The sequence below is a fragment of the Ruegeria sp. AB5 genome (genome assembly GCF_056542645.1).
The window spans coordinates 1-112892 of sequence record NZ_JBQGAE010000007.1; the positions used below are offsets into that span (position 1 = coordinate 1).

At 56.1% G+C, this 112892-nt stretch carries 112 protein-coding genes and 4 pseudogenes (1 of these 116 running past the window's edge); 65 read left to right on the plus strand and 51 right to left on the minus strand.

The window, feature by feature from the left end:
* From ACR0L4_RS13380 to ACR0L4_RS13450, 15 genes and pseudogenes are all read left to right on the plus strand, one after another.
* Nucleotides 1-398, plus strand: a 398-nt coding sequence (locus ACR0L4_RS13380) for a class II aldolase/adducin family protein (protein WP_480513599.1), incomplete at its 5' end; no start/stop codon positions are given.
* A gap of 9 nt (nucleotides 399-407) precedes the next feature.
* Entirely contained in the window at nucleotides 408-1436 is a 1029-nt protein-coding gene (locus ACR0L4_RS13385) for a fatty acid desaturase (protein WP_170686446.1), read from the plus strand.
* 3 nt (nucleotides 1437-1439) lie between these two features.
* Nucleotides 1440-2288 (plus strand): 3-methyl-2-oxobutanoate hydroxymethyltransferase, encoded by an 849-nt coding sequence (locus tag ACR0L4_RS13390; protein WP_170686445.1) that lies wholly within the window; start codon nucleotides 1440-1442, stop codon nucleotides 2286-2288.
* Nucleotides 2285-2596: a non-heme iron oxygenase ferredoxin subunit gene (locus ACR0L4_RS13395; protein WP_170431489.1), complete on the plus strand. Its 312-nt coding sequence runs from the start codon at nucleotides 2285-2287 to the stop codon at nucleotides 2594-2596. Before ACR0L4_RS13390 ends, ACR0L4_RS13395 begins: the two co-directional genes overlap by 4 nt.
* Nucleotides 2597-2655: 59 nt before the next feature.
* Nucleotides 2656-3849 (plus strand): aminomethyl transferase family protein, encoded by a 1194-nt coding sequence (locus ACR0L4_RS13400; protein WP_170686444.1) that lies wholly within the window; start codon nucleotides 2656-2658, stop codon nucleotides 3847-3849.
* The gene (locus tag ACR0L4_RS13405) at nucleotides 3846-4703 is read left to right on the plus strand and encodes an HpcH/HpaI aldolase/citrate lyase family protein (protein ID WP_170431493.1); all 858 of its coding nucleotides are present in this window, start codon (nucleotides 3846-3848) and stop codon (nucleotides 4701-4703) included. The genes ACR0L4_RS13400 and ACR0L4_RS13405 overlap by 4 nt, the downstream gene beginning before the upstream one ends.
* Before the next feature lies 1 nt (nucleotide 4704).
* The gene (locus ACR0L4_RS13410) at nucleotides 4705-6057 is read left to right on the plus strand and encodes a selenium-binding family protein (RefSeq protein WP_170686443.1); all 1353 of its coding nucleotides are present in this window, start codon (nucleotides 4705-4707) and stop codon (nucleotides 6055-6057) included.
* Nucleotides 6054-6419 (plus strand): 2Fe-2S iron-sulfur cluster-binding protein, encoded by a 366-nt coding sequence (locus tag ACR0L4_RS13415; protein WP_170431497.1) that lies wholly within the window; start codon nucleotides 6054-6056, stop codon nucleotides 6417-6419. The genes ACR0L4_RS13410 and ACR0L4_RS13415 overlap by 4 nt, the downstream gene beginning before the upstream one ends.
* Nucleotides 6420-6884 carry a CoA-binding protein gene (locus ACR0L4_RS13420; protein WP_170431499.1) on the plus strand — a complete coding sequence of 155 codons (465 nt, stop codon included), beginning with the start codon at nucleotides 6420-6422 and terminating at the stop codon, nucleotides 6882-6884. It begins immediately after the preceding gene.
* Entirely contained in the window at nucleotides 6881-7390 is a 510-nt protein-coding gene (locus tag ACR0L4_RS13425; protein ID WP_437436593.1) for a rhodanese-like domain-containing protein, read from the plus strand. The genes ACR0L4_RS13420 and ACR0L4_RS13425 overlap by 4 nt, the downstream gene beginning before the upstream one ends.
* A 24-nt stretch (nucleotides 7391-7414) precedes the next feature.
* Nucleotides 7415-8299, plus strand: coding sequence for an MBL fold metallo-hydrolase (locus ACR0L4_RS13430; protein WP_170431501.1), 885 nt, complete (start codon nucleotides 7415-7417; stop codon nucleotides 8297-8299).
* Between the two features lie 3 nt (nucleotides 8300-8302).
* Nucleotides 8303-9688, plus strand: coding sequence for an FAD-binding oxidoreductase (locus tag ACR0L4_RS13435; protein WP_367647820.1), 1386 nt, complete (start codon nucleotides 8303-8305; stop codon nucleotides 9686-9688).
* Between the two features lie 255 nt (nucleotides 9689-9943).
* Nucleotides 9944-10384, plus strand: a complete 441-nt coding sequence (locus tag ACR0L4_RS13440) for an NAD(P)/FAD-dependent oxidoreductase (RefSeq protein WP_170431503.1) — start codon at nucleotides 9944-9946, stop codon at nucleotides 10382-10384.
* Nucleotides 10363-10845, plus strand: a pseudogene (locus ACR0L4_RS13445) (NAD(P)/FAD-dependent oxidoreductase). The gene ACR0L4_RS13440 and the pseudogene ACR0L4_RS13445 overlap by 22 nt, the downstream one beginning before the upstream one ends.
* 152 nt (nucleotides 10846-10997) lie before the next feature.
* A pseudogene (locus tag ACR0L4_RS13450) lies at nucleotides 10998-11241 on the plus strand (transposase); the annotation flags it as partial.
* A 110-nt stretch (nucleotides 11242-11351) separates the two neighbouring features.
* Here ACR0L4_RS13450 and ACR0L4_RS13455 read toward each other — a convergent pair.
* The gene (locus tag ACR0L4_RS13455) at nucleotides 11352-13769 is read right to left on the minus strand and encodes a GcvT family protein (protein WP_170431509.1); all 2418 of its coding nucleotides are present in this window, start codon (nucleotides 13767-13769) and stop codon (nucleotides 11352-11354) included.
* A gap of 9 nt (nucleotides 13770-13778) precedes the next feature.
* Nucleotides 13779-16190, minus strand: a complete 2412-nt coding sequence (locus tag ACR0L4_RS13460) for an FAD-dependent oxidoreductase (protein ID WP_170431511.1) — start codon at nucleotides 16188-16190, stop codon at nucleotides 13779-13781.
* A 77-nt stretch (nucleotides 16191-16267) separates the two neighbouring features.
* Here ACR0L4_RS13460 and ACR0L4_RS13465 point away from each other — a divergent pair, with 77 nt between their 5' ends.
* The gene (locus ACR0L4_RS13465) at nucleotides 16268-17158 is read left to right on the plus strand and encodes a LysR family transcriptional regulator (protein ID WP_170686441.1); all 891 of its coding nucleotides are present in this window, start codon (nucleotides 16268-16270) and stop codon (nucleotides 17156-17158) included.
* 185 nt (nucleotides 17159-17343) lie between these two features.
* Nucleotides 17344-17550, plus strand: coding sequence for a hypothetical protein (locus ACR0L4_RS13470; RefSeq protein ID WP_170686440.1), 207 nt, complete (start codon nucleotides 17344-17346; stop codon nucleotides 17548-17550).
* A 136-nt stretch (nucleotides 17551-17686) separates the two neighbouring features.
* Here the strand turns inward: ACR0L4_RS13470 and ACR0L4_RS13475 are convergent.
* Nucleotides 17687-17866 (minus strand): annotated as a pseudogene (locus ACR0L4_RS13475) (DDE-type integrase/transposase/recombinase); the annotation flags it as partial.
* Nucleotides 17867-18216: 350 nt separating this feature from the next.
* Here ACR0L4_RS13475 and ACR0L4_RS13480 point away from each other — a divergent pair.
* Nucleotides 18217-19272: a tyrosine-type recombinase/integrase gene (locus ACR0L4_RS13480; protein ID WP_170417862.1), complete on the plus strand. Its 1056-nt coding sequence runs from the start codon at nucleotides 18217-18219 to the stop codon at nucleotides 19270-19272.
* 54 nt (nucleotides 19273-19326) lie between these two features.
* Here the strand turns inward: ACR0L4_RS13480 and ACR0L4_RS13485 are convergent, their stop codons facing one another.
* Complete coding sequence (locus ACR0L4_RS13485; RefSeq protein WP_170417859.1) at nucleotides 19327-19671, minus strand: type II toxin-antitoxin system RelE/ParE family toxin; 345 nt, start codon at nucleotides 19669-19671, stop codon at nucleotides 19327-19329.
* Nucleotides 19668-19925: a type II toxin-antitoxin system ParD family antitoxin gene (locus tag ACR0L4_RS13490; protein WP_170417856.1), complete on the minus strand. Its 258-nt coding sequence runs from the start codon at nucleotides 19923-19925 to the stop codon at nucleotides 19668-19670. Before ACR0L4_RS13490 ends, ACR0L4_RS13485 begins: the two co-directional genes overlap by 4 nt.
* A gap of 836 nt (nucleotides 19926-20761) precedes the next feature.
* Between ACR0L4_RS13490 and repA the strand changes: the two genes are divergently transcribed.
* From repA to ACR0L4_RS13515, 5 genes are all read left to right on the plus strand, one after another.
* Entirely contained in the window at nucleotides 20762-21946 is a 1185-nt protein-coding gene (gene repA, locus ACR0L4_RS13495; protein ID WP_170417853.1) for a plasmid partitioning protein RepA, read from the plus strand.
* Complete coding sequence (gene repB / locus ACR0L4_RS13500; RefSeq protein WP_170417850.1) at nucleotides 21946-22914, plus strand: plasmid partitioning protein RepB; 969 nt, start codon at nucleotides 21946-21948, stop codon at nucleotides 22912-22914. The genes repA and repB overlap by 1 nt, the downstream gene beginning before the upstream one ends.
* A 177-nt stretch (nucleotides 22915-23091) precedes the next feature.
* On the plus strand, nucleotides 23092-24147 hold the full coding sequence (locus tag ACR0L4_RS13505; protein ID WP_170417847.1) for a helix-turn-helix domain-containing protein: 1056 nt from the start codon (nucleotides 23092-23094) through the stop codon (nucleotides 24145-24147).
* A gap of 154 nt (nucleotides 24148-24301) precedes the next feature.
* A complete protein-coding gene (locus ACR0L4_RS13510; protein WP_170417844.1) occupies nucleotides 24302-25411 on the plus strand; it encodes a Fic family protein in 1110 nt (369 codons plus the stop codon).
* A gap of 329 nt (nucleotides 25412-25740) precedes the next feature.
* On the plus strand, nucleotides 25741-27402 hold the full coding sequence (locus ACR0L4_RS13515; RefSeq protein ID WP_170417841.1) for a caspase family protein: 1662 nt from the start codon (nucleotides 25741-25743) through the stop codon (nucleotides 27400-27402).
* A 122-nt stretch (nucleotides 27403-27524) separates the two neighbouring features.
* Here ACR0L4_RS13515 and ACR0L4_RS13520 read toward each other — a convergent pair whose 3' ends face one another.
* Complete coding sequence (locus ACR0L4_RS13520; RefSeq protein WP_093037018.1) at nucleotides 27525-28157, minus strand: tyrosine-type recombinase/integrase; 633 nt, start codon at nucleotides 28155-28157, stop codon at nucleotides 27525-27527.
* A gap of 520 nt (nucleotides 28158-28677) precedes the next feature.
* On the opposite strand from ACR0L4_RS13520, the gene ACR0L4_RS13525 reads away from it, so the two are divergent.
* From ACR0L4_RS13525 to ACR0L4_RS13540, 4 genes are read left to right on the plus strand one after another with little or no spacing between them, the layout of a single operon-like run.
* Nucleotides 28678-29736 carry an ABC transporter substrate-binding protein gene (locus tag ACR0L4_RS13525; RefSeq protein WP_170417838.1) on the plus strand — a complete coding sequence of 353 codons (1059 nt, stop codon included), beginning with the start codon at nucleotides 28678-28680 and terminating at the stop codon, nucleotides 29734-29736.
* Between the two features lie 60 nt (nucleotides 29737-29796).
* Nucleotides 29797-30885 (plus strand): ABC transporter ATP-binding protein, encoded by a 1089-nt coding sequence (locus ACR0L4_RS13530; protein ID WP_170417835.1) that lies wholly within the window; start codon nucleotides 29797-29799, stop codon nucleotides 30883-30885.
* A complete protein-coding gene (locus ACR0L4_RS13535; protein ID WP_170417832.1) occupies nucleotides 30882-31784 on the plus strand; it encodes an ABC transporter permease in 903 nt (300 codons plus the stop codon). The genes ACR0L4_RS13530 and ACR0L4_RS13535 overlap by 4 nt, the downstream gene beginning before the upstream one ends.
* 10 nt (nucleotides 31785-31794) lie before the next feature.
* Nucleotides 31795-32598: an ABC transporter permease gene (locus ACR0L4_RS13540; RefSeq protein WP_170417829.1), complete on the plus strand. Its 804-nt coding sequence runs from the start codon at nucleotides 31795-31797 to the stop codon at nucleotides 32596-32598.
* Nucleotides 32599-32606: 8 nt separating this feature from the next.
* On the opposite strand, the gene ACR0L4_RS13545 is transcribed toward ACR0L4_RS13540, so the two are convergent.
* On the minus strand, nucleotides 32607-33314 hold the full coding sequence (locus ACR0L4_RS13545) for an IclR family transcriptional regulator (protein ID WP_170417827.1): 708 nt from the start codon (nucleotides 33312-33314) through the stop codon (nucleotides 32607-32609).
* A 178-nt stretch (nucleotides 33315-33492) separates the two neighbouring features.
* Here ACR0L4_RS13545 and ACR0L4_RS13550 point away from each other — a divergent pair, with 178 nt between their 5' ends.
* From ACR0L4_RS13550 to ACR0L4_RS13585, 8 genes are read left to right on the plus strand one after another with little or no spacing between them, the layout of a single operon-like run.
* Nucleotides 33493-34170, plus strand: a complete 678-nt coding sequence (locus tag ACR0L4_RS13550; RefSeq protein WP_170474326.1) for an arginase family protein — start codon at nucleotides 33493-33495, stop codon at nucleotides 34168-34170.
* Nucleotides 34163-34837, plus strand: coding sequence for a hypothetical protein (locus ACR0L4_RS13555; protein ID WP_170417821.1), 675 nt, complete (start codon nucleotides 34163-34165; stop codon nucleotides 34835-34837). The genes ACR0L4_RS13550 and ACR0L4_RS13555 overlap by 8 nt, the downstream gene beginning before the upstream one ends.
* Nucleotides 34837-35712 carry an arginase family protein gene (locus ACR0L4_RS13560; RefSeq protein ID WP_170417818.1) on the plus strand — a complete coding sequence of 292 codons (876 nt, stop codon included), beginning with the start codon at nucleotides 34837-34839 and terminating at the stop codon, nucleotides 35710-35712. The genes ACR0L4_RS13555 and ACR0L4_RS13560 overlap by 1 nt, the downstream gene beginning before the upstream one ends.
* Complete coding sequence (locus ACR0L4_RS13565; RefSeq protein WP_170417815.1) at nucleotides 35709-36719, plus strand: agmatinase family protein; 1011 nt, start codon at nucleotides 35709-35711, stop codon at nucleotides 36717-36719. Before ACR0L4_RS13560 ends, ACR0L4_RS13565 begins: the two co-directional genes overlap by 4 nt.
* On the plus strand, nucleotides 36716-37411 hold the full coding sequence (locus ACR0L4_RS13570; protein WP_170417812.1) for a hypothetical protein: 696 nt from the start codon (nucleotides 36716-36718) through the stop codon (nucleotides 37409-37411). The genes ACR0L4_RS13565 and ACR0L4_RS13570 overlap by 4 nt, the downstream gene beginning before the upstream one ends.
* On the plus strand, nucleotides 37408-38853 hold the full coding sequence (locus ACR0L4_RS13575) for an aldehyde dehydrogenase family protein (RefSeq protein WP_170417809.1): 1446 nt from the start codon (nucleotides 37408-37410) through the stop codon (nucleotides 38851-38853). Before ACR0L4_RS13570 ends, ACR0L4_RS13575 begins: the two co-directional genes overlap by 4 nt.
* Complete coding sequence (locus tag ACR0L4_RS13580) at nucleotides 38853-40049, plus strand: CaiB/BaiF CoA transferase family protein (protein ID WP_170417806.1); 1197 nt, start codon at nucleotides 38853-38855, stop codon at nucleotides 40047-40049. Before ACR0L4_RS13575 ends, ACR0L4_RS13580 begins: the two co-directional genes overlap by 1 nt.
* The gene (locus tag ACR0L4_RS13585; protein ID WP_170417803.1) at nucleotides 40046-40873 is read left to right on the plus strand and encodes a citryl-CoA lyase; all 828 of its coding nucleotides are present in this window, start codon (nucleotides 40046-40048) and stop codon (nucleotides 40871-40873) included. The genes ACR0L4_RS13580 and ACR0L4_RS13585 overlap by 4 nt, the downstream gene beginning before the upstream one ends.
* Nucleotides 40874-41337: 464 nt before the next feature.
* Here the strand turns inward: ACR0L4_RS13585 and ACR0L4_RS13590 are convergent, their stop codons facing one another.
* Nucleotides 41338-42249, minus strand: a complete 912-nt coding sequence (locus ACR0L4_RS13590; RefSeq protein WP_170417800.1) for a homocysteine S-methyltransferase family protein — start codon at nucleotides 42247-42249, stop codon at nucleotides 41338-41340.
* A gap of 84 nt (nucleotides 42250-42333) precedes the next feature.
* Here ACR0L4_RS13590 and ACR0L4_RS13595 point away from each other — a divergent pair, with 84 nt between their 5' ends.
* The gene (locus ACR0L4_RS13595; RefSeq protein ID WP_170417797.1) at nucleotides 42334-42633 is read left to right on the plus strand and encodes an MBL fold metallo-hydrolase; all 300 of its coding nucleotides are present in this window, start codon (nucleotides 42334-42336) and stop codon (nucleotides 42631-42633) included.
* Nucleotides 42634-43115: 482 nt separating this feature from the next.
* Here ACR0L4_RS13595 and ACR0L4_RS13600 read toward each other — a convergent pair whose 3' ends face one another.
* The 4 genes and pseudogenes from ACR0L4_RS13600 to ACR0L4_RS13615 form a co-directional block, all read right to left on the minus strand.
* The gene (locus tag ACR0L4_RS13600) at nucleotides 43116-44522 is read right to left on the minus strand and encodes a DUF7986 domain-containing protein (protein ID WP_174819503.1); all 1407 of its coding nucleotides are present in this window, start codon (nucleotides 44520-44522) and stop codon (nucleotides 43116-43118) included.
* A gap of 115 nt (nucleotides 44523-44637) precedes the next feature.
* Nucleotides 44638-44778, minus strand: a pseudogene (locus ACR0L4_RS13605) (DUF6429 family protein); the annotation flags it as partial.
* Between the two features lie 155 nt (nucleotides 44779-44933).
* Nucleotides 44934-45185 (minus strand): SH3 domain-containing protein, encoded by a 252-nt coding sequence (locus ACR0L4_RS13610; RefSeq protein WP_408015525.1) that lies wholly within the window; start codon nucleotides 45183-45185, stop codon nucleotides 44934-44936.
* A 153-nt stretch (nucleotides 45186-45338) separates the two neighbouring features.
* The gene (locus tag ACR0L4_RS13615) at nucleotides 45339-45731 is read right to left on the minus strand and encodes a GFA family protein (protein WP_152460663.1); all 393 of its coding nucleotides are present in this window, start codon (nucleotides 45729-45731) and stop codon (nucleotides 45339-45341) included.
* A 233-nt stretch (nucleotides 45732-45964) separates the two neighbouring features.
* Here ACR0L4_RS13615 and ACR0L4_RS13620 point away from each other — a divergent pair, with 233 nt between their 5' ends.
* The 10 genes from ACR0L4_RS13620 (at nucleotide 45965) to ACR0L4_RS13665 (ending at nucleotide 55253) form a co-directional block, all read left to right on the plus strand.
* Complete coding sequence (locus tag ACR0L4_RS13620) at nucleotides 45965-46234, plus strand: WGR domain-containing protein (protein WP_245220702.1); 270 nt, start codon at nucleotides 45965-45967, stop codon at nucleotides 46232-46234.
* A gap of 527 nt (nucleotides 46235-46761) precedes the next feature.
* Entirely contained in the window at nucleotides 46762-47166 is a 405-nt protein-coding gene (locus ACR0L4_RS13625) for a DUF3768 domain-containing protein (RefSeq protein WP_152460664.1), read from the plus strand.
* Between the two features lie 218 nt (nucleotides 47167-47384).
* Nucleotides 47385-49250 carry a ParB/RepB/Spo0J family partition protein gene (locus tag ACR0L4_RS13630; RefSeq protein WP_170417794.1) on the plus strand — a complete coding sequence of 622 codons (1866 nt, stop codon included), beginning with the start codon at nucleotides 47385-47387 and terminating at the stop codon, nucleotides 49248-49250.
* Between the two features lie 115 nt (nucleotides 49251-49365).
* Entirely contained in the window at nucleotides 49366-49659 is a 294-nt protein-coding gene (locus tag ACR0L4_RS13635) for a type II toxin-antitoxin system RelE/ParE family toxin (protein ID WP_170417791.1), read from the plus strand.
* A 5-nt stretch (nucleotides 49660-49664) separates the two neighbouring features.
* Entirely contained in the window at nucleotides 49665-49955 is a 291-nt protein-coding gene (locus ACR0L4_RS13640) for an addiction module antidote protein (protein ID WP_152460667.1), read from the plus strand.
* Nucleotides 49956-49977: 22 nt separating this feature from the next.
* Nucleotides 49978-50520: a hypothetical protein gene (locus ACR0L4_RS13645; RefSeq protein ID WP_170417788.1), complete on the plus strand. Its 543-nt coding sequence runs from the start codon at nucleotides 49978-49980 to the stop codon at nucleotides 50518-50520.
* Nucleotides 50521-51203: 683 nt separating this feature from the next.
* Complete coding sequence (locus tag ACR0L4_RS13650) at nucleotides 51204-51404, plus strand: hypothetical protein (RefSeq protein ID WP_170417785.1); 201 nt, start codon at nucleotides 51204-51206, stop codon at nucleotides 51402-51404.
* A 472-nt stretch (nucleotides 51405-51876) separates the two neighbouring features.
* Entirely contained in the window at nucleotides 51877-52296 is a 420-nt protein-coding gene (locus ACR0L4_RS13655; RefSeq protein WP_170417782.1) for a hypothetical protein, read from the plus strand.
* Nucleotides 52293-54128, plus strand: a complete 1836-nt coding sequence (locus ACR0L4_RS13660) for a relaxase/mobilization nuclease domain-containing protein (RefSeq protein WP_170417779.1) — start codon at nucleotides 52293-52295, stop codon at nucleotides 54126-54128. The genes ACR0L4_RS13655 and ACR0L4_RS13660 overlap by 4 nt, the downstream gene beginning before the upstream one ends.
* Before the next feature lie 87 nt (nucleotides 54129-54215).
* Entirely contained in the window at nucleotides 54216-55253 is a 1038-nt protein-coding gene (locus ACR0L4_RS13665; protein WP_170417776.1) for a hypothetical protein, read from the plus strand.
* Between the two features lie 209 nt (nucleotides 55254-55462).
* Here ACR0L4_RS13665 and ACR0L4_RS13670 read toward each other — a convergent pair whose 3' ends face one another.
* Entirely contained in the window at nucleotides 55463-55879 is a 417-nt protein-coding gene (locus ACR0L4_RS13670; protein WP_170417773.1) for a MerR family transcriptional regulator, read from the minus strand.
* A 74-nt stretch (nucleotides 55880-55953) separates the two neighbouring features.
* Between ACR0L4_RS13670 and ACR0L4_RS13675 the strand changes: the two genes are divergently transcribed.
* The 3 genes from ACR0L4_RS13675 (at nucleotide 55954) to ACR0L4_RS13685 (ending at nucleotide 57709) form a co-directional block, all read left to right on the plus strand.
* Nucleotides 55954-56583 (plus strand): cation efflux transmembrane domain-containing protein, encoded by a 630-nt coding sequence (locus tag ACR0L4_RS13675; RefSeq protein WP_170417770.1) that lies wholly within the window; start codon nucleotides 55954-55956, stop codon nucleotides 56581-56583.
* Nucleotides 56584-56657: 74 nt separating this feature from the next.
* On the plus strand, nucleotides 56658-57125 hold the full coding sequence (locus tag ACR0L4_RS13680; protein WP_170417767.1) for a DUF411 domain-containing protein: 468 nt from the start codon (nucleotides 56658-56660) through the stop codon (nucleotides 57123-57125).
* Nucleotides 57126-57286: 161 nt separating this feature from the next.
* Entirely contained in the window at nucleotides 57287-57709 is a 423-nt protein-coding gene (locus ACR0L4_RS13685) for a c-type cytochrome (RefSeq protein WP_170474328.1), read from the plus strand.
* Between the two features lie 214 nt (nucleotides 57710-57923).
* On the opposite strand, the gene ACR0L4_RS13690 is transcribed toward ACR0L4_RS13685, so the two are convergent.
* The 19 genes from ACR0L4_RS13690 to ACR0L4_RS13780 form a co-directional block, all read right to left on the minus strand.
* Entirely contained in the window at nucleotides 57924-59816 is a 1893-nt protein-coding gene (locus ACR0L4_RS13690) for a type IV secretory system conjugative DNA transfer family protein (RefSeq protein WP_152460673.1), read from the minus strand.
* Nucleotides 59809-59967, minus strand: a complete 159-nt coding sequence (locus tag ACR0L4_RS13695) for a DUF4177 domain-containing protein (RefSeq protein WP_152460674.1) — start codon at nucleotides 59965-59967, stop codon at nucleotides 59809-59811. The genes ACR0L4_RS13690 and ACR0L4_RS13695 overlap by 8 nt, the downstream gene beginning before the upstream one ends.
* Nucleotides 59968-59979: 12 nt before the next feature.
* The gene (locus ACR0L4_RS13700) at nucleotides 59980-60993 is read right to left on the minus strand and encodes an ATPase, T2SS/T4P/T4SS family (protein ID WP_152460675.1); all 1014 of its coding nucleotides are present in this window, start codon (nucleotides 60991-60993) and stop codon (nucleotides 59980-59982) included.
* 205 nt (nucleotides 60994-61198) lie between these two features.
* Nucleotides 61199-62032 (minus strand): TraB/TrbI/VirB10 family type IV secretion system protein, encoded by an 834-nt coding sequence (locus ACR0L4_RS13705; RefSeq protein ID WP_480513619.1) that lies wholly within the window; start codon nucleotides 62030-62032, stop codon nucleotides 61199-61201.
* Between the two features lie 11 nt (nucleotides 62033-62043).
* Nucleotides 62044-62610 carry a hypothetical protein gene (locus ACR0L4_RS13710; RefSeq protein WP_216599851.1) on the minus strand — a complete coding sequence of 189 codons (567 nt, stop codon included), beginning with the start codon at nucleotides 62608-62610 and terminating at the stop codon, nucleotides 62044-62046.
* A gap of 116 nt (nucleotides 62611-62726) precedes the next feature.
* Nucleotides 62727-63542 (minus strand): TrbG/VirB9 family P-type conjugative transfer protein, encoded by an 816-nt coding sequence (locus ACR0L4_RS13715; protein ID WP_170666357.1) that lies wholly within the window; start codon nucleotides 63540-63542, stop codon nucleotides 62727-62729.
* The gene (locus tag ACR0L4_RS13720) at nucleotides 63542-64177 is read right to left on the minus strand and encodes a VirB8 family type IV secretion system protein (protein WP_170667822.1); all 636 of its coding nucleotides are present in this window, start codon (nucleotides 64175-64177) and stop codon (nucleotides 63542-63544) included. The genes ACR0L4_RS13715 and ACR0L4_RS13720 overlap by 1 nt, the downstream gene beginning before the upstream one ends.
* Before the next feature lie 26 nt (nucleotides 64178-64203).
* Nucleotides 64204-65259, minus strand: coding sequence for a TrbL/VirB6 family protein (locus tag ACR0L4_RS13725; protein ID WP_170666362.1), 1056 nt, complete (start codon nucleotides 65257-65259; stop codon nucleotides 64204-64206).
* Nucleotides 65256-65756, minus strand: a complete 501-nt coding sequence (locus tag ACR0L4_RS13730) for a hypothetical protein (protein WP_170666366.1) — start codon at nucleotides 65754-65756, stop codon at nucleotides 65256-65258. Before ACR0L4_RS13730 ends, ACR0L4_RS13725 begins: the two co-directional genes overlap by 4 nt.
* Nucleotides 65753-66499, minus strand: a complete 747-nt coding sequence (locus ACR0L4_RS13735; RefSeq protein WP_170666370.1) for a type IV secretion system protein — start codon at nucleotides 66497-66499, stop codon at nucleotides 65753-65755. Before ACR0L4_RS13735 ends, ACR0L4_RS13730 begins: the two co-directional genes overlap by 4 nt.
* Nucleotides 66499-66633 (minus strand): hypothetical protein, encoded by a 135-nt coding sequence (locus ACR0L4_RS13740; RefSeq protein WP_256368715.1) that lies wholly within the window; start codon nucleotides 66631-66633, stop codon nucleotides 66499-66501. The genes ACR0L4_RS13735 and ACR0L4_RS13740 overlap by 1 nt, the downstream gene beginning before the upstream one ends.
* On the minus strand, nucleotides 66630-68996 hold the full coding sequence (locus ACR0L4_RS13745) for a VirB4 family type IV secretion/conjugal transfer ATPase (RefSeq protein ID WP_170666374.1): 2367 nt from the start codon (nucleotides 68994-68996) through the stop codon (nucleotides 66630-66632). The genes ACR0L4_RS13740 and ACR0L4_RS13745 overlap by 4 nt, the downstream gene beginning before the upstream one ends.
* Nucleotides 68989-69267 (minus strand): VirB3 family type IV secretion system protein, encoded by a 279-nt coding sequence (locus ACR0L4_RS13750; RefSeq protein WP_152460684.1) that lies wholly within the window; start codon nucleotides 69265-69267, stop codon nucleotides 68989-68991. The genes ACR0L4_RS13745 and ACR0L4_RS13750 overlap by 8 nt, the downstream gene beginning before the upstream one ends.
* A gap of 3 nt (nucleotides 69268-69270) precedes the next feature.
* Complete coding sequence (locus ACR0L4_RS13755; RefSeq protein WP_152460685.1) at nucleotides 69271-69552, minus strand: HAD family hydrolase; 282 nt, start codon at nucleotides 69550-69552, stop codon at nucleotides 69271-69273.
* A complete protein-coding gene (locus ACR0L4_RS13760; protein WP_152460686.1) occupies nucleotides 69549-70193 on the minus strand; it encodes a lytic transglycosylase domain-containing protein in 645 nt (214 codons plus the stop codon). Before ACR0L4_RS13760 ends, ACR0L4_RS13755 begins: the two co-directional genes overlap by 4 nt.
* On the minus strand, nucleotides 70190-70615 hold the full coding sequence (locus ACR0L4_RS13765) for a TSCPD domain-containing protein (RefSeq protein WP_152460687.1): 426 nt from the start codon (nucleotides 70613-70615) through the stop codon (nucleotides 70190-70192). The genes ACR0L4_RS13760 and ACR0L4_RS13765 overlap by 4 nt, the downstream gene beginning before the upstream one ends.
* Nucleotides 70612-71235: a hypothetical protein gene (locus ACR0L4_RS13770; protein ID WP_152460688.1), complete on the minus strand. Its 624-nt coding sequence runs from the start codon at nucleotides 71233-71235 to the stop codon at nucleotides 70612-70614. The genes ACR0L4_RS13765 and ACR0L4_RS13770 overlap by 4 nt, the downstream gene beginning before the upstream one ends.
* A 474-nt stretch (nucleotides 71236-71709) precedes the next feature.
* Nucleotides 71710-72123, minus strand: coding sequence for a thermonuclease family protein (locus ACR0L4_RS13775; RefSeq protein ID WP_170686496.1), 414 nt, complete (start codon nucleotides 72121-72123; stop codon nucleotides 71710-71712).
* Between the two features lie 51 nt (nucleotides 72124-72174).
* Complete coding sequence (locus ACR0L4_RS13780; RefSeq protein WP_170686495.1) at nucleotides 72175-72531, minus strand: hypothetical protein; 357 nt, start codon at nucleotides 72529-72531, stop codon at nucleotides 72175-72177.
* Between the two features lie 155 nt (nucleotides 72532-72686).
* Between ACR0L4_RS13780 and ACR0L4_RS13785 the strand changes: the two genes are divergently transcribed.
* The 5 genes from ACR0L4_RS13785 to ACR0L4_RS13805 all read left to right on the plus strand — a co-directional run bounded on the left by ACR0L4_RS13785 (nucleotide 72687) and on the right by ACR0L4_RS13805 (nucleotide 77406).
* Complete coding sequence (locus tag ACR0L4_RS13785) at nucleotides 72687-73409, plus strand: hypothetical protein (protein ID WP_170686494.1); 723 nt, start codon at nucleotides 72687-72689, stop codon at nucleotides 73407-73409.
* 366 nt (nucleotides 73410-73775) lie between these two features.
* Complete coding sequence (locus tag ACR0L4_RS13790) at nucleotides 73776-75041, plus strand: helix-turn-helix domain-containing protein (protein ID WP_170686493.1); 1266 nt, start codon at nucleotides 73776-73778, stop codon at nucleotides 75039-75041.
* A 187-nt stretch (nucleotides 75042-75228) separates the two neighbouring features.
* The gene (locus ACR0L4_RS13795; RefSeq protein ID WP_170649820.1) at nucleotides 75229-76182 is read left to right on the plus strand and encodes an autoinducer binding domain-containing protein; all 954 of its coding nucleotides are present in this window, start codon (nucleotides 75229-75231) and stop codon (nucleotides 76180-76182) included.
* A 632-nt stretch (nucleotides 76183-76814) separates the two neighbouring features.
* Complete coding sequence (locus ACR0L4_RS13800; RefSeq protein WP_170418358.1) at nucleotides 76815-77072, plus strand: ribbon-helix-helix domain-containing protein; 258 nt, start codon at nucleotides 76815-76817, stop codon at nucleotides 77070-77072.
* Nucleotides 77062-77406 (plus strand): type II toxin-antitoxin system RelE/ParE family toxin, encoded by a 345-nt coding sequence (locus ACR0L4_RS13805; RefSeq protein WP_170418355.1) that lies wholly within the window; start codon nucleotides 77062-77064, stop codon nucleotides 77404-77406. Before ACR0L4_RS13800 ends, ACR0L4_RS13805 begins: the two co-directional genes overlap by 11 nt.
* Nucleotides 77407-77937: 531 nt before the next feature.
* Here ACR0L4_RS13805 and ACR0L4_RS13810 read toward each other — a convergent pair.
* From ACR0L4_RS13810 to ACR0L4_RS13825, 4 genes are all read right to left on the minus strand, one after another.
* Entirely contained in the window at nucleotides 77938-79041 is a 1104-nt protein-coding gene (locus ACR0L4_RS13810) for a glycine cleavage T C-terminal barrel domain-containing protein (RefSeq protein ID WP_170418349.1), read from the minus strand.
* 103 nt (nucleotides 79042-79144) lie between these two features.
* The gene (locus tag ACR0L4_RS13815; protein ID WP_170570580.1) at nucleotides 79145-80722 is read right to left on the minus strand and encodes an ABC transporter substrate-binding protein; all 1578 of its coding nucleotides are present in this window, start codon (nucleotides 80720-80722) and stop codon (nucleotides 79145-79147) included.
* A 120-nt stretch (nucleotides 80723-80842) separates the two neighbouring features.
* Nucleotides 80843-82027, minus strand: a complete 1185-nt coding sequence (locus ACR0L4_RS13820; RefSeq protein WP_170686492.1) for an acetyl-CoA C-acyltransferase — start codon at nucleotides 82025-82027, stop codon at nucleotides 80843-80845.
* A 16-nt stretch (nucleotides 82028-82043) separates the two neighbouring features.
* On the minus strand, nucleotides 82044-83642 hold the full coding sequence (locus ACR0L4_RS13825; RefSeq protein ID WP_245223335.1) for a fatty acid--CoA ligase: 1599 nt from the start codon (nucleotides 83640-83642) through the stop codon (nucleotides 82044-82046).
* Nucleotides 83643-83710: 68 nt separating this feature from the next.
* Between ACR0L4_RS13825 and ACR0L4_RS13830 the strand changes: the two genes are divergently transcribed.
* The 3 genes from ACR0L4_RS13830 to ACR0L4_RS13840 are packed head-to-tail and all read left to right on the plus strand — an operon-like array spanning nucleotide 83711 to nucleotide 87440.
* The gene (locus tag ACR0L4_RS13830) at nucleotides 83711-84784 is read left to right on the plus strand and encodes an ABC transporter permease (protein ID WP_480513629.1); all 1074 of its coding nucleotides are present in this window, start codon (nucleotides 83711-83713) and stop codon (nucleotides 84782-84784) included.
* Nucleotides 84781-85656, plus strand: a complete 876-nt coding sequence (locus tag ACR0L4_RS13835; RefSeq protein WP_142638852.1) for an ABC transporter permease — start codon at nucleotides 84781-84783, stop codon at nucleotides 85654-85656. Before ACR0L4_RS13830 ends, ACR0L4_RS13835 begins: the two co-directional genes overlap by 4 nt.
* The gene (locus ACR0L4_RS13840) at nucleotides 85653-87440 is read left to right on the plus strand and encodes an ABC transporter ATP-binding protein (protein ID WP_170686491.1); all 1788 of its coding nucleotides are present in this window, start codon (nucleotides 85653-85655) and stop codon (nucleotides 87438-87440) included. Before ACR0L4_RS13835 ends, ACR0L4_RS13840 begins: the two co-directional genes overlap by 4 nt.
* A gap of 7 nt (nucleotides 87441-87447) precedes the next feature.
* Here ACR0L4_RS13840 and ACR0L4_RS13845 read toward each other — a convergent pair whose 3' ends face one another.
* On the minus strand, nucleotides 87448-88647 hold the full coding sequence (locus tag ACR0L4_RS13845) for a serine hydrolase domain-containing protein (protein ID WP_245223334.1): 1200 nt from the start codon (nucleotides 88645-88647) through the stop codon (nucleotides 87448-87450).
* Between the two features lie 108 nt (nucleotides 88648-88755).
* Here ACR0L4_RS13845 and gcvA point away from each other — a divergent pair, with 108 nt between their 5' ends.
* Nucleotides 88756-89685, plus strand: a complete 930-nt coding sequence (gene gcvA, locus ACR0L4_RS13850; RefSeq protein ID WP_170667827.1) for a transcriptional regulator GcvA — start codon at nucleotides 88756-88758, stop codon at nucleotides 89683-89685.
* Here the strand turns inward: gcvA and ACR0L4_RS13855 are convergent.
* The 9 genes from ACR0L4_RS13855 to ACR0L4_RS13895 form a co-directional block, all read right to left on the minus strand.
* Nucleotides 89673-90437 (minus strand): SDR family NAD(P)-dependent oxidoreductase, encoded by a 765-nt coding sequence (locus tag ACR0L4_RS13855; protein WP_170667828.1) that lies wholly within the window; start codon nucleotides 90435-90437, stop codon nucleotides 89673-89675. The genes gcvA and ACR0L4_RS13855 overlap by 13 nt on opposite strands.
* A 407-nt stretch (nucleotides 90438-90844) precedes the next feature.
* Entirely contained in the window at nucleotides 90845-91987 is a 1143-nt protein-coding gene (locus ACR0L4_RS13860) for a serine hydrolase domain-containing protein (protein ID WP_170667829.1), read from the minus strand.
* On the minus strand, nucleotides 91984-94074 hold the full coding sequence (locus ACR0L4_RS13865; protein WP_170686490.1) for an acetate--CoA ligase family protein: 2091 nt from the start codon (nucleotides 94072-94074) through the stop codon (nucleotides 91984-91986). Before ACR0L4_RS13865 ends, ACR0L4_RS13860 begins: the two co-directional genes overlap by 4 nt.
* A complete protein-coding gene (locus ACR0L4_RS13870) occupies nucleotides 94071-95231 on the minus strand; it encodes an acyl-CoA dehydrogenase family protein (RefSeq protein ID WP_170667831.1) in 1161 nt (386 codons plus the stop codon). The genes ACR0L4_RS13865 and ACR0L4_RS13870 overlap by 4 nt, the downstream gene beginning before the upstream one ends.
* Nucleotides 95232-95242: 11 nt before the next feature.
* Nucleotides 95243-96040, minus strand: coding sequence for an ABC transporter permease (locus tag ACR0L4_RS13875; RefSeq protein ID WP_170568163.1), 798 nt, complete (start codon nucleotides 96038-96040; stop codon nucleotides 95243-95245).
* The gene (locus ACR0L4_RS13880; RefSeq protein ID WP_170667832.1) at nucleotides 96037-96885 is read right to left on the minus strand and encodes an ABC transporter permease; all 849 of its coding nucleotides are present in this window, start codon (nucleotides 96883-96885) and stop codon (nucleotides 96037-96039) included. The genes ACR0L4_RS13875 and ACR0L4_RS13880 overlap by 4 nt, the downstream gene beginning before the upstream one ends.
* A 65-nt stretch (nucleotides 96886-96950) precedes the next feature.
* Nucleotides 96951-98057: an extracellular solute-binding protein gene (locus ACR0L4_RS13885; RefSeq protein ID WP_170667833.1), complete on the minus strand. Its 1107-nt coding sequence runs from the start codon at nucleotides 98055-98057 to the stop codon at nucleotides 96951-96953.
* Between the two features lie 76 nt (nucleotides 98058-98133).
* A complete protein-coding gene (locus tag ACR0L4_RS13890) occupies nucleotides 98134-99135 on the minus strand; it encodes an ABC transporter ATP-binding protein (RefSeq protein ID WP_170667834.1) in 1002 nt (333 codons plus the stop codon).
* Nucleotides 99128-100018 carry a beta-keto acid cleavage family enzyme gene (locus ACR0L4_RS13895; RefSeq protein ID WP_170667835.1) on the minus strand — a complete coding sequence of 297 codons (891 nt, stop codon included), beginning with the start codon at nucleotides 100016-100018 and terminating at the stop codon, nucleotides 99128-99130. The genes ACR0L4_RS13890 and ACR0L4_RS13895 overlap by 8 nt, the downstream gene beginning before the upstream one ends.
* Nucleotides 100019-100138: 120 nt before the next feature.
* On the opposite strand from ACR0L4_RS13895, the gene ACR0L4_RS13900 reads away from it, so the two are divergent.
* Nucleotides 100139-101209 carry a GlxA family transcriptional regulator gene (locus ACR0L4_RS13900; RefSeq protein WP_170686489.1) on the plus strand — a complete coding sequence of 357 codons (1071 nt, stop codon included), beginning with the start codon at nucleotides 100139-100141 and terminating at the stop codon, nucleotides 101207-101209.
* On the opposite strand, the gene ACR0L4_RS13905 is transcribed toward ACR0L4_RS13900, so the two are convergent.
* The 4 genes from ACR0L4_RS13905 to ACR0L4_RS13920 are packed head-to-tail and all read right to left on the minus strand — an operon-like array spanning nucleotide 101191 to nucleotide 105479.
* Entirely contained in the window at nucleotides 101191-102138 is a 948-nt protein-coding gene (locus ACR0L4_RS13905) for a 3-hydroxyacyl-CoA dehydrogenase NAD-binding domain-containing protein (protein WP_170686488.1), read from the minus strand. The genes ACR0L4_RS13900 and ACR0L4_RS13905 overlap by 19 nt on opposite strands.
* Nucleotides 102138-102941, minus strand: a complete 804-nt coding sequence (locus ACR0L4_RS13910) for a carnitinyl-CoA dehydratase (RefSeq protein ID WP_170686487.1) — start codon at nucleotides 102939-102941, stop codon at nucleotides 102138-102140. The genes ACR0L4_RS13905 and ACR0L4_RS13910 overlap by 1 nt, the downstream gene beginning before the upstream one ends.
* 4 nt (nucleotides 102942-102945) lie before the next feature.
* Nucleotides 102946-103986 carry an LLM class flavin-dependent oxidoreductase gene (locus ACR0L4_RS13915; protein ID WP_170686486.1) on the minus strand — a complete coding sequence of 347 codons (1041 nt, stop codon included), beginning with the start codon at nucleotides 103984-103986 and terminating at the stop codon, nucleotides 102946-102948.
* A gap of 11 nt (nucleotides 103987-103997) precedes the next feature.
* A complete protein-coding gene (locus ACR0L4_RS13920; protein ID WP_170568169.1) occupies nucleotides 103998-105479 on the minus strand; it encodes an aldehyde dehydrogenase in 1482 nt (493 codons plus the stop codon).
* Between the two features lie 143 nt (nucleotides 105480-105622).
* Between ACR0L4_RS13920 and ACR0L4_RS13925 the strand changes: the two genes are divergently transcribed.
* From ACR0L4_RS13925 to ACR0L4_RS13940, 4 genes are read left to right on the plus strand one after another with little or no spacing between them, the layout of a single operon-like run.
* Entirely contained in the window at nucleotides 105623-106024 is a 402-nt protein-coding gene (locus ACR0L4_RS13925; protein ID WP_170418304.1) for a RidA family protein, read from the plus strand.
* Between the two features lie 32 nt (nucleotides 106025-106056).
* On the plus strand, nucleotides 106057-106824 hold the full coding sequence (locus ACR0L4_RS13930) for an alpha/beta fold hydrolase (RefSeq protein WP_480513637.1): 768 nt from the start codon (nucleotides 106057-106059) through the stop codon (nucleotides 106822-106824).
* On the plus strand, nucleotides 106821-108929 hold the full coding sequence (locus ACR0L4_RS13935; protein WP_170686484.1) for a CoA transferase: 2109 nt from the start codon (nucleotides 106821-106823) through the stop codon (nucleotides 108927-108929). Before ACR0L4_RS13930 ends, ACR0L4_RS13935 begins: the two co-directional genes overlap by 4 nt.
* Nucleotides 108930-108942: 13 nt before the next feature.
* Nucleotides 108943-109545, plus strand: coding sequence for an amino acid synthesis family protein (locus ACR0L4_RS13940; RefSeq protein WP_010443804.1), 603 nt, complete (start codon nucleotides 108943-108945; stop codon nucleotides 109543-109545).
* 672 nt (nucleotides 109546-110217) lie between these two features.
* Here ACR0L4_RS13940 and ACR0L4_RS13945 read toward each other — a convergent pair.
* Nucleotides 110218-111090, minus strand: a complete 873-nt coding sequence (locus tag ACR0L4_RS13945) for a bile acid:sodium symporter family protein (protein ID WP_170686483.1) — start codon at nucleotides 111088-111090, stop codon at nucleotides 110218-110220.
* A gap of 227 nt (nucleotides 111091-111317) precedes the next feature.
* Between ACR0L4_RS13945 and ACR0L4_RS13950 the strand changes: the two genes are divergently transcribed.
* Both ACR0L4_RS13950 and ACR0L4_RS13955 read left to right on the plus strand, forming a co-directional pair.
* Entirely contained in the window at nucleotides 111318-112295 is a 978-nt protein-coding gene (locus ACR0L4_RS13950; RefSeq protein ID WP_425085863.1) for an AraC family transcriptional regulator, read from the plus strand.
* 161 nt (nucleotides 112296-112456) lie between these two features.
* On the plus strand, nucleotides 112457-112892 hold the 5' portion of the coding sequence (locus ACR0L4_RS13955; protein ID WP_170686481.1) for a cysteine hydrolase family protein. 431 nt of this gene lie beyond the right edge of the window; 436 of the gene's 867 nt are visible here — the first part of the coding sequence; its start codon is at nucleotides 112457-112459; its stop codon lies beyond the right edge, outside the window.

Genomic DNA, 112892 nt, shown 5'->3' on the forward strand with positions numbered 1-112892 from the left:
AGGACAGCAGCCTGCCGCCATTGGATCAGAACGCTGCCATGTTCTTCAACCGAGTGGTCGTTGATGAACACTATGGCGGTCTTGCCTTTGATGACGAGGCGGAACGCTGCGCTGCGGCGCTAGGTGATCCGACCAAGAAAGTCATGATCATGGGCAATCACGGGGTGATGGTGATGGGCGATACCGTCGCTGAAACCTTCAACCGTCTTTACTACTTTGAACGGGCGGCAGAGACGTACATCCAGGCACTTCAAACTGGTCGTCCCCTACGGATTCTGTCCGATGCCGTTGCCGAAAAAGTGGCGTATGAGAATGACAACTACCACGGCTTTGCCGAGCGACACCTGGAGAACCTGATGACCATTCTTGACAAGGAAGGCGCGGACTACGCGAGCTGAGGTGAAACTATGCCTGATTATATCCCTACCAATGCCGCGTCGTCGGGCGTGAAGCTGGACAAGAAAACACTCAAATCCATCGCCGCGCGGTCTGACCGGCCCGGGCTGATCTATCTTGCTCTCTGGCTGGGCTCGCTTTGCATGACAGGGGCGTTGGTCTATCTGACCCTTGGTACATTCTGGATGTGGCCCGCCATGTTTGTGCATGGCATTTTTCTGTGCGTTCCGACCTATTCCATGAGCCATGAAACCGCCCATGGCACCGCCTTTCGCACGAGGTGGCTGAACGAAGCCGTGCTTTGGGTCTCGTCCCTGATCTACATGGAAGAGCCGCTGCATCGCCGCTATACGCATACCTCGCACCATACGTTTACATGGTGGGCCGAGAAAGATGCCCAGTTCCCTTTTGATACGCCCATGGGGCTGAAAGGTTGGATCACCGAGATCACCGGGTTCGGGCTGCTTCGATTCCATGTCCATGTATTCTGGCTGCTGGCGACTAAGCAATACACCGATATGATGCGCAGCTGCACACCTGAGCCCGAGTTTCCCAGGATGACGCGCAACGCGCGGATCATGCTGGCCATCTATGCTGCCATCGCGGCAGCGCCGTTCTTCGGCATCTGGTGGCCCCTTTGGCTGATCGTCGTGCCTCGCATTCTGGGGGCGCCAGTCATGCTGTTGTTCACATTGATCCAGCATGTGGAGTTGCAGGAAAATTCCCCCTCCATCCTGGAAAGCACACGGTCGTTTCGCACCAACTGGCTGGCAAAGTTTCTCTACATGAACATGAACAACCATGTGGAGCATCACCTCTATCCCAATGTACCGTTTCATGCGCTTCCCGATCTGGCCGAAGCGGTCAAGGATCAGGTGCCAGAACCCGACCCCGGTTTCTTTCGCAGCAATTGGGAGGTTCTGTTGGTGACAGCCCGCCGTTCGCTTGGCCTTTCGACCAAAGCCCCGTCGATCCGCCAGGCACCGCATATGATTACTGAGGGCGGTCCAATTCAGAAGTTCACCGAGAGAACCATGTGATCCATGAAACGCATTTATGACTTTTCCCGCAAACCCGCAGCGCGCAACTATACCATCTCGGACCTGCAGGCCCTGAAAGGGACTGACCGCAAGCTGTCCATGGTCAATCCAGCAAACGATGACGAGGTGTGTGCCTGTGTCGAAGCGGGTATCGACCTCTTTGTCGCTGGCATGGACCAAATTGAGGGTATTCGTGCCATCGCGCCGACCCATTTCACTGGGCTTGGATCAACTTGGGCCCAGTTCGGATCGAACGAGGAAATCCTTGCTGATGCTTTCGAAGCTATGCGCCGGGGCGGCGACATGTACTACACGCTGCGGTCATTCGATGCGATGGAGATGATGTCGCTTGAGGGTATCCCGGTGCAGAGCCATATCGGGCTGATCCCGACTTTCAGCCACTATTGTGGGGGCCTGCGTGGTTGGGGCCGCAAAGCCGGGGAGGCGATGAAGATTTATGAAACGCTGAAGCGGATGGAAGACGTAGGTGTTATTGCGGTTGAGGCCGAGTGCATTGCTGAAGAAGTGCTGGAAGCCGTTAACACCAAGACATCGATCGTAACCTTCTCGTTGGGGTCGGGCATGGCTGGCGATGTAATCATGTCCTTTGTGGCTGATATCTGCGGCGAAGCCAGTGAAGAGGACAAGCCCCCCAAACACGCCCATGCGTTTGGCAATGTCGGGCGTCTGCATAAACAAATACATGATGAGCGTGTCGCTGCCCTTGGCGCGTTCCACAGCGAAGTGACTGCCGGCAATTTCCCGTATCCACAAACCAACATTTCAATGCACGAGGGTGAGAAGGATAAGTTCCTTGAAGCCTTGGATAAATGGAGCCCGACACACCAATGAGCCAATGGATTGACGCCTGCGCGACCTCGGATATCGACGACGAAGACCTGATCGCGTGGGAACATGACGGTCACAGGATCGCGATCTACAACACCGAAAAGGGCTTCTTCGCAACGGACCTGATGTGCACCCATGAAGAGGAGTCTATGGAGGAAGGACTTGTCATTGACTGTGTGATCGAATGCCCTCTGCACGGCGGTCGCTTTGACATCTGCACGGGCAAAGCTTTGTCCGCACCGGTATATGAGGACCTGAAAACCTATCCTGTGAAAGTCGAAAACAACCGGGTTTTCGTTCAGGTGTCATAACCGGCGCAGGTGTATCTGAGACACTCCGCTACCCGGATCTTCCTAAGAAGGATTAAGACATGGGGAATTTTCAAGAAGCATCGGATTTGGAGAGCAATGTCTCCATCAGCGCGCGTCGTTTCGAAGAGTCGCCGTTTATTGAACGCACTGATTGCCCTGGGATGGTCCGTGGCGTCTATGCAGGGCGGTATTTCCCGATTTCTTTGGGTGAGGATCACATCGAAAAATACTGGCGCCTGCGGCAGAAGGCCCTGGTCTTTGACACGCCCGAGAAGCCGATTGAAATCTCAGGCCCGGACGCGGTGCCGTTTCTTGACCATGTGCTGGCGCGTCGTGTCGCCTCTATGACGGAAGGCCGCGGCTACTACGCCATCGCCTGTACTCCGCAGGGCGGTGTGTTCATGGATGGCGTGATATTCCGTTTGGAAGAAAACCGGTTTTGGTATGTGCAGGCTGATGGCCCCTTTGAAACCTGGTTGATGGCGCATTCTGGCGACTATGATGTGACGATTTCCGACCCGAACAGCCGGGTGCTGCAGATCCAGGGGCCGACATCCCTGGAGATCATGAAAGCGGCCTCTGACGGGGCGGTGAATGAGACACTGAAGTATTTCCGCTCGGGCTACTTCGACATAGGCGGACAGCAGTTTTACGTCTCCCGCACTGGCTTTACGAATGAGTTGGGATACGAGATTTACTGTAATGGAGCTAAGACTGATCATTTGGCGCTATGGGATCACCTCATGACCTGTGGGGCACCGCATGGGCTGGAGTTTTCATCCTGCCGGGCCATGACCCTGCGGCGGATCGAAGGCGGGATACTGGGTAATCTGACAGATATGACACCCGACATGACGCCCTTTGAGGCAGGCCTCGCCCCTTTCATTGACATGGACAAGGGTGATTTTATCGGACGTGACGCGCTGGTGGGTAAAGACACCCGTTCATGTCTTTTCGGCATAACCTGCGAGACTGAGACCCCTGCATCGAGTGCCATCGTTCTGGATGGTGATATTGCTGTAGGTTGTGTTACGGCTGGAATTCCTTCGCCGACGCTTGGGCTTGGTGTCGGATACGTGCGTTTTGATGCACCCGGCGAGTGGGTCGGCCGGAGCCTGAAAATGCGCTTGCCGGATGGCAGCACACACAACACCCAGATCGTAGATGTGCCTTTCTTCGACCGTGAAAAGGCAATCGTTAGAGGTGTGGATCGTTCCATTCCTGAGCGGCCAGCAATCGGGACACAGGCATGACCAATCGAACACCGCGCCCTCGCCGCAGTTTCATTTTCACGCCGGGATTGCGGCCCGAGATGTTTCCCAAGGCGCTTGCCAGTGGCGCGGATATTGTTTGCGTCGAGCTGGAAGACGGCATCGCGCCCAAGGACAAAGCCGAAGCACGGCAGAAAGCTCTGGCTCTGTTCGAACAGCCACAGGCCGATGACGGGGTAGAGCGGATCGTGCGGATCAATTCGATGCGGGAACGGTCTGGGATCGAGGATGTGAATGCGGTGCTGGCCAGCACAACGCCGCCCCCGGCACTGATGATGCCCAAGGTGCGCACACCCGATGAGGTGGTGATGCTGGATCAGCTTCTGACCGAGGCGGGCCATGCGACCCGCCTGCATGTCATCATCGAGACGAATGAGGGGCTGGAGGCGGCGTTCGAAATCGCGAGATGCTCACCTCGGATTGATGCGATGTTCTTTGGCGGCGTGGATATGGCCGCCGAGCTGCGGTGCCAGAATACGTTCGAGTCGATGATCTATGCGCGGTCCCGCGTGGTTCATGCGTCGGCGGCAGCGGGTTTGGACGTGATTGACGTACCGTTCCTCGATCTCGACGATCCGGAGGGGATGCGGATCGAGGCCGAGAAAGTGCGCGACCTGGGATTTGCCGGCAAGGGCTCGGTCCATCCAAAACAGATCGCCACGCTCAACGAAGTGTTCACGCCGTCTGCGGACAAGATCGCCCGAGCGCGCCGGATCATCGCTGAATTCGAGGCGGCGGATACGGGGCTGGTCGTTATCGATGGCAAACTCATTGAAAAACCGGTCCTGCGCGACATGTATCGCATCGTTGCCATTGCAGATCGGATGGGAGGATAAAATGTCAGACTGTTGTGGGCCGGGATACGCATCACCCCAGGCCGCGATCGAGGCGCCGCGAGAGAAGCTGCTTTACACAATCGCGATCTACACAGGTACGGGCATTCAGAAGCCCGACTACCTGGCGACCGTGGATGTTGATCCTGACAGCCCGACTTACAGCCAGGTCATTCACCGACTCGAAATGCCTGGGATCGGGGATGAGCTGCATCATATGGGCTGGAATGCATGTTCGTCGTGTTTTGACGATGGCAGCATGTCCCGCAAATACCTGATCCTGCCGGGGGTGCGCTCGAACAACCTGCATATCGTCGACACCGCCACCGCCCCGCGCGCGCCGCGGCTGCACAAGGTGATCGACGGCGCCGAGATCAAGGCCAAGGCCAATCTCAGCGGTCCGCACACGGTGCATTGCCTGGGCAGTGAAATCATCATCTCGTTTCTGGGCGACGCCAAGGGAGAGGCCCCGGGCGGCTACCTGCATCTGAACAAGGATTTCGAGATTGTTGGCCGTTGGGAAAACTCAATGGGCGACATCAAGTTCGGCTATGACTTCTGGTACCAGCCGCGCCACAACGTGATGGTCAGTTCCGAATGGGCCGCCCCCAACACCTTCATGCCGGGCTTTGATCTCGAAGAGGTCGGGCATCTGAAATACGGGCGCGAACTGCATTTCTGGGATTTCGAGAAACGCGAACCGGTGCAAAGCTTCTATCTGGGCGAGGACGGGCTGTTGCCGCTGGAGGTCAAATTCCATCACAACCCCGACAGCACCCACGGGTTCTGCGGCGCGGCCCTTTCCACAAATGTCATTCACTGGTGGAAGGACGATGCCGGCAAATGGCAGTGGGAAAAGATCATCGACGTCGAGAACGAGATGCACCCCGAATGGCCGATCCCGCTGCCCGGTGTGATGTCGGCGCTGCTGGTCTCGATGGATGACCGGTACCTCTACGTGAACAACTGGCTGCACGGCGACATGCGCCAGTACGACATCACCGACCCGCATAACCCGGTGCTGACGGGGCAGGTCTTCATGGGCGGGCTTCTGGGCAAGGCGCCGGTGGTGAACGGGATCGAGATGGCCGGCGGGCCGCAGATGTTCCAACTGAGCCTTGACGGGCGCAGGCTCTATGTGACGACCTCGCTCTTCTCCACCTGGGACAACCAGTTCTATCCGGAGATCCGCGAGAAAGGCGGGGTGCTGGTGATGATTGATTGCGACCCGGAAAACGGCGGGATGAAGATCAACGAGGATTTTATCGTCAATTTCGGCCAGGAACCGGGCGGCCCTGCGCGGTGTCACGAAATGCGCTATCCGGGCGGTGATTGCACAAGCGATATCTGGCTATGACCACCCATACGGTCACAATCGCTAACCGCGGTGGCGCAACCTACGAGGTTGATCCGCGCCGCCCGCTGCTGGATGCCCTGCGCGACCAGGGGGTCGATTTGCCTTATGGCTGCAAATACGGCGGCTGCATCACCTGCGCGGCCAAACTGACCGAAGGCACAGTGGACCAACGCCGCCAGGTCGCGCTCAATAACCGGCAAATCGCGAACGGGTATGTGATCCTCTGCGTAGCCCGCGCGACGTCCGATATCACGCTTGAAATCGGGGTCGAGAGCCACGGGCAACTTTATCGCAACCCGTTCCTCGACCCGCTCGAACCCCATGAACTCAAGGCGGATATCGCCACGCCGAAGGAGACGTAAATGCCCGAAGCCGATATTGACCGCATCTACGACTACGACCCGAAATACCTGGCTGATATCCTGAAATCGGTCAAAACCATCGCCATGGTGGGCGCCAGCGCCGACAAGACGAAGTTCAGCTATGGCGTACTGCGACAGCTTAGCGAAATCGGCTATGACATCCTGCCTGTCAATCCCAACCCGGCTGTCACCGAAATCCGGGGTCTGAAAGTGTATCACTCGCTGGAAGAGATCGACAAACCGGTCGACATGGTCGATGTTTTCCGCCCCAAGGAAGAGTTCTATGGGTTGGCCGAGAAGGCCATCGCCATCGGGGCCAAGGTCCTCTGGGGTCAGATCGGCGTCTATGATGACAAAGCGGCTAAACTTGCCGAAGAGGCCGGGCTCAAGGTCGTGATGAACCGCTGCCCAAAGATCGAGCTCTTCCGCCCCTTCTGGAAGCCCCGGCTTGATCTGAAGATATGACCGAACGCCCGCTGCACGGCTGCTGTTGTGCCGGGGCAATGGCGATCGACTGGCCACTGGAGATGTTATTCGGAACGGTGCGCCGGTTACTGAAACGAGAGGATGAGACAATGGGGCAAACCATTAAAACAAGCGCAAAAGACATCGTTAAGGCTGCAATGGCTGCCGTTCCTGCGATCAGCGTCGAAGAGGCGCTGCCACTGGTGACCAGCGGGATCCATGTCTTCGTCGACCTGCGCGACGGAACCGAACAGGCGACGACGGGTGTGATCCCCGGCGCCGTCGCTTCGTCCCGCGGCATGATGGAATTCCACATCGACCCGGAAAGCCCCGCCCACAAGCCGGAATTCAACCAGGACAAGACCTATGTCTTCTACTGCGCTTCTGGCGGCCGCTCGGCGATGGCGGCACAGGTCGCGATGGATATGGGGCTCTCTCCGGTCGTCAACCTCACCGGTGGCATCGGCGCCTGGACAAAGGCCGGCGGTCCGCTGGACCAGGGCTGAGCACGCAGGGCAAGGAGAGATCAGATGGCCGAATACCCTGTCGACATGACAGTCACCCCCGAGGTCGAAGGCTTCTTCGACGAGGCCAGCAACACGATCTCTTATATTGTGAAGGACCCGGGGTCAGACGCCTGCGCGATCATCGACAGCGTGTTGGACATCGACTATGCCGCCGGGCGCATCTCTTATGACAGCGCAGACCGGCTGATCGACGCCATAACCAAGCGCGGCTTGCGCGTCGAGTGTATCATCGAAACCCATGTGCATGCCGATCACCTGTCTGCCGCACCCTATCTCCAGGAAAAGCTGGGTGGAAAGATCGGCGTGGGTACCCGGATCATGGAAGTGCAGGAGGTCTTCGGCAAAGTGTTCAACGAGGGCACGGAATTCCAGCGCGATGGCTCGCAATTCGATGCTCTGTTCGAGGACGGTCAGACCTACCAGATCGGCACGATGCAGGCCTTCGCCCTGGCTACGCCGGGGCATACGCCCGCCTGCATGGTACATGTAGTCGGCGATGCGGCTTTTGCGGGCGATACGCTCTTCATGCCCGATGGCGGCTCGGCCCGAGCCGATTTTCCGGGCGGTGATGCGGGCGAATTGTATGACAGCATCCAAAAAGTGTTGTCACTTCCGGACGAGATGCGGCTCTTTATCTGTCACGATTACGGCCCCGGTGGCCGTGCCATCGCCTGGGAAACGACAATTGGTGAGCAACGGCAAAACAACATCCATGTGGGCGACGGCAAAACCCGCGAAGACTTCATCAGGTTCCGCACCGAACGCGATGCTGAACTCGCCATGCCAAAGCTCATCATTCCGTCTTTGCAGGTGAATATGCGCGCCGGCGAAATTCCGCGGGACGAGGACGGCAATCCGATGCTCAAAGTGCCGCTGAGCGGATTGTAACGCATGACTATGACAAATACGAAGAATGCTTCGGCAATAGAAGCTCTGCGCAACCTGCTTGGTAATCGCCTGTCGACCGGGAGTTCGGTACTTGAACTTCACAGCCGCGATGAGGCCTACACTCCTCCAGCATATCCAGAAGCGGTTGCTTTTCCTGAAACCACTGAACAAGTTTCTCAAATCCTTAGAATTTGTTCCGAACATGCATGCCCGGTAGTACCCTTTGGAGTTGGCACTTCACTCGAAGGCCATGTGATACCCATTCAAGGTGGCATCAGCGTTGATGTCAGCAGAATGAACCGTATCCTAGAAGTTCGGGAGAAAGATCTGCTTGCTGTCGTCCAGCCGGGTGTTACGCGGACGCAACTAAATGAAGAGTTGCGGGCAACTGGCCTTATGTTCACCGTTGATCCTGGTGCTGACGCAACAATTGGCGGCATGGCGGCCACCCGTGCATCTGGTACCAATTCCGTTCGATATGGCACAATGCGAGAAAACGTGATGGCGCTCGAAGTGGTTTTGCCGAACGGGAACATCATCAAGACAGGAAGCCGTGCCCGAAAATCTGCGAGTGGTTATGATCTGACCCATCTCTTTGTCGGTTCGGAAGGCACGCTTGGCATCATTACAAATCTCACTGTCCGATTATTTGGGCAACCAGAAACCATATTATCTGCTGCCTGCGCGTTTGAAACGCTTGAGGGAGCGGTCGATGCTGTCATTCTGGCTATTCAATCGGGTATTCCATTCGCTCGGGTAGAATTGCTCGATGAGATGCAAATCAAGGGCATGAACATTCTTGATTCGGAAATTGGATTGCCCGAGAAACCGCATCTCTTTCTCGAATTCCATGGATCACAGGTTTCCACCGCAGAGCAAGTTGAAACATTCCAAGGTATCGTCGGCGATTTCGGGGGGAAGGAATTCAAATGGGCAAGCAAGACCGAAGACCGCAAAAAGCTTTGGAAAGCCCGGCACCAGGCACTGTATGCTGCCAAAGCTCTGAGGCCTGGTTGCGTTGGAATGGTTACGGATTGTTGTATACCGATATCCAGCATGGCGGAGTGCATTTCCCGCACCAAAATTGAGATTGTCCGATCGGGACTCATCGCACCAATTGTTGGTCACGTCGGTGACGGGAACTTTCACCTAGTGATCCTTTGCGACCCAGAAAGTGAGCGAGAACTAGAGCAGGCATATGGGCTGGCCGAAACCGTCAGTCATTTGGCATTGGAAATGGGCGGGACCGTTAGCGGCGAACATGGTATCGGCATCGGAAAGAAGAAATACATGATCAAGGAACATGGTGCGGCATTTGAACTGATGAAAGCTCTCAAACACATGGTCGATCCGTATGACATTATGAATCCCGGTAAGTTGATCAGTTGATTCACATTCTCTGCTATTGATGTCGAAGCACTGTGTGCGTGAGGGTTAAGTCTCATACCCAAAACATGACGACTGCAACGAAGCGCAATTCGTGTTCAAAACCTCCAAGCGCACGGCACGCATCACGCTTAAGCAACTCACCACGGCAGGTTTCCTCGTTTCGGCTTCGCCCAAGAGGCCCGTTCGCCTTGCCTTCCCGCTGGACTACCGGTAGCACCTGTTCCCCAATCTCGTTGCGAATGCAGAGCCGCCGGGGTGAACCGGATCGCCCGTGAATTGTTCACGCTGACCAGCAGCGCCGCGGATGAGCACCGGATACTCGCTCGGGGAACGGGTGCCGATGGGTATGTACGCGCGAGCGACTATTACTATGTCTATCGCTCCAGAGCGGATTTCGAGAAAGAAGCCTTCGCCTGGGACATCCGGCGGAAGAACGGCATCGTCTTCGATGAAGTCGGCGAGCCTGAATTGCGCAGGCTGGAACCGGACCTTTCGAGTGCATTCTGCTTCGCTATCCGGTTGCCCGATCACGGATTCTCGATCGACCCTGGCCAGCTGGTAAAGGGACTGACAGCGCGTTTCCGGAAAAATGGCGGGCGGTTCCTCAGGGCGAAGGTCCGGTCGATCGAGACCCTTGGCAATGTCGCCGCGGCCTTGATCACCGCTCCGGGCGCGTGGCGTATGACAGGGCGGTAATCGCGGCGGGGGCTTGGTCGCTAGACCTGCTCGCGCCGCTCGGCGTGCAGATCCCGCTGATCGGCGAACGCGGGTATCATATTGAGTTCCGCGACACCGGCATTCGCCACAATTTCCCGATGATGGTCACGTCGGGAAAATATGTCGCGACGCCGATGCGGGGCCGCCTGCGTCTCGCCGGGATAGTCGAGTTTCGGGCAATGTCGGATGCTCCGAACCCGAAGCTGTGAAAACGATTGAGGCGGCATGCGGGAATCCTGTTTCCCGCAGCCGATCTCGCCAAGATGGAAACCTAGATGGGGCACCGACCGTCTTTGCCGGACAGCCTGCCAGTGATCGGTGCGGTGCCGGGCTTTCCAAACGTCATTCTCGCCTTCGGTCGTCAGCATATCGGTCTGACCACAGGCCCCAAGACCGGCCGGCTGGTCGCGCAGCTTGCCGGCGGCGTCCCGGATATCTGAATCGATTGACCGAGTTGCACGAATAGCGGTTAGGCCGCAACTGCCCCTTTCTCCGGTCGATATGCGACAGTTTAATGGTCGCACACCCGAGATAGTTCGTGCGGTTGAGAGCGTTGAACACGATCTTGGTTTCGGCTATCTGGATCTCCAATTCGCGGCTACATAGCACAAACCCGATTGAGCGCCTCTACAACGAAGTGAAACGCCGGGCCGATGTTGCGGATATCTTCCCAAACGAGGCCTCAATCATCCGCATCATCGGCGCGGTGCTCTTCGAGCAGATCGACGAATGGCAGACCATCAGCAGATACATGCAAGTTAAGGCCTTCAAACAGATCGATCAGGAGGAGGCAGACCCCCATTCTCAGCATCTCAACTCAAGCCGCCCGACCATGACACCAGGCCATCCAATTTACACCATATTGGAGGACGTGGTCGTTCAGGCCGGGCATATCTCGAACCCATTTTGGTAATTTCGAATGGGCTAATGGCCAAGAAGTTGCATTTTAGGCCAACATTTTCTGCCGTGTCGAATCATAAGGCACTTGAGCGAGCGGTGTGGCTTTGTATTTTTGGTTCGCGACCTCGATCTCAAAACTGCGTACCCGTGTTTCAGCATGCGTTTCTCCGGGTGCGATCGATACATTGGCAAAGCATAGACTTTTCCCCGTGCGCGGCCCTCTTGCGCCAGAACTTGTCAGGCCTGCGTAAGTGCCGTTTTCCCAAACCGGTTCATCATGCAACAGCAGCGCGTCGCCTTCGACCTCAAGCAAGATCTGACGACGGGTTAAGCCAGCCTCTTTCTGGGCAATAAGCGCATCGCGCCCCAGGAAATCGCCTTTTTTCCAGTTCACAGCAAAACCGATTCCGGCCTCTAGGGGCGAAATGTCGGGGCCGAGGTCGTGGCCCCAATGCTTGAACCCTTTCTCGATCCGGCAACCGTCAAGGGCATAGATGCCCAAAAGATGCTGGGTGTGGGCACGTAGCGCGTCAAAAAGCGGGATGGCATCTGCCGTAGGCACCGCAATTTCCCAGCCAAGTTCGCCGACGAAGCTTAGGCGCGTAGCGGTGGCAGGCAGCCCGGCAACCGTCACGTTTTGGGCGGTGGAAAAGGCGAACGCGTCCCAATCATCCTCGGACAGCGCCTGCAGGATCTCGCGTGCCCGTGGCCCCATCACACCGATCACCGCCTCGTCTTCGGTCACGTCTTTCAATTGTACGTCATACCCTTGTGCACGGGCCTGTTTTTTTAGCCAGTAGATGTCCTTACGCCGCGTGGCCGCGCCCGAGGTCACCCGAAAGGCCTGCTCCTCCACTCGTGTCACGGTTAAATCCGCCTCGATCCCACCCCGTTTGTTCAACCAGGTTGTATAAACCGCGCGACCCGGTGCTACATCCAGATCGGATGAGCAGACCCATTGCATTAGCGGCAGCGCATCCGGCCCCGTCACATCAATTTTGGTGAACATCGACAAGTCGATCAGCGCTGCGCTGTCGGCCATGGCTTGGGCTTCACGATCCGCCACATATTGCCAGGTTTGTGGTCCGACTGAGTACGGTAGGCTGAGTTCCTCGTCGTTCTGGGCAAACCACAATGTTCGCTCCCATGCTCCACCCAAACCCCAAACTGCGCCCACCTGATCCAGCGCCCGATGTAGGGGTGACAAGCGCAAGTTGCGACCGGAAATCGGCTGTTTATGGGGCCAGTGCATCGCAAAAATGTTGCCCGCTGCCTCGCGCATTTTGTCTTCCATGAAGCTGGCATCGGATTGCAGTGGGTCACAGCGCAAAATGTCGATATCCCAAAGGTCACTTGGGGCCTCGCCCGCAATCATCCAATCGGCTAGCGCATCCCCCACCCCGGCGGATGACATGATTCCGGCCGAGTTCATTCCGGTGGCCACATAGAGATCCCGCAGTTCGGGCGTTTCGCCCACCAGCGGACGACTATCGGCGGTAAAGCTTTCGGGCCCATTAAGGAAATGCTGAATACCGGCGGATTCTAGCTCGGGGAACATGGTCAAGGCAGCGTCGATGAAAGGCTCGGCCTGCTCCCAATCATCTTCCATCTCAAGAAAAGGGCGGTTGCCCTCGGGTGCATGCGGATTCCAAGGTTTCGCATCCATTTCAATCCAGCCCACCAACAGCTTACCAGCATCGCCTTTCATGTAGACATGGGATTCCATATCGCGGAAAATCGGGAAGGGTTTAGGCAAGCCATTAATTGGTTCAGTTACCACATACATGTGCTTTACCGAATGTTGCGGCAACACGACACCTGCATCATCTGCGAGCTTTTTGGACCAAGCGCCAGCACAAAGGGCCACTTGCTCCGCCTCAATTTGGCTCCCATCGGACAGTTCCACACCGGTAATTTTGCCACCGTTAGACACCAGGCGTGTAACCAACACCCCTTCACGAACTTCCACTCCCTTTGTACGCGCCGCCTTGAGATAGGCCATCGACAAATCCACCGGGTTGACCTGCCCGTCTTCCTTGAGAGTGAGCGCCCCGTGAATTCCCTGGGCGCTTATTCCAGGCACACGTGCTGCAACTTCCTCTCCCGATACCATCTCAGGTGTCATACCTGAGAATTCGGCCACTGCATGAAGGCGTTTTAACTCGTCCATGCGTTCGGGACAGCGCGCAATCCAATAGCCGGTAGTCTGCTGATAACCGGTTGCGAGACCTGTTTCGCGCTCCAACTCTGGGAAAGTTTCCAGCGCCTTGGAAGCCAGTCGAGTAAAGTTCAGCGAAGGTCGCAGTGGCCCGACAATCCCGGCCGCATGCCATGTAGTGCCAGATGTCAACTGGTTGCGCTCTAGCAGCAGGATGTCCTTCGCGCCTTTCTTGGAGAGATGATACGCGAGGCTCAATCCGATCACTCCCCCACCAATGATGACGATATTACGTTTCGTATTCATGGGATACTGCTACCCTTTCAGTAAGGCATTTTCAGGGTCGTGGACCGACTTCGACAGAACTCGGACCTTGCGGTCTTGACCCAAAAGGCCAACCTCCAGGTCTCCAGCACCCATCCGGTCGCTGTCGACATAGGCAAAGGCCAAGCTTTTGCCGGACGTGTGCCCGTAGGCGCCTGATGTTGTCAGGCCGACAACCTTGCCATCTGCAAAGACCGCCTCGCTGCCTAGACAATCCGCATCTGAGGCATCGACCTCAAGATAGGCGATCTGGCGGCTTGGCGTCTCGTCTCTGCAGGCTAGAAGTGCCTCACGGCCTAGAAACTCGTCCTTATGGAAATGGACAAACCGGGACAGGCCAGCCTCCTTCATGCGTACATCCGTGGTGTATTCATGACCCCAGGCGCCATAGCCTTTTTCCATCCGCAGGGAATTCACGGCATACAAACCAAAGTTGGCCAATCCGTGCTTGCTGCCAGCCTCCAGAATGGCAGTATAGGCGGTGTCGAGATCGGACATGGGCACATGCAACTCCCAGCCCAATTCGCCGACAAAAGACAGGCGCAGGGCACGGACGGGCACGCTTGCCACGGATATCTCGCGAGCGTCCAGCCACGGGAAGGCCTCATTGTCGAGGGAAGCATCTGTCAGCTCCGACAGGATATCGCGAGAGCGAGGGCCGGTCAGCACAAGACAACCATACTCCTGCGAAACGTTGCGCACATCCACATCCTCACCGGAGCGCCGCCAAAAGCGCAGCTTGTCGAAATCGCGGGTCTGGCTCACCGCTGGGCCGAGCAGGTAGAACAGATTCTCGCCAAAGCGGGTGATAGTCCATTCATTCTCAATAAACCCGTCTGCCGTTGTGCTGTAGGCCAGCATGGATTTGCCCTCGCGCTTGGGCGCGGTGCCGGTGACCAGACGATTGAGGTAGCCTTCCGCATTCGGGCCCGAGATTTCGAATTTGGAGAAGCTGGACAGGTCCAACACCCCCGCACGTTCGCGCACAGCGTGGCATTCATCGCCGATGATCTCGTGAATGTTGGTGCGGGCAAAGCTGTATTCTTCGTTCTCGCCATTCGGGGCGTACCATTTGGGTCGCTCCCAACCGAAGGATTCGCCAAAGACCGCGCCCTGTTCCGCTTGCCGTGCATAGGCCGGAGTTTTGAATAGAGGGCGCCCAGTCTTGCGGTCCTCGCCGGGCTGGTGCAGCTGGAAATTTCTGTGATAAGCGTCGATGGCCTTGGCCCTGGTATATTCGCCATAAGCGTAATCGCCCCAGCGGCGCGGGTCGAAATCGTTCATGCTGATCTCAGCCTGGCCATGCACCATCCATTGGGCCAGATATTTGCCTGATCCCGCGCCCTGGCAGATACCGACGCTTGATCCGCAGGCCAGCCAGGCGTTGCGCAGCCCCGGCGCCGGGCCCAGCAAAAAACCGCCATCCGGTGTATAAGTGATCGCGCCAGCAATCGTGGTGCGCACCCCGACCGTGCCCGCAACCGGCATCCGCTCCATCGCCCGTTCCAGCCAGGGAGTCAGACGCTCCAGCTCATTGGGGAACAGAAAGCGGTCGGTGTCCCAATCCGGCCCCTCTAGATAGCAGGGCTTGGCACCCGTGGTTTCATAGGGGCCCACGACCAGCCCTTTGCGTTCCTGCCGAAAATAAGTCGAGCTGTAGGGGTCGCGCACCAGCGGCAGCTCAAAATCCAGCGCTTCGATCTCGGGTATGGTTTCGGTCACCAGATAATGGTGGATCATGTCGACGATAGGCAGTTTGATCCCCATCATTTCGCCCAGACGGCGCGCGAACGAGCCGCCCGCGTTGACGATCTGCTCGGCGATCACCGTGCCGTTTTCGGTCTCGACCTCCCATTCGCCTGATGCGCGCTGCGCGAGCCCCGTCACTCGGTTGTTGGTGACAATCTTCACTCCCCGTGCCCGTGCGCCCTTAGCCATCGCCATAGTCACGCCGGTGGGATCCACATAGGCGTCATTTTCCATCCACACGGCGCCCTTGACGCCGAAGGTTTCGATAAAGGGATGGCGCTCTTTGGCTTCCTCGGTCGAGATGATCCGGCAGGCGATGCCATTGTGCTGTGCGATGCCTACGCCGCGTGCGAACCAGTTCAACTCCTCCTGCGTTTGCGCCAGCCGCATCCCGCCGCAGCGGTGATAGCCGGTGGCCTGACCGGTCTCGGCCTGAATCTCGTCATAAAGCTTCAGCCCGTGGTCATGGACATAGGACAGGCCCAGAGAACCGGCGAAGTTCGTGGTGTTGCCTGCCGCATGCCAAGTCGAACCCGAGGTGAGTTCCCCCTTTTCCACCAGCATCACATCGCTCCAGCCTTCGCGCGCCAGATGATAGGCCAAGCTGACGCCGTAAACGCCGCCGCCAATGATAAGTACACGTGTGTGTTCCATGGGGGTGCCTTTATTGACTGCTGCAACTACATTCATATAATTTTTATATGGATGATTTGCGTACTTTGCTCCCGATCATGAATGCCCTTGCTGCATTTGAAGCTGTCGCCAGCGTTCAGAGCGTCAGTGAAGCATCCAGGCGATTAAACATCTCCCAACCGTCATTGAGTCGGCACATTAAGGTACTGGAAGAAAATCTGAACACGCAATTATTTGATAGAGTCCATAGCAAAATTCGATTGACTACCGAAGGTGAACAGCTGTTCGACGCGGTGCAGGGCGGCCTGTCAGGCATCCGGCAGGTCTGCGCTGACCTGAAATCGCGGGCAGAGTTTCCCTCGGTATCGATCCATTGCGGCTATGGGCTGGCGCATTTCTGGTTTCTTAAGATTTACCCCGACCTGCAACAGGCTTTTCCGGATTTCGACATCAAGCTCTCGGTGTCACAGACCGAAACCAGCGCCGACCATCTAGATGCGGACTTGTCCTTTGTTCTGGGCAAGCCGTCGAACCCGGATTACCGGTCAGACCAGATCATTCAGGAACAGATCGTTCTAGCCTGTTCGCCGAGTTTTCTACAGCAGCACGGAGTGCAGGCCGATCAGTTGACGCCCGAGACGATCCGCCAATTGCCCCTGCTGCATCAGGCGCGCGAGGAGTATGGCTGTATCTGGTTCGGAGACTGGTTTCGCGCCCATGGTGTGGATTTCGAATTGACCCCCGAGGTGCTGTTTTACCACAGCTACCCGCTGCTGATCGAAGCCGCCACCGAAGGCCGCGGCATCTGCATAGCATGGCCGCAACTGTCGGGTGATCTCTTTGCCACCGGGCTGTTAACCTCTTTGCCAGGTACCGAGATGGAATCCGAGAACGGCTATTTTCTGGTCTCGCGGGCGAAACAACATGCAACCGAGAGAATTTCCGCACTGCACAACCTTGTTTTAGAGAAGGCACGAGCAATGTTTTAAAGGCTTTCAAGAGTTTACAAATTTAAGATCCAGCTCCGCCGAAACTGGAATCCCTGAACTTCACCAATCTCGCAAAGGCATCCTCTCCTGTTGTGAACAATGTGACTAACCGTGGCTCGGTAATCAACTATGCCGCCCGATACCACGCGGGACAGCGCATTGCTACATCACCTGCGGAAGCGAGCGTGAACGTTCTTGTGGCGAAAAGATTTGTGAAGAAGCAACAAATGCGGTGGTCGCGAACCGGTGCTCACTATCTGCTGAAGGTCCGGGCTGCGATGCTCAATGGAAACCTGTCGGAAAGGACAAGGTTTGACCCGCCACCAAACCGCGCTTCCGGCCGCCTGGCGAGCTTTTTGGAGTCGACCCTCCCGCTGCTGAAAGCAGCATGACCCCAGAGAATTGAACGGTCCCCATGTCAGTACCCGAACCGATGCCAAAGACCAGTCAAATTACCTCTTGCGTTTTGGGCGTCTACACATGCCGCAAATTCCTTTGAGCATTGCGCATATGGAACCGGCGAGGCAGTTATCCTGCCAATTGGCCAAACTGCTGAAGCGGCGAGAGTCCGGGCCTGAATTGGCCTTTGCGGATCATGTTAGCCAACTCGATACCAGCGAGAGCGGATGCCGCTGAATCGAAAGGCCTGAACCCCGACATAGGCCTAATCCGACGTTTAAAGAACCGGTGGTCCTGTTCCACAATGTTGATATCTGGCATGAATGGGCGAGCCGCTCCAATCGGAGATGTTGAAGGCCAGTTCACACCAGGACCCTGTCCCTTTCAACAATTCAGAGAGCTGCTCGCATAACAAACAGGCCGGATGTATTTCTCTGAACTGCAGTAAACTTCGCAACAGAACCCCGATAACGGATACTCAGGCTGCGATACCGAGAGCTCAATTTGTTAACAGCAGTATCGGCTTTTTTGTACAGCTCTCATTTTTCATCCGTTTTGCGCACAACAAATCTAGCGTTGCTACCTTCTTGTTATTCTTGATAAGTACCCCTTATCAAGTATAATTGATTTTGCGGGAAAATGGGCGCAGAGTGGGCCGTATGAGCACCCCTGAGCCCTATCTCCCCGCCCCCTCCCCTGCCCTGTCGCAGTCTGACCAGGACGCCCTGACCGATCTCTATGTCCGCGGCACACCCGCCAACACGCTCAGGGCCTATGAGCGCGATTTGCTCTATGTAACGGCCTGGAAGGCAGCACGGTTCGGAGTGCCGTTGGACTGGCCCGAGAGCGAGGCCACAGCGCTGGCCTTCATTCTCGATCACGCCCGCGATCTGGGAGATGCCGCGCCCGAGGATGTCGCGCGTCAGAGTGCCGAGATGTTGATCGCGCAAGGGCTACGCAAGTCCCTCGCCTGCCCGGCCCCTTCTACGCTGGACCGGCGCATCGCCTCCTGGCTGGCCTTTCATCGAATGAAGAACCTGACCAGCCCTTTTGATGCGCCGCAGGTGAAGCAGGCCCGTGCCAAGGCGCGCCGCGCCGCCGCCCGGCCCCCTGCCCCAAAATCGCAGCAACCGATTACCCGCGATGTGCTCGAGCAGTTGCTGTCCACTTGTCGGGGGTCCCGGCGGGATTGCCGCGACCGCGCCATCTTGATGCTGGGTTGGGCTTCGGGTGGTAGACGGCGCTCGGAGATCACCGGGTTGATGTTTGAAGACGTCTCGCTGAAGGAGTTCGACGAGAAAAGCCTGGTTTGGATTTCACTGCTGGAGACCAAGACGACAACCAAAGGTGAAACGCCGCGGCTGGTGTTGAAAGGCCGCGCAGCCCAAGCGCTGGCCCATTGGATCGAGGTGGGTGAGATTCAGGACGGCCCCTTGTTCCGGCCTGTTTCAAAAGCCGATCGGGTGTTAACCCGCCGCCTCAGCCCGGATGCCATCGCGCAGATCGTCAAGCGTCGGGCGAAACTGGCGGGCCTGCCGGACGGGTTCGCTTCCCCCCATGGGCTGCGCTCGGGCTTCCTGACCCAGGCCGCGCTGGACGGCGCCCCGATCCAGGCCGCGATGCGCCTCTCCCTGCATCGCTCCATGGCCCAGGCGCAGAAATACTACGACGATGTGGACATCGCGGATAACCCGGCGACTGATCTACTGGGGTGAGTAGTTACTGACTATTTAATAATCCCCGCTTGAGGGAAACTCCGGCTGCTGTGCCTATGTCTTGTTTCCTGTCGCATCTGTTAACGTGGCCAGCGCGGAAACATGTCGCGGCAGATCGCAACGGGAATGCAGGATATCAACAATGATCACCGCGTCCGGCTGATCCAGATAAACCAGGAAATGCTCTCCTGCGCGCACATATCTGAGATCCGCCGCCTCTTCGACCAATATAGAACAACTTCGGCTGGCCACCCTGCCCTCTGTGATGGCCTGACAGCGCGCTATTAGTTCTTGTTCATAAAGATCGGCTTGATGCGATCCAAACTTGTCGATGGTCCATCGGGCAATTTCCACCAGGCTGGATTCAGCGCGGCGTGTCAGTCGAAAGGGTCTGGTCACGCCTTGGCTCGTGCCCTTGCAAAGGCACGACGGATCGCATCCGAACCCCTGCCTTCTGCCAAATCTCCGGCCTGAGCCTGCGCTACACCCTCCTGCAAGCCTTGTTTGAGAGACTCCAGCCCCGCTTCTTCCCGCTCCAAAAGCCGAAGGCCGGCGCGCAACGCTTCACTGGCGTTCTGATATCGACCGGACGCAACCAGATTCTGCACCAGTTGATCCTGCGATTCTGTAAGTACAACATTGCGGGTTACCATGGCGTAAGCCTCCTTTTTGGCAATATATGCCAACGAGACCGTCTGTTCAACGATTGAGGAGCCCAAAATCACTAATTCGAGCAAGCTGGTTTTATGGACGCTAATGGGACGTGAACACACGGATCATGTCTGTGATCCCATATGAATCCAATGACGGTAGAGACTTGCGTCAAAAGCCGCGCCGCGCAAGCACAGCTGCACTGGATCGAGGACAGTTCCGTGTTCCGTCGCAACTTACAGGCGCACAATTCCCGAAACCCCGCCCTCACGGTATGCCATTTCTTGGGCAATTGGCGAGCGGCTGACTCTAGCCGGAATGTTCGCGTGTTTTCCTCTGCGCACGGGCTGAGCTCGGTGTATCTGACCCAGATCGCCATGCCATTCTCACCGCATCGTACTCCCGTACTGGCGCAGAAGTATTGTTACGAAGTTGGTATCGCAGAAAACTCGATAACGAAATTGTTGGTGAGAGAATTTGACCAATCAGCTCAACTAGCTCCCTGCCCTTCCCAATTGCGCAATTTGCGCCAAAAGCCGTTCGGCCTTCACTCCAACTCCATGCTAGAGGCGTTCTACTCAAAGCGGAGCATAGGGAGGAGTTTTACAGGAATGCCTTCGCATGCCTACGTTAGAACTTCATCGACTGAAAGAACCCATGATCCCGCTCAACCGAGTTTACAACTGTAAACCACCCTGCTCTGATGCAAAGCGTATGTAGTCCTCCGCGTTGGAAAACCTACAATATAGGCGAAAATCCTTGACTTAGTGCTATGAATCACGGCTGTTTATCTCAAGTGGCGCAAAAATGACCACATTCTTTAATTTGAGGCAACTACATGATTCCCGTGACACCACTTGCGGCAGAAAGACCATCGGCACTCGCCACGGAAATATCTGAGAGATTAAACTCGGCTATCCGGGAACATCTACTTGCTGCATTTGCCCCCGACAACACCAAATCACTGCGAAATTTTGCAGCGCCAGAAGCTGCTGAACTCTTAGGAGTCTCAGGTCAATTCATGCGCAAAGTCCACGCAGAGGGAACGATTCCTGAACCGAATGACGTACGCAGCGGTAGGCGTTACTATACTGCCCAAGAACTTTGGGAGGCTCGCGAAACGCTTGAGAAAACCTCACGCAAAAAAGGGCGCTATGTCCCTCGCCGGACTGAAGGAGAAAAGCTCCAAGTCTGGCAGTTGATGAACTTCAAAGGCGGCAGCAGTAAGAGCACCACAACAATTCACTTGGCTCACTATTTTGCGCTTCGCGGTTACCGTGTGCTGGCTGTTGATCTGGATCCTCAAGGCTCTCTTACATCCATGTGCGGCATAAGCCCCGAAATAGAGTTTGACGGGCTGACGATTTACGATGCTATTCGATATGAAGATCCGGTAGATATGGCGGACGTCGTGCTTCCGACGTACTTCCCCGGTCTCTCTGTGGCTCCGTCACGGCTTGTTCTTTCCGAATTTGAGACAGAATCTGCCGTTCACTCCAACCCAGACCATCCGTTCTTTACAAGAATACGGAATGCCCTGGCCCAGGTGGAAGGAGATTTTGACCTTGTTCTGATTGATAGCCCACCTCAGCTAGGATTCTTGACAATTGCTGGGATGGCGGCCGCCAGTTCATTGCTTGTGCCACTTACACCTTCGATGCTGGACGTGTCTTCGACGGCTCAATTTCTCGAACTCGCTGGTGCTTACATGGCAGTCATTGAAGATGCCGGCGCTACGCTCGAATACGACAACTTCAAATTCCTGATAACGCGTGACGAGCCAACAGACGTACCGTCTCAACAACTGGCTTCGTTCATGCGGGCACTGTTTCAGGATCGCGTTATGTCAGCCACAGCCCTCAAAAGCACCGCGGTCAGTGACGCCACAATGCTCAAACAATCAATTTACGAAGTCGTGCGGTCAGAAATGACACGCGCAACTTATGATCGGGCAAAGAACTCAATGGATGCGATCGGCTCTGAGGTAGAGCAAATGATCCATCAAGCATGGGGACGCAGCTAATGGCTAGAAAGTCGCTTCAGGAGATGTCGGGGATCGCAAACACCATCGCGCGCTCTGGCCCCAAGGCCATCGATAAAACTCCAAAACCCAATGCCCCTGCTCTTGGTGCGCTTCAGGGCTCTCTTGCCGCAATCAGGGAAATTGACCCTGCTCTGATCGACGACTGGGGGCCTGCCGATAGGCTCGGTGAGTTTACAGCTGTAAACATTGACGAAGAAGACGATAGTTTTGAAAGCTTGATGTCGAGTATACAAGACGGTGGCCAACAAGTTCCCATTCTTGTCAGAAGATCGAAATCCGACGGTCGATACGAGGCAATTTATGGACGGAGGAGGCTCAAAGCCTGTCGTGAACTTGGTATTAAAGTCCGCGCCAATGTTCAGGATATCGACGATGCTTCAGCGCTTCTCGCCAAAGGGCTTGAGAATGCTGCGAGGCGCAATCTTTCCTTCTACGAGAAAGCACGTTTCGCCGAGGCGATCCTGACTTCCGGGCATGACACGGCAACGGTGCGGCAAGTATTGAACGTTTCGAAATCAGGGCTGTCTCACCTGACAAAAATTACGCAACATGTTCCTGCAAAGATTGGTGACATGATCGGCGCAGCCCCAAAATCAGGCCGCCCAAAATGGACCGTGCTTGCAGAGCACTTCGTTGCAGGCAAGCTAGCGGAAGATGAAGCTGCAAATCTTCTTGCAACCATTGAGCCATCGATGTCGTCAGATGATCGGCTGGAAATGCTCCTAAAAGCAGCTGCCAAACGCGGTGCAAGACAAAGAGAAGGTGCAGCCGAACTCAACCCAATCGAAGGCGTTACAATCAAATCTACCAACGGATCACTAACTGTTTCGGTCAAAAGGACCGGAGCTAACGCTGGCTTCGCTAGCTGGTTGGACGAAAACATGGCTGAAATCATTAAGCGCTCACACGCTGAGTTTACAGCTGTAAACGCCAAGAAAAAGAACTGAGGACGAGCAGAAAGGAGGAAGGCAAACAAACAAAACCCCCGAAACCGGAGCTTCGAGGGCTGCTGCGCAAAGCGCAATTCTTAGATTAGACACCTAGAATCTAGCAGCACCCGAATCGCCACACAAGAAAAAACGCTCTTGAGCGAACGGGTAATTTTTGTCTGCCGATAGATAATCATGAAAACACTAACAGCATTGGCTCCAATTGGAGCGACCTTGTCGGGAACGGCAGGGCAGGGGAACAGTACGCCCAAAAAATGGATACTTCTTCGCGCCGTTGAAGAGGCCAGAGAACCTCTTGGGTTAAAATCCACAACTCTCAATGTCCTGAGAGCGATGGTTTCCTTTATGGGCGGTGATCAGATTGCTGCGGACCAGGATGATCATCACATCTGTTTCGCGTCCAACGCGGCGATAGCCAAACGAACTCATGTCAGCGTGCAGACAGTTGAGCGTCATATCTCGACGCTGGTGGACCTTGGACTTATCCGCCGCGTCATGAGCGCAAACGGTAAGCGATGGGCGCGCCGGGATCGCCAGGGCAGGGTGGTCACCGCAACTGGGCTCTCCTTGATGCCTTTGTCTGAACGGCACGCTGAGTTCATTCAGGAAGCCCAGAGGCATGCTGATCGCGTTCTCGAGTTCACTGTACTCCGTGACAAAGTTTCCGCCGCTCTGGCGCGCCTTAAGGAACTCGTAGCAAATGACACCGCGATCTCTGATTTGGTGACCACCGTACGCAATGCTCTGCGTCGCAAACCAGATGCGAATGTACTCAGCGAGCTGTTGGCAGAAATCTCTGTGGAAATCTCCGAGATAACACAGACTGATACAGAAAATTTGAGGGCCAGTGACAGTGAAATTGAGGGGCACAAAGAGGACTCTTTGAATCCGGAAGTTAAGAAAGAAAAGCTTTCTCAGATTCAGGTTTCTCCAGACCAAATGGAGCGCAGTTTTCCACGGCTATGCTCAGAACTACGCTTTGCAAAAGATCAGCACCACTGTGATCGGCTTATGGATGATATCGCCGAGTATCTACGGCTTGGCCAAACCTGGTATGCAATGAAATCAACTTTTGGCCCAGCTATTCGCTTCATTGTTCTCGGATACATCTTTCAACGTGCTGAGAACATACAATCTCCAGGGGCTTACCTGATTTCGTTGCTGGCCAAGATCGAAAAGGGCGAATTGTCTCCAAAGGCAATGCTCTCGCGGACATCCAATGCTACGTAAATTTGGGGAAACAGGATGAAATTTACCGTTTTCAGATTACACCTCCAAGTGATGACTGGATCGAAGGGTCTGAAAAAGGTGAGCTATAGGATTGACCTCTATAAATCACGCAACCATAAATAGTGAGTTATAGAAAGGAAGCTTATACCTCACGATGTGGAACTGGCAGAACCCTGACTGGCCTACCTTTCGTTACGACGCCGCAAGACTCGAACCATACGAGCAACAGTTCCTGTTGTCCTCAGGGGAAGTTCTTGGAGCGGTTCATCATGTGAACACATCGGATCGAGATCAATTGCGTATCGACCTGCTAAGCGAAGAAGCAATGAAGACCAGCGCGATCGAAGGTGAGATGCTGGATCGTCTCAGCGTGCAATCTTCCTTGCGCCGACATCTTGGACTGGCTCCCGACAGCTATCCATCCAAACCGCGCGAGCAGGGCGTTTCTGAAATGATGGTGGATGTTTATTCCAACTATTCGGAACCACTGTCACACGACACCCTGTTTCGGTGGCATGACATGCTTCTGTCCCATGACAGGCATCTGGAAACGATTGGATCATACCGGAGCCATGAGGATGCGATGCAAATCGTCTCAGGCAGGCTCGACCGCCCAACGGTGCATTTCGAAGCTCCACCTTCACATCAGGTTCCGGCTGAAATGGACCAGTTCGTAGCCTGGTTCAACCGGACCGCACCGGATGGTCCCGAACCATTGCGCGCACTGATCCGGGCCGGTTTGAGCCATCTGTATTTCGAGAGCATTCATCCCTTTGAGGACGGCAATGGCCGGTTGGGTAGGGCGCTGGCTGAAAAGTCCTTGGCCCAGAATATCGGTCAGCCAAGTCTGATTGCCCTTGCTTTCACGATCGAGCGAGAGCGGAAGGCTTACTACGACCAACTCGAACGCCATCAAAAGACGCTGGAAGTCACACCGTGGCTCGTCTGGTTTGCCGAAACTGTCCTTACAGCACAGCAGGTGACGCTTGAGCGGGTTGGTTTCTTTATTTCCAAGACGCACTTCTATGATCGGTACCGTGATCAGTTCAACACTCGCCAAAGCAAGGTAATCGCCCGTTTGTTCAAGGCTGGGCCGGATGGGTTCACAGGGGGATTGAGCGCTGAGAACTATATCTCGATCACGGGAACATCGCGCGCCACAGCAACGCGGGATCTCCAGAACCTGGTAGAGAAGGGCGCTTTGATCCGAACGGGTGAACTCCGGTACACGCGATATTGGTTAAAGCTAGATCGGGACGGGTAGGGGGCTGAAGTACGGCACGAAGCGCGGGAAGTGGAAGTTCGCTGCAGTCGCTACGCATGCTCGCAGGAAATGCGGAAGCTGACGTTTAGATAGCTTCCCAAGCGAGCATCTTTCTGTCCCGCCGCAAGGCGGCTCCGAGTTCGTACTTCATATGAATGGTCCATGCCGAAACTGGCGCAATGGGCGGGAAACGAACCTTCGTCGTGTCAATCCCGAACTCCGCTATGCGGCCTAAGCCGAGCTAGAGCTTGTCCACGCCGGTCATATTGATTGAATTCCGAAAGTGTGGAAACGTTCATATGGTAGACGCGTTAACGGCGATATTTCACATGAAGCGTATCCTGTTCTCAGTTGTGTTTTGTTTTCTGCCTGCGATGGTGCTGGCGGACAAAGTTGCCTTGGTAATTGGCAATGCGAACTACCAACATGTCAGCAATCTCAAAAACCCGTCGAATGATGCGATCGACATTGCAGAGGCATTGCGCAGGATCGGGTTTGAGGTCACAACAGGTCTTGATCTGGATTACCGCGACATGCGCCTTGCCATACGTGACTTTGGAGAAAAGGCAAAAAACGCCGAGTCGGTCATCGTATACTTCGCCGGCCACGGCATCGAGTTGGACAACACGAACTTCCTGATCCCTGTCAGTGCGGAACTGCGGAGCGACCGTGACATCGAACTCGAGGCAATCCGCCTCAACACATTGATTAGCTCCATCGCGGGCGCACCCGGCTTGAAGATCGTGTTGGTTGACGCCTGCCGCAACAATCCATTCCTCGCGACTATGGAGCGCACAAACAGCACCCGCTCAATTGGACGCGGACTTGCACGTATCGATCCGGGAGGTGTGTTGGTTGGATATGCTGCAAGGAGCGGAACGCTGGCGCTTGACGGCGATGGCCGCAACAGCCCCTATGCTCAGGCTCTGCTCAACCACATCGAGGAACCCGGACTTGAGATTGGCAAGTTGTTTCGGCGAGTCCGCGACAGGGTTTACACTCTGACAGAAGGCTATCAGGAGCCATTTACTTATGGCTCGCTTCCCGCCAGAGACATTTTTCTTGTTCCAGATGCGGCTGCAGGCTCGACGCCAGAGGAAGAAATTGAGCGTGTCGAAGACCAGATTTATGCGGACTTTGAACTTGCGCGTTCGCTCGGAAGGCTTGATGCGATCGAGATGTTTCTGGAGCGATACGAAGGCGAAAGGGATCATTTTGCAGTCGCGCTCGCCCTTTCGTTGCGGGACGACTTGCTTGCTGAGCACCAGAAGGACGAAGTGCCGGGCAACAGTAGTACTGCGCGAGACAAAGTAGCAGCTCTTGTGCCGACATCGCCTCAAAGCGCGAAGGATGATACAGAGACGCGCAGCCTGATCCGTGATATACAAACTGAGCTAAATCGCGTTGGCTGCAGCGCTGGCACAGCGGACGGTGTTGCGGGCCCACGCACGAGATCTGCTTTCTCTCGGTATATCAGCGCTAGAGAGAATCTTGGACTGACGCCTGAGAGCCTCGAGACCAGTGAAACTCTTGCCGCACTTCGAGGAGAGCAAGGAAGAGTCTGTAATCAGTTGGTCGCGCCGTCTTTCGCGACTTTTGATGGTGACTACATTGTCTTAATCAGACGCAGATGGGACGATGATTATTGGCAAACAACCAGTCGGCCCGACAAGGCCTATTTCCCCGGAAAAATCGAGCCACTTGCAGCCTTGCGCATCAATCGCAATGGAGACAAGCTGACCTTGCTATCTGCCCAAGGCTTTGCGGCCGAAGGGCCTTGGTTTAGGGACTTCACTGGCAAATTCGATGACTCCGGTCAGTTGAAATTGCGCTTCACATTGAGTTCGCATTTCGGGCAGGCGACACCCTATAAGGTCAATATAAGCGTCAAACTGCCCGAAGGACTTTCGCCAGGAAGAAGGCTTGTCTACGAGCCGCGCAGGATTGACGGGCAGTTTTTTCTGAATTTTCTAATACGCCGTGTCAGTTGAAACTTTAAAGCGATGTCCTTGCCTGCTCCGCAAGAAGACCGTCGCTCTGGGCTCCTCGTCGCTGTTCGCCGCAGATTTCGCCAAGGTCTTGTTTGGGCCGTCCGCGAAGACGGCCCAAGTTGTTAGATTTCAATGGCCTCTGCGATCGCAAGCGCATCTTCCAGCTCAACACCGAGATACCGGACGGTGCTGTCCATCTTGGTGTGCCCAAGTAGCAGCTGGACCGCCCGCAGGTTGCCGGTCTTCTTGTAGATCTGTGTGACTTTTGTCCTCCGCATCGAATGCGTTCCGTATGCACTGGCCTCCAGACCGATCGACGTGACCCAATCCCGGACGATCCGGGCGTACTGGCGTGTCGAGATGTGCAAGCGTTCATGGAAACGACCCGGCCATAGGTACTCCGAGCCGACCATGAGCTCATCTTCCATCCACTTTTCAACCGAGGCGCGTGTGCCTTCGGAGATTTCAAAACGAACCGGCTTCTGCGTTTTGCTTTGCAACACCGAAGCTCGTTCCTTGATCTGGCCGGACGCCATCACGTCGACGACTTTCATCTTCACGAGATCGCAGCCACGCAGTTTGCTGTCGATTGCCATATTGAACAGCGCCAGGTCCCGATGGTTCTCGGCGAGTTCAAGTCGAACACGGATTGCCCAGACGTGTTTTGGTTTCAGTGGCCGTTTTTGCCCAACGATGCGCCCTTTGTTCCAAGCCGGGCGAAGCGCACGAATGGCCGGTAAGTTTGGTGTTTCCATGACTGATCCTCCGATCCGCCATGCCCTCCCACAACGACAACCTGACGTTGACGATGCCTCCATATCACGGGATGCTGCGTCGCATCCGAGGTCGGGGCTGAGCCCAAATTGACCAATTCTGTCGTCAGGATCAATTGGCGCATACTGTCAAGAAGCTGCCACTCAAATTCGCGGATCAACGCAAAGCGAGTGAGAGTTTGCGGTCCGCACGTTCCACCAAATGCTTCAATCGGTGGCAGTTAACTTCGGGTCAGACGAAGATCGCTTCAGACGCCATATGTGCAAGATCGAACCCAGATGAATGCTGCACCAATGCGCGAATTGCGAGATTTTCCAGGCTCTGATGCTCAGGAAACGGGAGTGTGAATCCTACGGGGCAAAAGAATCCTTGACCAATTCCAACATCAGCTCTAGTAAAACTGAAATGACGTTTTGCTAGATGAAACGATTGCGAATGATTATGTGGAGCCGCGCATGTCGCGAAGCCACAAACCAACCAACAGTTCGGGAGGAGCCTGACATGATGAAAGATAACCAAAAACTGAAGCTCACCACGGCGCTAGTGGCAGGTGGCCTGGCCATTGCTTCGCCTGCCTTTGCCGAGGGAGAGGTCGTGTTTGCGTCCTGGGGAGGCTCGTTTCAGGATGCCTTGCGCTCAGCCATGCTGGAACCTGCCGCTGGTGCGCTGAATATCACTGTCAAGGAAGATACGACAAACGGCATTCAGGACGTGCGCGCGCAGATCACGGCGGGTGCCGTTGCATGGGACGTTACAGAACAGGATTTGCCTTCGTGTGAAACCCTGAGCCGGGAAGGCAGCCTTGAGCCGATCGACTATTCGATTGTTGACACCACAGGCATTCCGAAAGAGCTGATCCATGACAATTACATCGGCTTCATCAACTTCACCAAGGTGATTGCCTATCGCAAGGATGCATTTGGCGACAATGGCCCGTCCAATTGGGCAGAGTTCTGGGATCTGGAAAACTTCCCCGGCAAGCGCGGTATGCACGGCAAGGTGAACTATAACCTCGAAGCCGCGCTCATGGCGGATGGTGTGCCGATGGCCGAGATCTATGACACGTTGGCCACGAATGAGGGCAAGGCGCGCGCATGGGACAAGCTGGGTGAGATTGCCCCCGAAGTTACCGTTTGGTATCGCGGCGGGTCGCAATCGGCGCAGTTGCTGCGTGACGGCGAAGTGGACGTGATCCATATGGGCCATAACCGCGTAGAAAGCGTGATCGCGTCGGGCATTGATGTGGCCTATGCCTTTGATGGCGGCACGATGGACGTGGACTGCTTGTTGGTTCCCAAGGGGGCTCCGAATAAAGACAACGCGATGCGCCTTATCAACGAATTGCTGAGCGCCGAAGCACAGGCGAGGCTGGCGGTGACCATGCCGTTGGGTCCGGTGAATTCGGGTGCCTTCGGCACCGGGATAATCTCGGATGAGATGGCAGTGAAGGTCAACACACATCCCGACAACTATGGCAAGCAGCTTCTGGTCGATCCGAACTTTTACATCGGCCAGCTGGGCGAGTTGACCGAAGAGTTTGACACGCTGATCCAACAGTAAAAAATATCTGGGCGCGGCACATCTTGTGCTGCGCCCATTTTTGTCAGGTTAGGAGCCCCCATGTCACCTGCAGCCCACTCCCTTCCCATCGATATATCCAACCTGTGCAAGGCCTACGGATCGGTCAAAGCGCTGAATGACGTGTCTTTGAACATCGCCGCGGGCGAGTTCCTGACATTGCTGGGGCCATCAGGCTCCGGCAAGACGACGCTTTTGATGGCGCTGGCCGGATTTGTGCGTCCTGATGGCGGGTCGATCCGGTTTGGCGAACAGGAAATGATTGCAACGCCGCCCCACAAGCGCGGCCTTGGCATGGTGTTCCAAAGCTATGCGTTGTTTCCGTTCATGACGGTCGCAGAAAACGTGGCTTATCCGTTGAAAATTCGCGGGGTGTCCAAAAGCGATCAGAAGGCCCGCGCCGAGCGCGCGCTGGAGACCGTGCAGCTGGGCGGTTATGGCGACCGGCGCATCACGCAATTATCCGGGGGACAAAGACAGCGCGTGGCCCTTGCCCGCGCCATGGTTTTTGAGCCGCAGATCATTCTGATGGATGAGCCGTTGTCAGCGCTCGACAAGAAGTTGCGCGAACATATGCAAATCGAATTGAAGGCGCTGCATGAAAAGCTGGATGCAACTGTCGTTTACGTGACCCATGACCAGCGCGAAGCCCTGACGATGTCGGACCGGATTGCAGTGGTCAATCATGGGCGGATCGAACAGATCGCGACGCCTGAGCGGCTCTATCGCCAGCCGCATAGTTTCTTTGTGGCGGATTTTATCGGGGAATCCATTTCCCTGCCGGTTAGTGTAGCGAATGACACGGCGCAGCTTGGCGAGCGCGTTCTGAAATCCAATACGCCTATTGCGCTGGGCAGCGGAGGCCATCGTCTGATCATCCGGCCCGAGTTGCTGGAAGTCACAGCAGGCGCGGTGCCAGACGCCGCCAATGACCTGTCCGGCCAAGTGCATGACATCATTTATCAGGGCGACAGCGTTCTAGTGATCGTTCAGCACGACAGCGCTGGTCAGATCAATGTGCGTGTGCCTGCCAATCGCGCGGGCCAAACCGGGTTGCCGTCGAAGGGAGAGCAAATCGGCCTTGCCCTGCATCCCGAAGATACGATCATCGTACCGGAACATGTGGCATGAGTATCGCCGAGACGTATGAAGGTGCTGGGACTCTTCAGAATGCCAGCACGCTCAAATCCGAAGAACGCCGCGAAAAACTGACGTTTCTTGGGCTTTCGATGCCTGCGGTTTTGACGATCTTGATCGTCGTCTTCCTGCCGATTTTCTGGCTGTCTTCGCTGTCGTTTTTCAATGCGGCAGGCGAACTGAGCACGGAAAATTACACGCGCATCTTTAGTAGTGCTCTCTATCGGCGAACCTTTGTCGTCACGTTTCAGATCAGCATTGCCGTGACGGTGATTTGCGTCCTTCTCGGCTACCCGCTGTGCTACTGGCTGACAAAGATGCCGAACAAAACAGCGGCCATTCTGATGGTGTTTGTGCTGGTCCCCTTCTGGACCTCGGTTCTGGTGCGGACCTATGCGTGGCTGGTGCTTTTGCAGCGCAATGGGATCATCAATTCGTCGCTGATGTCACTTGGCATTATCGAAGAACCGCTGCAACTGGCGCACAATCTGACCGGCTCCATCATTGGCATGGTGCATATCATGCTGCCTTTTTTGGTTCTGCCGCTCTACGCCACTATGCGCAATATTGACGGCGACCTGGTCCGAGCCGCCGTGGGCCTTGGTTCCAGCCCGCGCGGGGCCTTTTGGCGGGTATTTTTCCCAATGTCCCTGCCGGGCCTTTTTGCCGGCATCGTGCTGGTTTTCATCCTGTCGCTTGGGTTCTTTGTCACACCGGCTTTGCTGGGCGGTGGCCGGGTTCAGATGCTGGCGCAGCGTATCGAAAGCACCATCACAGTCTATTCGAACTGGGGGGCCGCATCAGCCCTGGGCGTGGTCCTGCTGTTGCTGGCGCTGGCGATGATCTGGCTGATGAACCGTGTCTTCGGGCTCGACAAACTGTTTATGCGCTGAGGATCTGAAAATGGAACAAGTCGGACAACGTAAAATCGACGGCCTGTGGCTGACAGTGGTCGGCATTGCTGTGCTGTTCTTTCTCATCCTGCCCACGCTGATCGTTATCCCGATGTCGTTTTCGGGGGCATCCTATCTGGAATTCCCGCCGACATCGCTCTCGTTTCGCTGGTACGTGGCCTATGTCACGTCGCCGGAATGGATGAGCGCAACAAAGACCTCGCTGATCGCGGCGGCGCTGACCACGGCAATCGCGACGCCCCTGGGCTCACTTTGTGCCTATGGTCTGCATTGCTCTGCGCCTCGTATCAGGAGCGCGGCTCAAATCCTTGTGATCATGCCGATTGTCGTGCCAGTGATCCTGATCGCTGTTGGAGTGTTCAGCCTCTATGCCAAGCTGGGGCTCAATTACACACTGACCGGGATCGTGATCGCCCATACTGCGCTGGCGCTGCCATTCGTGATCGTGACGGTGATGTCGGGATTGCAGAATTATGATTTCGATCAGGAGCTTGCAGCGCGCAGCTTAGGGGCGTCCCGTGCATACGCATTGTGGACAATCACCGTACCGCAGGTGAAATTCTCGATCCAGACAGGGGCTTTTCTGGCATTTATCACGTCGCTGGACGAGGTTGTGATCTCGATGCTGGTCTCGGGCGGGGAAAACGCCACAATCACCCGGCGCATGTTCAATTCACTGCGTGATCAGCTTGATCCGACAATCGCGGCGATCTCGACCTGTCTGATTGTCGTGTCCATCACGGCGCTTATCGGTGTGCAGATGATCGGGCGTCGGAAAGACAAGGCACAATGATGCGGGTCTTATTTTTCGCCAAACTCCACCCGAATCTGGCGGGCGGCATCAAGGACCGCCGCGCGATACTTTTCGACGGCTGTGTCATTGAAGCGGACGCGCAGGCCGGACAAGCTGATCGCGCCCAGCAATTCATCTTCGAACCCAAGAACAGGAACCGACAGTCCGGCGACGTCAGGATCGCGTTCACCAAGGCTGAGATAATACCCGGCCTTTCGGATGCTGGCCGCCTGTTTTCCCTGCCGGATGGAATAAGCATCCAGCACCTGACCCGAAGAGCCCATGCTCAGCGGAATGATCTCGCCCTCCTGAACGTGATCCCGCGCAAGCCTTGGCGAATTGACCCGGTAGAGGCACACGCCAGAGTTGCCGCGTTGCACATAAAACGACGCACTTTCGCCGGTCGCATTCACCAAATTCGCAAGCACCGGTCGCACAATTGGCCCCATCCGCAGGTTTTGGCGAAACACGGATCCAAGACGCCACAAAGACGGCCCGAGGTGAAACAGACCCTCGGCGTCTCGCGTAATATGACCAAACTTTTCAAGCGACACGCTCAGACGCAGAATTGTCGCCTTGTTGACCCCGCTGCGGTCCGCAACCTCCTTCAAAGAGAGGCCTGCATCGCCCGGCTCAAAGATGTCCAGCACACGCAATGCGCGCTCTACCGCTTCGACACCACCATTGGCGTCAGGGGATCGGGGCTTGTCGGGCATAGGCAGACCTTTCGACGCAAATCCGTCGCTTTTTATAGCCGGTTTGAGCGCAATTGGAAATCGCAAATAACGAAGGCGTCTGGCAATGAATAGCGCGCGGAAACAAATGATAACAGCTGGTTATGCGGACCTTCCTTTTGGCATTCATTCGCAATGTAAGGCTGATTGTGTTGGGGTTATGGGCGTTCCGAGCGAAGTTAACACCGGGCCCCGATCCGGCACCTCTCTGGCACCCGATGCGCTGCGCAAAATGACTGCCCAACTTGGGATCGGACTGCCTGTAGATGGTCGGGATCTTGGCAATCTGGACCTGTCAGGGGATTGGCCTGCCGCGTTGGAACAACTTGTGACGCAAATGGTGGATCACGGTGTTGTACCCGTTGTCTTGGGTGGCGCGTCTGATGTCGCCTCGGGTGTGCTGGGGGCCTTGCCTGATCTGCCAGTTGTCGCGGCCATGCCGTTGGCCCGGCGTGATATCGCGACGCGAACAGCCAACACGATCTGGGTGGGATTGAACGGCGATCAACCTGCTGGTGTCTGGGATCTGATCAGCCAGCGCAAGATGGATTGGCGCACCGCGCGGCAGTTGGATGAAGGGCACGGCGACTATTCTGACACGCCCGAGCGCGCTGTCTTGTGGATCGACATATCGGTCATTGATCTGGGGCATGCAGCTGGCAGCGTCGGCCTAAATCCCGGCGGGATGAAACCTGAAACGCTGGTTTCCGTCATTGGTGCCATGTCCTGTAAATGGCAGGCGATTGTGATCACCGGCCTTGCGCCTGCGCGCGACACCAGGGGAATGTCGGAACTGGCGGCGATCGAAACCCTGAACGCGGCGTTGCACAATGAGTGAAGCGGCGCAAATACAGTTTGACGCGATCCCCAGTTTTCTGGGCGCATCCATTGGCGATCTGGAAGATCTCGTGCCCGGTCAGGTCGCGATTGCAGGCTATTTTTGTGACAATCTCGCCCGGCCATCGGCAGGGCAACGCTATCTCGCGCGCCAGCTTCGGTATGCGTCCTGCCCCACAGTAACACCCGCGAATGCAATTGACCTTGGGGACGTGAACGTCTTTCCGCTAGAACCTGACAAGCATTTTCTCGCAGTTGCCTCGCAATGTGAATCGGTTCTTGAAACCGGTGCCCGCATGGTGTTGGTAGGCGGCGATTCCAGCGGTTTGGAAGCGCTTGACGTCGCCGCAAGACAGGTCACAGGTGCGGATGTTCCCATCATTGGGGTCAATGGCGGCGCAGTGAGCCATTTGCCCCGCACCCAACCGGTCATCCTGTCTGTGGATTTACAAGAGCTTGCGGGCAAATGGGTATCGCACCCGCATCGCCTGACGGGAATGTCACCAGCACAAATGATCGCGCAAATTGACGCCACCCCGGGCGATACCATCGCGGCTGCGGTTTTTGGGCTTGCCCCGGAACTGGACAACCGTGGCAAGGCTGAAACCCGCGCTGCACTGGCGATCCTGCAAGCGGTCACAGCTCGTCTTGAGAAAGGAGCAGGCTGATGCCTCTACGTTCGGCCCCGTTGCCGCGCATGGCAGGGCATCTGTCGTTCATGCGCTCTCAGACCAAAGCAATCGGCGACGTCCGGTCTGGAGATCTGGCCGTACTGGGCATCCCGTTTGAAGATACAAACGCACCTCATGCAGGGCAATCTCTGGCGCCGCGTGCATTACGCGAAACCTCGGTCTATTTCGGTTGGCACGCAAATCCACAATTCAGTCACCCCGTAGATATCGATGCGCGTCAGGATATCAGTACCGATGGCCTGCACGAGCGGCTTTGTGATCTCGGAGATATTGCACCGGGGTCCGAAGATGCGATCCACGCGGCCTTGAAGGCGGCCATGCGTCAGATCAGCGACAATGGCGCCTGTGCAATCTTTTTGGGCGGATCAGATCGCATGTCCGAGACGGCGCGGAGCGCGCTCCCTCATTGTCAGACAGTGCAGCTTGGCGGTACACCAGCCGATGCGCGCGATTTTCATATTGCGCCCTTGCCGAACGGAACGACCACGCCGGTAAATAGAGATACTGCCGCGCAGCGTGCCGCGTTTTCAGAGTGGCGGGATCCATCAAAGCCGTTGTTTGTTCGGTTTGATCTCTCGGTGTTTGAAACATCGCTCAGTGCGCTTTGTGATCGGCCCCGTTTGGGGGGCTGCGATCTTGCGACGGTGGTGCAATGGCTTGAGCTTTTGGGACGGCACGAGGTCAGCGCCATTATGTTGACCGGTCTGAATCCGAACCGTCCCGGAATGGGTGTCGTGAAGGTTGGCCAACGCCTGATGGTCACGGCTCTTCTGGCGTTTATCTATGCGCGCCTCGGCTTTGGGATTGATTTTCCGCGCCGCCAAACTTCCAAGGAAAAAGTACTGACATGACTGCAGCGATAACGACATTTCTCCCGCCTCTGGCACAACCGGGGTATCGGCTGTTTGATGGGCCTCTGCTCGATGCCGCCGACGTCCGTCCGGGCCAAATCGGTGTGGTGGGTATGCCCAGCGATTGGACACATTCAAGCCGGCTCGGAACCAGGTTTGGTCCCGAGGCGCTGCGTAAGGCAACGACGGTATTGCAATCCATGCGACCGCAGGGGGTCAGTTTTGATCCAGATACGGGCCAAAGAAGCGCAACGGCCAGCGACTGGCTCGTGGATTGCGGGGATGCAGTGATCACCCCTGAGGATGTAGACGCAACCACCGAGGCCATTGCCGCAATGACCGAGGCGCTGAGCGTTGGAGGGGCGATCCCTCTGGCACTGGGCGGTGATCACTATAATAGCTTCCCGGCCTGCCTTGGCTATTCCCGTGGGTTGGCCAAACGCGCACCAAATGCACGTTTTGGGTATATCCAGATCGACGGTCATCTGGATTTCTCTGACCGGCTTGGCGCGTGGGGCAGCCATAACCACGCAACCAATGCCCGTCGGATTTCCGAACTGCCCAATGTCGACGTGTCCAATATGGTTTGGGTCGGGATCACCGGTTGGGTCGACAGCGGTGAACTCGCCTTGATCGAAGAGCAGGGCGGTCGGGTGTTTTCGGCTGGCGACGTACATAAATTGGGGACGGCAGAGGCAATTCGTCAGGCGTTGGAGCATGCCATGAAGGGATGTGACGAACTGTATCTGTCAATCGACATCGATGCGATGGACGCTGGCTACCTCCCCGGCACCGGCTCAATCGTTCATAGCGGTATTACACCGCGTCAGTATTACGATCTGCTGGATGGGCTGGCCGAGGCCCCGTTGGGTGGACTGGATATTGTTGAGGTGTCCCCTCCTCTTGATCCGTCGGAGCGTACCGAATTTCTGGCTGCAGAAATGTTGTTCCGGATCCTGCGTCGCTTCCGCACACAACCTGTGACCGGGGCGGTGACAGAGCAATGATGGACTACAAAGGAACAGAGCAGCTGGGTGGGTTTTCCCATGCAGGAAAAACACTTGCGCCCGCGACACGGCCCTGGATCACAGACCTGTCAGCGCTTTGCCCTTACGAGGGCCTGCAACCCGGGAACCTACCGGAATTTGAACGCGACCCGAATTGGGACAACTGGGCGCTCACCGACAGTCCCAAAGACCCGAACCTGCGCCTGAACTGGCATCTATTTGAGGACGGTGGAAGAAGATTGATGGTCGCCGACCGGATGCTTATGAGCCGCGTCAGCTGGCAGGATCTGGATGATGCGGGGTATGTCCATGGCACAGAGCTGTCGATTGATGGACGCCTGTTTCGCTGCCGGTTGCTTACGGGGGGGGATACGCCCTGTAGTGACCCTTTTCAGGGGGCGACGCGCCCCAATGAATGGGATGCGCTGGTGGGGGGCAGCGGGGCGTTGAACGCTCCGCAACCGGACCCGGCCAATAGTACAGCACCGCTTTGCCCGGATCATCTGACCTCGCCTCATAACCGTTTGTGGAACTGGTTCGGCGCGGTCAGCTGGACCGCCGAACCGGTTGCCAGACGGGCCGATGGGCGGGTGTGCAGGGGCTATCATGGCCCGACCTATTTTTACGTGAATACTGTGGACCACCGGCATGAAGATATCGGGTGGCGACCAGTTCTTGAGGAAGCGCTATGACTGCAAACCCCTTTGCCAACTTTATCGCCGGATCATGGGTTGCTAGCAGCGACGCGGCCCCCAATGTCAACCCGTCCGACCTGAACGACACGATCGGCGAGTATGCCCGGGCAAGCGCCGATCAAACGGTTGACGCAATCGAGGCCGCGGCCGCGGCCCTGCCGAATTGGCGCAAGACATCGCCTCTGGTCCGGTTCGAAGCGCTCGACCGGATCGGGTCGGAAATCCTCGCCCGTGTAGACGAGCTGGGCGATATGCTGGCCCGCGAAGAGGGCAAAACCTTGCCCGAAGCCAAGGCCGAAGCGCATCGCGCCGGGCATTTGTTCAAATATTTCGCGGCTGAGGCGTATCGTGCGACCGGCGACACCTACCAATCTCTGCGCGAAGGTGTGTCGCTAAATGTTGTACGCGAGCCAATCGGCGTTGTGGGCGTAATCACGCCCTGGAATTTCCCACTGGCGATCCCCGCATGGAAAATCGCACCCGCTCTGGCCTATGGCAATACGGTTGTGTTCAAACCTGCCGAACTGGTGCCCGGATCGGCATGGATGTTGTCCGATATTATTGCCCGTGCGGGCGTGCCTGAGGGGGTGTTCAACCTTGTGATGGGAAAAGGCCGTGAGGTTGGGGAGGCAATCGTTACGCACCCCAAGGTGTCCGGGGTCACATTCACCGGTTCCACACCCGTCGGTCGCCATATGGGGGCGGCGCTGTTTGCGCGAGGAGCGAAAATGCAGCTGGAGATGGGGGGGAAGAACCCCTTGATCGTGCTGGATGACGCCGATCTGGATCTGGCGGTGCACTGCGCCGTTCAGGGCAGCTTTTTCTCAACCGGACAACGCTGCACAGCGTCTTCCCGCCTGATTGTGACCGAGGGCATTCACGACGCATTTGTTGACCGTCTTTGCGCGGCAATGAAAGACCTTCGGATCGGTGATGCGCGCGCTCCGGAAACCCAGATTGGTCCGGTCGCCAGTGAAGCGCAGCTCGCCATCGACAAACGATACGTGTCTCAGGCTGTGGATGACGGTGCAACGCTTGCCGCAGGTGGTGGCGAGGTCAAATCCAAAACAACCGGCCATTACTTTGCGCCTGCGTTGTTTACGGATGTGTCACCCGACGCAGCCGTGGCACGAGACGAAATCTTTGGGCCCATCGCCGCCGTGTTACGCGTGCCGGATTACGACGCCGCCCTGGCCACGTCCAACGACTGCGAATTTGGATTGTCCGCAGGAATTGTCACGCGGGATCCCGCCAAAATCGATCACTTCTCGCAGAACGCCGAAGCAGGCATGATACAAGTCAATCTGCCCACCGCCGGCATGGATTTCCACGCACCCTTTACGGGCCGAAAGGGATCCTCTTATGGTGCACCGGAAAAAGGCAGCTATTGCCGCGAGTTTTTCACGGCGGCCAAGGTTGTACACGCGGGGCGCGGATAATGTCGCAGACACCTTTGAAGGGCATTCGTGTTCTTGATCTGACCAATGTCCTTGCCGGTCCGTTCTGTTGTCATCATCTGGCGCATCTGGGCGGCGAGGTTATCAAGGTCGAAGCCGTCGGTCGGGGCGATCTCGCCCGCCAACTGGGGGCCGACCCAGAGCTGAACAAAGTCAACATGGGCGTGTCCTTTCTCGCCCAGAACGCGGGCAAGAAATCGGTCACGGTCAACCTCAAGAACCCACGGGGTCGAGAGATTTTTCTGAAACTGGTCGAAACTGCAGATGTCGTGGTTGAAAACTTCCGGCCCGGCGTCATGACGCGCCTCGGCGTGGGCTACCAGACCCTGAAAGAGGCCAATCCGACCCTCATCTATTGTGCTATCTCCGGCTTTGGCCAAGAGGGCCCGTGGATACGCCGCCCGGCTTATGACCAGATCATACAGGGAACCTCGGGTGTGATGTCGATCACCGGGGATAGCGACAGCGCGCCGCTGCGCGTTGGATATCCGGTGGCAGACACTGTGGGGGGCATCACCGCAGCCTTTGCGATTTCATCTGCTCTGAACGCCAATCCGCGCGGCACCTTTATTGATGTGTCGATGCTGGAATCGGTGCTGGCGACAATGGGCTGGGTGGTGTCGAACTATCTGATCGCCGGCGTCAATCCGACTGCCAATGGCAATGAAAACCCCACTTCGGCGCCTTCCGGTGCGTTTGAAGCGAAGGGCGGGTTGATCAACATTGCCGCAAACAAAGACCAGCAATGGGAGCTACTGACGGACCACCTGGGATTGGCCGCGCTGCGCGAGCGGCCTGAATATGCCACGCGCGAGGATCGCAAACGCAATAGGCTGGCTCTGAAAACTGAGCTGGAGACCGTGTTGAAGACCCGGTCACCGCGCGACTGGGCCAAGGAACTCAATAGCATTGGTGTGCCATCAGGAGCGGTTTTGACAGTGCCGGAAGTATTGGAAATGCCGCAGGTTGCAGACCGCGGTTTCCTCGACCAGTTTGAAAACGTCCCCGGCGTCGGACGCGACATTCAGGTTGCCACGACCGGGATCAAATTGGACGGCAGCGCGCCCACCGTCGATGCACCACCGCCCACATTGGGGCAGCACAACTCTCAAATCTGGAGCGAGTTAGGTCTTTCACCGGAAGACATTGAAAAACTGGCAAAGGATGGCGCGATATGACGGACCCCGCAGGACGCAATGACGCCGATGCCATTTGCCACTGGTGGCGCACCGAAATTATCGACATGGCTCCGGGGCGGATCGCCTTTCGCGGCCACCCGATCCAGGACCTGATCGGAAACGTCAGCTTTGCTCAGATGATCTGGCTCATGGTGCGCGGCAATTTGCCCACGCCAGAACAGGCGGCGCTTTTTGAATGCGCGCTGGTGGCGGGCGTGGATCATGGTCCGCAGGCGCCATCGATAGCCGCAGCGCGTATGGCCGCGACCTGTGGGCTGGGGCTCAACAACGTCATGGCCACCGGGGTCAACATGTTGGGTGACGTGCATGGCGGCGCCGGTGAACAATGCGCCGAGCTTTATTTCGACGTCGCCAAACGGATGGATGACGGCGCTGAACAGGAAGTTGCCGTCCGCGACGGTATCGCCGCCTGGTGTGAGGAAAATGGCAAGATCGTCTCGGGTTTTGGCCACCGTTTCCACAAGCCCGTCGATCCCCGCGCACCGCGATTGATGGCGTTGGTACGCGAGGCCGCGATGTCAGGCACTGTAGAAGGGCGATTTGCCGATATCGGTGAAGCTATACAGACGGAAATCGGACGTAAGCGCGGTGCCGATATCGCGATGAATATCGATGGGGCCACGGCTGTTATCTTTTGCGAATTGGGGTTCCCGGCACCGCTTTCCCGGGGATTGTTCTGTCTTTCCCGCTCGGTTGGCGTCTTGTCTCATGGCTGGGAACAGATTCAACAGGGCGGGCGGAACAAGGGGCCAATGCCGCCGCGTTATCTGCCGGAATATATTGGTGTCAAATCGGAGCGCTAACCCGATGACCATTGATGGTGCGAACGCCTAAATTCACACCGAACTTGGCATTGAAGCGCCACTGGCGTGTGGACTGTTTTGCCGGTCTCGGTCATTGGGCATCCCCCCCTAGAAGCAGACCCAACATGTTAGTCTGAACAAAGATTCACTTCTTTGGTGTTGTCTTTGAAGGTATTTCAATCCAGGCGAGAATCGATACATTTTCACGCTTGTTCTGACGTCAGCGAAGCGCACCGAGCTGCCATCGCGACAAGCGCGGCGAATTCACACTTGGTCCGCGATGCGTGAGTTTGTCGATCGCTGGATTTCGCAGTCGCAGCTAAAGTCCGGTCTGGTGGGCCGCACCGCAGCGATGCGCGCCCTCGGTCAACGGCAGCAAAGGGCCGATCTCCTAACAAGTTGTGGAAAGAAATTACGGGATCACCTTAGATCTCAGCGTTATCGCTCAGATTGAACCAAGTTGGCTATGCTAGTTCGCTGATCATCGATTTCAGATGGCGCATGTCGGTACCGCAGCATCCTCCAAATACTTGGATCGACGGATTCTGCCTCGCAATCGCGGCAATCTGTTTACCAAGTTCAGCTGGATCGCCTTCGTCCAGCTCATCTGCTTCGTCAAGTTCCGCATGCGAGCAACTCGAAGCGTTCGCCACAAGGCCTCTCAGCCGGGGGTGGTTGCCAAGCGCTCCGGCGAAATGGGTAGGGTGAGCGCAGTTGACCATAAAAAACAGCGCCGCCGAGTCGGTTGCTGCGTCGATCTGGTCAATTCCGTCCACAAGTTTGGTCCCGTCTGCCAGGCACCCGTCTGTCTCAACAACCAGAGACATGATGATCGGCAGTTCAGCGTCCCGGGCGGCGAGGATGCATCCCGCTGCCTCGCTTGGGCGGTTGAATGTATAAGCGGTGACCAGATCGAGGCTTGTGTCTTTCAGGCTGTGCATTTGAGCGGCGTGGTATTGACGTGCATCTTCGACGGGTACCGGCGGGATGTCGGCGTAAGGATCATGGCGCGGGCCGATGCAGGCCGACACCAGTACATCATCGCGAGCGGCAGCTTGGCGCACGTCTTCCATTAGACTGACCGCATCTTTGTTTACTTCGGCGAGCCGCTCTGCATCGTACCCCAAGGGCGCTGCCCGGTCGGCGTTCGCCATCCATGTGGGCGCATCAAGGATGCATCCGACATTCATTTCACGGGCCAGATCGACAAGAGCCTGCATTTGACCGGCCAGTATCACCCTGGTGCCAGGTTCTTCCAGCAATGGAAACGACGCGAAACCGGGAAGCTCAATTCCATGATTGAAAATCAGGTCGGTGCCAGTGCCGGCGTAAACCAGAAAGGGCTTGTTACCTTCGAGTGGGAGCTGTCGCGCCATTCTGATCCACGCCTATTGCCGTTACCTCTACACAAGAAACCTACTTTGTCTCGGGCCTCCTGTGAACCTTAGGACTGCGACAGGGTGTATTCCGTCACTCTGATCCCCACGCCAGGCCAAACACCAGGTCATGTCTCGGTCGAAATCACCAGTGGCGACCGGCGCGCTCTGATTACAGGTGATGCAATCCATACAACCGCCCAGTGCTGGCATCCCGAGTGGCATTTTATGTTTGATTCCGATGCTGAGATGGCCGTGACATCCCGTCGGAAACTGTTGGAAAGCGCCTCGGAAACGGGATGTATTGTGCTGGGAAACCACTTCGCTTTGCCGTCTATTGGTCGGGTGAAGGCGGACAACGACGCGTTTCGCTGGGAGGACTAGCCCAGGTTGTATTTTGATGTGCGCGGGTCTGTTGTGGGATGGCGGCTGACGTGAAAGTTCGACGCGCCGCGCAGCTTACAGGCAATGATCGGCGAAACTAAATCTCGAACCCATTGGGCTATGTCACATTCCCTTGAATTCTTGTTTCACAAGCTTTCTCTCTTCACCATTTTGTGAAAGCCTGAAGCAGTTATGAGTGACAGAGTGTGCAATTTTCAGAAAACAGTGGTTCTTTCTGAACTCCAATCAGCTCTCTTGGACGGAATTTGTGATCACTGCGAGGTGACAAGTTCGGAACTGGCCAAGAGTGGAGAGGTGCTGGAAATATGTGGACAAGAGTACTGTTTCGATTATGAAACCGGTGTGTCCACGGAGACTGAAATTTTGTTGTGCCCCAGCTGTCACGAGGCAAACCATCTGGACGCGCAGCGACAGCATAACCCTTGCCACATCTCTGCAAGACGCAGCCGGGAAAACATGGGTTAGTCGATGGGTTCAGGAGGCGAAGCTTTGGAACGGTTTTTGCAAGAACCATCGCTGGTCCAATTTCGGTAGTCTGACAGACCAAGCTCGTCCCACATCCAGCCGAAATCATACTCAGCCACCGGAGAGCCGGTCTGGCGCGCGCTGCGGTTTTCGATTGTCTTCAGCCAGTCTATGACTTTCTTCCTGCCCGCCGTGCTGCGAACGGCCTGGCGCGGGGTCTTGCCATCCAGGGCAGGAATCGGCTGGTCAAGCGTATCGCGGTAATGCTGTTCGAGATATTCGTGGGCCATCTGACGGGCAAGGGCACGGGGGATGTCCTCTTCTTCTGCCACTCCGTTACTCGTGCTGTCATCCGCCATCATCTGTTCGGCGGTCTGGATTGATGTCAGCGGAGATTTCACCAGGTCGCCCAGGAGGTCCCGGACCAGGGCTTCGCCGCGTTCAGCGCGCGCTGTAGAGCTCACAGAAAGTGTGAGTGTCCGACCTTTCAGATCTAGGGACCCAAGCACGGAGGCCCCTGACATTGATTTGTCCAACACGAGGCCGGTGCCGTGCTTGGTGCCGGACGGGGTGTCGAGGTCAAGCCAGGTCCAATCCTTCTGGCCTGAGATCACGAGTTCTGCGGACTGTGTTAGCTTTTCAGATACCTGGCTTTGCGTCACTTTGCTGGCGAGGGGGAAGCGCATGTCGTGAAAGAGCAGGTTGTCGCCATCGCTGTTGCTGATTTGTGGTGGTTCCGGATCCAGTAGGTTCGGCAGATGTGCGAAGAGCCAGGCATTGGTGAAGAGGGGTGCGGAACGGTGTAGCTGATCCTGTGTCAGCCTCAGTTCAACGTCGGGGTTCAATTTCAACACGGAGCGGAGCCCGTCTTCAAAAAACGCGACGGTGTCGGGGTCGAATGGGAGCAGCGCCCCCGAGATCACGTTATAATCCCCCTGTGCGACAACCCGAGCTGCGATGCGATCCCATCGCTGCAGCATCTGCGTCGCGCTGTGTTCCCGGACGGTAACCGGCTCTGCGTCCGAAAGCATGTTGCGCAAGACCATGGATCTGCCGGGGTCTACCTCGCTCACCTCATAAAGGCTGACCGACGCGTCCCGCAATCCTTTGATATAGGCGCGGGTCTGCGCACTCTCCTTGGAACCGCTCCCTTTCAGATAAGCATCCGCAGCGTTTTCGGCGTCCGCTCCGAATGTCCTGCCCAGCAAATCTTCCAGGCCACCACCCCACAGGACCATCGGCCAATCCTCGCCCAGCAAGTCGCCCAGATCCTCGAACTCAAGATCGAAGGCCTCGAGCGCTGGCAGAAAATGCTCGTCCAACACATCAGCGAGCCGCTCATGCCAAATCTCGTCACGGGTGATAAACCCGATGAGCCCACCAAGATCGTTCCCCGTTGTCATCTTCAGCTTCTCCCTGTTTGCCGGACAGGGGCGATTTAGCGCAGATTGCAACCGCCAGCCAGCCCACACGCGTATGCAGACCTGCGTTACATGGAGGGACTTGTCATGGCGAATGCTATGTCTTTGGCTCCCGCCCAAAAAGCTCTGTGAAAAGCTTTTCGGAGCGGCGCAGGCCTTCATCGGTCAGTACCACCGATTTTGCCTTTCCAACCGGGTCCAGGATCAATCCGTTACGGTGCAGGCGATCAAGCGCTCCCCAGTCAAAGCCTTAGGGCCGTCCTGAACCCAGCGAATTCGGGGATGTTGCGAGCCGCTTCGACGACGGGTGTGAGCCCAACTAGTGGATTCGTCAGGGCGTTTCCGCCGGTATTCTATGATTGCTAAAAGATGGTGGTGCTGATCGCTGTCGTATTAGATTTTCCGCAAATATGCCCAAGAGACGTATCCCTTAAGCTTGCGCGCGCGCTCCAAAGAGACGCGGCACCAACGGGTGCCACCGGTCTGCTCACAGCCGTGAACTCGTAGTGCGGTTCCATTTGGAAGACCAACGATCACATTGAACCCTGTTCCAGGCCCACTGCGCATTTTTAGCATGTCACCGTCTTCGACGCCAAAAACCTCATATGTTCCGAGTGACGCGGCCGCCGCCGGTTTAACGTCCATGACGACCCCCAGGAACAAAGCCATTAGGGGTAAAAAGATTGCATTGCGCATCGCGATGTCCTGCTTATTGCCTCAACGACAATCGTAGCAACTCGGGTCACCAAGAGGAACAACTCCAAGACAGAAATGTAGGTGATACCAAAGCTTCAAACGCTACATTTCTTCCAAATGGTGGGGAACCCTGGCCCAGTTGGGGGCATCTTTCACAAAAACCTTGCTCGTTGGCTTGAAGTTGTTTGGCTCATCCAATGTCCCAGCCGCAATGCTCGTCAATCCGAAGGCTGTCACGCCCCACAGGCCTGATCCGCAGGTGCCACAAAAATGCTTGATGACAGGTCGACCTTCCTTTGAGGTCTTCTCAAAGGTCCGTGGTTTGCCTTTCAGCAGCTGCAGGTCTTCCGACTTTATCATGTACCCGGCATAACCGTCCGTTCCGGTCATCGATAGGCAATCACTGCAAAAACACATGAGTTGCATTACTGCGCTGCCAGTGACCTGGTATCGAACCTCACCGCAAAAACATCCGCCTTCCAAGATTTCAGCCACGTTGCCTTCATCCTTCTATTTCGTTTTGCAAGATATGAGAAAACCGTACCTACTCTGGCCAGTGGTCACAACGGTTCCAGCAGCGGAATGTGGAATGGTGCCAATATGAGCTCCTGTACCTGGATGGGTACGAGGCAAGCATCAGACAGATTGAGTTGTCGAATGTTTTCATCACGGTTCTGAATCCTTGCCAATTGACTGTTCCAGCAAAGTCATTGGACAGACGAGCTTTATTGATCGACAATCGCGTCATGGAGCTGACAGACACCACACCTGTGCACCTGATCCATGTGGACCCTGAGATCAACATGGCGCGGTTCTATGGCATCGAGTTGCAGCCGACGTTGTTTGGGGAGGTTTCAGTGCTTCGTACCTGGGGGCGTATTGGCACGAACGGGCAAGCCATGATGGTGACGTATGATGACGAAGCCCTGGCTAGTGAAGCGCTCCACAATCTCGAAAAGCAAAAGCTCCGTCGAGGGTATGTTCCGGTCGGTGAGTGACTTCGGGCTGCAGTCTGTTTCTGTGGCAAATCCCGAGCCTTTCGGCTCGTGAGCAGGCTCTAGGTTTCAGCCGACGTATCGGCTTCCACCCAGAACACCCCAGAATGATCTCCCTGTCCCAGTAGCCCCTGACCCGTCTCTTGCGAGCCGGGGCAGGGGCTTTGGGTCATGGTCGGTCCATGCCGTGGTGATCTGCCCATTCGGGTGACGGTCCCTTTTGCGCTCACGCAGGATCAGAGATCCTTTGTCCTTTCCTTGTGGGTCAGGCGGGATTTGGACAAGCCAAACGCTACCTTCCGTAAGGGGGAAGGCGCGGCCTCCCCCCTCGGACAAGACAAATAGACAATACCGTGTCCTCGCGCGCCTGCGCTGCGGGCCGCACCACTCTTGTCGATTGGTCCTGTCTCGCCCCTCTCCGCGTTCGCCACGGGGCAGGTTTTAGAGACGACGCCCTTTCAGGGCTCGGCTCAAAACCAGCACCAAAGGGGATCAACCCCAGAGGTCGCACCACAAAAGGAGAGACGGTTTTGGACATTGAAAAGACAAAAGACATCGACACTGACACCAGCCTGCAGGCGGCAGAGATTGCGACCCAGAATGACCTATTTCGGAAAGCGCTGATCGATCCGACTGCGGCAATCGAGATGCATTCTAAGGGAATTCAGGGTCAGGTATTTGTCACGCCCGGCGTGTCAGGTGAAGGGATGGAGTTCCAGACTGCAGCTTTGGCAGCGGTGGCGTCGGATGACCAGTTTGACGAGGGCAATGACCCCTATGGCGATCACACCTTTGGGGCGGTGACAGTCCGTGACCAGAAGCTGTTCTGGAAGATCGATCTTTACGACACGGACTACACGTATGGGTCCGACCGGCCGTTTGACACGTCAGTGACGCGCCGCGTTCTGACCATCATGTGCCCCAGCGAATACTGATCTCAATCCCAAACCGGAAAGGAGGTGAACACCATGAGCAATGAAATCTTGCAGCAACGTATCGCAGAAGCGTGGGCGCTAATCAGGAAGGGCGACAATTTCCACATCGCGCGCCGCTTCCTGATCCAACACGCAGCCATCTAAACGGCTCCGCTCTACCCCGGAAGGGGTAGGGCACCCTTAACACGATCTCAAACACTCAAACAAGGATTTGCCCCATGAGCAAAGTCGAAACATTCACCGCACCGGAAACCATCGAAACCGTATCCCTGTCCGATCTCTACCTGTCTGACATCAACCCACGACAGGAGGTTGGTGAGGAAGGTATTGCACTTCTGGCCGACAGTTTGGTTATGTGTGGCTTGATCCAGAACCTCAGCGGGTTGCGCGATACCGATGGCAAAGTCGCAATCGTTGCCGGTGGTCGCCGCCTACGGGCTCTGAACATCGCCGTGACTGAGCGCGCTGATCTGGCACAGGTTCCCGTTAAGGTCACGGACAATCCCTTCGTGGCTGAGCAATGGGCCAATGCGGAGAACACCGCCCGTGAAGAACTGGACCCTGTGGACGAGGTCCGTGCTTATGGCAAAATGGCCGAGAAATCTCTGTCTATTGCCAAGATCAGCAATGCGTTTGGCGTGACCGAATCCCATGTGCGCCGCCGCCTCGCGCTTGCCAGTCTGCCCGCCGCCGTTCTGGATGCGCTCAAAGCCGGTGAGATCAGCATGGGGCTGGCCAAGGCCATGACCGTCAGCACCGAAGAAGAGAAAATTCTGGAGGTTCTGGAACGGGCCAAAGAATGTCGGTGGTTCAGTGAGCATGATGTCAAACAGGCACTGACGTCGGAGGCTGTTAGCAGCACTAGCCGCAAGGCCGTATTTGTCGGGCAGAAGGCTTATGTTGAGGCGGGCGGCACCGTCACCGCTGATCTGTTTGCCGATGAAACCCTATTCAATGAAGGCGCGTTACTGGATCGTCTGTTTGCCGAGAAACTGGCGGTAGAAGCGGAAAAACTGCGCGACGCGGAAGGCTGGGACTGGGTGGACACCCATGAGGAAAGCTACATTCCCTATGGGTTCTCGGGTACGAAAGACATGCACCGTTTGGACATGGTGAGCCGGGACTTCACCGAAGGACAGGCCGAACGGTATGACGAACTTGCCGAACTCTATGAGGGTGAGGCTCTGGACGCGGATGGTGAAAAGGAGCTGGCCGCGCTTGAGGACTATACGGCGCCGTTCTATTCTGACGCGCAGCGCAAGCTGTCCGGCGTGTTTGTCTATGTCACCAACAATGGCGAGATCAAAACATCCCCGGCCTATGTCGCGGCGGAACATGTTCAGGCTGCCATTGAGGCTGGTGTTCTGGCCCCGGTCAAAGAACCGGAGATCAAGGAAGAACCAAAACCAGTTTATTCGCAGAAGTTCATCGACGACATGGTGGCGATCCGGCTGGCAGCGGTTCAAACGGCCCTGCTGGACAAGCCTGATTATGTGTTGAGCCTGTTTGCTTTCTTTGCCACCCCGGCCTCCGGTCTGAGCAGCAATCTGTTTGGGTTTGGCTATGGTGGTGCCGAGCGGAACACACCCGAGATCGATGACCAGTTCATCCTCGACCCGCGTCTTGGCGGAGAACGGGATGAAGCGGCACAGGCAGCCTATGACCAGTTCCACGAGATTGCCGCACAAGGCAGCGTGGAAGCGTTCAAAGCGTTTCGCGATCTGGGCAAGAAGACCCGCAATGGTGAGATCACGGGTTTTCTGGCCCGGCGGTTTCTGACCCAACGCCCGGAGTTCATGGCGGAGATCGAGGCTGAGATCGAGGCTGACATGCGCGCGATCTGGACCCCTTCGGCTGAAAACTGCTTCAAGCGTCTGAAAGGCTGGCAGCTGGATGATCTCTACAAAGACCTGCTGGACCTGCACATCGACGCCGACATGTTCAAAGCCTTCGCGAAATCCAAAAAGGGTGCCAAGAACGAGGCGCTGCACAAGCTCTTCAATGATCCAGAGCATCAAAAGGCACTGGGCGTGACCGAGGCACAGAAAGCCCGGATCGATGCATGGGTGCCGGATTGCTTCTGAAACTGGCAGGGCAGGGCGCAACGCGCCCTGCTTTTCAGCAATGATTTTTGATTTTAGTTCAATGGTATAGGTTGTTTTGACTTGAAAGGTTGTAGCCTGTAGGCTACATATAGGTATGATAGAAATTCGTAAGACGGACCTGTTCGACAAGTGGCTCAAGGGCCTGAAGGACCAAAGGGCGAGAGCCAGGATCTTGGTTCGCATCACGCGGTTGAGCCTGGGCAATCCCGGTGATGTGAAACCGGTTGGTGAAGGTGTGAGTGAACTGCGTATCTCCGAAGGGAAGGGGTATCGCGTTTACTATGTGTCGCGCGGTGACGTTTTGATCGTTTTGCTGTGCGGGGGAGACAAGTCATCCCAGCAAGCCGACATCAAAACCGCCAAGGCGATGGCAAGAGAGTTGGAGTGAAAAACATGGGTGTCAAAACAACGAAGTTTGAAGCGGCTGACTATCTGGACAGCCCGGAAGCCATTCAAGCCTATCTTGAAGCGGCTTTTGAAACCAGCGACACGGCGCTGATCGCGTCGGCACTTGGCGATGTTGCCAAGGCCAAAGGTATGTCGAGTGTGGCCGACAAATCTGGTCTGTCTCGGGAAAGCCTCTACCGCGCACTTAGCGAAAATGGCAATCCCGAGTTTGGCACGGTGCTGAAAGTGCTGAGCGCTGTGGGTGTGACGCTCACCCCGAAAATGCACGTGAATTAACCCACTTTAAAGGCTATCCACCATGTCCACCGATGCAGCTCCGTCTACGGTTGAAAAAGCCGCCCGCCGCGTCTGGAAATCCGCGCAGATGTTCGTCGGGTTTCATACAGACCAGAAGGGCAAGCCGCGCACACAGCCGAAGCTCTGGCCGCCAAAAAACGGGAGCGCGTCGATCCATGGTGATCCCAGCGCGCAGGAGGCCATCGTGGTCGTCAAAGCCGCTGATCCGGACGAGGTACAGGACGTGCAGATCAAGCTGCACCCAAACCGCATTGTTGTGCGCCGCGATGCAGATGCCTGGTGGCAGGGTGTCGCTGTAGATGAGCATACCGTGACGGTCCGAATGGCCGACAACACGATCATCGAAATCCGCCATGACGGATCGGTGAAGCGGCGCTCGGCAGAGGACGAAACCCATGTTGAAGCAGATGGCAGCATCTTCAAGTTCACGGAATTTGCCGAGGCGCATATGACGGGTGACGGGGTGGAAATGACCCGCCGCACAGAGGATCGCATTGCCACGATCACAGCTGACGGTGTTGTCGATCGCGCGCGCAAGCGTTAGCCTGTAAAGAATACCTCCAGATTTTCCTTTGGTTAAACTCGTGGCCCGCTTCGGTGGGCCTTTTTCTTGGCGTACTCATCACTGTATCTGCCCGTGCGCCGGTCTCGCCCCGCGACAGCGCTTGAGAGAGTTCTTGCGGATTACCGGGGCGTCCTACCGAACCCGCCAATCCAAATTGAGTCCGGCTGTTTACCTGATCCGCACAAGCACGGACCAGGGCCGGACCGTCCGGTCTTTGGCCTCCGCCAGTTGGATAGGGCGGTTTGCACCGTCCGTCATTCTTCATCCTTTGCGACGACGGTCATACCGACCCAGAAGGGCAACCCCCAACTTAGAACTGAGCGCCGCGCCTGTGTCGGATCGAGGTGATGTTGCCGCCATCAAAGACATCGTTTTGTTCAGATGTTCCGCGCGCAGCGATCCCAGAAAGCCTTGCCTTTCACCAGGTCTGACAGTTTCAAGTACGTTGCCGGAGAAGATCCTCGGCTGCGGTGTTTCTGAAGGGATGAACATAAGCGGGCAGTCGGGGAAGACGCGCGGCGCCCGGGCCGGGCGCCGCGCTTCAACAAGGAATGTCCCCTGCGCCTGCGGCGCATTCCGCGCGGATCAAATTCCCTGCTGACATCCCCTTGATGCCCGCTTTTCCCTTGTTCATCGAAACACGCCATAGCGAGGATCAAACAATGGCAACTCAAACTCTGAAACTGAGCGTCAAGACCGGTGAAAAAGAAGGCAAGACATTCTGGGATCGATGCGGGGTGCTCTTCGTCAATACCGATGAGACCGGCACCATCACCTCGATCCAGGTCAAGCACAGCATGTTCCCTGGCGTTGAGATGGTGGCCTTCCCGAAGCGCACCGATGACGATCCCGTCACCGAATGACGGGAGGGCAGGGCGGCGCAAGCCGCCCTTTCTTCTGCTCCGGCCGCAGGCCGGACCACATATGCGCCACAGGTGGCGCGCGGTCCTAAGACCGGGCAGGGGTGCCGACCTGCCCCAATGCGGCAGCAGACAACCCTGCCACACCCGCCGCGAAAGCGGCGGGACATTGAGCGCGCTGAGGCGCGCGGAAAATGCCATACTGACCTTGAACGTGCCGGTATGTGACGGGCGCTGTTCGGGCAGCTCCCGCTTTGCGTGATTGCCCTGCGCCGGTCCACCGGCACCCACGCCTGCTGGCTGGAAAAGGGGCAGGACCCTTTTCCCGGCGTGGAGATTGCCTCCAAGAGCAAAACTGTTCCGGGGGCAATTTGAGAAAATACGGATTTCTAAAATCACCCCCGGTTTCCTCTTGGAGAGTATGACAGGATAAGGTAGTTGTGTTACAAGTCATAAAAACAACCAGAGGTATACATTGAGCAAGCCCGGCGACACCACTGTCTTTTCCGTTCGATTGCCGTCAGATGCGTTGGTGCGTTTGGAGGAGGCCGTGCAGTCGCTTGGGGCCAAGAGCCGCAACCAGATCATCCAACGACTGATCTATCGTCTGATCGGGTATCTCGATCCTGACCCGGCCGTTGTCGATCTCTGGCAGACGCACTTGCGGCAGGTTCAGGGTGGATACACCAACCTCAATCAGCTCGCAAAATCGGCCAAACGCGGTTCGGTGATCTGGACCGATGACGACCGGCGCGATGTCGAAAACCTCCATCGTGCGATCATCCAGCACCGGCAAGACCTGAAGGCGCTGATCACCGCGGCCCGCCGAAACCGAGAGCCAGACTCCGCCATTCGCCGAATCTTGCGCGACGATGAGAGGACATCTGAAGCATGAACGTCGCGGCTCACAATTTGACGGCAGGGGACTTTCTGGAGCTAGCCTTCCGGGAAGCGCAGAAGGGTATCGATCGGTCCAAGCAGATCAGCCAGCAGCTGCAAACCGCCAAGCGCATGAAGTTCATGATCTCGCGGGCCTCATCCATCAAGGCGCGGCTTGGTGCTGTGGTTGGAAAGCCCGAGGCGGTTGTGAAACACGTCCGCAAAGGTGGGGTGAAAAAAGCGCATGAGCTGCGCCGCCAGATCAATTACCTGACCGTCAGGGCAGAGGGCGTGTTGGACATCCGCGACAATGGTGTGACCCCGCTCGATGCCGATCAGGTGAGTGATCTGATCGAGACCTGGGCCGAGGATTTCAACGGGAAAACCAACTATGGTTATACCCGTCACATGATCGTTTCTTTTCCCGAAGGCACCTATCCGGATGCCGCGCATGAGGCCGGTTTGGACTTCGCGGATCGCCTGTTTGGGAGCGGTGATTTTGGCGATACCTGGGACTATCTGACCGTGTTCCACAACGACACTGACAACCCCCATGTCCACATCGTTGTGAATAACCGAGGCGTGGAACATGGGCAGTGGTTGGCTATGGGTATGAGCAGCGACATGAACATCGACGTTCAGCGCTCTATCCAGGTTGAGGTTGCCGAAGGATACGGAATTGAGCTGACCGCAACGACCCGCCTTGAGCGCGGTTTGCGGCAGGAAGTTGAGACCGACACGTGGAAGGTTCAGGCCGGACTGTCTGTTGTTGAAAGCACTCCGGAGGTTGAAGTTACGGCCCGCGACATGGCCGGTGATGTGATGACACTCTCCATCGCAAGAATGTCGGATCTGTTTGATGAGCGCGCCAACGCTGTCAAAGACCGGATCGAAGAGTTTGCCATCCAACTCGTTGAAAGTGAGGAACCTATGGTATCGAGAATGGAACATCTGCTGGATCAAGCCCATCATTTTGATGATTACGGCGAGCCAGGAGACCCGTCTTATGTGTCGCCCGAAGTCATGAGCAACTTGCGGCGACACATCGAATTAGGCGGTTCTGAGGAAACAATCGCACCCGAGCTGAAGGCTCAGGTTGTTGCCCATATCAGCGACGTTCGGGACAACGAACAGAGCCATCCGTATCTGTCTGCCCTTGCTGATATTGTCGATGACAAGGCGTTCCAGTCGTCCGCTGATTATGCCCCGGCAGCACGCCGGTACGAGGTCTATATACAGGACACCTTGGGCAAGGGGGCCTATGAGGACTTCCAGACTCAGACCAAAGAATTGCTGCAATCCATCGACAAGATGGAAGGGCTGGCCCGTGAGGTTGACGACCCTCATCTGCGTGTCGCTATGGATATTCAAATTGGCGAGTTGAAGGGCGACGTTGCGGACCTGCGCACCAACGATCCGGACCTTCAAGCCTTCATCATCGAGGACCGCCGCTATTCAACGATGATGGGAATGGGCACTGCCGAAATGGATGTCTTGGATTATTCAGAGGCCGGCAAGTGGGCAGCGATCCGCAAAGAAGTCACCGACACGGCCAGCAGCTACGGCCTCGATGGCGAGGCGTTCGTTGCCCGCTTTGGCGATCATCAGAACGTCACCCTGGGTACAACAATGGGATGGCGCAGCGACGACATTTCGACCGCCGCGGCCCACTTCCAGGCGCAAGGATTACCCGACAGCCACGACCGCGCTGAGGCCGTTGTTGACGAGCTGCACCAGCTTGCGTCTTCCAGGATCATCGCAATCTCAGAAGAACTTTCAGACGTTCACGCCCACGCAACGCACCCGCTCTTGCAGGGGCGCGGTGACGATGACGGGCACAGCTTGTAAGGACTTTAACCGGTCTGCCTGATGCGCGCGCCAACGCCCCAGGCAGACCCATCACAGAGTTTTCCATCAACTCGCAAAGGAAAAACTATGGTTTCGCGTACAGACTATCTTTTGAACGAAGTCGAACACTTCGCACCCTATTCCAGATTTGATCAATCCGCCCCGCGTGAAGATCGCGTTTCAGAGCAGATCGACATCATCAGGAAAGAACAGCAGGCGATGGGCTTTGATCGTGCAGCCATCGCCTCAAACAGCTTCGACATCGAGGACCAGGCCAACCGCCGTGTTGACGAACATACTGCGCAACAAGATCTGGTCGAAGAATTCAAAATCGAATTTGAAGCTGCGGAGCGGTCAGGGGAGCCGGTTGATCTGAACGATATGCAGGCTTTGGTTTCTCAGCACATGAGTGATGCTCAGGAATACGATCTGTATCACCCTTACTATTCGTCCCTTGCGGATCTGAGTGGTGACAAGGATTTTCAGGAGTCCGACGACTACCAGTCGCCCGGTGATCGCTATGTTCAGTATATGCAATCCGCTTTGGGGGAGGCCATCTTTGAGAACTACGAGCAGCAGACCAAGGACATCGTGAACTCCATCGAGAACATGGAGGCTCTTGCACGAGAGGTCGAAGATCCACACTTGCGTGCCGCAATGGACGTTCAGATCGGGGAGTTGAAAGGCGATGTTGCCGAACTGCGCCCATATGACACCGACCTGCAGGCATACACTTTGGCTGATGACAGCTACACCACATCCATGAATGCGGCCGAGTTGGACAACCTGGACCCCACGGAAGCCGAAAAATGGCTGGCTGTGCGTGATGACATTGTGGCGACCGCGCACAGCTTCGGTCTCGACGGAAGCAAGTTCCTGGCCCGCTACAACGATCATGACAGCGTTTCAATCGGCACAACGGCGACTTGGAAAGACGCGGACATTTCCACCGCTGCCGCCCATTTCAACAGCCAAGGCGTTCCGGACAGCTACGAGCGCGCGGAGGCCGTTGTTGGTGAGCTGCACCAAGTTTCATCCAGCAAGATTGCCGCCGTGGTGCAAGAGATTGCCCATACCCGCGAACAGGCTACCCACGTCCATGAGTATGATGGACACAGTCTTTAACCACGGAGGACATGATAGATGATTGTTCGCGCCGGTGAATGTGTTGCCGGGAACAGCGAGACCACCGGGTTGGAGTAATGTGGGGTCTGTTCCGATTGGGACGGACTCTTGTCCTTGGACATTCCGGGCATTCGCTGCACCACGTTTGAATAGGCAAGAAGCGGACAAAACAGTCTTTCGCTGGGACTAAAGCAATGTCCGCTCATAGTTTAGTGATCGTGGTGACAGAGTTTATGATCGGCAAGAGACGCGAGCACATAGCAGTTCTCTGACACTCCTTCGTCATCACAGCCCTTCGAAATCCGAACCAGCTCTTTTTCAAGAGCCCGTAGTCGTTTGATCTTTGCTCTTACTTCGGAAAGTTGTGAGACGGCGATGTCCGTTGCGGCTTGGCATGAACGATCCGGGTGGCCTTGAAGCACAATCAATTCGGAGATCGCTTCAATTGAGAAACCAAGATCGCGTGCATGCTTGATGAAACTGAGACGCTCTAGCCCTGCCACATCGTAGCGCCGTTGGTTGCCTTCGGTGCGTTCTGGTGCGGCAAGCAGGCCCATTTCCTCATAGTAGCGGATAGTCGGAACTTTGACCTTCGTGCGCTTGGAAAGCTCCCCGATAGAAAACATGAAAATACCTCTTGAACCTCTAGTAACTAGAGACACTACACTATGGTCACGACAGATACAAAAAGGGCTTCCCAATGTCAGCATGTTGCGGACACAACGCCAAATTCGACGGCGTATCAGACGACTACAAAAGGAGGCTGTGGATTGTCATTGCTCTGAACGCGGTGATGTTCGTCGTCGAGATGACTGCCGGTCACTATGCAAAGTCTCAGGCACTTCAGGCCGACGCTCTAGACTTCCTTGGGGATGCTTTGACCTACGGTATCTCGCTGGCAGTGATCGGGGCTTCAATCCGTGCACGCACCAATGCCGCTCTGGCGAAAGGGGTGAGCTTGCTGCTGATGGGTCTTTGGGTGTTTGGATCGACCGTGTACCGGGTGTTCTATGTCGGAGTGCCGGAGGCCGAGATCATGGGCATCGTTGGCTTTTTCGCTCTTATGACCAATCTCGCAAGTGTTCTCTTGCTCGTCCGTTACAAGGACGGCGATGCAAATGTGCGCTCTGTCTGGCTATGTTCGCGTAATGACGCCATTGGCAATGTGGCCGTTATGTTTGCAGCTTTAGGCGTCTGGGGCACAGCTAGCGGTTGGCCTGACCTGATTGTTGCGGCGGTCATGGCAACGTTGTTTCTTTCCTCTGCTTTCCAGATCGTGCGCCAAGCGCTCGCCGAGCGTCGGGAAGTTGGCGAACATGAGCATGTTTGACGTGGATTATGACCTTTGATCTCGAATGATACGAAATCGGCTCAATTTAGTTGGAAATACCAAGGACTCTCGCCATGAACCTGAAACGCCGCCAAGTACTGACTTACGCCGCTGGCTTTGCCAGCACAGTACCATTTGCCGCGTTTGCGCAAGACACGCCTTCCGTCCGTGTTCTCAAGGATCCGAACTGCGGCTGTTGCCAGGTTTGGATCGACATCCTGCGGCAGGAAGGCTTTCGCATTACCGAGGAGCGCAGCTTTGGAACACAGCTTGTCCGCCACAAATTGGACAACGGCATTCCCGAAGAAATGATGTCCTGCCACACAGGCGAGATCGATGGCTATATGATCGAGGGGCATGTGCCGGTTGCAGACATTCGTCGTCTGCTGGAGGAGCAACCCAGTGCTGTTGGACTTGCTGTTCCTGGCATGCCCTACGGTTCCCCTGGGATGGGGCCGGAAGATCGTCGTGAGGCCTACGACGTGTTTTTGATCCTCAAGGACGGTAGCACCGAGGTGTTCAAGAGTTACGAAGCGGCCTGAGGCGACGTTCATCGAGCGGAAACAGTAAGGAGGAGAAGATGACGAAGCTTGGATTACGCACTCTTACCTTAAGCGTTCTGTCTATCACCATTGCTACAGTGGGTTGCGCACAACAACAACGAGGAGATTGGTGGGGTCACGGGCCAATGGGATCTAACCACATGAGGTCTGAGCACATGCGTGGTTGGGGGCACGGCAATATGGGGCCTGGCCAGCAGCAGCGCATGCAACGACATTGGACGTATATGAACGAGGACGTGCCCGCAGCCTACCGCGGGGCTCGGAGCACCATTCGTGCAACGCCCGAGAATGTTTCGGAGGGCAAGACGCTATATACGGAAAACTGCGCAAGCTGTCATGGAGCTGAGGGTTTGGGCGATGGTGAAGCCGGACGTTCGCTCGCGCCCTCTCCCGCTCTCCTACGATGGTTCGTTCAGATGCCGATGTCGGGGGACGAGTACCTTCTTTGGGCAATTTCCGAGGGCGGCGAACGCTTCGGAACAGACATGCCAGCCTTCAAGGAAGCGCTGAGCGAAGAAGACCTTTGGAAGATCATCGTTTATATGCGTGCGGGGTTCCCTTGATCTGTCGTCAATCTGTTGGTTTTTGATGAGTGTTTTTGCTGTCGATACTATGACGACAATTCTCAGCAGGCATAAAGCTGACAATGCGCCATTCTAGTAAGCTTCACGGAAGCGGACATATATGTAAGTCGCAGCACGAGCAGGTTAGGGCTCTCTCCTGCCGTTCTCTGCATATTGAAGTAAGGTCCGGTTCGGCCGCGTCCTGTTACCCCCGTCAAGTGAAGGCGCTACTTTCAGCCCGTTTGGCTTTCATTTTCTCCATCGCCATATCTTTCGCTGACCGACTTTTCCGCTTTGCGACCGTGCGCTGCGCATCAAATGCCGCCTGAAGTTCCTGGTCTTTTTCAGAAACCTCTTTCACCGGGGCAGGGGCCGGTTTCGCATCAGCCACTGCCTTTGCCGTATCCTTGGCCTGCTCTTCAGCAAGATCCAGGTGTGTCCCTTTGATCTTTGGCGTGTCGCCACCAAGGAACTGCATGAAATAAGGATCTTCGAAATATCGAATCTTGTTCGCAATCACGGGCATCTTGCCTTCGCGGATCAGCACAACCTCGTTTTCCGGCAGACGACCAACGTGCTCTGGCCGGAGCAGCCGAATGCCTTCTTCACGCTCTGATATGCTGCCCATTTCCATCTTGCCGAGTGCTCGAGACTTCGACTTGCTTATGACCGTTTTGTCCCCGATGGACCTGGACACATGTTCGCGTACTTCGGAATCCTCTGAGGCGGCAAACATCTGGGTTCCAGCGTTTGCCAGCATCGCCCGCACACCCTCGTGCCCATAAATGTCCTGTAGGCGCGACAGTGTTTGCGAAATCACCACGAGCCTGCCCCCGAACGATCGCATGGTGTCATAGGCTTCAACAACGCGCTCAAGATGGCCGAGGCGTTGGAACTCATCGAGCAGCATCAAAACCTTGAACGGCTCATCTTCGCCCGGCTCAACAGTTTCGATGGTGTTCACCAGATCGAGGAAGAACAGGCGAATGAGCGTCCGGAACTCTTTGACCTTTTTCCCTGGCACGGAAAAGTAGATCGAGCTGGGGCGCCGACGCAGATCTTCAAAGTTGATGTCATTGCCCTGCGTGGCTCTTGCTACCGACGGGTTGCGCCAGAGCTGCAGGCCGGAGTTCAACATAACCGAAATCGTTGACCGCAGGATTTTGGATTCTTCGGCTGCAAGATTCAGAAACTCATCTGCAGCTCGCGCATATCCAACTTCTTCAGCCATTTTCTCATAGTCCTTTTGCTTGGTCGTTTTGACCAGGCGCAGGACTTCGGAAATGTATGGCCGCTTTCTTTTGATCGCCAGCATCGCCATTGCGCAGAACATGCCTTCAACACCACCCATAAAGCCCTGCGCGGACGAGCTGGGCGTGTCGAACATCTGAGTTGCAACCTGAATCACTTCTTCCCATCGCCGGTCCAGATTGTCGGCACGTGCTGCGCGGCGCAGAGGGTTGTAGCTGTGGCTTTTGTCGGGGTTCTCGGGGTCGAACATAAAAACCTCATCGCCCATTGCTGCCCGACGCGCGCCGGTTGTCTGGAAAATCTCGCCCTTGATGTCCAGGACGACGCAAGACCCATTGAAACGCAGGACATTCGGGATCACAAAGCCGCTGGTTTTGCCCGAACCAGACGGGGCAATGAACATCGCGTGCGGCTTTTGGACACCGGGGCCGGGCTTATAGTAGATCGCGTTTTTGTCCTTTGGCTCACCAAATTTGGCAAACACGATTTCACTATCCAATTTGTCTTTGAGCTTCAGAACCGACGCATAGCCTTCCTGGACGAGCTGAGGGGCCTTTGCAAAGGTCGCATCACCGTATTTCGTTGAGGGACCACGCAGCGCAGCCGCCACAAATGCAAAGGTCAAAACACCCACTGCGACCACCGCCACCAGACCCATGATCTGCTGCGTCTCTGCAGGCTGTGCCATGAACTTCTCTGGGATCGCCCAGATGTCCAGCCCGCGAAAGCCTCTGGTGTTGATGTATTCGAGAGCCAGCCCGACCACCAACACCGCGCAAGCCGAGGTAGCGATAAAGCCCATAGTACCGGCTATCGCGACCTTCTTGCCTTTGGGTAGATCCTGAAACTCAGCCATCGGTCAGCTCGCGTTTGAAGAAGCACACGATGCCAAACTCGGCAGGTACGACGCCGACCATTTCCCAACCGTCTTGCCCGAGCTTCGCAAACTTCTCGCCTGCATTTTCCTCTACCCGCATCAAGACATTACGATACTCAAATTTTTTCATTCTATTTCTCCTTCAGATAAGTTGATCAGCGGTCATCAGGGGTGGGAAGATCACTCCGTTGACCTTCCGTTCGTCACCGATTTTCTTCATGTGAACGATCATGTGAATGGTGGCCCGGATGTCATCGACCACTTCTGACTTTTGAACGGTCGGAGATCCGCGACGCACCATCTTGCTCATACGTCCAATGGCATCTACTGGTGAGTTGGCGTGCATGGTACAAACAGAACCATCGTGGCCGGTGTTCACCAGTTCCAGGAACATATTTGCGTCGTCGCCCCGAATTTCACCGCAGACGAGGCGGTCAGGCCGTAACCTCAGCGCCGATTCCAGCAGCTTTGTTGGTGATCGAGGGCCATCTTCTTCGGAACGGTCAGCAAGTAGATCGACAGAATTGGGTTGCTCGATGTCCAGCTCGGCCACTTCTTCAATCGTCACGATCCGTTCGCCAGGATCGACGCGCTTCAGCATTGCATTGAGAACAGTGGTTTTGCCAGACGAGGTGCCCCCGGCAATGATCACGTTCCATTTGCTTAGCATCGCAAGGTCGGCCAGCTCGTCAAAGTTCATTGTTCCGGCAGCGAGAGCAGCCCGAGCCTTTTCAAGCGCGCTGTGATCATTGTTTTCTGCCAACGCCGCCTCTTTGCTGGCGAAGCTGAACGCGCCCAGATCGACGGTTTTCACGCGGAGCAGGCGGATCGCCACGGACCCCACGCCGGTTGTTGCTGGCGGAATCACAACCTGCACCCGCGCTTTACCCTGCTGTGTCGGCACGTTGGCCGTCGCAATCGGCTTCTTTTCTCCGAATGTCACATCGCTGAATCCGGCCACGCAGCGCCCGATGTTTTCCACATCATCTCTGTTCAGAGTAATGTCTGTCCTGGTCATGTGTGTTGTGCCCATTTCTTCGACCCAGACCGATCCGTCAGGATTCACAGAAATTTCGCTCAGGCTTTCATCGTGCAACAGATGCTCGATCTTGCCTGTATAGTATTCCAGAAGGCTATTGCCGTTCCGCCCGCTCATGTTCTTGTCCTTGGTAGAGCACTTTTTTGAACACTGGAGGTTGCCTTCGCTGCATCTCGGCTTTGCCTCGAACACGAAGGCATCCACATAAGATTCATTGCTTCCAAAAAGTGCTGAATTTGCTTCAAAAAAGGCCGCTACCGCACTCGATCATGCTGGCAGCGGCCGGAAAGACTGCTGAGGCGGTCGGCTCATTGGCTCGCGCTCAGAAGCTATCGAACACAACGTCGCGCTGCAGGATGGCGTTGATGCGACTGCCCTGATCGACAAAGATTGTCGGAGTAATGCGCAGGTATTCATCAAGCGCCGCTGCCGTAGCGTTCTGCAGGTTAGACCCCACTTGCGTTGCCAGATCAGTGCGAACCGAGTTGTTGCTATCGTTGTCAGAGACCAGTGCCACCGGCGCAATGCCGATGATGGACAACAGCGCTGCAGTTCCGAACCGTTTCCCAAAGTGTGTGTTCACCCTGCCGGTCGCACCAGTCCGGCCTTGACCGTCCGTACCAGCCGATCCGACCTGAGTTGACAGGCCGTCAGGCGTGATGACACGGCTCCAAACGATCATGATGCGCGTTTGCGCCAATGTCGTGTCCGCTCGATACTCGCCAAAGAGCTTCGATCCGCGCGGCAGAAGCAAACGCGTGCCGTCCATCGAGTAGACGCCACGTGTAATCGTCGCCACGACACTGCCGGGCAACTCCGAGCTGACCGCGCCACCGAACACAGCCGACAAAACCGTGCCTTGCGTCAGGGTGCGCGACGGATCGTCAATGATCGAGGCCCCGACGATGGGGGGATATTCTTCGACCAGATTGTTTTGCCATGTCGTGTTTTGGTTTTCCTGATAGCCGCGTTGATCTTCAGGCAGGCGGGTGTCGTCTGGCTGGACTTGAACCGGCTGCGGCGCTGCAGGGAAGGGTTGGAAAATGACCGGCTGCGATCCACCATTGATCGGCTGGTAGTTTTGACCGGGTGCGTCCTGTGCCATCGCGCTTGAGGCCAACGTGACCAGGGCGAGGGTGAGTGCTGTTCTGTTCATCGTCAGCTCCATCAGTTTCTGCCGTATGGGTTTTCATCGAACACAATGCCGTCCGACTGGTTCTGCCGCTGGCGCATTTTCTTCAGTTCTTCGAGTCTGCGCCGCTCGTCATCGGTCAGACCTTGCGCCTGAAGGTGGCTTACGCTGGCAAGTGCCCGGGCCTCCGCATCTGCGATGGCCTGGGCAAGTTCCGTCTGGAACTTCTTCTCTCGCTCATCATATCTGACCTGAAGGCGTTCATTGGTCAGGTTCAGCGTTGCGATTTCACCGTCTTTTTCTGACAGCGAAACTTTGGCATCCGTCAGCTCGTCTTGCAGGTCGGAAATCCGGCCATTCTGTTGCTCGATGGTTTTCAAGGCTTTATCAAACCCAATGAATTCAACCGGCTGTGGAGTTGAGGCGGGCGTTGCCACCGCAATTTCCTCGGGCAAAGCCTCTGGTTCTGGCTCATCGACCTCTGGTCCCCGTGCGGTCAAAAGCCCATATCGCTCGCCACCACCTTGTTGCAAAGCGTCAACGCGAACGCCCGTGTTCCCGCCTTTGCTTTCGTCGCCCAATACGAACCAAGCGAAACTCACGAACACCGCTCCGGCAACAGCGACAGCGATGAGCTTCTTGGGCTCGAACCTCTTTCTCATACGTTGAGGTGGTTGCTCCGCTGCAATCCGTGCTGCAATTGTCTGATCGCGGTTCATTACTTGCTGCCCCCCGGTTTAACTGTCTGTGAAGTAACGGGCCTGCCCGTTGCACTCGCCTGCTGAAACTCGTCGCCATCGTTTCGAACACAGATTGAAGTGTCCTCAATGCGCAGTGTCCAAAGATCTGAAAGGCCCTGCACCTGGATAATGCCGCGCTCTTTGACTGTGGTGTTCACCATCAGCTCACGTCCATCAGGCAGGACACGGAAGATACCGGGCAGCTCCGCATCCTGTGGGATATGCATGTAAGTGTGAACGCCATCATCCCAAACGGCGGTGGGCGCAAAGTCCGCTTTGCCCGAGCGCGAGTAGTTCTGGTTCACAAACCGGCCAGTTGGCTTCGGCTCGCTCCGAGCGACTGTGCCGCGACGCGTTGTGGTCCCGCCGCTGTTGTTCTTGTTATAGAACGTGACCCGGAACGGTACTCGCTTACGTTCGGCGGCGCTCTCGGCCGGAACCAAATAGAAGTTGTATGTCCCGCGATTGGTCAGGACGGTCAGGTTTGAATCCGAGTTCAGGATTTCCGGCTTGAACGCAATAACGCGACCTTCCTGCAGGCGAGTGATCTGAAAACTTTCAGTGTCGCCCGCACCAATGCTGCGGACGGTTTCGCCCTGCGGAAAGTGAACATAGGTAATCAGGCGTTCACCCACAGGGATGCGGTACACCTGGTTGTCGACGTAATGGAAATGCGTGATGCGGTGATCCGCGTTCTTTCCGTCTGGCGTTGGTGTGATTTCAGCGAGCAGAGGTGTTGAGAGCGTCAGGGTTGCAGCCATGACGCGGGTGAGTGTTATTAAGGGCCGAAACATCAGATGTTCCCCATGGTGTCTACGCGGTAGTTGGTGACAACGAAGCCAAATGGATTTTCCAGAAGCTCACCCATCGACGTCACGATTTTCTCCTCAAACCCGTAGGTCACTGTGACCACGTAGCGGGCTGTCGCCGTTGCTTGGTTTGGCACGATCAGGGACTTGCGGATCTCGACCTGCACCGTCTCATCGTTGACCGGCGAGACGCCCAGAATTTCGGTCTGCACCTTTGTCTTGGGCGTATAGATTTCGTCCGGATGGTTGTCGTTCGACCCATCCCACAGTTCGCGGTAGGACGTTTCGGCCAACTCATCAGAACGACGCAGCACCGATTTCAGGCGCTCGTTATTGTCCTGGACATCATAGGTTTCCCGGTCGCGCACATAATTTGCGACTTCACGGAAGGCCATTGCCTCCGTCGGTTCCAATTCTTCCACCTTTTCAGTGAGCAGGACTGGCAGTTTCGTGTCCGGATCAATGGAGAATGGCACCGCGCGGATTTCCTTCAGGGGAAGGAGCATCGCCCAGCCAATCATAGAGGCCACGCCCATTGCCATGCCGACCATGCCGAATACCTGCCATTTGAAGGCATCGCGGCGTGCGCCCAGAAAGAGTTCTTTTTCGTGATCTGTCACGTGTGACATTTGCTCTGTACCTCGATTTATGAAGATTTATTGGCGCGAGCTTGTCGAATGCTCTGCCGGTAACGGTCAGCGGCGTAGCTCTGACGAGCTGCCCCATCCTGATTTCGGGCTCTGTGCGCTATGTCCCGACGCGCTTGCATTGCGCGAGACGCGCTGTCACGAACGCCAGTCCCGTCACGTGCTGCGGAAGCCATCGCGGCGGCGGTTTTGCCACCGGCTACTGCACCCCTTGCGCCATCGCTGGCAGTGCCCAATGCACTTCTTGCGGCTGCAACCGCGCCGGTTGCCACAGCAAGACCGGAGGATGCCGAAACTATCGCGCCAGACATGCCGCCAGCCAGTGACGGGATTTGCGTGAGCATGACGATAGCCACGATGCAGATTGCGAGAAAACGTCCGCTGGCTTCCATGTCATTAACATCAGACAAGGAACCAAGTTCCGAAGCGAAAAGCGCCTGAATAAGAGAAACGATGCCTGTCAGAACGACAATGACCATGATGAGGCCCACAGTCGTTTTCGCCCAGGCTGCGAAGATATTGGCTGTGGCCGAGCTGAGCAGCGTTGCAATGAAAACAGGCGCTAGACCCAGCAGGACCGCCAGACCGCCTTTTGCGATGAGTGCCATGCCAGTGCCAAAAGCAACGATGACGGCCCCAACAACCCAGAGAATAGCTCCGGTGATGCTCAGGCCCCAGGTCGCGTTTTCAATGGCCTGCTGGCCCATCAAGAAACACTGAAGCGCAATCTCATCCAACGCTTGCCATACATTTGTGGTTCCAGTGAGTGCCCCGGCAATACTGTCCGGCAAGATTTGGACGCCTTGATAGATTGGTTGGAAAAAGGACCAGCTCGACGCCATTCCGATGATGATCGTCGCCCGAATGATCCAGCCTACATAACCACCAAACCCAATTTCTCTGATCTGAAGTACGCCGTTGATCAGCATCGCTACAAAGATCAGCGCAGCAATAGCCCAGAGGGCGGATGCGAGATCCGCCGCAAGGCTGGTGTATGCTTGCTGAGAAAAGTTGCTGATTGCTGATTCAATCGAGCTGACGAAATCCTGAATCACGACCCACAAGCCTCCTCAATTGCAGGGCGCAGCGCTTCCAAGCGTTCTTGCTGCGTTTCTTTGAGCGATTTGAGTTCGCTGGATGGCTTCGACCAGAAATCGCCCTGGTCTGCGCCCACCAACTTGATTGCAGCTTCGCGGCTGAGGTTACCGAGCGGGCATTCAGTGCTGAATGCTTCATCGGCTTTGCGCAGGCGGCATTGCTCTATGGCAAATTCATGAGCAGCTATCACTTGCTCATTCAAAATGGCATCGGTCCAGTTGCCAACGACATACTGTTGATCCGCGCCCTGACCAGCGTTGGCGAGCTGTTCAACCCCGTATTCCTTCAGGGGTTTTTTGAACGCTCGCACGCCCGAATAACCAAGACAGGTCCGATATTCCCCAAATGTCCAATCAACATTGGGGGGAAACGGAAGTCTGGCCTCAGCACTGGCCGACGACGCTAAAAGCGTCGCCGTCAGTGTGATCAGGGCGAAAGTGGAGCGGCTTTTCATTGGGTTTCTCCTCTTGCGTAATTGCTAAGCGTCTTTAGGTCCGCTGCGTTTGCAGCCAGATCCGTGCCCGACGCCAGGGCATTGGCCGAGGTTGCGCGCAAGATTTCAATTTCAACTTGCAGGAGTTTCAGAAGAACCGCTGTGTTGTAGTCGATTGCATCCTTCAGATCTTCTTGCTGACCGATTTCACCGCGCAGCTTTTCGGCGTCTTCGGAGAGTTTGCCCGCCATGTCATAGCCCTGTTCGCCCAGAGCGGACGCCATCAAGCCAGCGCCACCTCGCTCTGACAGAATGCGCCGGGCTGGCACGTCTGACGTGCTGAACTCGGACAAGATGCCATCGTTCAGGCCGAGGTTGATGGATCGTCGTTCCATTGCCTGCGCTGCGACATCGGGCAGGCCGGTGATACCGCCCTCCGCTGCATCCAGGGCGTATCCAAGCGTGTCAGCTGCCGTTGCCAGCTTCAAAAAGCTGCGGCTGTTGAACTCGTCCAAATCTGTCAGACCAGAAATGGCCTTGAACGAGTTCTCCAACATTGCGCGCTGCTGCTCGAGCTTCTCATATTGTTGCATTAGCTGTTCGTACTGGCGGACCATTTCCGCGACTTCGCGGGCCGAATTGGCGGCGTCTTGTGCGATTGCCGCTGAATCAACAACCGGGACACCCTGGGCCGATGCCGTGACGGGCAGGGCGGCCAGAACCAAAACAGCAATGGTTGTGCGGATGTGCTTCAAGTTGTCCATCACGCCAGCTCCAATTCTGCAGGACCCATTCGTTCGAAGTCACAGGCGCATTTGCTGCGATAGCCCGAATAGGTGTTGGTGCAGGCGGCAACGGCGGCCAGAACAACAAGGGCGATTACAAGGCGGGATTTCATGTGATTTCCTTCCAGAAGTTGGGGTTTTGTCGCCAGTCAGGATCAGGGAACGACTTGCCGTCTGATCCGCTCAAAACACGAAGAAGCGGGCCGAGAGCGCCGACATCGACATCGAGCCAAACACTCTCATCACCTTTCTTCATGAGCATTACGCGGTCGCCAAAATGCGCCCTCAGTGCGCCCAGCTCTGAATCGTTCAAGCCGATTGCCCGGTAGTCTGCTTCATTGCCGGATCGGGAGGGGAACAAGAGCTGCGTGCTGGTGTTTTCCAGGATCGACTTACTTGCCGCTGACGACAGGATGTGATCGGGGATCTGCGTCATCATCATCATCATGACGTTCAGCTTCCGGTATGTGGTGTAAGCGTTCTTGAGAATTTCTGCGCCGTAGGGGTTGCCTGCGATCACCCAGGCTTCATCAATCACAAAGACAGTGGGCACTTTCGCAGCACAACGGCGCTCGATCTGGCGCATGACGTAGCTGATCCATGCCAACCGGACCAACTCGTCATCCAGAACCTCAGAAATGTCGAACACAAGATGCCGATCGTCAGAGGCAAAAGGATCTGTGCCACCCTCGCCAAACATCCACGACAAACGCCCGTCGCCAGCCCATTCACTTGCACGCTTGTACAGGTTCTTGTCATCGTCAAAGGCTCTGAACCGTTCCACCAGTGAATCGAAGTTCTGAAGCGCAGGCGGCAAAGTGGCATTGGCTTGGCAAGCCCGCGTTATTTCATCCTTTTGATCGGTGGTCAGTGGTTCGTCATAGCTCAACAGGGCAATGACCCAGTTGGCGAGCCAGCTTTGCCCAGCCTCATCCGTCTCGGTCTGAAACGGGTTCATGCCGGTTGGTTCACCAACTCGGACGCGGGTGTACTGCGCACCAAGCGCCCGCATCGGAGCCTCCATTGCCCGGTCTTTGTCAAAAGCGATAATCCGCGCGCCCTGTGCCACCGCCATTGTTGCCAGCAGCATTGCGATCACGGTTTTACCCGAGCCGTTCGGTCCAAGAACGATCGTATGCCCGGAGGGCAGGTTTTCGGCGTCCTTACTGGTCTTGGGAAGGTGCAGCGAAACATCGTAGCTGTCCCCGTGCGTTGTCGGGAAAGTCGCCAATGGCCCCGGCCAGGGCAGCTTTTCCGCATCCAAACCCTTTGGCCGCATGTGGAACGCAACCATGTCCGCAAAGTTCTGGTCCGTGATCAGTTCTTCACGAGGACGGAATGCGAAGTTGCCGGGGTGCTGCGCGAAGTACACCGACCGCGCCGACATCGCTTCGCGTTTGACCGTGCCGCCCGAAATCTGGATTTCACCGATGATGTGTTTTTCGGCGGTTTTCAGATCTTCCTCGTTCCCAAACACGCAGATCGACAGGTGGTGCTTGCCGAGTGACATGGTGCCGGAGGCAATGCCGTCCGCCAGAATGGACAAATCCTCTTCAAGCGACTTTGCCTTGTCGCCTGCCGAGCGCATTTGTCCCGACTTGCGGCGTTCCATTTCCTGCGCCTGGGCGCGGCTGATCGGCAGGAAGGATTGCGAAATCACGACATCAACCGGCAGGTCTAGCCCGTCGAAAATGCCGGGGAACGAAGCCATCGGGTAATTCTTCAGGGAATAGACACGGATGGAGCGTTCCTGATCGTCGCCCGTGACCAGTTTGCCGCGCTTGCCCTGAAACAGCACATCCTCTTGCGGCATGTTGAAGGCGATGGGTTCTGCAATGTTCGTGTGAATGATCGGCTGATACCGACCGTTCAACAGCATTCCATAATAGCCGAGCCAACGCCCCTCGCTGAGCTTCAGCCGGCGCATACGGGCCTCGCCCAGCGTGCCCGCCAGTGTTGTGAACACACCGTCGAGCTGTTCCATCATTTCGCGGCGTTCCTCGTCTATCGTTCCAGACGACATGCCGAACATCTGTTTTGCCCGCTCATCCTGCCGCTTTTGCAGAATGGCGCTGATGATGATCTTGCGTTCTTTCAGCTCTGCATCGACGGACGCTGAGCGCATGGCCTGCGCCACTGCACCGGCAAAGCCGGTTGGATCTGTGATGACATGACCAGTCTCAGCTGGGACGGTCAGTCGATGAACATAAAAGGCCACCTCATTGGGTGTCGTGCGCAATACACGCTCAAACCGTTCGGCCAGGAACTCGAACTCGTTTTCGTCCAGCGTGTTTGCGTTGATTCCGGTGATTTCTGCAGCGGCGATGAGGCCACCGTTGCGTGTAGAAATGACCTCATCGTCCACGACATAGCCATACGGCAACATCTGAAAGAGGCTCATTTCATCCTTGCGCCAGCTCGGCTCGATCAACGAGCGGGCAAGGGTCCACAAATCCTGTGCAGCAGGCTTAGGCACTATAGTAATCTCCCCCATGATGCTGGCGGTTTTTGGTGCGCGGAGTTTTGGAAAGGGTTACGGACAGGACGCGGAAGAAAGCCGGTTCCCATTCGTAAAAGAGGCGAAGCCCGGTGTAGAAAACAAAACCCGCAATGATTGCTGGCGCTATCCCGAACATGAAGAACGAAAGCATGGTCATCCCGAGGATCACCAGCAGATAGATCACGGGTAAGCCGCCCCATTCTGCGGGGCGGCTCAGGCCGCGAAAGACCGTATTGCGGCGCGGCATCAATCAGCCTCCGATGAATGTATCAGCGAGGCCGATAACAGCGCCGACGACGATAGCGATTACCGGGCCTTTCAGCGAACCCCAGCCGAACACGTAGGCGAGACAGCCCCAGATGAAGCCGACAGCGGCAAGGCTGACGCCAACGACCTTCGAGTCGGCCAGCGTTTCGTTGATGAAATCGCCAATGGCATCTTGCAGCCAGCCAGCGGAGGCGGGCGCTGCTGTGATGATGAACGCAGTGATCGCGAAAAACGCCATCTGCTGGTAGAAGTGGGTTCTTTTCATGAGGAAGTGCTCACTTTGCTTAGGATGATCCGCACGTAATTGCGGGTTTCGGTGAAGGGGGGGACGCCGCCGTATTCGACGACGCGGTGAGGCCCGGCGTTGTAGGCGGCAAGCGCCAGCTTCCAGGTTCCGAACTCGCGGTACTGCGCCGCCAAATAGCGGGCACCACCGTCGAGATTTTCTGCAGGGTTCTTTGGGTTCACGCCCAGGTCTTTCGCCGTTCCGGGCATGAGCTGTGCGAAGCCATAGGCACCCTTGGGTGACAGAGCGTCAGCCCGATACCGGCTTTCCTGCCAGACCAGCGCCATGAACAACTCGGCCGGAATGTCATGGCGTTCCGCCGCTGCGTGGATTTCTTTGACGATCCGCTCCTGCGACCAGCCGCCCGAGGATCTGCGAGGCCGCGGTGCCTTGCCCGCAATCTCGATCTTTTCCTGTGGCTTGGCCTTCGGCGCTTCCGGTTTTTCGTCAAGCGTGTACTCACGCATCCGGATTGGCCGAACGACGCCATTGACGATTTCTGCCCGCGCACCGTTCAGAAACACGCTGCCATCCGGCTCGTATTCGATGACCTGGGCGCTTGCGCCGGTCGCCACAAATGCCGTGGAGACGAGCAGAAGGGGCCGCATTGCTGCGATCATTCGGATTTCTCCTTTGCTTGAGTTGGCGAGGAATTGGAGGGGTTCTGTTCGTCGCCGGTCGCGGCCACGTACTCATCAGTCCAGGACGGCGGAATGCTGACAGCATCCACCAACCAGCCTGCGAGACTTGCGTATTCTTCGCCACCAAGGGCCGAAGTCTTGCGAGCGATAGAGCGCGACAGAAACGAAGCTGCTACGCCGTGCTGCAGCAACAGCGAAATCAGAACGCACAGATCATGCAGATGGTATTCGAGGTCGCTGCCAGAGCGAAAACCGCCGCTATAGAACACTTCACGGGGTTTGATTGGCGACGCCGGATCATACCCGATGGTGACAAAGGCAGTGTGCCCTTGCGGAGTTTCAACGCGGCGTGTTTCAGCCAGCCGACGATCAGGAAGAACTTTGCGCGCAGGCTTGTTCATGACAAAGCTCCCTGCGCATCAAGTTCCGCTTGTCGGATTTGCATTGCGAAATCCACTTCAAGGCGCAGCTCAACGACCACTTCAAGCGGCATAACGATGTCCAGCCAGACACCCTCACGGATCAGGTGAACGTGATAGGTGGCGTTTGGGTAAACGAACCAAAGGGCTTCATGCCGGTTCAGAACGTCGCGCGCGGTGTCGGCGTCGATTGTGCCTGACAGGTCGCAACCGAATTTCAGGGTTGCGTATGAGTTGGCATAGTTTGCTCGGCTGCTGCTTTGGATGAGCGCAGCGGCCTTTTCCGGTGAAGCAAAGCGGAACAGCTCTTTCGGACCCAACGCCTTGTTAACGTCTGCGTGCAACTTCAAGGCTTTGTAGAGCCGATTTGCACGGACATACTCAAGATCATTGAGGACATGGAACATTTCGAGCGCGATTCCGAAAGCCGTGGCGCGGGCATCGCTTTCCAGCCAGTATTCGCGCATTCCGCGCTTGATGGTTGACCGTTCTCCGGCAAGGTGGCGGATTACGGTGAGAATGTCCTTACGGGCTTGCTCGAAGCTCTGGGCGGCAGGCACCCAGCGCCGATCAATCTTGCTTTCGATAGTGTCGAAGGCCACTGTGATCACCTTTCCGCCTTTCAAAAAATAGGTCAGTAGTTTTTACATAATTACTATTATGGGGTCGACTTCAGGTCATCTGAGCGGTGGGGAATCGGGTGCTGGGACACAGCACTGAACCTTCAGTGGCGCCGCAAAAGACCAATGTCTGGTTCGGATCTCTTAGTCAGATGTTTTGGCTGAAACGTTCGGATGTCCCGCGCGCCTCAATCGTCAGACAGCGCTAAGGGATCGGAGGTGCAGGTTCATTGTCCACGGTTGCACCCATTGACTCTGGCGCGGTGCTGTCCGATCTAGGATCGGCATCTAGGACTACTGTTTTTACCATAGTACAGTTCTCTCTTGATGTTGGAGGAATGCCCGGATGGATTTGGGGCGTTTCTTGTCCTGTCGGTTGTTGGCGCAATCGACAGGACCGCTTATTACTCAGTGGTTTCGTTCTGTTGTCATTAAATCGTTGTTTGCCCCTTTCCTTCAGCCGCACCAGGACCGGCGTTTGCCACCGTTGTATGGTCGGGCGAGACCCTCGGAAATCAGGATGGCCCCGACGTCCTGCCCAGCCACACACCCAACCGCTAGGAAGCGGTCATGCACGTCCAGGTCTGGTTGGATGATCAACTCTATCTGGTCCGCCGTCTGGATGAGCTCTGTCAGCCTTGCTTTCGCTTTCAATCCCAGAGCCTTTTCCGCATGGCACTGCGGCCGGTAGGTCTCAGGCGTATCGAAGCCAACAAGCCGGTACCGGTCTTCACCATGGTCGATTGTGTCACCGTCAACGGTAATCACCTCGGATGCACTCAGGACCTTCGTTCGTTTTGATGGTTCTATCCAGACCGCTGCAATGAACAAAGACGAGAGCGTAGCGCCGAGAAACAAAAGCCGTTTCATGCGCGTAACCCATATTCACAGGTCGGCTGTGCGTTCGCGTATGGCCGATTGTTAGGTTTCGGATTTCGCGTCCAGAGCCTGCGCCGCCTCAAGACCTTCGGGAGTGATCGACTCGATTGTGTAGTCTGATTTGACGCAGAGAACGCGCCCATCACCAAATTCCTGATGATGCTTAAAAAGCCCCGGCCAAAGATCGAACTCTCTGGGCTCAGCGCCCGCTCGAGAGATCTTCGACTTGCACAAGGCCCCGACATAGTTCGGCGAGCTGTAAATGCAGTGGTACTTAGGTCGTCCAAGGGAAGCGAGTCCGATAAATTCGTAGCGGCATGTAAAGGGAACCTGATCCTCTTTCAGGCCCCGGACCATCTCGATGGTTACCACAGTGTATTGTCTCTTGTTGTCCGCCATGACGACCCCCTATGGGCCGTCTTCTACATCCAAAAGTTGTGGACTAAAACACAATCTACGTCAATATAAGAAAGTACGCCAATATACGATATTGGATTGTCAGAAATATATTGGCCGGATATTGCTTAGGCGATTCGCAAGCAGGAGACACCATCATGAACCATTCAAGGCCCGGAATTCGAACCCACGTGAAGGCCCTTGCAGTTGCACTCGCTGCACTGCCGGCCACGCAGGCCAGTTCCTATCCAATTGACTGTGCCATATTCCTTTGCCTGGCCGGGGGTTGGCCAAGTTCGGCTGATTGCGTCGCAGCCAAGGCGGAGTTCACTCGGCGCATCACACCCTATCCGGTCGAACCGCCGCTTCAACTCTGGCGCTGTCCGATGAATACGTCACACAGCCCCTCGGACTTGGGTCCTATGGAACGGTTGGAAGCCATCAAGCGCACCAGTGCTAGCCCAGTTCCAGAGCTTCCATCGGATGACACCGCTAAGCCAATACTGGTAGACGCAGCGATCTCGATAGGAAGGATCGATGCACATCACGGCCAATACGGTGACGGTTTCCAAGCCACCCCGATCAGCGTCGATCTTTCCTCTTCCGATTTCGACGTTGTGAGGTCCATCAGGGTTTGGGATGTGCGCCACTATAGCTATCGCCGTCGGTCGCGAGAGGGCGATTGCGAGCGTTCGCTTGATCTTGTCGTTGGCAGCTATGACGACAACGTAAGCTTTCAATGGTCCCAGCGCGCTCCTGCCCCAATCCCTTCTTGGCTGCCACTCGGCAATCGTTGTGAACCTCCCAGCTATTTCCGTGGCGTTGGTGTCGAGTGGACCGACATATTCGGGTTCAGCGATTACGAACTCATCCGATACTAACGTTGTTTGCGCAGTGGATGAATGCGTTGCCCTTCGGAAGTCAGTGAACGTGCCAGCCACATTGGCAACCAGGCCTTCTTGGCCAGAGGAACACCGTAATCCCAAAACAAAAAACCCCCGCAAGGCGGGGCCTCAGCGGGGATCTTCCTAATTCACGTTTGATCACCTGATGTATAGGAAACTCCAAAAATTCTGACAAGGATAAACGCATCTGTGCGAACGGTTTTTCTCTGTCTTTTCGCTGAGGTTCAACCCGCTTTGCTTCGTCCACGAGAAGTAGAAAATGAAGCTATTCCATCAAACCGAATTCACCGTCCCGCGATACTGCTATGACAATCCCGGCCTCTGCCCAATGAGGTCGAAGCCATGAGTCTTCGACATATCTCATCTGCCCAATGTCAAAGCGCTTTGCATTTCCACAACGGCCTGCCGGAAGGCTGGAACCGTGACAGGTTTCGGCAGCTCTGCGTGAGTTATGCACAGATCAGAGGCGCATCAGCCCAGTGTATTCGCACCTTTGAGATCATCATCGACATGATCTCGCCATGTGCATTTCGCGATCCGTCTCAGGAACCCTTTTGCTACGCTCGCCAGGAAACACTGATCGCTGGGCGTGGCGTGACAGATCGGACAACCCACAATCACGAACGCGAGCTGGAAGCCATTGGATTGATCGAACGCAGGCTTGGCGCAAATGGGGCGCGGTGTAAGCGCAAGGGGCTTGGCCTCTTCCTGACCCCTGCCCTGGATCTCATATCTGAAATGCTCGACGCGGAGGTGCGAAGCAAGGCCGAAAAGAAAGAACATGATGAGTTGCGCGGTGATCGATCACGGCTTTACCGATATGTGAAGCACAGCCTGGCGGTTCTTGTCTCACTCCCCTGCCCTCCTGTCGGCGCTAACGATTTGTTGGCTGAATTTGAAACCTGGCCGCGTGCTGACAAGCTGAAATACCTGTCGTTGGATGAGCTCAGTCTGCATGTTCAGGCGGCTTATGACCTTTGGAGAACGATCGAAGATCATGTCGCTAAACGTGGTGAAATTTCGGGTGAACCCGAAGCTTGCTTCGGGTCCCATATACAAGACCAAATTGAAGAAGAAATTCTGTCCTGTAACGCCGATGGCGAGGAGACAATGTCCTCGGCTAAAGCCTCGGAACCAGATTGTTCTGGCTCCGGGCCTGACGGCCCTCCGAATTGCTTAGAAAGCAATCATCCGACGGATCTGATATCATGCAAGGCCCAAAACCCGCCTCGGGTGAACAATCGCATCCTGTATGAACTAGCCTCACCCGAGCTGCGCATGCATATCGATATCGCCAGTGGCGGAGATCAGAACTCCAGCCCGTCGCTCTACGCGATTGAGACCGGTGTTTGGTCCCGACTTTCGGAGATTGGCACCAATGTCTCCGCCTGGCACGCGGCGATTGACCGATTGACCGTGATGGGTGCAATCCTGGCCGGGTTGATCACAGACGCGAGGCTGAGCGATCCACGGTTGCCGCCAGTGGTTAATCCGGGCGGATATCTACGCGGTATGGTGCACGCAGATGAGCGCGGGGAGTTGAACCTGATTTCCAGTTTCATGGGGCTGTTGGCGCGAAGAGCTCGTGAGGAGGAAGACGGCCTTTAGCTGTGCCGGGTTATGCGTCGCCAGCTTCTCCAATTCATGTGTCTCATCGGCAGGTTTTTGCTATGTTTCCGCCTCCAGAACAGAACAGTATTCAGATCTTTGATTGGCTACGGGAATTCCCGAGTGGTTTGTTCAGCTTTAGCTTGCTAATCGGCCCCAACGGCAACGCGGAACAGAAAGTCGATCTATGAAAATCGCAGATATTGGCAGGTCGGAGTTGGATTTCAGGCAGACCGGGGAGGCGCGCCTTCAGGAAATTTGCTCCAGGTTCGGACTGGAGAATGCGTCCTATGCCCATATCGACAAGCATCACAACGTTGTCCACGGTTGCACAACATTCCCCGCTGAATGGGTCAGGCATTACGTCGACAACGACCTGGTTCTGGTTGATCCCCTCATCCGGTTTGGCGCCGCAATGATTGCACCAATTGATTGGGCTGTGTTTGATGATCAGCGTGAACACGCACCGCTATTTGATGCTGCTAGAGAATTTGGTGTGGGTCAGAATGGCCTTTCAATTCCGGTCATCAACCCGTTTGGTGAGCGTGGTGTATTCACGGTTACGTCCAATCTGCCCCGGTTCGAGTGGGACGCCTCGGTCGCAAAGATGCTCCCTGCCCTACGACATGAGGCACAGGTTCTCCATCTGCTTGCGCTTGATGTCATCGATACAGTCTTCAACTTTCCCTCGGATTCCCTGTCCGGCGATGAGCTGGATGTGTTGAAGATGTTCGCGTCGGGTTTGATACCGTCTGTCATTGCCAGGCAGACGGGGCACTCTTCGCGAATGGTAGAGGCACTGACTGCTTCAATCACCACCAAACTCAAAAGCCGGACGATTGAACAGGCAGTGGCGCGGGCAGTCAGTACTGGATTTCTTAAGTGGAGCGATTTCTTTGCCGACCCTGTTGCCGAACTGGTCAATATGGAAAGTCAGCGACTATGCGGTGGGATCGTCCGTTGGGGTGGCAGGTCTCACGAGTTTATCGCTTTTGAAGACGGCAGACTGGTTCGGAACGCTGATAGCTTTCAGCCGGTCCAGATCACGGATCTCGCGAGAGAGTTTAACTTGAGCGCAAACGAGGTGGTCGAGGAACTTGCGTGTAACCGTGATCAAAGATTGCGGATCAGGTATCTCTGAATTCTGCTAAAACGAACTGCTTCGTCTTTGAAAAGACCGCAGGCGCAAGTTTCACATAATTTCACTTCTGCGTTTTAGAATGACTTCATAACCATAGTTATCCGTACCCCAGATGGCGAACATGCGCTTGGCCTTACCAGATGATACGTACCGGCAGTATCCCCAGACCATCGAGGCCTCTTTGTTTATTTAATTGTGAAGCCGGTGTGCGATCATCGAAGGGTAAGAAAAGCTGTTACCCTTGCGCAGGAAGACGACTTCGTTGTCAAGACGCGGCTCGACTTCTACGGTCAGGACAATCGTTTGTTGTTCACCTTCAACGGAATATCTTTCAAACGGCTCTAGCGGGGTGCCCGCACCCAAAACGTAAGCGAGACTGGGTCAGATAGCATTGCCCCGATAGGGTGCTGGACAAAAGCTCATCCTCGAACCGAAGAACTTGGGCTCAACCGATATCAATGCGCGGGGATCAGATTCCTTTGAACGGCGTTGGCGTGCCAATACGATATAGAGGGATATGCAGGGAAGTTTGTTTCTGGATAGTAATGGCAATAAAACACGTTCGTTCGCGCCCAATATTGACTGTTGTTTGCAGCAGCTTATACTACTCAGTAGTATACATGAGGCTTGATATGAGCGTTAAAGCATCAATATCGCTGACTGAGTCACAAGACGCCTACGCGCGGAATCTTGTCGCCCAAGGTCATTACGCCAGCCTGTCCGCCGTGCTTCAGCATGGGCTTGAACTGATGCGTGAGCAATCGCAAAACACTGACGCACTGCGAGAGCTGCTGGATCAGCGTCGAAACGGAACCTTCACTACTCTCGAAGAGGGCAAGGAGCGTACCAAAGACATGATCGCACGCAAGCGGGCTGCGCGTGGTCTATAAAGTCGTTCGCGCCGAAGAAGTCACCTCAGATCTCGATCTCATATTTGACTATCTTGTTGAAACCGCTGAGCACTTTGGCGAAGATCTGGAAACCGCTTTTCTGCGCGCTGAGAAGCGCGTCATAGAGATTCAGGAGAGCCTCGAAAGCCTGGCGAACGTTCCACATCAAGGCACCCTAAGACCACATCTCGGCAATAACATTCGGAACGTAACCAAGATCAAAGCGATCATTTATTTTGAAGTCGACGATGACAAACTGATCGTACGCGTACTCGCTGTCTTCTATAGTGGTCAAAACCACGATGCGCACATTCTGCTGCGCCTATTGTCCTGACCCCACGCATACATTGGCCGAGCGATCGGCCGGCAGTTCTCATAAGTCGGCTACCTTTTAATAGCCGAACAGTGCTGAATCTCGAGTGCATTCCTGCGGTTCAAAACTAAGACCTAGCCAAGGATTTCAGTCTGGATGCCATCAGGGTCATGGAGGAGAGTGGTCCACTCAGAGCTGGATCTGCGCGATTGGTGAGCTTTGGTCATGAGATGGTTGGTGGTTTCCCGATCCTGAAAGACGCAAAAACGTACGGTCTGGGTGTTGGTTTTGTCTCTGGGCTAAAAACTGGTCAGTCAGCGCCGTTAGCGACCCGTCGGCTTCTCGCTCCGCGCCATTGAACTTGCTAGTGGTCGAAAAATTCTACCTAGACGTGGTGATCTGCACCACTGGCGATGGAGCAGATCTGGATGAGTTCTTCGGCCACATGAGTGTGTGGGACAACAAGGGTTGGGCGACCCGACGAAAAGCACATCGGTTCATTGAATAATCGGAATTTGCCCTTTCGTTTTGGTGACCAGGTCCGTCGTGCTCTCAGAGAAAAGGCAACTCGCAAAGCGTTCCGCCAACCGGTCCAGCGCCACGTTTTACCGTGACCCTGTCGCCGGGTTCGGCATCGACCGAGACCAAAGCAAAGCCGATATTCTTTTTCATCCGGAAAGACCAGGCGCACGTCGTCAAATCACCAATTTTTACCCCCCCTTTCTCTATGTCGTTCCAAGTGAATTCTGGATTTGCAGGACTGCCAGCGTCCAGTACAACCCCCAACTGATGCCGTTTCGGCCCCTCATCCGCAATACGGCGCAACGCATCGATCCCAATCGTGTCGTCAGGCACATGCAAGTCCACATATTTGCCCATGCGGACTTCGTAGGGATTGGTCTGTCCATCGGTGTCGCCTCCATAGGAAACGAGACCGCTCTCGACTCGCTCACTCCAGTTGGGGTTCCCTGGACCAATACCGTGTGGCTGGCCTGCCTCTTTGACGATGTTCCAGAGTGCAGTGCCTTTGGCACTATCCATCAGGTAAATCTCGAACCCACCTTGTTTGGACCAGCCCGACCGGGCGACGGCGACCGGAATACCGTCAATTTCGGTTTCCCGGAACCAGAAGTATTTCAGGTCTCGCACCCAATCACCAAAGATCGAGGCAACCACAGTTTCCGCCTTGGGACCCTGCACGGCCAGAGGTGAGACATCAGGCTCACTGACTTCCACATCCAATCCGCGCTCTCGTGCGACGGCTTCGGCCCAGAACCAGATATTGCTGTCCGCGATAGACAGCCAGTAGCGGTCTTGGTCCAGCTTCAGCAGGATTGGATCGTTGATAAGCACGCCATGGTGGTTGCAAAGTGGAACATACTTGCCTTGGCCCATCTTGCATTTTGAAAGGTCTCGCGGCGCAAGGATTTGCGCCAGACGCCCGGCATCTGGGCCCTTTAGCTGCACTTGCCGCTCTACCGCAACATCCCACATCGAGACATCGTTGATGATGCGCCAGTACTCCTCCTCTGGGCTGCCATAGGAGGTCGGCATCAACATGTGATTGTAAGTTGTCATGGCACACACACCATCGGCCAAGGTGGCCTCATAGAAGGGTGATGTGCGCAGACGCGTGGACGGAGAAATAGAGAACATGGCTTGATCGCGATTTAAGGGAGACAAGAGAAGGCCGCCGGTCCGGGTGGAACCGGCGACCAAAGGTCAGTTGACTGGTGCCACTGACGGGGAGAAAGCAGCCTTAGGTAAGCCAGATATTGCGTAGAGTCTGACCAAACCCACCAAGAGTTCCAACCGGATGGGGTGTGTACCCCATGACGTTTTGTGCTGTTGCCTCAAGTTGGTTCTGGAACACGGCGTTCACAAAGCCGCCATCGTCGTTCATCATATGCAACATGTCGCAATACATCTGCGCGCGTTTTGCCTCATCCAATTCGGCGCGGGCCGCCAGGATCATGGAATCGAATTCGTCAGAACCCCACATGGTTTCGTTCCAACTGCCACCTTTCATGTGAGCGATGGTCAGGAAGGCATCGACAGTAGGTCGAGCGTTCCAACCCGACATGGTCATTGGTTTCTGCATCCAGGTGTGGGTCCAGTACCCGTCCGATGGGGTTTTTATCACATTTACATCTACCGCTCCCTTTGCAGATTGCTGGAAAGTCAAAGCAATGTCGTTTGCCGAATTCCCAGCAGTCTCGGACGTATGGAGGTCGAAGCCCGAAACCCCTGCCTTGTCGAAGTAGAACTTTGCCTTGTCGGGATCGTATTCGGCAGGCTTTGCGTCCGGGCACCAGTACTTGTAGGTCGGGCCAATCGGTGTGTCTGCTGAAATAGTACCTATTCCCTTGAACACCTGGTTCAAAACAAGTTCACGGTCCAACGCGTGTTTGACACCTTTACGGAAATTCGCGTCATTTGTCGGAGCGCGGTCCACCATCATCACCATGTTGGTAAACGAACCAGTCGGTGTATTGTGAAGCGTCACAGCGTCGTTGGAGTTGAGCTGATCAACAGCGAAGGCCGGAACGTCGTATACGGAGTCTACATCCCCCGCTAACAACGCGCTCAACATTGCGTTTGCGTCCGGAACAGGGATGAAATCCAAGCCATCTAAGTAAGGCTTACCGTCCTCATAGTAGTTTTCGAAACGTTCGAAAACCACTCGCTCGCCGGGAATGAATTCCATCACCTTGAACGGGCCGGAGCCAATTGCATTCGTGAAATCGCTGTGCCCGGCTGGATGGATGGACAGATGGTAGTCTGACATGATCACCGGCAGGTCTGCATTGCCCGAGGACAAGGTGATCTTTACGGTCATAGCATCGGGTGCATCGATTGCAGTGACTGTCGAAAGCAGAGCCTTGGCAGGCGATTCCGAACCCTCGGCAATGTGGCGCGACAGGCTTTCGACTACATCGGCTGAGGTGACGTTCTGACCGTTGTGGAAAACTAGGCCATCGCGCAACTTGAATGTCCATTCGGTAGCTGCATCGTTGACACTCCATTCCTCTGCAGCGTCGCCTTCGACCTCAAGCGAGGGTAGCAAACGAGTCAATCGCTGGTAGACGCAATTGCCGTAGACTGCATCCGAAGTATCCGTCATCCTGACGGGCTCTAGGGTATCATCGGTGTTGCCCTGCGCGATCCGCAGCCAACCACCGCGTGTTGGCGACTGAGCGTATGCGGGACCTGCCTGGGCAAGAATGCCGCTGGCTGTGGGCACCAATAAACCAAAAGCGCCTGCGCGTTTGAAAAAACCGCGACGACTGAGCGATCCCGCCTTATATTGGCGTACCAAGCTATCGATGTCGGACATTTTTTCCTCCCAGATGACCGATGCGGGTTGCACCCGCTGTTCATCGAAGTTTGAGCGGACGGCACCCGGTACACAAACAACCGATTCCATGACATTGCCATAACTGAGGTTATGGAAATGTCAGCAGACTTCGAAAAGCCCGGCTGCACCCATACCACCGCCGACGCACATGGTGACGACAACATACCGAACCCCGCGCCGCTTCGCCTCAATCAACGCGTGGCCAACCAACCGGGAGCCAGTCATTCCATAGGGGTGACCGACGGAAATCGCGCCGCCATTCACGTTTAGCCTTTCGGGGTCAATACCCAGCTGATCCCGGCAGGGAATGGCCTGGGCTGCGAATGCCTCGTTCAATTCCCAAAGACCAACGTCATCCACTTTCAATCCGGCACGCTCCAGTAGCTTCGGAACAGCATAAACTGGTCCCATGCCCATCTCCTCCGGAGCGCAACCTGCCACAGCAAGGCCCCGGTATACGCCTAGTGGAGCGAAGCCGCGCCGTTCGGCCATACGGGCCGACATCAGCACACAGGCCGATGCCCCGTCGGACAATTGGCTCGCGTTTCCTGCGGTCACGACACCGGCTTCAACAACCGGCTTCAGCCCCGCAAGCGTTTCGATTGTCGTTCCCGGCCGGTTGCCTTCGTCTTGCCTAATCGTAACGGTTTCTTCGGTAATTTCGCCAGATTCGCGGTTTTTGACCAGCTTGGTCGCTGTTACAGGTACGATTTCATCGTCGAATGCTCCTGCAGCCTGGGCGGCGGCCGTGCGCGTTTGCGACAGTGCCGCGAATTCATCCTGTGCCTCACGAGTTACCCCGTGCAGACGCGCTACATTTTCGGCGGTTACAAGCATCGGCATATACGCGTGCTCTGAGGCTTGGACTACCGCTGGGTCTTTTTCGTCCATAACCCAGTCGAAATACCTGGCCTGCACCGCGGAAATGTTTTCTTGTCCTCCCGCCACGACAATGCCCATTCCGTCGACCGAAATCTGTTTTGCCGCTGTGGCAATGGCCATCAGGCCCGAGGCACATTGACGATCGAGAGTCTGGGCTGCAGCCGTTGCCGGGAGACCACCTGCAAGCGCTGCCAGGCGGGCGATGTTCAGGCCGGCAGTCCCAGCGGTCAGGACCGATCCCAGCACCACATCTTCTACCTCTGCTGGATCGATACCGGCCCGACTGACGGCGGCTCGTATGGCGTGTCCAGCGAGTGTCGGCGACTTCGAGTTATTGAAGGCACCCTTGAAAGCCAACCCTATGGGTGTTCGAGCGGTTGATACGACAACGACATCTTTCATATCACGAACCTTCCTATTAGATGAACCGGGCCCTAAGGGCCTTCTTGTCCAGTTTGCCAACCGACGTTCTTGGCAAGCTGTCGGTAAATTCAATCCGGTCTGGGATCGCCCATTTCGAAATCGCCCCTTGGTCAACCGCCACATCGAACGCCATACGAAGACGGTCGTAGGTTTTTTCGGTTTCATCACAGCAGGTAACAATCAGCATAGGGCGTTCCCCCCATTTCGTGTCTGGAACGCCAATGGCGGCCGCTTCACTCACACCTTCAACGGTGCTCGCGAGGTTTTCCAATTCAAGCGAAGACACCCATTCGCCTCCGGTCTTGATCACATCTTTAACCCGGTCGGTGATCCGCAACGTGCCCGTTTCGTCGATGAACCCGACATCTCCAGTATGCAGCCAGCCGCCTTGCCAAAGTGCCCCCGTCCCGGCCTCGTTTTTCAGATAACCTTGAGTTAGCCAGGGCGCGCGCGCCACAATTTCTCCCGTCGTCCTTCCATCGCGAGGGGCATCGTTCATATCCCCATCAACCACACGGATTTGCACAAATGGCGCGGGTTTTCCTGTTGCAATCCGAGCACTCAGCGGTGTTTGCGGGTCCCGCGTGGCCATCATGTCCGCCACTGTCAGGAACGGACAGGTCTCTGACATGCCATAGGCAGCGTGCACGTCAACTCCGTGCTCTAATGCCTGCCTTGCCAGACCTTCGGACAGAGCAGAACCGCCTATGATGACCTTCCAGTTGCTGAGATCTGTTTGCGCGACTTCAGGTGCATTCAGAAGCATCGCAAGTATCGTCGGTACACAATGCGAGAACGTAACACCGTGCTTTTCGATTAGCCCCAAAAGGCGGGCGGGATCGTAACGACCTGGATAGACTTGTTTAAGGCCCATCAATGTGGCGACATAGGGTATGCCCCAACCATGCACATGAAACAGCGGGGTTATCGGCATGTAGACATCGCTCCGGTTCAGCCCGCCGCCTGGTACCGGGCCTAACCCGGCCGCGACCGCCATTGTGTGCAAAACCAGTTGGCGCTGGGAGTAGCTGACCCCCTTGGGATCACCTGTGGTACCGGTCGTGTAGAAAAGCGTCGCTCGGATATTCTCGTCAAAATCCGGGAATTCTTGCTCCGGTTCGCACTGCTGCAGCAGGGCCTCGTACTCGCCTTCCGAGGACTCCACCTCGGGGAACACCCCATCGTCGCTGAGGATTACCAACCGCCAAGGCCGCTCGATCCGCTCAGAGATCTCGAGTAGAAGTGGCAAAAAGTCGACGTGGCACAGGATTACGTCGTCCTCTGCATGGTTGATCGTGTAGAGGATCTGATCCGGCGACAATCGGATGTTCACGGTATGCAGCGTGGCCCCGATCATCGGAATAGCAAAGAAACACTCGAGATACCGATGGCTGTCCCAATCCAGAACGGCCACAACGCTACCCTCACCCACGCCAAGTGAGCGCAACGCCCCTGCAGCCTGGCCGACGCGCCTGGCAAAAGTGCGATAGTCATACCGCTTCGTATCGGCGTGTACAATCTCCTGATCTGGCGTGTTTGCCAGCGGCGTGGCGAGGATTTGCTTGATCAACAATGGGTAGGAATAGGCAGTCATGGGCATCTCCGATCGCCCCAGTCTTTGCGTTCTCCAGCCCTGCGGAACAAACAACAAAATCTCGGTCTTTGCCCAAACAAAAGAATACACATGCCTTTGCTATAACCAAAACGACCCCAAACTGGTCGCTATGGTTGTTTGTCTCGCTTCAAGCTTGCGCCGAATATGCCGGAAGCCTTGAAGGGAGGACCAAGGTGTACCGAATTATTCTGACCCGCCTGGCTCAGGGTTTACTAACCTTGCTCCTTGCTTCCATCATTATCTTCGGCGCGACGGAAATCCTTCCGGGCGACGTTGCTGAAGCCATTCTAGGACAAAGCCGCACCGAAGAATCGCTTGCCGCGCTTCGCGAAGAGATGGGACTCAACCGCCCTGCAGTAGTGCGTTATCTCGATTGGCTGGGCGGTATGATTCAAGGGGATCTGGGGACATCATTGGCCACCAAGCGACCTGTGGCTGACATGATAGAAAGCCGTATGTGGAACACTCTGCGGCTTGCGCTTTTGGCAGCGGCAATCTCGGTTCCGATGTCTTTGGCTCTTGGCCTTTGGTCTGCGATGCGCGCCGGTGGCCGGATCGACAAAACTCTTGCCATGACCACACTTGCGTTGATTGCAGTGCCTGAATTCTTCATTGGTCTCATTCTGATGAAAGTTTTTGCAGTCGAACTAAAGTGGCTCTCCGCGTCGGCCAACACGCGGCCCTACTTTGATTTCTGGCAGAATTTCCGGGCCTTGGCTCTCCCCGTAGCCACCCTCAGTTTTGCCGTTCTGGCGCACATGATGCGGATGACACGTTCTTCCGTCATCAACATCTTCACCTCCCCATACTTGGAGATGGCAGCACTCAAGGGCTTGCCCAAGCGTAGGCTGGTTTTGCGCCACGCGCTGCCTAACGCGCTGTCGCCGATCTTCACGGTTATTGCACTTAATCTGAGTTACATGGTGTCCGGTGTCATTATCGTTGAAACCGTGTTTGGCGTACCCGGCTTAACGCGGCTTCTGGTCGACGGTGTCACTCTGAGGGACATTCCACTCATCCAGGCCTGTGCAATGATTTTTGGCACTGTCTATATCCTTCTGAATCTACTGGCCGACGTCCTGTCCATCATGGCGAACCCGCGCTTAAGGTACCCAAAATGAGCGAAGCAACCGATATCCCCACTCCCCGGGCCTCCGTCTTTGCGGGCCTGCGCCTGACCTGGACTGCAGGTATTGCCGGCGCGGTGCTGCTGTTCTGGCTCATCCTTGCGTTTTTTGGGCCATGGATCGCACCCCATGGTGAAGCCGAAATCATCTCAGGCCAGACCTTTGCACCAATAGGCGAAGGCGGTTTGCTGGGTACTGACAAGCTGGGACGAGATGTATTGTCCCGCCTGATCTATGGAGTACGTACAACGCTGTTGCTGGCACTTGTCACCACCATGATCTCTTTTTTATTCGGCGTCGCACTCGGTTTTGCCGCCGCGATTCTGAGAGGCTGGTTCGATATCGTAGTAAGCCGCGTTGTCGAGGCATTCATGGCTTTCCCCTCCACCCTATTGGCTTTGGTTGTCATAGGCGCCTTCGGTACTTCTATCACAGTGCTTGTTCTGACTGTTGGGTTGGTCCTCTCGACCAGCGTATTCCGTGTTTCTCGAGCACTTGGTTATGACATCGGCGTTATGGATTTTGTCGAGGCTGCCCGTGCGCGGGGCGAAGGCACCTGGTGGATTCTGACACGTGAGATCTTACCCAATTCCATGGCCCCCTTGATTGCCGAGTTTGGCCTTCGATTCACCTTTTCGATCCTGTTCCTTTCGGGCCTGTCGTTTCTTGGCCTAGGAGTGCAAGAACCTGCGGCCGACTGGGGGCTCATGGTGCAGGAAAACGTGGGGGGGCTGTTCCTCGGTTCGTCCGCAGCGCTTATACCAGCTGCATGCATTGCCTCCTTGACCGTTTCCATGAACCTGCTTGTTGACTGGTTCCAACAGCGCCAGCAAGGCGAAACTGTTCTGGAGAAGATCGACCAATGACCGACATTCTGACCATCAAGGACCTGCGCGTCGAGGGACGCCCCCCAGGCGGTAACTATGTGCCAATTGTCAAGGGCGTGTCCATGAGCGTCGCCAAGGGCGAAGTGTTGGCACTCATTGGCGAAAGCGGCTCGGGCAAATCTACGATCTCTCTGGCATCAATGGGTTTTGCCCGCCCCGGCTGTCGCATCTCAGGGGGTGAAGTCTGGCTGAACGGACGGGACGTTATGAAATTGCCCCCACGCGACCGCCACAGCTTGCGCGGGGACGAAGTGTCTTACGTGGCACAATCGGCAGCAGCTAGCTTCAACCCTGCGCTTAGGATCGGCAAGCAAGTTATCGAGGCACCTCTTTGGCATGGCACCGGAGATGCCGAAACTCTGACCGCGAATGCAATAGAGCTTTACCGCAAACTTGACTTGCCCGCCGCGGAAACCGTCGGCGACAAGTTTCCACATCAGGTTTCGGGTGGTCAGTTGCAGCGCTTGATGGCTGCAATGGCCATGTCCTGTGGACCCGACCTTCTGATACTCGACGAACCCACCACTGCGCTTGACGTAACGACCCAGATCGAGGTGCTGAAAGCCTTTAAGGACATTATCCGCGATCAGGGTACCGCCGCGATTTATGTCACACATGATCTCGCCGTAGTCTCGCAGGTGGCTGACCGAATTCTAGTGCTAAAAAACGGCGAGATGGTCGAGGAAGGCACAACGGATCAGATCTTGCACCACCCACAGCACGAGTACACTCGCACACTGATGGAGGCTGTCCGTCCTGCTCCACACTTGGTGGATCACGTGGAGACAGATCTGGCTCAGAGGCCGGTGATTTCGGCACGGAACGTGACTGCGGGTTATGGAGCTCTGACCATTCTCTCTGATGTATCCGTCGATGTACCTGCCGCTTCGGTCGTGGGCGTAATTGGCGAAAGTGGTTGTGGAAAAAGCACACTTGCCCGAGTTGTTGCGGGCCTCACACCGTTAAAGGGCGGAGAAGTCCAACTCGATGGCAATACCGCCGCTCCAGCAGTGAAGGATCGGTCGATTGAAACGCTCAAGGATTGCCAGATCGTCTTTCAAATGGCTGACACGGCGCTTAATCCTCGGCAACGGATCAGCGATATCCTGGGCCGTCCTCTGGAATTCTATCTGAACCTCAAGGGGCGCGCACGCGCCCAGAAGGTCGGCGACCTTTTGGAACTGGTCGATCTTCCTCGCGATTTCGCCTCCCGCTATCCCGGAGAGCTGTCTGGTGGGCAAAAGCAACGCATTAATCTCGCTCGCGCGCTTGCCGCCGAGCCCAAGGTGATCCTTTGTGACGAGGTGACTTCGGCGCTGGACACCGTGGTGGCCGCAGGTGTGATCGAACTCCTGAAATCGCTGAAGGACAAACTGGGCGTCGCCTACATGTTCATCAGTCACGATCTTTCCACTGTAGCTTCTTTCGCCGATGAGGTGGTTGTACTGTATGCCGGACGTGTCGTCGAAAAGGGACCATCAAAAGCGGTTTTTCGCCCGCCTTTTCACCCCTACACAAAGCTGTTGCTATCTTCGGTGCCCGAGATGCGCCAAGGCTGGCTGGAAGGCGTGGCAGATACAAGCGAGGCAAAGGCGGCTAGCGCTGGCAGCGTCGAAATCGGTGCGCGGGGCTGCCCCTTCGCCAACCGCTGCACCCATATCATTGCGGGAACATGTGATACTCGGACTCCACCTTTGCATGACCTACCCGGTGGATTGAGCATCGCTTGCCATTTGACCCAGACGAACCTGCCCCTAGACTGACGTCGCCTCAGTCCACCAGCGCCTGGTAACTCAGAACTCTAAGCTCACGGCGCAGGGTATAGGCGCTCGAAGGAATTAGCTGCGTCATAAGTATCACAGTCATCTCCTCGATCGGGTCCACCCAAAAGGCGGTCGAGGCCATACCGCCCCAGGCAAATTCACCGGGTGAGCCGATGATTTTGGCCCGCGCCGGGTCTAACATCACCGACACACCGAGTCCGAAGCCAACCCCCTCAAAGGTAGTTTCGCTGAAATGAGCCTGTCCCCGGCTCGCCAAATCGCCGCCCATGTGATTGCATACCATTAGATCAAAAGCCTTGCGCCCTAGTAACCTGCCTCCGTCACATCTGCCGCGCCGAAGAAGCATCGTTGCAAAACGCTGGTAGTCGTCCATTGTGGAGAGCAACCCACCGCCCCCGCTTTCCAAGGTAACCGGCGCAATGAAACCTTTCTGATCATCAGAAGCAACAAAGCCGCCTGGCGCGCGGTCATAGAGCGTGGCCAAGCGGCCAGACTTATCGGCCGATACGGCGAAGCCTGTGTCCACCATTCCGAGCGGATCAAAGATCTGTGTCTTAAGAAATTCGCCGAGAGGCTGACCACTGATAACCTCGATCAAATGGCCGAGAACATCCGTCGAAAGGCCATAAAACCAACGGTCACCCGGCTGAAAGGCCAAGGGAAAACTCGCTAGCACTTCAACAGCTTCCGCCATCGTCGTAAGACCTCTGTCAAAGTCGAGACCGCTATCCGAAAGGGCACGCTCCAGCTCGTTTCCCTGCGGATCACCATAGACGATCCCCGCCTGGTGTGTGAGAAGATCATGGATTGTAATACCCCGGTCAGCTGGCTCGGTCTCGTTCAGAGCGTGACCAGGACCCTTCCAGACCTGCGGGTTTGCGAAATCTGGGAGAAAGTCGCAAACAGGCTGATCCAGTTGAAACGCCCCTTCTTCGTAGAGCATAAGCAGGGCGAGTGAGGTCACAGGTTTGGTCATCGAATAGATGCGCCAAATAGTATCAGGTAATACAGGCCGCTTCGACTTTGCATCGGCAAATCCCGCACGCTCCGAAAAACATATCTTTCCCCGGCGAGATATTTGCACAGCCAGACCAGAAAGGCGTCCGTCATGCACATGGGCGTTCATCCAATTGGTGATGCGCGACAGCTTAATCGGGTCTAATCCCAAGGTATCTTCTGGTTGCAAGTCGTCAGCTCCATATAGTCTCAACGTCAATCTGCACCGAGATTCTCTTGGCGTTCAAGCGATAGATAATCTATCTATAACCTAACTGAAATTATGCTTGAGTTGGCCATGAGTACACGGCGACTTCCCCACCTGACCTGGCTGCGCGCATTCGAAGCGTCGGCCAGGCATCTGAGCTTTACCCATGCGGCGCAGGAACTGAACCTGACACAAGCAGCGATCAGCAAACAAGTGAAATTGCTGGAGCATTACTTGCGCGAGCCGCTCTTTGAGCGCAAACCCAGAAGTCTGGTCCTGACCAAAGTGGGCGCCGCCTATCTACCGAAGGTCAGAGACGGCTTTGAACGCCTGGCCGCGGGAACCGAGGAAGTGTTTGGCCTGCGGCGCTCCGAAGTCCTGACCGTGCGGGCGCCGGTCGGGTATTCAGTTAACTGGATCGCGCCGCGACTTCAGGGATTCTTTGACCGCCACCCGGACACTGAAGTGCGTCTGGTCTCAAGTGTATGGGGAGATCAGTTCGACAATGAGCGGTTTGATCTCGATATCCAATACGGCACAGGGAAGTGGCCAGGATACAAAGCCGACCGGTTAACTTGGGAGGTGATCAAACCGGTTTGCTCTCCAATTTTGCTTGAGGGTTCCAAAGCGATCCGCAAACCAGATGATCTTGTCCACCATCGCCTGCTACACGTGCTCGGTTACGAGGAGGGTTGGGCTGACTGGTTGCGTTATGCAAAGGCAAGCGGTGTCAACTCGGGCCAGGGGTTACAGTTCGACACCTCGCTGCTTGCTTTCGAGTTTGCCTCTCGTGGTGGCGGTGTAGCTTTAGCACGGTCCTCAATGTGCGGCGTCGAGATCGAGCGCGGACGACTTGTTGAACCCTTCGAGCTCGAAGCGCCCCTGCAGGAGGCTTTCTACTTGATCGCACCGGAAGCGGATCGCGACCATCCTGATGCCCAAAATTTTCGCGAGTGGCTGATCGAGACGTCAGAAAACGACCTCGAGAACAAGCGCATTCGAGAGACCTATCCGGCTTGAAGCCGCACGCCTGCGTCAAGACGAATGGTCTCGCCGTTCAGCATAGGGTTTTGGATGATGTTAACGGCAAGGCGCCCAAATTCCGCGGGCTCGCCAAACCTGTTTGGAAACATCCGGCCATCTAGCATCCCGTCGATTACCTCCTGCGGAATATGATCAGCGATCGGAGTGCGAAATAATCCGGGCGCAATTGTCATGACCCGCACTCCGCGGGGCATGAATTCACGGGCGGCCTGCAATGTCAGACTGGCAATCGCGCCCTTTGAAGCCACATAAGCCCCCTGCCCAATTTGACCCTCGATTGAAGTAATCGAGCCTGTGTTGATGATAATCCCGCGCTCGCCATCTTGATTGAGCGGCTCCTGCTGCATCATCCGGGCTGCGCATTTCGTCATGACGCTGACGGTTCCCATCAGGTTGACGTTGATCACCTTCGCGAAAGCTTCCATATCAACTGGACCGTCCCGTCCGACAAGTCGCATACCGCCGGGGATGCCCGCACAGTTGACAACTATGCGAATTGGTCCGCTCCGGTCTTCGGCCAGATCCAAAGCGGCCTCGACCGCAGAACTGTTTATAACATCACAACCTATGCCAAGCGCGCCGATTTCCGCTGCCGCGTTTTTTACCCGAACTTCATCGAGGTCCAGCAAGGTAACTCGTGCTCCGGCTTTGCTGAGCGCCTGTGCAGTAGCAAGCCCCAGTCCTGATCCTGCCCCGGTCACGATCGCAGATAGTCCTTCAATATCCATGCGTTATAATCTCCGTTTGTTCAAAACTTCTTAACCCAGAACCAGAAGGTAAACATCGAAGTTCTATTTACCCTTTGGCCAACCAAAAAACATTTTGCCTCCGCGTGCAGTGCAATATGTCGGGACGGTCGGGTCACAAACCTGCGCTGTTGTTTCGAACAATTGCTCCGCGATAAGCAACTTCGGGCGGGTTGAGTTACACCCGCGACATGCCTTGTTGACAACTTCGGCAGGATATCACGACAGACGTAAATGCCGCGCTGAGAAGAAGTTCAGTTTAGGTGATCGAAACTGGATGATCGAAGAGTGGGTCGGATCACTCTAAAAGACTCGGCCCAGGTCAAGGACTGCAAAGCGGCCAATCCGTGCCTTCCCCGCTGACACTTAGCTCGGCAACTGCAAACCCGTCAAATGACAGAAAGGCAGACGTCTCGAAGCGTTGTGGCCAGCTCTCCCATATAGGTGTCATCGTAACCCGAGTCATTCTCCAGCACACTTAAGAATGCACAGCTGGTGCCGGTGACCATATCCACCATGAGGAACTGCCCTCCATAGCCAGCATGACCGATTAATCGACCGTCGGTCATGGTCTGGTTTGAGTACTTGAGCCAATTCTTGGGTGATGTCATCGCTGGCGCGCGGCGGATCAGAGTTTCTTGCAGGAAACCGATGTTGGCCATAGGTCGACCGTGCAGGTCGCGGCCTTCCCGCGCCAGTAGCAACCCGAACCGCGCGAGGTCGCGCACGCTTAGGCAACCGCCACCAGAAAACGCTGGGTGCCCGTCCTTGCTGAGGCTGATGTGAAAGGCGCCCTCGTATCCTGCCGCATCAACAATTTCTTCGATTTGTTCAGCTAGTGGAATGGGCGAAACCTCGGCCGCTATCAGGGTCAGGACATCCGTGTTCGCGGATTTATAGTCGGCTTGTCGCACCCCCGAGTTTATCCTGAAACCAGTGATCGAGGCCGCAAATTCCGCAAGCGTGATTTCCTTTTCACCCTCGCCGGGCAAGCGCCAACCCAGGGCGACCTCTTCAGTATAGCAGTCGGCAGCGGGGTCAGCATAATCCTCGGTGAAGTCGTTATCGACGTTCATGTCGAGCAAAGATTGAATGCTGGCCTCGGCATACCCGCTGCCGATACCCGGCAGATAGTCGCGGACTCGCGCGTCCAATGACAACAGCCCCTGTGCAAGCAGACGACCTATGATTAAGTGGATGTGTAGCTTTGTCACCGACTGGATGGAATGCGGCGCTGAGGTCGAAAAGTCATTTGCGGCTTTTTCCAGAATGATCTTGTCGTTCTTTAAACAGCAGAACGCAGAGAACGCCGGATGGGCAAGCATTTGTGCCAGTTCAGGCACTCGGGCGCACAGATTCTGCTCGGCGGCTTCCAGCTGCAAAACCTCACTGGAACGCACCATGAGACATCGGCGGAACAGCCGATATGCGTTGTGGAACCCATGCCGGCGAAATTCCGGCTGGTTCCACCGTTGCTTGTTGTCGTCTCCAACAGCCAGATCGGGATTGGGTATGATCCTATTCCTGCTCATGACCGAGGCACCTGGATCAGGGCATCAACGGCGACGATGTGATCTGGGTAGACAAACATCGGGTTGATCTCGACCTCTGCGACCCGGCTGCGCGCCTCTAGGAACGCCGCACAAAACCGGTGCAGCGCATCCGAAATTCGCGGAATATCCGCTTTTTGACTGCCCCGGTACCCTTCCAACAGTCGAGCTACACGGAGCGAACACAATGCGCGCTCGATCTCGTCTTTTGAGGCAGGCAACAATACAGTGCGCGCATCTCGGACCAACTCGGTCAAAACACCGCCGCTACCAATCACCAAGCTGGGACCAAATTGCGGATCAGCACGCAGCGTGACGATCAGCTCTGCAAGCGGCTTGGGCGACATGGCTTCGATCAGGAAGCGATCCGTCACCGCCGCGCGGTCATAAGCCGCAACCGTTGCCATCATTGCCTTGATCGCCGAGGACAGCCCCTCCGCATCCTTGATCCCCAAAGCGACCGCGCCCGCTTCGGTCTTGTGAGGCAAGCTTGGTGACATCATTTTCAGCGCGACCGGATAGCCGATATCCTGCGCAACGCCAGCTGCCTCGGCCGCGTTGCAGACATGTCCGTTTGGCACAGCAACAGCCCTTTGCCTGAGCCAGGATTTACCTTTGTCTTCGGTCAATACCATTGGGTTCTGTATAGTTGCACCGGGTCGCAAGGCAGCAGGCCGGTCAATCCTTGTCCGCGCCCTTGCTTCGGACCACCAAATAGCATCACGCATGGCATTCAACGTCTCGTGAATACCCTGCATAGGCGCAACCCCCAGTTCAATGAGATGTCTGCGGGTCCCACGATCAAGATTTTCAGGTAGGGTCGCGCAGATCGCTGCCGGGACGGAGTGTTCCTGAGCGGCCTGCGCAAAAGCTGCAGCATCGTTCTGGTAGTAGATCTTGGACGCGTCCAACCCTTCTGCCGGGTAGTCCTGCACCAGAACAGCCAGATCCGCGTTGAGGGCCGATAGCGCCGTGGCAAAAACCGGGTAAGTCTTATCGCCCTGTCCCCAGATCGGGGTCGTATAGTCCAGCGGGTTGGAAACCGTCGCGATCTCAGGCAGCAAACTGGTCAGGCTTTCCTGCCCTGCAGAGCCCACTTTGGGAAAGCACACACCAATCCTTTCCGAGTGATCTGCGAGCATCGTCGCCCCGCCCCCAGAACAGGTAAAGCCAGCGACACGCCTGCCTTGCGGCGCGCCTGCTACGCAGAGGTACTTCAGCGTTTCTAGAAACTGCGACGGGCTGGTGACGTCGATCACCCCGGTGCGATCAAACAGTGCCTGATAAAGCTCGCTCGAACCGGACAGAGAGCCGGTGTGACTGACCGTCAGAGTCGCCCCAATGGCGGAATTGCCGGTCTTCAGTGCGACAACCGGAACCCCCCGATCCAGGGCTTTCAGCGCGGCGCGTTCAAAAGCAGCAATGTCACGCAACCCTTCGATGTGCAATCCAATGGCGCGCACAGCCGGGTCTTCAGAAAAGGCATCCAGGAATTCCTCAATCCCCAAGACCGCCTGATTGCCTGCAGAAACCATGTAGGCCATTGGCAATGAACGCGCGCTCATGGTGATGTCGGATGAGAACATACCGGACTGGGTAATGATCGCCGCACCGTATCCCGGCGACCAGCCGCCATGTTCAAATGACCAAAGAGCGGCATTGTCGATATAGTTGATCATGCCATAGCAGTTTGGGCCGATCAGAGCCATATCTCCGGCGACTTCGATCAGATCTCGTTCCGATTGTATGTCGCCAGTTTCCTTGAAGCCCGCGGAAAAACAAACGACACCACCTGCACCCATCTGTTCCAATTCTCTCAGGGCATCAGTCACCCCGACCGCAGGGATAGCGAGATAGACGGCATCAGGTGGCTCCGGCAGGTCCGAGATGCTGGGAACACAGCCCACGCCATCCAGATCGGCGCGTTTGGGATTAACGGCCCACATTTGCCCTTGAAATCCACGCCGGCGGGCTTCGCGCACGGCAATGGTCGCATCACGTCCACCAATAAACGCGATGTGGCGCGGCTTTAAGAGACGCTCAAGGTTTTCGCGCCGCGCCGGCGTCATGCGCCAAGTGGCCTCAGGATGGACCTGGTGATGATGTGGCGTTGGATTTCGCTGGTGCCGTCCCAAATCCGCTCCAATCGGCTATCGCGCCAGAACCGTTGGATCGGCATTTCCTCCATCAATCCCATGCCACCAAAAATCTGAACGGCATCATCGGCGATTTTGTTGAGCATCTCTGAGCAGTAAACCTTGACCATTGCCGCATCTGCATCACCCATGACACCCGCTTCGGCACGTGCAACGGCGTCTTGCACCATCAAATCGGCCGCACGCAACGTCATCGCACCGTCCGCCAAACGGAAGCCGGTGGCCTGAAACGTACCGATCGGTTTACCGAATTGCTTGCGCGTTGCGGCCCACTCGGTCGCTAGGTCAAGGATGCGTTCGGCCTTACCGCAGCAGGTCGCGCCGACCCAGATACGCCCCATGCCGAGCCACTTTCCCGACAGCTCAAGCCCGCGACCCTCTTCGCCCAGGATCTGGTCCGGACCAAGACGCACATTGTCGAAACTCAACTCAAAAGTCTTGTAACCGCGATAGCTGACGCAATGCGTCCCTTCGCGGCAGTCGAACCCCGGAAGGCCCACATCGACCAGAAAAGCCGTCACCCGTTTGCGTGGGCCGCGTGGTGTTTCATCTGTACCAGTTGCAGCAAAGACAATCGCGAAATCCGGCATGCAGGGACCGGAGATAAAGTGTTTGGAACCATTCAGGATCCAGTCATCCCCGTCGCGTATCGCATTTGTCTTCATCCCCATGACATCCGAACCTGCGTCAGGCTCTGTCAAGGCAAAGAGCTCACGCTTTTCACCGCGCACGGCAGGAAGCAAATATCGCTCGCGCTGGTCTCCTTCGCAGGCCATCAGCAATTCCGTCGGGCGGGCCGCCCAGCTTTGTAGCGCATGGCTTGTACGGCCGTATTCCCGCTCGATCAGGGACATGGGCCCATATCCCAGCCCTCCGCCACCGACCTCTTCGGGCAGGTTGCAGGCGAAGAGGCCCAATTCATGCGACCTCGCCTCAATCTGGCGGCCGATCTCCTCGGGCACATAGCCTAGGCGATCCACCTTTTCTTCATGCGGATACATCTCTGTTTCGACAAATCGGCGAACCGTTTTGACCAGCAGGTCTGTTTCGTGACTGGTTTCCAGATTCATGGCAGCCTCATTCATTCTGCCTGAGCCCGTGCGTTTCGCCGCGACAGTACCGCAGAGACGGCAAAGGCAATCAGGGTGATGGCAATCAGGATCACGGCAGCGGCAGCCACTGTCGGATCGGTGTTTTCACGGATGCCGTTCCACATGCGGCGCGGCAGCGTGTAGACGCTGTATTTCGAGATGAACAAGGTCACCACGATTTCATCCCAGCTGAGGATAAAGGCAAAAAGCGCCCCGGCAAAAACCCCCGGCCTGATCGAAGGCAGGATCACCCGGCGCATGGTGGTCCAGTTAGAGGCCCCGAGGTTCTTGGAGGCTTGTTCAAGCTTAGGATCAAACGTTGCCAAGGACGCGCTGACCGTGATCAGCACCATGGGGGCCGCCAGTATTGTATGCGCAAGGATCAAACCGGCGTAGCTGTCCAGGAGACCCAGAGGTATCCACAACCGATAAAACGCCATGGCGGAAATAATCTGCGGTATGATCAATGGCAGCAACAGAAAAGCGCGCACCAGTTCGCTGAAACGCGACGAAACCCGCCACAGCCCGATCGCGCAAAGCGTGCCCAATAGCGTCGCAAGCGCAGAACAGGACACGGCAATAACACCACTTTGGAAAAAGCTCGAAAGCCATTCTTCGCTGGTGAACAGCTTTTGGAAATGGCGCAGCGAATACTCACCCTGCGGCATGGACAAAAAGCGTTTTGGCGTCAGTGAAACAGGGATGGCGATCAAGGCCGGTGTGACCAGAAACAACAGCAGCACCCAGGCCCCCACGCGGTTGAAAAATGAGAACAGGCCCGGCTTCATCGCGCTGCCCCCCCGAACACCGTGCTCAGCTTCATGAACCGCGACATGATCCAAAGCATCGCCAGAACGCCGAACAACATGATGGCCGCCAGCATCGCCGCTGTGCCCCACTTCAAGGTCACCAGTAGCTGAACCGAGATGTATTCCGCCACCATCAGCACCTTGCCGCCGCCCAATACGGCCGGTGTGACATAAAACCCGAGGCTGAGGATGAAAACCAACAGGGTCGAAGCCACAAGCCCCGGCATGGTCATCGGCAGGTAGACCCGCCAGAAGGTCTGGCTTCCGCTGGCCCCCAGGTTGCGCGAGGCGTCCATCACCCTCTGATCAATGGATTGCATCGAGACCAGCAATGGCAACACCGCATAGGGGATCATGTAATGCACCATTCCAATCAGAACGCCCAACTCATTGCGCATGAAGGCGATGGGTTCAGCAACCAGGCCGATGTCTTCCAATGTGACATTGACCAGCCCCTTGCGTCCCAGCAACATGAGCCAGGCGAAGGTGCGTACGAGGATGGAGATCCAGAACGACACCAATAGCAGGGTCAGCATGTAAGTCTTCTGACGCTGGTGGCAATGCACCATCGCATAGGCGATGGAATAGCCGAAAATGACGCTGAAGACCGTCGTGATGATGCAGATTCGTACCGTGGTCCAGACAATGCGGATCAACGCATCACCTTCCGCCAGTTTGGCATAGTTGCCAAACCCAGGCTCGGGGTCTGTTACGCTCAGCCAAAGAATATTCAGGATCGGCCCGAGATAGAGCGCGACCACCATCAGCAGCAAAGGCGCGATAATCAGCCATCCTGGGTGGATATGACGGTTTAAGGCTTGCATCCAGAGCTTTCGGAAAGGGTTTGGCAACCCGACCCTTAGGATCGGGTGACCATAAGCTAAAGCGATCAGCTGATCGCTTCGAGGAAGGCATTCACCGCGTCGCCGCCGTTTTTACCCCACCATTCAGGATCGTTGTAAACGATCTTGTCGATGTTCATGGCCGAGGTGATCGCATAAGGCTGTTGGTCCTCGGGAATCTGGCCAAAGGCCTCGGGATTCGACGGAGTCATGCCAAGGCAATCCAACAGCGCCAGCTGCGCTGGTATATCCTGCGCCGTGGCGATGAAATCCATGACTGCGGCACCAGCGGGGTTGCCCTTAGGCACGATATACGCCCCCGGCATCGCCATCGCCTGATTGTTCACCAGCTTGTATTGACCGTCAGTGTCGTTTTCGATGTTGCGACCCCGGTTCTGCCAGATGATCGCCATCGAGACCTCGTTGTTGACCACCATCGAGTGAACTTCCGATCCAGAGCCCCAGTAAAGGCTGTCATCTTTGATCGACTGGATTTTGTTCAGAGCGCGTTCCATGTCAAGCGGGTAGAGATCGCTGCCAGCGACGCCATCGGCCATCAATGCGGCCTCGAGCGACCCATTTGCCCATTTGTAAAGCGCACGGGTCCCGGGGAATTTCTCGGTATCAAAGAAATCGGCCCAGTTTTGCGGTGGATTATCGCCATAGGCTTCAGTGTCATACACAAAGGCATACCCGTAGAGGATGATCGACACCCCATATTCCAGCGCATAGCCGGGCAGCGTTTTCTCCTTGGACACCACGGAATAGTCAATCGGCTCCAGATGCCCGGTTGGTCCAAGTGACACGGCGTTGAACAAATCCGCATCCGCCACATCGGCCGTCACATTGCCACTGTCGACCATTTCCTTGATCTTGCCTTCCAGCGGACCAGAGGTATCAAACTTCAAACCTTTGCCGGTTTTGGCGGTAAAGGCCTCACCGATGGCCGAGCCATGGCATTCTTCGGATTGGCCGCCCCAGTTCCACATCACGACATGGTCTGCCGCCGCTTCGGCGTCGCCCGCCAGTACCGCATTCATTGCAACACCCGAGGCACCGCAAAGCGCCAGAAACGTGCGCCGGTCCATGCGGCCAGCCTTGAACGCCTGGGCGCTTTCGGCAAGCATTTCCTTTTTGAATTGTTTATCGTGCATTTTCTTCCTCCCATTTGATCCGAGATTTGACTCGGCTTTCGGTCATGACGCTTCTGGGCGTTCTGTGTTGGGGTGCCTAGCCCGCTTGTAGCTCCACTGCTGCTGTATCCTTCCAAAGCAAATCCACCCTCACCCCCTCTGCCAGATCGGAGGCGTTGCGCCAGACGTCGATATCAACCTCAATCTCGGCCCCCTCGTCGGTGTCCACGATGATCCTCTGCATCGAGCCGAAATAGGTGATGCTGCGAATGGCGCCCCTCATCCGGGCCTCGGTGTTTTCGTTGCCAAGCATCAGATCAATTTTTTCCGGGCGAAGGGCAAAGACCTTCCCCTGTTGATGAATGAAGTTCGATTTCCCCAGAAAGCTGGCGGTGAACTGATTGATCGGGCGCTCGTACAGCTCTTTTGGCGTGCCAACCTGCTCGATCGCGCCGTCGCGCATGATCACGATGCGGTCAGACATCGACAGTGCCTCTTCCTGATCATGGGTGACATAGATGAAGGTGGTGCCAACGCGGCGATGAATGTCCTTGAGCTGCTCCTGCACTTCGACACGCAGCTTTTTGTCCAGCGCTCCCAGCGGTTCGTCCAGCAACAGCACAGGCGGCGCAAAACACAAGGCACGTGCAAGGGCCACACGTTGTTGCTGACCACCAGACAACTGCCCCGGTTTGCGATCTGCAAACTCCTGAAGCTGAACCAGCTCCAGCATCTCGTCGACACGGTTCCGAATTTCGTCGGCGGGGCGTTTACGTACGCTTAGCGCATAACCTACGTTGTCGCGAACAGTCATATGGGGAAACAGAGCATATCCTTGAAACACCATGCCGAAATTGCGCTTTTCGGCGGGCACATCCGAGATGGACGCACCGTCCAGCGCAATCTCTCCTTTCGATATGTCGAGAAACCCGGCGATCATCATTAACAAGGTGGTTTTGCCCGATCCCGACGGGCCCAACAGCGTCAGGAACTCTCCATTTCGGATATCCAGGCAGATGTCGTTGACAGCACGGAACTGACCAAAAAACTTGGAGACATTGCGAATTTGCAAGCTACCGGTTTGGGTTGGATCAGCCATCCGCCCCCCTCAGGTTCAGCTTGTTGCGCGCCTCTTGCGGTGTCAGGATCCGCCCACCCATCCGTTCGACGATCTCTCGGGCGCGGGTGACAAGCTGGCCGTTTGTCGCCAGAACCCCGCGATCAAGGTAGATGTTGTCCTCAAGACCGACACGCACATTCCCGCCAAGCGCGACAGCTGCGGCTGCCATCGGCATCTGCCCCCGCCCAATCCCAAAACTGGCCCAGCTGGCGCCTACGGGCAGTTGCGCCTTCATGGCCGCCATGGTTTCCACCGTTTGATCGGCCCCCCATGGAATTCCAAGGCACAACTGGAACATCGGCGGCGCATCAATCAGCCCCTCCTCCACCATCGCCTTGGCAAATCGGATATGGCCGAGATCAAAGACCTCAAGCTCGGGCTTCACACCCCATTCCTGAACCAGTGCCGCCATCCGACGCAGTGTCGGTGGCGTGGAAATATAGATCATGTCCGTGTCGGAAAAATTCAGCGTGCCACAATCGAGAGAGCAGATTTCAGGCAGGCATTCCTTGATATGGGCGAGCCGTTCTTCTGGTCCAATCATGTCGGTGCCCGGACCGGGCATGGCGGGATTGGACGGGTCTGAAATCCAATCGCCCCCCATACCTGCCGTAACATTGATGACCACATCCGTATCGCTTTCGCGTATTCGATCCACGATTTCCTTGAAGAGCGCCGGATCGCGCGAGCCCTGCCCCGTTTCAGGATCACGCGCATGCACATGCGCGGCAGAGGCCCCTGCCCTGGCGGCTTCGATTGCCGCATCAGCAATTTCTTTCGGGGTCACCGGCACGTGAGGGCTCTTGCCGGTCGTATCTCCCGCACCGGTAACTGCGCAGGTCAGCACAACTTCGTAGGTCATATCCGAGCCCCCCCTTTTTACCTAGATTGCCGCGCGATTGACGGATAAAGATGTCGATTATCCGCCACAGATTAGGTTAGAATGGCGAAAAATCTGACCTAAAGCTTCTTGGTAAAACCAATGCATGTCGACATCACAACGCATATGCCTCGGGCTAAACGGCATGCCGTATTTGTCGTTGTCCCGCGCTTCAACCTGACCACGCTGATCACCATGATCGAAACCATGCGGATCGCAAATTACCTGGCGCCAGAACCGATGTTTTCCTGGGACATCGTCTCGTTCGACGGTCCTGAGATTGTTGCCAGCAATGGCATGACGACCGCAGTTGACACTGATTGCAGCAGCCTCACTCCGGCGGATTTTGTGTTTGTATTGGGCAGTTGGGGCACTGAGTACTACGAAAACACCACTTTACTTTCCTGGTTGCGAAAACGCGCACGCGCAGGCGAAACTATTTGCGGTGTTGAATTGGGCAGCTACATCGTCGCGCGGGCAGGCTTGTTGGACGGCAAACCTGCAACTATTCACTGGTCCTGGTTAAGCGGGTTCCGGGAATCCTTTGATCGGGTCGATGTCCATGAGTGTCTGTTCACTATTGACGGCAAGGTAATGACGTGCGCGGGCGGGTTGGCCGGGGTCGATCTGATGCTAAGGCTGATTGAATCCATCAGCGACAGCGGCTTTTCGGGGGAGATTGCAGACCAGATGCTGCATCACCCCATTCGCGACGCCGCCTCACCCCAGCGCAGCACCATGGGCCGGAGCACGGAAACCATGCTTCCGTTGATCCGAGAAGCGATTACCCTGATCGAAGAAAACATAGAAGAGCCGCTCAAGGTGCCCCAAATCGCTGATGTTCTGGGTGTTTCTCAGCGTCAACTGGAACGCCAATTCAAGAAACACGTGGGCTGTACCGTGGTGCAATTCGGCTTATTGCGCCGATTGCAGAATGCTCGCCTACTGTTGATTTCGACCGACCTCAGTGTACGCGAGATTGCCACCGCATCAGGATTCAATACACTGTCACATTTTGCCTATTCATTCGGTAAATTCTTCGGCCGGCGCCCATCCGAATACCGTGAGGCATGGCCGAAAAGCGAGCCGGCACCCAGCTGGCCCGGCTCTCTCTCGGATTTCTTGTCCATTCTGAACAACGTGCCCGCTCAAGGTTATCCCCCGCGGGACTGACGAAGAGCATTCAGCACTGCAACTATTTCGCGATCTCGTTGGGCTGCCAGGTCCTCGAAATCTCGGTCGCCGGCGACAGCGTTGCAGCCATCGACCATGCGATCGCGCAATTCCTTCGTCAGCTCAGGTGCCTCCAACCGAGTCCAAGGCAGTTTAAGCGCCGGACCGAACTGATCCAGGTTGGTGGCCATGCCTCCGGCACCACAGGCCACGTGAAAAGCCATACACTGACCCTGCGAGACCATACGAGGCGCCGGGCCGTTCATGAGCGCAATGTCGATGTCTTCCGGCGTTGCCTCTCCATTGGCGACCATATGCAGGGCCTCTCGCCACAGCGCTTCTTGCAGTCGGGTCGCGACAAAGCCGGGGATCTCTTTTTTCATCATCAACGGGGCCTTGCCCGCGATTTCGTAGAATTTCCCGGCCCAAGCCACCGCCTCTGGTGATGTCTGTTCGCCGCCCACGATTTCGACCAGTGGTAGCAAATAGGGTGGATTGAAGGGATGGCCGATCACACAGCGTTCCGGTGTCGCGCAAGTCGCTTGGATGTCGGTCATCATCAAGCCGGACGTGGAAGAGCCAATCACGACGTCTGTTGGCAAAATGAGCCCGAGTCGTTGATAAAGTGCCTGCTTGATCTCAAGACGCTCGGGCGCGCTTTCCTGCACAAATTCGGCGCCGTCCAGTGCAGCCTCCAGATCAGTAACAATACGCAAACGGTCAAGCGACGCGCCAGCAGCAAGGCCCAAATCCCTCAAGCTTTTCCAAGCAGTATGCAGGATCGCGTGGAAAGCATCCGTTTCACTTGCGTCATGCAAATAGGCGGTCACATCATAGCCACGCGCAAGAAAATGCGCGGTCCAACCTCCGCCGATGGGACCAGCGCCAATACTCGTGATGCGGGTGATTGAGGAGGGATCAGGATACATCACTCACCCTTGAATTTGGGTTCACGCTTTTCGACAAAAGCCGCGACACCTTCGGCCGCGTCATCAGATTTCAGCATCTTGCGGTAGATCGGCATCGGATCGGTTCGCATTTTGTGAAAAGCCTGTTCAAGCGGCACGCACTCGATCTCGCGCTGCACTTCTTTGACAGATTGCATTGCAAGAGGCGCTGACCAGGCAATCGAGGCCGCCCATTCCCGGGCCGCTGTCATCAATTGATCCTTTGGAACCACCTTGTTGACCAACCCGTAATGCGCTGCCTCGGTGGCGGTCATGCGACGGCCCAATAGAAACATCTCCATCGCGATATTGTGCGGTATTCTCCGAGGCAGGCGTTGTAGTGCCCCCGCATCTGGAACGATGCCCAAAGGCATTTCAGGCAGGCCAAACTCCACATGATCCGCCGCAATCAGCAGATCACAGGCCATGGCCATCTCGAATCCACCGCCGATGGCAAGACCGTTGATCGCCGCGATAACCGGCTTGTTGAGCGCCCAATTCTCGGTCAGACCCGTGAACCCGCCAAACCCGTAGTCATCACTCTCCCACCAGTTGTCGAGTTGCATTTCGCCCTCGTTCAGGGCCTTCAAATCCCACCCGGCCGAGAAAATCCGATCTCCGCCCCCGGTCAGGATCGCGCAACGCAAGTCTTTGTCCTCGTGCAGCTCTTGAAACGCCGCGGCCAAGGCCTGACTGGTGGGCACGTCAATCGCGTTTACCTTGCCCCGCTCTAGCATAACTTCCAGAACGTGGCCGTCGCGGCTTATCTTGACTCCATCTGACATGGCTTCAGCCCTCCTTGAATTCCGGCATGACCTCGTCGCAGAACATGCGCAAGGATCGCTGCTGCGCCGCGTGATCAAGCCCCATCGAGGCATAGTAGATGAATTCGTTCACACCCAAAGCCTCATAGCGCTTGAGCTTGGCGATGATGGTGTCCGGATTCCCGAACATGAGGTTTTCCTCTAGCATCAGCGGATCGTATTGCTCGCGCCCTTTGATCTCATCAAGCGACAGGGGGGCGGGGAAACCGTTCACGACATCACCGGCGTTTCGGAATAGGTTCTCGAATTGAGAAAGCAGTCGGCGAATGGCCGCGAGGGCTTGATCGCGATCGGAATCGTTGTCGTAGACACAGGCGTGCCGCATCAAAGCGAAGCGGGGGTGCCATCCATTGTCTGCCTTGGCGATGGCCTCGTCCAGCTGGCGCTTGTATTGTTCCGCCTCGGCAAAGGGTCTGGTCAACGGCCAGCAATTCACGTGGCAGCGCTCGCGCATGGCATAGTCGTAGGTGATCGGTGATCGCGCAGCGACCCAGACCGGCACCTCGTCCTGAACCGGTTTTGGAACGGATGTTGAGGTCGGAAATTGCCAGAACTCTCCGTCATGCGCATAGTCCCCGCGCCAAAGCGCGCGTACGGCCGGTAGCATTTCTTGCATGTAGCGCCAGGCGTCGGATTGCTTGAGGCCCGGCTTCATGCGGTCAAACTCTCGCTGATAAGCCCCCGATCCAATGCCAAACTCGAGCCGCCCTCCACTGATCAGGTCGGTGAAGGCAGCCTCGCCCGCCAGATTGATCGGATGCCAGTAGGCCGCAGTGGCCACTGCCGTACCAAGCCGGATCCGGCTGGTCTCGGACGACCACCAAGTCAGCAATTGAAACGGGTTCGGGGCAATGGTCATTTCCAGCGCGTGATGTTCGGCAGACCAGACGATATCGAAACCGCCATCTTCGGCGATTTGCACCATCTCCAATGTGTGGCGCGCGACGTCTTTCATATCAATACTGTTGTCGATCCGCTCCATGTTTACGGCAAGTTGGAATTTCATGCTCACCTCCCTCAGCGCATTACAAACGGATTCGCCATCGGCTCATCCGATGTGTTCATCCAGACCGTCTTGGGCCGGGTGTAATCGTAGATCGCCTGGAACCCGCTTTCGCGGCCATAGCCTGATCCTTTAACGCCACCAAACTCCGCTATCGGCGACACAACACGGTAGGTGTTCACCCAGACGATGCCGGCACGCACCGCATTTGCCATGCGCAAGGATCGCGCGCCGTCGGTGGTAAAGATGCCCGCCGCCAGCCCATGTTCGGTATCGTTGGCCAGTTCCAGCACCTCAGATTCGGTCTTAAAACGCTGGACGCAAAGTACAGGGCCGAAAAGCTCTGTATCGACGATACGCAGATCCTGCCGTGGGCAGTCGATGATGGTTGGCTCGAAATATAGCCCTGCTTTGCCTTCCGGCTGCTTGCCCCCCACCAGAACTGTGCCGCCCTCTTCCTGAGCGAAGGCAACCTCGCGTTGGATGTGGTCCAACTGTCCAGGGGTGCAAAGCGGCCCCATCTGAGTTTCCTCGGCCAGTGGATCGCCAATGAGGATCTGCTGCGCCTGCGCCACCATCCTGTCGAGAAACTCATCCGCGATGTCCTCGTGCAAGTAGAGCCGCGATCCGGCGACGCAGCTTTGCCCTGTCGCGCCAAAGATACCGGCAATCGAGGCATTGACTGCACTTTCGATATTGGCGTCATCAAAAACAATGAAGGGCGACTTGCCGCCCAGTTCCAATGAGACCTCGGCAAAGTTGCGTTTTGCGTTCTCCAGCACATGGCGCGCGGCATTTGGGCCACCGGTAAAAGAGACGCGCGCCACCAGTGGATGCCCGGTCAAAGCCCGTCCACAGGGCTCACCATGACCCGTTACGATGTTGACCACACCAGGCGGGATACCGGCCATTTCGACAAGTCGCCCAAACTCCAGCATGGCCGCGCTGGCATGTTCGGATGCTTTTAGAACAACCGTATTCCCGGCAGCCAATGCCGGGCCGATCTTGACCGCTACAAGGAACAATTGCGAATTCCAGGGCACCACGGCAGCAACCACGCCCAGAGGTTCGCGCTTGGTAAAGACAAACATGTCAGGTTTGTCGATGGGCAGTGTCTCGCCGCTTACCTTATCCGCACACCCAGCAAAAAAGTGGAAAAACTCGGCAATGTACTTGGCTTGCCAACGCGTTTCCTTGAGCATCTTGCCGGTGTCGATGGATTCAGTTCGTCCCAGCTCTTCGGAATGATCCGCCAGAAGATCGCCCAGCTTGCGCAGGCATTTGCCGCGCTCGGTCGGTGTCATCCGCGCCCAGGGGCCGCTGCTAAAAGCAGTGTGCGCCGCGGTGACTGCGCGGTTGATATCATCCTCAGTTGCCTCTGGAACACGGCTCCAGACCTCACCATTGGCTGGGTTGACGCTGTCAAAAGTACCGCCATCCGCAGCGTCGACCCAGTCGCCATCAATCAGCATCTGATAGTTTTTGACATCAGCCATGGCGTGCCTCCCCCCTGATTGTTGCCTCCCTATTCATGTCTGCTTTCGCGCCTCAGGGTTATGAAAATACGACGCAGTCTGTCGAAAAATCCGGGTCTCGCATCCGATCATGGGTGCAGGCTGTTCCAAAGGGAGGCTTGGAAATGGGTAGCAAAAAGCAGGTTATCGGAGGTCCACTGGAAATTGGCGGACGGGTTCTGTCGCTGTCCCGCGCCATTCGGGCAGGTGATTTCGTTTTTCTGACAGGGCAAATTCCTATGCGAGACGGCGTGCCTATGACCGATGGCACCGTCGAAGAGCAGACCCGCGCAGTTTTGGACGACATCACCAAGACACTAGCCAAGGCAGGCTGCACCCGCGACGATGTCATCAAGGCCATGGTCTGGCTGCGGGAGCGCGACGATTTCCCTGGATTTAACGCCGTCTACGCCGACTATTTTCCAGTTGAGCCTCCAACCCGGTCGGCTGTGGTCAGCGATCTTCTGGTGGATGCCCGCGTTGAGGTCGAAGTCGTAGCCTATCGCCCCCTCAAGGACCAATCCTGATGGGCATAGCACCAGACGGAACCCATTTAAAAATGACAGGACCAGAAGGTGCGCCTGTTGTGGTAATGATCCATGGGCTGGGCCTGAACCAGGATTGCTGGCAATGGACGATCCCTGCACTGTCTGATCGCTTTCGCGTTCTCACCTATGATCTATATGGTCATGGGCAAAGTGCCCCGCCACCCGAACGCCCCAGCCTTTCAATGTTTTCACGCCAGCTAGAGAGCTTGCTGGACCACTGCGCCATCCAAAGCGCGGTTATCGCAGGGTTCTCGTTGGGTGGCATGATCGCGCGTCGGTTTGCCCAGGATGTGCCACAACGGGTTTCAGCTCTGGTGATCCTTCATTCCCCTCACAAACGGACCGACGCCGCACAAGAGGCAATCTTGAAACGGGTGGAACAGGCACGGTGGGACGGACCAAAGGCAACGGTCGAAGCTGCGCTGGACCGGTGGTTCACCGATGCGTTCCGCCAGTCCAACCCTCGTATGATGGAGACGGTACGCGACTGGGTCATGGCCAATGACAAAGCAATTTACCACACTATCTATCGCGTGCTGGCCGATGGTATCGACGAAATTGTTGCGCCAAGCCCGCCGATTTCTTGCCCGGCGCTGGTGATTACCGGTGATGAGGATTTCGGCAACGGGCCTGACATGGCCTATGCCATCGCAAGCGAGATTGCGGGGGGCAGTGCACTTATCCTCCCGGGACTGCGGCATATGGCACTTGCCGAAGACCCGGACGCAGTGAACAAGCCACTCTGCAGCTTTCTCAACAATCTGGATCTGAAGCCATGAGCACCAAAATCCTCAAAGGCCTGCGTGTGTTGGATTTGAGCCGGATGCTTTCAGGTCCCTATTGTACAATGCATCTGGCGGATCACGGGGCCGAGGTGATCAAGATCGAAGGCAAACATGGCGACACCAGCCGCGACAACGGACCGTTCCGTCAAGACGATCCGGATCATGCCTGGGCCGGCTACTTTGTAAGCCTGAACCGCGGCAAGAAAAGCGTGCAGCTTGATCTGAAATCGTCCGAGGGCTGCGCGACTTTTCGAGAACTTGCGGCAACGGCGGATGTCATCGTCGAGAATTTCCGCCCGGGCGTAATGGATCGCCTTGGCCTGTCTTATGAAAGCCTTGCTGCCGACAACCCCCGGCTCGTCTATGCCGCGATCCGTGGCTTTGGCGACCCGCGCACAGGCCAAAGCCCCTATGCCAACTGGCCTTCGTACGATGTGGTTGCGCAGGCCATGGGCGGTCTGATGTCCGTCACCGGACCGAATGCTGACACACCCACCAAGACCGGACCTGGGGTGGGTGACATATTCACCGGCATGATGATGGCTTTCGGTATCATGACCGCCCTGCGCGAGGCCGAAGCGACGGGCAAAGGGCAGTTTGTGGATGTGGCCATGTATGATGCCATGATCTCGCTCTGCGAAAGAATGGTTTACTTGCATAACGTGACAGGAGAGGTGCCCGGACCGGAAGGCAACGGGCATCCATTCCTTTCCCCGTTTGGCCTTTACCCTGCAGCCGATGGCCACATCGCGCTTGGTATTGTCGATGACGCGTTTTGGCAGCTTTTGACACGGCTGATGGGGCAACCGTCACTTGGACAAGATGACCGCTTCTCCACAAGGGCGGCCCGGGCCAACCATGCTTCCGAAGTCAACAAAATCGTACGCGATTGGACCCGACAACGGACTAAGGAGCAATTGACGGCAACACTGGGTGGCCAGGTCCCGTTCGGCCCGATGAACAATATCTCGGACATCGCGGCCGACCCTCATGTAGCCAGTCGCGGCATGCTGGCGAAGGTCCCGCATCCGGATGCGGGGCATGAACCTTGGATCGTGGCAGCAAACCCGTTGCGGTTCGGTCGACACCGCCAAGGTGCACTGACGACCCCTCCTGCGCTAGGTGAGCACAATAGCATTCTGGAAGGATTGACCCCACCGGAGTCGACGGAACCCTTAGCCGGGAAGGCGCTGCGCGACGCCTTCGGGCGCTTTGCCACCGGTGTGACAGTGGTAACTACCCGGCAGCCGGACGGGACCCCGCGCGGGTTCACGGCGAACTCATTTACCTCCGTTTCTCTCGACCCACCTCTACTCCTGGTTTGTGTCGGTAAGCAGGCCTTGTCCTTTGAAACCTTCCTGCAGGCGGATCATTTCACGGTCAACGTCCTGTCGGACGACCAAAAAGAAATCTCGGGCCTTTTCGCGTCTCAATCAGCCAAAAAATTCGACATTGCAGCCTGGCAACCTGACGCGCGGAACATGCCCACGATAGACGGTGCGCTCGCCCGGTTCAGCTGTGCCCGACACCGTTTGGTCGATGCTGGTGACCATCTGATCCTGATCGGCCGCGTGGAGGATTTCGAAACGCGCGAGGGACATCCGCTGGGCTACTTTCGCGGTGCCTATTTCGATTTGGGGCTCAACAGTGCCCTGACAGAGGCCGCCACTGCAGGTGGTGTGACCGTCGGAGCGGTACTGGCCAACGAAGATCGGGTCCTACTCTCCGTTGACAAAAGCGGGCACATTTCAGTGCCGGTTGCTCCTGCAAATAACAATTCTGCAGATGGGCTGATCACTGATCTGTCAAACCGAGATTTGATTGTAGAGTTGGCGCATCCTTATGCGGTTTATCGAATATCCAAAAGTGGGACGCAGCGGATCATCTACCACGGAAGCGTTCATGGGCAGCCCCCTGACGGCATGCAATACTTTGGTCTCGGCGACTTGCCGCTGGAACGCGTACGCGACGGGGCTGAAAATTCGATGTTGCGCCGTTACGCAAAGGAAAACAGCCACGGTACATTTGGTTTCTACCACGGAACTGAAGTCGAAGGCGTCGTACACACACCGACCGGGCACCACAGCTATCACGTTTGACAGGAGAAGCAATATGATCCCCGAATTGCGCAAGGTAGTCACCTTTGATGAGGATATTCACACAGAAGGAGGCCGACCTTCGGAACCCGTGTTGCGCATGATCGGCGTGGCAGCGGTGGTCAGAAACCCTTGGGCAGGACGTGGCTTTGTCGATGATCTTTCACCAGAGATTCAGCGCATGGCGCCAGTTCTGGGAGAGATGCTCACCAACAGACTGATCGCTCTGGCGGGGTCAGGCGATGCGATAGAAGCCTACGGAAAAGCCTGTATCGCCGGGACAAGTTGTGAGATTGAACATGCCTCCGCGCTTATTCACACCCTGCAGTACGGAAATTATTATCGTGAGGCAGTGGGTGCAAAAAGCTATCTCGGTTTCACAAACACGCGAGGGCCCGCGAACACCCAAATTCAGATCCCGCTGATGGACAAACATGATACCGGGCGGCGGTCTCACTACCTGACCGTCCAGTTTTCAATCTATGATGCACCGGATGTGGACGAACTGGTGGTAGCACTGGGGGCGTCAACCCGTGGTCGCCCGCACCACCGGATCGGCGACCGATACTCAGACCTCGCTGCCTTGGGAAGGGATGTGGAGAACCCGGCTGGGGTCTAGTTTGTTACGATGATGGTGCGTATCAGGTAATTGGCTTGAGGCAAACGACCTTTCCCACAGAACCTCGCCAGCCCGGTAAATTCGGCTCATACCCTGAACATCCGATGGCGGGTCGCCTACCAAAAGTGCTGACCTCTGCCAAAAAACACGTAACTTCGGATGCGCAAGGAAGAAGCAGCTCTTGCGCTCCATAACATGGCCGGAACTTTCATTGGCGAGGGCATAACTGAGACGAAAACGCTAACCATTATTGTCGTTCAGGTTAATGCCCGCATTCTCGGGTCCTTCGCCCATGTCGTCTGGCCAATGGGAGCTTTCCGTGACCTGGCCGCTTGCGCGTAATCGAACCATCGCCCTTCCAAAACCACTCGCGCTGTACACCAACTTCGCCATTGGCTGGTTTGCCGCCTGCCAGCCCCATTTCAAAAATCCCTATTGAACCCGAAGTATCGTCTTCCTTGACGGCGGCTTTGGATTTTACACTGCCGCTGACGCAGGATCCTCCGAACTGGCAGCAAAGGCTTTTCCCTTCAACAGGGAAAATCGCCAAAGCGGCCGTTCCACAACGGGCTTTGGAGCTCCTTGATCGCTCTTTGACCAGACGGCGCTCTGGCATGGAAACAAAGGGGCTTGGCCCAGCCCATAACCAGAGCTAGAAAATAGGCGTCAGGATCATGAAATTGGGCTTCTTCGCGCAAGGAAAGCGAAGGCAGGCAGTATTGTTACAATCCAGACCACGCTATAAATTGCGGATGGGATGGCATATTCGCTTAACCCATTGGTGTTAGGCAACAGCAAGGTGGCAATTGCGATCCCCAAAGCTCCGTTTTGAACACCGGTCTCAATTGAAATCGTCTTCGCCTCGATGTCTGTGCATCCGAGCATCCCTGAACTCATTATGCCAATAAATGTGAGTGACGCAGCTACAACAAAAAGCGCGGGTCCAAGCCTAAGGTAGTTATCCGCGACCACCACCCAGTTTGAAATGATCGCGCCTCCGATGACTACCGCAAAAAGTAGCATGGAAACCTTGCTAAAGATTGGTTCTACAGCGGCTGCAATTCGCGGCGCCAATGACCGCGCCATCACCCCGACTAGGATCGGTGAAGCTGTTAAAAAAAACATTGCCAACGCCGTCGACGAAATGTCGATAGCGGGCGCAGTTGCCCCCATGAACATCTGCATCGAAAACCCCAGGATAAGCGGTACGGTAACGACACAAGTCAGACTGAAGACTGCTGTAAGAGTAACGGACAAAGCGACATCCCAATTCGAAAGCTTGGTTACGATGTTACTGATCGCCCCGCCCGGACAGGCCGCTAAAATCATGATGCCAACGGCTGCCTCAGCGGAAATCCCAAAGATAAAAGTCACCATCAAAGCGATGCAAGGCAGCAAAATGATCTGGTTGAGAGCGCCGACGCAAAAGGCCCGTGGACGTCGTCCGATGCGTTGAAAGTCAGCCGCTGTGAGTCCGAGGCCAAGGCAGAACATGATAACAACAACTGCGAGCGGCAGCAGCACAGATATGAAAACTTCGCCCATCTACCATGACCTCTATGGCTGCATGCTTCCGCACGCTTTCGGACGATACCGTTCAGAAAACCTGATGACGAGTGTTATCAGTTTGGCGCATTTATCCTCAAGCGCCCGAAGATCGAGGCTGTCTCTATTTATTATACCTATCACAGGGTTGGACGATCTGGCGTGAAAGAGCTTTCCAGTGCTAATCTCACTGTATGGCAAGTGTAACTTACGCATTCGCCCGCGCGATGGCCAACGCCGCCGGGATGACGCTAAACGACGATGGCGCCCTGATTTCGAATGGCGCTGTCGTGCTGCGTCTACCAGAAGCTCAAGACGGCCAATTGGCGGATGATGCGTATTTCGATCTGATCGATTGGATTCGTGCGCAACAAGCGGACGAGGCCGCGTTGGTTGAGGCCTATGCGAACGCGATTGCGACCGATGATCTCGGCGTCCTTGGCCTAGCCGTAAAGACAGCTCCAACCTTGCGGCAATCTTTGCAACGGATCGAGCGTTATTTTCGTCTCGTAACGGACACCGCAGTTTACAGACTTGATGAAACCGGCGATCCGGTCCTTTGGATTTTTGAGGGACAAACATCACATCGCGCTGCCTTGGAGCTGCGCAACGAATGCGCGCTTGCGGCCTTTGCGAGGAACATGCATCGGTTTGTGGGTGATGGGTTGTCGCTCGCATATGTCACGTTTCAGCATCCATGCAGACAAGAACCAGAGCGTTACGCCGAATATTTCGGGTGCCCGGTTCGATTTGGGAGCGCCCACAACGCCATTGCTATGCGCCCTGCTATGCTGGAAAGCGAAAATCGCCTTGGCGATCCGGGCTTGTCAGATTTCATGACGAAGCACCTGGATGAGGAGTTCAACTCTCGCGATGACGACACCTCACTGAGCCAAGCAATTGTCCACCGGCTTACACCGGCCCTGAGTAACGGCGCGCCGCAAGCAGCGCATGTCGCACAAGAGATGGGAATGAGCGAGCGCACGCTTTACCGCAGGTTGGCCGAGGAAGGGCTGACCTATCGCGACGTTCTTGGTCAGGCGCAAGTTGCACTTGCTCGTGACCTGCTCCGTGACGGTAAGGCTTCCATAGCCGAGATCGCCTTTATGACCGGGTTTTCGGAACAGAGCACGTTCAGCCGCGCCTTCAAGCGTTGGGTCGGACAGGCTCCCGCTCGTTTCCGACAGCAAGCGACCTCCGACTAGGCGTACACCTCAAGACCACATGGCAGGTTCGGTCAAAACCTTGGCAGGGCCTGCCAATACATTGGCCAATGTGGTGCCTAATTTCCTTTTTGTCAGATCAACCTGGGGCGCTGCCGAGTAAGGCAGACCGCTTTGCCCCTCTCAGACAAAGGAAATTTGCAATGAGCAATCATGACCACAAACATGAAGCCGGCTGCGGCTGCGACGTCACGCCCGAGCGCGTTGATATGGCGCGTCGCCGTCTTCTGACGCAAGCCGCCGGGGCGGCCGCGGCGGGTACAACACTAGTGGCTAGCGGGCAGGCAATTGCGGCGACCGATGAGGCCCGTGCCTACTACGCTGACCCGGAAAATCCAGGCCTTCCCCAAATCGACATGACCATCGAACCGGGGCGTACCGCGCTTGTGGTGACCGATCCCCAAATTGATTTTCTGTCAGAGGACGGTGTGACATGGGGCGTCGTTGGCGAAAGCGTGACCGAACAGGGCACCGTCGACAATATCGAACGGCTTTTCATCGCCGCCAAGGCAGTCGGAATGCCGGTCTTCATCTCGCCCCACTATTATTACCCGCATGACCACAAGTGGGAGTTCGAGG

What these genes read in the sequence shown, in the direction of transcription:
- ACR0L4_RS13540 (WP_170417829.1), top strand. Translation starts at nt 31,795, where the DNA reads ATGGAACAAGTCGGACAACGTAAAATCGACGGCCTGTGGCTGACAGTG.
- repB (WP_170417850.1), top strand. Translation starts at nt 21,946, where the DNA reads ATGGCTAGAAAGTCGCTTCAGGAGATGTCGGGGATCGCAAACACCATC.
- ACR0L4_RS13660 (WP_170417779.1), top strand. Translation starts at nt 52,293, where the DNA reads ATGAACGTCGCGGCTCACAATTTGACGGCAGGGGACTTTCTGGAGCTA.
- ACR0L4_RS13820 (WP_170686492.1), bottom strand. Translation starts at nt 82,027, where the DNA reads ATGAAAGATGTCGTTGTCGTATCAACCGCTCGAACACCCATAGGGTTG.
- ACR0L4_RS13885 (WP_170667833.1), bottom strand. Translation starts at nt 98,057, where the DNA reads ATGCACGATAAACAATTCAAAAAGGAAATGCTTGCCGAAAGCGCCCAG.
- ACR0L4_RS13565 (WP_170417815.1), top strand. Translation starts at nt 35,709, where the DNA reads ATGACTGCAGCGATAACGACATTTCTCCCGCCTCTGGCACAACCGGGG.
- ACR0L4_RS13695 (WP_152460674.1), bottom strand. Translation starts at nt 59,967, where the DNA reads ATGAAAAAATTTGAGTATCGTAATGTCTTGATGCGGGTAGAGGAAAAT.
- ACR0L4_RS13765 (WP_152460687.1), bottom strand. Translation starts at nt 70,615, where the DNA reads ATGAACAAGCCTGCGCGCAAAGTTCTTCCTGATCGTCGGCTGGCTGAA.
- ACR0L4_RS13395 (WP_170431489.1), top strand. Translation starts at nt 2,285, where the DNA reads ATGAGCCAATGGATTGACGCCTGCGCGACCTCGGATATCGACGACGAA.
- ACR0L4_RS13545 (WP_170417827.1), bottom strand. Translation starts at nt 33,314, where the DNA reads ATGCCCGACAAGCCCCGATCCCCTGACGCCAATGGTGGTGTCGAAGCG.
- ACR0L4_RS13925 (WP_170418304.1), top strand. Translation starts at nt 105,623, where the DNA reads ATGGGTAGCAAAAAGCAGGTTATCGGAGGTCCACTGGAAATTGGCGGA.
- ACR0L4_RS13455 (WP_170431509.1), bottom strand. Translation starts at nt 13,769, where the DNA reads ATGAATACGAAACGTAATATCGTCATCATTGGTGGGGGAGTGATCGGA.
- ACR0L4_RS13685 (WP_170474328.1), top strand. Translation starts at nt 57,287, where the DNA reads ATGAGGTCTGAGCACATGCGTGGTTGGGGGCACGGCAATATGGGGCCT.
- ACR0L4_RS13905 (WP_170686488.1), bottom strand. Translation starts at nt 102,138, where the DNA reads ATGTATCCTGATCCCTCCTCAATCACCCGCATCACGAGTATTGGCGCT.
- ACR0L4_RS13550 (WP_170474326.1), top strand. Translation starts at nt 33,493, where the DNA reads ATGGGCGTTCCGAGCGAAGTTAACACCGGGCCCCGATCCGGCACCTCT.
- ACR0L4_RS13880 (WP_170667832.1), bottom strand. Translation starts at nt 96,885, where the DNA reads ATGCAAGCCTTAAACCGTCATATCCACCCAGGATGGCTGATTATCGCG.
- ACR0L4_RS13700 (WP_152460675.1), bottom strand. Translation starts at nt 60,993, where the DNA reads ATGAGCGGGCGGAACGGCAATAGCCTTCTGGAATACTATACAGGCAAG.
- ACR0L4_RS13465 (WP_170686441.1), top strand. Translation starts at nt 16,268, where the DNA reads ATGAATGCCCTTGCTGCATTTGAAGCTGTCGCCAGCGTTCAGAGCGTC.
- ACR0L4_RS13715 (WP_170666357.1), bottom strand. Translation starts at nt 63,542, where the DNA reads ATGTTTCGGCCCTTAATAACACTCACCCGCGTCATGGCTGCAACCCTG.
- ACR0L4_RS13790 (WP_170686493.1), top strand. Translation starts at nt 73,776, where the DNA reads ATGAGTCTTCGACATATCTCATCTGCCCAATGTCAAAGCGCTTTGCAT.
- ACR0L4_RS13755 (WP_152460685.1), bottom strand. Translation starts at nt 69,552, where the DNA reads ATGAAAAGAACCCACTTCTACCAGCAGATGGCGTTTTTCGCGATCACT.
- ACR0L4_RS13815 (WP_170570580.1), bottom strand. Translation starts at nt 80,722, where the DNA reads ATGTCCGACATCGATAGCTTGGTACGCCAATATAAGGCGGGATCGCTC.
- ACR0L4_RS13915 (WP_170686486.1), bottom strand. Translation starts at nt 103,986, where the DNA reads ATGAAATTCCAACTTGCCGTAAACATGGAGCGGATCGACAACAGTATT.
- ACR0L4_RS13740 (WP_256368715.1), bottom strand. Translation starts at nt 66,633, where the DNA reads ATGAAATCCCGCCTTGTAATCGCCCTTGTTGTTCTGGCCGCCGTTGCC.
- ACR0L4_RS13930 (WP_480513637.1), top strand. Translation starts at nt 106,057, where the DNA reads ATGACAGGACCAGAAGGTGCGCCTGTTGTGGTAATGATCCATGGGCTG.
- ACR0L4_RS13670 (WP_170417773.1), bottom strand. Translation starts at nt 55,879, where the DNA reads ATGTTTTCTATCGGGGAGCTTTCCAAGCGCACGAAGGTCAAAGTTCCG.
- ACR0L4_RS13435 (WP_367647820.1), top strand. Translation starts at nt 8,303, where the DNA reads ATGACTATGACAAATACGAAGAATGCTTCGGCAATAGAAGCTCTGCGC.
- ACR0L4_RS13480 (WP_170417862.1), top strand. Translation starts at nt 18,217, where the DNA reads ATGAGCACCCCTGAGCCCTATCTCCCCGCCCCCTCCCCTGCCCTGTCG.
- ACR0L4_RS13705 (WP_480513619.1), bottom strand. Translation starts at nt 62,032, where the DNA reads ATGAACAGAACAGCACTCACCCTCGCCCTGGTCACGTTGGCCTCAAGC.
- ACR0L4_RS13520 (WP_093037018.1), bottom strand. Translation starts at nt 28,157, where the DNA reads ATGGAAACACCAAACTTACCGGCCATTCGTGCGCTTCGCCCGGCTTGG.
- ACR0L4_RS13945 (WP_170686483.1), bottom strand. Translation starts at nt 111,090, where the DNA reads ATGGGCGAAGTTTTCATATCTGTGCTGCTGCCGCTCGCAGTTGTTGTT.
- ACR0L4_RS13870 (WP_170667831.1), bottom strand. Translation starts at nt 95,231, where the DNA reads ATGAATCTGGAAACCAGTCACGAAACAGACCTGCTGGTCAAAACGGTT.
- ACR0L4_RS13575 (WP_170417809.1), top strand. Translation starts at nt 37,408, where the DNA reads ATGACTGCAAACCCCTTTGCCAACTTTATCGCCGGATCATGGGTTGCT.
- ACR0L4_RS13460 (WP_170431511.1), bottom strand. Translation starts at nt 16,190, where the DNA reads ATGGAACACACACGTGTACTTATCATTGGCGGCGGCGTTTACGGCGTC.
- ACR0L4_RS13410 (WP_170686443.1), top strand. Translation starts at nt 4,705, where the DNA reads ATGTCAGACTGTTGTGGGCCGGGATACGCATCACCCCAGGCCGCGATC.
- ACR0L4_RS13895 (WP_170667835.1), bottom strand. Translation starts at nt 100,018, where the DNA reads ATGACCTACGAAGTTGTGCTGACCTGCGCAGTTACCGGTGCGGGAGAT.
- ACR0L4_RS13775 (WP_170686496.1), bottom strand. Translation starts at nt 72,123, where the DNA reads ATGAAACGGCTTTTGTTTCTCGGCGCTACGCTCTCGTCTTTGTTCATT.
- ACR0L4_RS13920 (WP_170568169.1), bottom strand. Translation starts at nt 105,479, where the DNA reads ATGGCTGATGTCAAAAACTATCAGATGCTGATTGATGGCGACTGGGTC.
- ACR0L4_RS13860 (WP_170667829.1), bottom strand. Translation starts at nt 91,987, where the DNA reads ATGAGCAGGAATAGGATCATACCCAATCCCGATCTGGCTGTTGGAGAC.
- ACR0L4_RS13680 (WP_170417767.1), top strand. Translation starts at nt 56,658, where the DNA reads ATGAACCTGAAACGCCGCCAAGTACTGACTTACGCCGCTGGCTTTGCC.
- ACR0L4_RS13505 (WP_170417847.1), top strand. Translation starts at nt 23,092, where the DNA reads ATGAAAACACTAACAGCATTGGCTCCAATTGGAGCGACCTTGTCGGGA.
- ACR0L4_RS13665 (WP_170417776.1), top strand. Translation starts at nt 54,216, where the DNA reads ATGGTTTCGCGTACAGACTATCTTTTGAACGAAGTCGAACACTTCGCA.
- ACR0L4_RS13855 (WP_170667828.1), bottom strand. Translation starts at nt 90,437, where the DNA reads ATGGATATTGAAGGACTATCTGCGATCGTGACCGGGGCAGGATCAGGA.
- ACR0L4_RS13875 (WP_170568163.1), bottom strand. Translation starts at nt 96,040, where the DNA reads ATGAAGCCGGGCCTGTTCTCATTTTTCAACCGCGTGGGGGCCTGGGTG.
- repA (WP_170417853.1), top strand. Translation starts at nt 20,762, where the DNA reads ATGATTCCCGTGACACCACTTGCGGCAGAAAGACCATCGGCACTCGCC.
- ACR0L4_RS13510 (WP_170417844.1), top strand. Translation starts at nt 24,302, where the DNA reads ATGTGGAACTGGCAGAACCCTGACTGGCCTACCTTTCGTTACGACGCC.
- ACR0L4_RS13835 (WP_142638852.1), top strand. Translation starts at nt 84,781, where the DNA reads ATGAGCGAAGCAACCGATATCCCCACTCCCCGGGCCTCCGTCTTTGCG.
- ACR0L4_RS13800 (WP_170418358.1), top strand. Translation starts at nt 76,815, where the DNA reads ATGAGCGTTAAAGCATCAATATCGCTGACTGAGTCACAAGACGCCTAC.
- ACR0L4_RS13385 (WP_170686446.1), top strand. Translation starts at nt 408, where the DNA reads ATGCCTGATTATATCCCTACCAATGCCGCGTCGTCGGGCGTGAAGCTG.
- ACR0L4_RS13780 (WP_170686495.1), bottom strand. Translation starts at nt 72,531, where the DNA reads ATGGCGGACAACAAGAGACAATACACTGTGGTAACCATCGAGATGGTC.
- ACR0L4_RS13530 (WP_170417835.1), top strand. Translation starts at nt 29,797, where the DNA reads ATGTCACCTGCAGCCCACTCCCTTCCCATCGATATATCCAACCTGTGC.
- ACR0L4_RS13535 (WP_170417832.1), top strand. Translation starts at nt 30,882, where the DNA reads ATGAGTATCGCCGAGACGTATGAAGGTGCTGGGACTCTTCAGAATGCC.
- ACR0L4_RS13405 (WP_170431493.1), top strand. Translation starts at nt 3,846, where the DNA reads ATGACCAATCGAACACCGCGCCCTCGCCGCAGTTTCATTTTCACGCCG.
- gcvA (WP_170667827.1), top strand. Translation starts at nt 88,756, where the DNA reads ATGAGTACACGGCGACTTCCCCACCTGACCTGGCTGCGCGCATTCGAA.
- ACR0L4_RS13675 (WP_170417770.1), top strand. Translation starts at nt 55,954, where the DNA reads ATGTCAGCATGTTGCGGACACAACGCCAAATTCGACGGCGTATCAGAC.
- ACR0L4_RS13730 (WP_170666366.1), bottom strand. Translation starts at nt 65,756, where the DNA reads ATGAAAAGCCGCTCCACTTTCGCCCTGATCACACTGACGGCGACGCTT.
- ACR0L4_RS13650 (WP_170417785.1), top strand. Translation starts at nt 51,204, where the DNA reads ATGGCAACTCAAACTCTGAAACTGAGCGTCAAGACCGGTGAAAAAGAA.
- ACR0L4_RS13560 (WP_170417818.1), top strand. Translation starts at nt 34,837, where the DNA reads ATGCCTCTACGTTCGGCCCCGTTGCCGCGCATGGCAGGGCATCTGTCG.
- ACR0L4_RS13890 (WP_170667834.1), bottom strand. Translation starts at nt 99,135, where the DNA reads ATGGCTGATCCAACCCAAACCGGTAGCTTGCAAATTCGCAATGTCTCC.
- ACR0L4_RS13810 (WP_170418349.1), bottom strand. Translation starts at nt 79,041, where the DNA reads ATGTTCTCTATTTCTCCGTCCACGCGTCTGCGCACATCACCCTTCTAT.
- ACR0L4_RS13580 (WP_170417806.1), top strand. Translation starts at nt 38,853, where the DNA reads ATGTCGCAGACACCTTTGAAGGGCATTCGTGTTCTTGATCTGACCAAT.
- ACR0L4_RS13400 (WP_170686444.1), top strand. Translation starts at nt 2,656, where the DNA reads ATGGGGAATTTTCAAGAAGCATCGGATTTGGAGAGCAATGTCTCCATC.
- ACR0L4_RS13525 (WP_170417838.1), top strand. Translation starts at nt 28,678, where the DNA reads ATGATGAAAGATAACCAAAAACTGAAGCTCACCACGGCGCTAGTGGCA.
- ACR0L4_RS13840 (WP_170686491.1), top strand. Translation starts at nt 85,653, where the DNA reads ATGACCGACATTCTGACCATCAAGGACCTGCGCGTCGAGGGACGCCCC.
- ACR0L4_RS13425 (WP_437436593.1), top strand. Translation starts at nt 6,881, where the DNA reads ATGACCGAACGCCCGCTGCACGGCTGCTGTTGTGCCGGGGCAATGGCG.
- ACR0L4_RS13420 (WP_170431499.1), top strand. Translation starts at nt 6,420, where the DNA reads ATGCCCGAAGCCGATATTGACCGCATCTACGACTACGACCCGAAATAC.
- ACR0L4_RS13555 (WP_170417821.1), top strand. Translation starts at nt 34,163, where the DNA reads ATGAGTGAAGCGGCGCAAATACAGTTTGACGCGATCCCCAGTTTTCTG.
- ACR0L4_RS13610 (WP_408015525.1), bottom strand. Translation starts at nt 45,185, where the DNA reads ATGGACGTTAAACCGGCGGCGGCCGCGTCACTCGGAACATATGAGGTT.
- ACR0L4_RS13570 (WP_170417812.1), top strand. Translation starts at nt 36,716, where the DNA reads ATGATGGACTACAAAGGAACAGAGCAGCTGGGTGGGTTTTCCCATGCA.
- ACR0L4_RS13635 (WP_170417791.1), top strand. Translation starts at nt 49,366, where the DNA reads ATGATAGAAATTCGTAAGACGGACCTGTTCGACAAGTGGCTCAAGGGC.
- ACR0L4_RS13490 (WP_170417856.1), bottom strand. Translation starts at nt 19,925, where the DNA reads ATGGTAACCCGCAATGTTGTACTTACAGAATCGCAGGATCAACTGGTG.
- ACR0L4_RS13640 (WP_152460667.1), top strand. Translation starts at nt 49,665, where the DNA reads ATGGGTGTCAAAACAACGAAGTTTGAAGCGGCTGACTATCTGGACAGC.
- ACR0L4_RS13645 (WP_170417788.1), top strand. Translation starts at nt 49,978, where the DNA reads ATGTCCACCGATGCAGCTCCGTCTACGGTTGAAAAAGCCGCCCGCCGC.
- ACR0L4_RS13600 (WP_174819503.1), bottom strand. Translation starts at nt 44,522, where the DNA reads ATGACAACGGGGAACGATCTTGGTGGGCTCATCGGGTTTATCACCCGT.
- ACR0L4_RS13630 (WP_170417794.1), top strand. Translation starts at nt 47,385, where the DNA reads ATGAGCAAAGTCGAAACATTCACCGCACCGGAAACCATCGAAACCGTA.
- ACR0L4_RS13735 (WP_170666370.1), bottom strand. Translation starts at nt 66,499, where the DNA reads ATGGACAACTTGAAGCACATCCGCACAACCATTGCTGTTTTGGTTCTG.
- ACR0L4_RS13585 (WP_170417803.1), top strand. Translation starts at nt 40,046, where the DNA reads ATGACGGACCCCGCAGGACGCAATGACGCCGATGCCATTTGCCACTGG.
- ACR0L4_RS13415 (WP_170431497.1), top strand. Translation starts at nt 6,054, where the DNA reads ATGACCACCCATACGGTCACAATCGCTAACCGCGGTGGCGCAACCTAC.
- ACR0L4_RS13900 (WP_170686489.1), top strand. Translation starts at nt 100,139, where the DNA reads ATGCATGTCGACATCACAACGCATATGCCTCGGGCTAAACGGCATGCC.
- ACR0L4_RS13950 (WP_425085863.1), top strand. Translation starts at nt 111,318, where the DNA reads ATGGCCAACGCCGCCGGGATGACGCTAAACGACGATGGCGCCCTGATT.
- ACR0L4_RS13760 (WP_152460686.1), bottom strand. Translation starts at nt 70,193, where the DNA reads ATGATCGCAGCAATGCGGCCCCTTCTGCTCGTCTCCACGGCATTTGTG.
- ACR0L4_RS13750 (WP_152460684.1), bottom strand. Translation starts at nt 69,267, where the DNA reads ATGCCGCGCCGCAATACGGTCTTTCGCGGCCTGAGCCGCCCCGCAGAA.
- ACR0L4_RS13825 (WP_245223335.1), bottom strand. Translation starts at nt 83,642, where the DNA reads ATGACTGCCTATTCCTACCCATTGTTGATCAAGCAAATCCTCGCCACG.
- ACR0L4_RS13590 (WP_170417800.1), bottom strand. Translation starts at nt 42,249, where the DNA reads ATGGCGCGACAGCTCCCACTCGAAGGTAACAAGCCCTTTCTGGTTTAC.
- ACR0L4_RS13935 (WP_170686484.1), top strand. Translation starts at nt 106,821, where the DNA reads ATGAGCACCAAAATCCTCAAAGGCCTGCGTGTGTTGGATTTGAGCCGG.
- ACR0L4_RS13865 (WP_170686490.1), bottom strand. Translation starts at nt 94,074, where the DNA reads ATGACGCCGGCGCGGCGCGAAAACCTTGAGCGTCTCTTAAAGCCGCGC.
- ACR0L4_RS13390 (WP_170686445.1), top strand. Translation starts at nt 1,440, where the DNA reads ATGAAACGCATTTATGACTTTTCCCGCAAACCCGCAGCGCGCAACTAT.
- ACR0L4_RS13430 (WP_170431501.1), top strand. Translation starts at nt 7,415, where the DNA reads ATGGCCGAATACCCTGTCGACATGACAGTCACCCCCGAGGTCGAAGGC.
- ACR0L4_RS13690 (WP_152460673.1), bottom strand. Translation starts at nt 59,816, where the DNA reads ATGGCTGAGTTTCAGGATCTACCCAAAGGCAAGAAGGTCGCGATAGCC.
- ACR0L4_RS13795 (WP_170649820.1), top strand. Translation starts at nt 75,229, where the DNA reads ATGAAAATCGCAGATATTGGCAGGTCGGAGTTGGATTTCAGGCAGACC.
- ACR0L4_RS13515 (WP_170417841.1), top strand. Translation starts at nt 25,741, where the DNA reads ATGAAGCGTATCCTGTTCTCAGTTGTGTTTTGTTTTCTGCCTGCGATG.
- ACR0L4_RS13910 (WP_170686487.1), bottom strand. Translation starts at nt 102,941, where the DNA reads ATGTCAGATGGAGTCAAGATAAGCCGCGACGGCCACGTTCTGGAAGTT.
- ACR0L4_RS13785 (WP_170686494.1), top strand. Translation starts at nt 72,687, where the DNA reads ATGAACCATTCAAGGCCCGGAATTCGAACCCACGTGAAGGCCCTTGCA.
- ACR0L4_RS13940 (WP_010443804.1), top strand. Translation starts at nt 108,943, where the DNA reads ATGATCCCCGAATTGCGCAAGGTAGTCACCTTTGATGAGGATATTCAC.